Source organism: Pseudomonas sp. AS2.8 (assembly GCF_014190935.1).
GTDB lineage: Bacteria > Pseudomonadota > Gammaproteobacteria > Pseudomonadales > Pseudomonadaceae > Chryseomonas.
In genome coordinates, this window is sequence record NZ_JACHVV010000003.1 from 560,305 (window position 1) to 673,849 (window position 113,545).

Annotated in this window: 97 protein-coding genes, 1 tRNA gene and 5 pseudogenes (2 of these 103 running past the window's edge); 45 read left to right on the plus strand and 58 right to left on the minus strand. The window is 63.4% G+C overall.

Features of this window, described 5'->3' with window-relative positions:
- The 3 genes and pseudogenes from FHR73_RS15030 to FHR73_RS15040 form a co-directional block, all read right to left on the minus strand.
- A pseudogene (locus FHR73_RS15030) lies at positions 1-19 on the minus strand (helix-turn-helix domain-containing protein); its annotated part reaches 95 nt to the left of the window's first position; the annotation flags it as partial.
- A gap of 167 nt (positions 20-186) precedes the next feature.
- Complete coding sequence (locus FHR73_RS15035; RefSeq protein ID WP_183632322.1) at positions 187-762, minus strand: PIN domain-containing protein; 576 nt, start codon at positions 760-762, stop codon at positions 187-189.
- Complete coding sequence (locus FHR73_RS15040; RefSeq protein WP_183632324.1) at positions 762-1,226, minus strand: helix-turn-helix domain-containing protein; 465 nt, start codon at positions 1,224-1,226, stop codon at positions 762-764. Before FHR73_RS15040 ends, FHR73_RS15035 begins: the two co-directional genes overlap by 1 nt.
- Before the next feature lie 428 nt (positions 1,227-1,654).
- On the opposite strand from FHR73_RS15040, the pseudogene FHR73_RS15050 reads away from it, so the two are divergent.
- Positions 1,655-2,332: pseudogene (locus FHR73_RS15050) on the plus strand (GlxA family transcriptional regulator); the annotation flags it as partial.
- A gap of 105 nt (positions 2,333-2,437) precedes the next feature.
- On the opposite strand, the gene FHR73_RS15055 reads toward FHR73_RS15050, so the two are convergent.
- From FHR73_RS15055 to FHR73_RS15080, 6 genes are all read right to left on the minus strand, one after another.
- Positions 2,438-3,199, minus strand: a complete 762-nt coding sequence (locus tag FHR73_RS15055; protein WP_260175726.1) for a TraI domain-containing protein — start codon at positions 3,197-3,199, stop codon at positions 2,438-2,440.
- 64 nt (positions 3,200-3,263) lie between these two features.
- Complete coding sequence (locus FHR73_RS15060; RefSeq protein WP_183632326.1) at positions 3,264-4,781, minus strand: conjugal transfer protein TraG N-terminal domain-containing protein; 1,518 nt, start codon at positions 4,779-4,781, stop codon at positions 3,264-3,266.
- 15 nt (positions 4,782-4,796) lie between these two features.
- Positions 4,797-4,982 carry a hypothetical protein gene (locus FHR73_RS15065; protein WP_183632328.1) on the minus strand — a complete coding sequence of 62 codons (186 nt, stop codon included), beginning with the start codon at positions 4,980-4,982 and terminating at the stop codon, positions 4,797-4,799.
- Between the two features lie 155 nt (positions 4,983-5,137).
- Complete coding sequence (locus FHR73_RS15070; RefSeq protein WP_183632330.1) at positions 5,138-6,472, minus strand: integrating conjugative element protein; 1,335 nt, start codon at positions 6,470-6,472, stop codon at positions 5,138-5,140.
- Positions 6,473-6,546: 74 nt separating this feature from the next.
- Entirely contained in the window at positions 6,547-7,482 is a 936-nt protein-coding gene (locus FHR73_RS15075) for a TIGR03756 family integrating conjugative element protein (RefSeq protein ID WP_183632332.1), read from the minus strand.
- Complete coding sequence (locus FHR73_RS15080; RefSeq protein ID WP_183632334.1) at positions 7,479-7,901, minus strand: TIGR03757 family integrating conjugative element protein; 423 nt, start codon at positions 7,899-7,901, stop codon at positions 7,479-7,481. Before FHR73_RS15080 ends, FHR73_RS15075 begins: the two co-directional genes overlap by 4 nt.
- 333 nt (positions 7,902-8,234) lie before the next feature.
- Between FHR73_RS15080 and FHR73_RS15085 the strand changes: the two genes are divergently transcribed.
- Positions 8,235-8,705 carry an antitoxin Xre/MbcA/ParS toxin-binding domain-containing protein gene (locus tag FHR73_RS15085; RefSeq protein WP_166655875.1) on the plus strand — a complete coding sequence of 157 codons (471 nt, stop codon included), beginning with the start codon at positions 8,235-8,237 and terminating at the stop codon, positions 8,703-8,705.
- On the plus strand, positions 8,702-9,205 hold the full coding sequence (locus FHR73_RS15090; RefSeq protein WP_183632336.1) for an RES domain-containing protein: 504 nt from the start codon (positions 8,702-8,704) through the stop codon (positions 9,203-9,205). Before FHR73_RS15085 ends, FHR73_RS15090 begins: the two co-directional genes overlap by 4 nt.
- A 272-nt stretch (positions 9,206-9,477) precedes the next feature.
- Here the strand turns inward: FHR73_RS15090 and FHR73_RS15095 are convergent, their stop codons facing one another.
- The 10 genes and pseudogenes from FHR73_RS15095 to FHR73_RS15135 form a co-directional block, all read right to left on the minus strand.
- Positions 9,478-12,345 carry a conjugative transfer ATPase gene (locus tag FHR73_RS15095; protein ID WP_183632338.1) on the minus strand — a complete coding sequence of 956 codons (2,868 nt, stop codon included), beginning with the start codon at positions 12,343-12,345 and terminating at the stop codon, positions 9,478-9,480.
- Entirely contained in the window at positions 12,345-12,773 is a 429-nt protein-coding gene (locus FHR73_RS15100; protein ID WP_183632340.1) for a TIGR03751 family conjugal transfer lipoprotein, read from the minus strand. The genes FHR73_RS15095 and FHR73_RS15100 overlap by 1 nt, the downstream gene beginning before the upstream one ends.
- A complete protein-coding gene (locus FHR73_RS15105; protein WP_183632342.1) occupies positions 12,754-14,148 on the minus strand; it encodes a TIGR03752 family integrating conjugative element protein in 1,395 nt (464 codons plus the stop codon). Before FHR73_RS15105 ends, FHR73_RS15100 begins: the two co-directional genes overlap by 20 nt.
- Positions 14,135-15,025 (minus strand): TIGR03749 family integrating conjugative element protein, encoded by an 891-nt coding sequence (locus FHR73_RS15110; RefSeq protein WP_183632344.1) that lies wholly within the window; start codon positions 15,023-15,025, stop codon positions 14,135-14,137. The genes FHR73_RS15105 and FHR73_RS15110 overlap by 14 nt, the downstream gene beginning before the upstream one ends.
- A complete protein-coding gene (locus tag FHR73_RS15115) occupies positions 15,022-15,690 on the minus strand; it encodes a PFL_4703 family integrating conjugative element protein (RefSeq protein WP_183632346.1) in 669 nt (222 codons plus the stop codon). Before FHR73_RS15115 ends, FHR73_RS15110 begins: the two co-directional genes overlap by 4 nt.
- Positions 15,687-16,025, minus strand: a complete 339-nt coding sequence (locus tag FHR73_RS15120; RefSeq protein ID WP_409258689.1) for a TIGR03750 family conjugal transfer protein — start codon at positions 16,023-16,025, stop codon at positions 15,687-15,689. Before FHR73_RS15120 ends, FHR73_RS15115 begins: the two co-directional genes overlap by 4 nt.
- Positions 15,998-16,106 (minus strand): annotated as a pseudogene (locus FHR73_RS22835) (DUF3487 family protein); the annotation flags it as partial. The pseudogene FHR73_RS22835 and the gene FHR73_RS15120, both read right to left, overlap by 28 nt.
- 21 nt (positions 16,107-16,127) lie before the next feature.
- Positions 16,128-16,499 (minus strand): TIGR03745 family integrating conjugative element membrane protein, encoded by a 372-nt coding sequence (locus tag FHR73_RS15125; protein ID WP_183632765.1) that lies wholly within the window; start codon positions 16,497-16,499, stop codon positions 16,128-16,130.
- A gap of 12 nt (positions 16,500-16,511) precedes the next feature.
- The gene (locus FHR73_RS15130; RefSeq protein ID WP_183632348.1) at positions 16,512-16,751 is read right to left on the minus strand and encodes a TIGR03758 family integrating conjugative element protein; all 240 of its coding nucleotides are present in this window, start codon (positions 16,749-16,751) and stop codon (positions 16,512-16,514) included.
- Entirely contained in the window at positions 16,748-17,107 is a 360-nt protein-coding gene (locus tag FHR73_RS15135; RefSeq protein WP_183632350.1) for an RAQPRD family integrative conjugative element protein, read from the minus strand. Before FHR73_RS15135 ends, FHR73_RS15130 begins: the two co-directional genes overlap by 4 nt.
- A gap of 502 nt (positions 17,108-17,609) precedes the next feature.
- On the opposite strand from FHR73_RS15135, the gene FHR73_RS15140 reads away from it, so the two are divergent.
- From FHR73_RS15140 to FHR73_RS15150, 3 genes are all read left to right on the plus strand, one after another.
- A complete protein-coding gene (locus FHR73_RS15140; RefSeq protein WP_183632352.1) occupies positions 17,610-17,867 on the plus strand; it encodes a hypothetical protein in 258 nt (85 codons plus the stop codon).
- A gap of 566 nt (positions 17,868-18,433) precedes the next feature.
- Positions 18,434-18,691 carry a hypothetical protein gene (locus FHR73_RS15145; protein WP_183632354.1) on the plus strand — a complete coding sequence of 86 codons (258 nt, stop codon included), beginning with the start codon at positions 18,434-18,436 and terminating at the stop codon, positions 18,689-18,691.
- Between the two features lie 561 nt (positions 18,692-19,252).
- On the plus strand, positions 19,253-19,510 hold the full coding sequence (locus FHR73_RS15150) for a hypothetical protein (protein WP_183632356.1): 258 nt from the start codon (positions 19,253-19,255) through the stop codon (positions 19,508-19,510).
- A 135-nt stretch (positions 19,511-19,645) separates the two neighbouring features.
- Here the strand turns inward: FHR73_RS15150 and FHR73_RS15155 are convergent, their stop codons facing one another.
- Positions 19,646-20,533: an NAD(P)/FAD-dependent oxidoreductase gene (locus tag FHR73_RS15155; protein ID WP_183632358.1), complete on the minus strand. Its 888-nt coding sequence runs from the start codon at positions 20,531-20,533 to the stop codon at positions 19,646-19,648.
- A gap of 118 nt (positions 20,534-20,651) precedes the next feature.
- On the opposite strand from FHR73_RS15155, the gene FHR73_RS15160 reads away from it, so the two are divergent.
- Positions 20,652-21,095 carry an Rrf2 family transcriptional regulator gene (locus tag FHR73_RS15160; RefSeq protein ID WP_183632360.1) on the plus strand — a complete coding sequence of 148 codons (444 nt, stop codon included), beginning with the start codon at positions 20,652-20,654 and terminating at the stop codon, positions 21,093-21,095.
- A gap of 260 nt (positions 21,096-21,355) precedes the next feature.
- On the opposite strand, the gene FHR73_RS15165 is transcribed toward FHR73_RS15160, so the two are convergent.
- The 11 genes from FHR73_RS15165 to FHR73_RS22840 form a co-directional block, all read right to left on the minus strand.
- Complete coding sequence (locus FHR73_RS15165) at positions 21,356-22,078, minus strand: DUF4400 domain-containing protein (RefSeq protein WP_183632362.1); 723 nt, start codon at positions 22,076-22,078, stop codon at positions 21,356-21,358.
- Entirely contained in the window at positions 22,071-24,161 is a 2,091-nt protein-coding gene (gene traD / locus FHR73_RS15170; RefSeq protein ID WP_183632364.1) for a type IV conjugative transfer system coupling protein TraD, read from the minus strand. Before traD ends, FHR73_RS15165 begins: the two co-directional genes overlap by 8 nt.
- An 8-nt stretch (positions 24,162-24,169) precedes the next feature.
- Positions 24,170-24,628 (minus strand): integrating conjugative element protein, encoded by a 459-nt coding sequence (locus FHR73_RS15175; RefSeq protein ID WP_183632767.1) that lies wholly within the window; start codon positions 24,626-24,628, stop codon positions 24,170-24,172.
- A gap of 62 nt (positions 24,629-24,690) precedes the next feature.
- The gene (locus FHR73_RS15180) at positions 24,691-25,290 is read right to left on the minus strand and encodes a transglycosylase SLT domain-containing protein (protein ID WP_183632366.1); all 600 of its coding nucleotides are present in this window, start codon (positions 25,288-25,290) and stop codon (positions 24,691-24,693) included.
- Positions 25,275-25,988 (minus strand): TIGR03759 family integrating conjugative element protein, encoded by a 714-nt coding sequence (locus FHR73_RS15185; RefSeq protein WP_183632368.1) that lies wholly within the window; start codon positions 25,986-25,988, stop codon positions 25,275-25,277. The genes FHR73_RS15180 and FHR73_RS15185 overlap by 16 nt, the downstream gene beginning before the upstream one ends.
- Positions 25,985-26,629 (minus strand): hypothetical protein, encoded by a 645-nt coding sequence (locus FHR73_RS15190; RefSeq protein WP_183632370.1) that lies wholly within the window; start codon positions 26,627-26,629, stop codon positions 25,985-25,987. The genes FHR73_RS15185 and FHR73_RS15190 overlap by 4 nt, the downstream gene beginning before the upstream one ends.
- A 23-nt stretch (positions 26,630-26,652) precedes the next feature.
- Entirely contained in the window at positions 26,653-27,171 is a 519-nt protein-coding gene (locus FHR73_RS15195) for a PilL N-terminal domain-containing protein (RefSeq protein WP_183632372.1), read from the minus strand.
- A gap of 510 nt (positions 27,172-27,681) precedes the next feature.
- Positions 27,682-28,884, minus strand: a complete 1,203-nt coding sequence (locus FHR73_RS15200; protein WP_183632374.1) for an STY4528 family pathogenicity island replication protein — start codon at positions 28,882-28,884, stop codon at positions 27,682-27,684.
- Positions 28,885-28,886: 2 nt separating this feature from the next.
- Positions 28,887-29,447: a DUF2857 domain-containing protein gene (locus FHR73_RS15205; RefSeq protein WP_183632376.1), complete on the minus strand. Its 561-nt coding sequence runs from the start codon at positions 29,445-29,447 to the stop codon at positions 28,887-28,889.
- Between the two features lie 29 nt (positions 29,448-29,476).
- Positions 29,477-31,045: a ParB family protein gene (locus FHR73_RS15210; protein ID WP_183632378.1), complete on the minus strand. Its 1,569-nt coding sequence runs from the start codon at positions 31,043-31,045 to the stop codon at positions 29,477-29,479.
- A 712-nt stretch (positions 31,046-31,757) separates the two neighbouring features.
- Entirely contained in the window at positions 31,758-32,108 is a 351-nt protein-coding gene (locus FHR73_RS22840; RefSeq protein WP_183632380.1) for a DUF2845 domain-containing protein, read from the minus strand.
- Between the two features lie 215 nt (positions 32,109-32,323).
- On the opposite strand from FHR73_RS22840, the pseudogene FHR73_RS15220 reads away from it, so the two are divergent.
- Positions 32,324-32,437: pseudogene (locus FHR73_RS15220) on the plus strand (IS5/IS1182 family transposase); the annotation flags it as partial.
- Between the two features lie 927 nt (positions 32,438-33,364).
- On the opposite strand, the gene FHR73_RS15225 reads toward FHR73_RS15220, so the two are convergent.
- Both FHR73_RS15225 and FHR73_RS15230 read right to left on the minus strand, forming a co-directional pair.
- Positions 33,365-36,025 (minus strand): DUF4214 domain-containing protein, encoded by a 2,661-nt coding sequence (locus tag FHR73_RS15225; RefSeq protein WP_183632382.1) that lies wholly within the window; start codon positions 36,023-36,025, stop codon positions 33,365-33,367.
- A 152-nt stretch (positions 36,026-36,177) separates the two neighbouring features.
- The gene (locus FHR73_RS15230) at positions 36,178-37,512 is read right to left on the minus strand and encodes a DUF4214 domain-containing protein (protein WP_183632384.1); all 1,335 of its coding nucleotides are present in this window, start codon (positions 37,510-37,512) and stop codon (positions 36,178-36,180) included.
- Positions 37,513-37,734: 222 nt separating this feature from the next.
- Here FHR73_RS15230 and FHR73_RS15235 point away from each other — a divergent pair, with 222 nt between their 5' ends.
- The 5 genes from FHR73_RS15235 to FHR73_RS15255 are packed head-to-tail and all read left to right on the plus strand — an operon-like array spanning position 37,735 to position 42,990.
- A complete protein-coding gene (locus FHR73_RS15235) occupies positions 37,735-38,724 on the plus strand; it encodes a GDP-mannose 4,6-dehydratase (protein ID WP_017641611.1) in 990 nt (329 codons plus the stop codon).
- The gene (locus FHR73_RS15240; protein WP_183632386.1) at positions 38,717-39,688 is read left to right on the plus strand and encodes a GDP-mannose 4,6-dehydratase; all 972 of its coding nucleotides are present in this window, start codon (positions 38,717-38,719) and stop codon (positions 39,686-39,688) included. Before FHR73_RS15235 ends, FHR73_RS15240 begins: the two co-directional genes overlap by 8 nt.
- A gap of 9 nt (positions 39,689-39,697) precedes the next feature.
- Positions 39,698-40,477 carry an ABC transporter permease gene (locus tag FHR73_RS15245; protein WP_183632388.1) on the plus strand — a complete coding sequence of 260 codons (780 nt, stop codon included), beginning with the start codon at positions 39,698-39,700 and terminating at the stop codon, positions 40,475-40,477.
- Positions 40,478-40,489: 12 nt separating this feature from the next.
- Positions 40,490-41,692 carry an ABC transporter ATP-binding protein gene (locus FHR73_RS15250; RefSeq protein ID WP_017641614.1) on the plus strand — a complete coding sequence of 401 codons (1,203 nt, stop codon included), beginning with the start codon at positions 40,490-40,492 and terminating at the stop codon, positions 41,690-41,692.
- 8 nt (positions 41,693-41,700) lie between these two features.
- Positions 41,701-42,990, plus strand: coding sequence for a bifunctional 2-polyprenyl-6-hydroxyphenol methylase/3-demethylubiquinol 3-O-methyltransferase UbiG (locus FHR73_RS15255; protein WP_183632390.1), 1,290 nt, complete (start codon positions 41,701-41,703; stop codon positions 42,988-42,990).
- A gap of 80 nt (positions 42,991-43,070) precedes the next feature.
- On the opposite strand, the gene FHR73_RS15260 is transcribed toward FHR73_RS15255, so the two are convergent.
- Positions 43,071-44,885: a DUF4214 domain-containing protein gene (locus FHR73_RS15260; protein WP_183632392.1), complete on the minus strand. Its 1,815-nt coding sequence runs from the start codon at positions 44,883-44,885 to the stop codon at positions 43,071-43,073.
- A gap of 1,088 nt (positions 44,886-45,973) precedes the next feature.
- On the opposite strand from FHR73_RS15260, the gene FHR73_RS15265 reads away from it, so the two are divergent.
- Together FHR73_RS15265 and FHR73_RS15270 are read left to right on the plus strand one after the other, a co-directional pair.
- Positions 45,974-47,656, plus strand: coding sequence for a DUF4214 domain-containing protein (locus FHR73_RS15265; RefSeq protein ID WP_183632394.1), 1,683 nt, complete (start codon positions 45,974-45,976; stop codon positions 47,654-47,656).
- Between the two features lie 741 nt (positions 47,657-48,397).
- A complete protein-coding gene (locus tag FHR73_RS15270; protein WP_183632396.1) occupies positions 48,398-49,660 on the plus strand; it encodes a DUF4214 domain-containing protein in 1,263 nt (420 codons plus the stop codon).
- A gap of 45 nt (positions 49,661-49,705) precedes the next feature.
- Here the strand turns inward: FHR73_RS15270 and FHR73_RS15275 are convergent, their stop codons facing one another.
- From FHR73_RS15275 to FHR73_RS15285, 3 genes are all read right to left on the minus strand, one after another.
- Positions 49,706-50,377 (minus strand): hypothetical protein, encoded by a 672-nt coding sequence (locus FHR73_RS15275; RefSeq protein WP_183632398.1) that lies wholly within the window; start codon positions 50,375-50,377, stop codon positions 49,706-49,708.
- A gap of 184 nt (positions 50,378-50,561) precedes the next feature.
- Complete coding sequence (locus FHR73_RS15280) at positions 50,562-50,846, minus strand: DUF3509 domain-containing protein (protein ID WP_183632400.1); 285 nt, start codon at positions 50,844-50,846, stop codon at positions 50,562-50,564.
- 184 nt (positions 50,847-51,030) lie between these two features.
- Positions 51,031-52,470 carry a cellulase family glycosylhydrolase gene (locus FHR73_RS15285; protein WP_183632402.1) on the minus strand — a complete coding sequence of 480 codons (1,440 nt, stop codon included), beginning with the start codon at positions 52,468-52,470 and terminating at the stop codon, positions 51,031-51,033.
- 328 nt (positions 52,471-52,798) lie between these two features.
- Here FHR73_RS15285 and FHR73_RS15290 point away from each other — a divergent pair, with 328 nt between their 5' ends.
- The 6 genes from FHR73_RS15290 to FHR73_RS15315 all read left to right on the plus strand — a co-directional run bounded on the left by FHR73_RS15290 (position 52,799) and on the right by FHR73_RS15315 (position 62,842).
- The gene (locus FHR73_RS15290) at positions 52,799-54,148 is read left to right on the plus strand and encodes a methionine biosynthesis protein MetW (RefSeq protein ID WP_183632404.1); all 1,350 of its coding nucleotides are present in this window, start codon (positions 52,799-52,801) and stop codon (positions 54,146-54,148) included.
- On the plus strand, positions 54,145-57,420 hold the full coding sequence (locus FHR73_RS15295; RefSeq protein ID WP_260175711.1) for a glycosyltransferase: 3,276 nt from the start codon (positions 54,145-54,147) through the stop codon (positions 57,418-57,420). The genes FHR73_RS15290 and FHR73_RS15295 overlap by 4 nt, the downstream gene beginning before the upstream one ends.
- Positions 57,417-59,093 carry a DUF6311 domain-containing protein gene (locus FHR73_RS15300; protein WP_183632406.1) on the plus strand — a complete coding sequence of 559 codons (1,677 nt, stop codon included), beginning with the start codon at positions 57,417-57,419 and terminating at the stop codon, positions 59,091-59,093. The genes FHR73_RS15295 and FHR73_RS15300 overlap by 4 nt, the downstream gene beginning before the upstream one ends.
- A gap of 150 nt (positions 59,094-59,243) precedes the next feature.
- Positions 59,244-60,167, plus strand: a complete 924-nt coding sequence (locus FHR73_RS15305; protein ID WP_183632408.1) for a glycosyltransferase family 2 protein — start codon at positions 59,244-59,246, stop codon at positions 60,165-60,167.
- Positions 60,164-60,502, plus strand: a complete 339-nt coding sequence (locus FHR73_RS15310) for a hypothetical protein (RefSeq protein WP_064309143.1) — start codon at positions 60,164-60,166, stop codon at positions 60,500-60,502. Before FHR73_RS15305 ends, FHR73_RS15310 begins: the two co-directional genes overlap by 4 nt.
- A gap of 258 nt (positions 60,503-60,760) precedes the next feature.
- Positions 60,761-62,842: a DUF6311 domain-containing protein gene (locus tag FHR73_RS15315; RefSeq protein WP_183632410.1), complete on the plus strand. Its 2,082-nt coding sequence runs from the start codon at positions 60,761-60,763 to the stop codon at positions 62,840-62,842.
- A gap of 29 nt (positions 62,843-62,871) precedes the next feature.
- Here the strand turns inward: FHR73_RS15315 and FHR73_RS15320 are convergent, their stop codons facing one another.
- Positions 62,872-63,990 (minus strand): glycosyltransferase, encoded by a 1,119-nt coding sequence (locus tag FHR73_RS15320; RefSeq protein WP_183632411.1) that lies wholly within the window; start codon positions 63,988-63,990, stop codon positions 62,872-62,874.
- 159 nt (positions 63,991-64,149) lie between these two features.
- Between FHR73_RS15320 and FHR73_RS15325 the strand changes: the two genes are divergently transcribed.
- Together FHR73_RS15325 and FHR73_RS15330 are read left to right on the plus strand one after the other, a co-directional pair.
- Complete coding sequence (locus tag FHR73_RS15325) at positions 64,150-65,541, plus strand: MBOAT family protein (RefSeq protein WP_183632412.1); 1,392 nt, start codon at positions 64,150-64,152, stop codon at positions 65,539-65,541.
- A 45-nt stretch (positions 65,542-65,586) separates the two neighbouring features.
- On the plus strand, positions 65,587-66,534 hold the full coding sequence (locus FHR73_RS15330) for a hypothetical protein (RefSeq protein ID WP_311630117.1): 948 nt from the start codon (positions 65,587-65,589) through the stop codon (positions 66,532-66,534).
- Between the two features lie 15 nt (positions 66,535-66,549).
- Here FHR73_RS15330 and FHR73_RS15335 read toward each other — a convergent pair whose 3' ends face one another.
- Positions 66,550-67,725 (minus strand): glycosyltransferase family 1 protein, encoded by a 1,176-nt coding sequence (locus FHR73_RS15335; RefSeq protein WP_183632414.1) that lies wholly within the window; start codon positions 67,723-67,725, stop codon positions 66,550-66,552.
- Positions 67,726-68,103: 378 nt separating this feature from the next.
- On the opposite strand from FHR73_RS15335, the gene FHR73_RS15340 reads away from it, so the two are divergent.
- The 7 genes and pseudogenes from FHR73_RS15340 (at position 68,104) to FHR73_RS15370 (ending at position 75,581) form a co-directional block, all read left to right on the plus strand.
- Positions 68,104-69,498 carry a glycosyltransferase family 1 protein gene (locus FHR73_RS15340; RefSeq protein ID WP_183632415.1) on the plus strand — a complete coding sequence of 465 codons (1,395 nt, stop codon included), beginning with the start codon at positions 68,104-68,106 and terminating at the stop codon, positions 69,496-69,498.
- A 123-nt stretch (positions 69,499-69,621) separates the two neighbouring features.
- Positions 69,622-71,385 (plus strand): type I secretion system permease/ATPase, encoded by a 1,764-nt coding sequence (locus FHR73_RS15345; protein ID WP_183632417.1) that lies wholly within the window; start codon positions 69,622-69,624, stop codon positions 71,383-71,385.
- Entirely contained in the window at positions 71,385-72,707 is a 1,323-nt protein-coding gene (locus tag FHR73_RS15350; RefSeq protein WP_183632418.1) for an HlyD family type I secretion periplasmic adaptor subunit, read from the plus strand. The genes FHR73_RS15345 and FHR73_RS15350 overlap by 1 nt, the downstream gene beginning before the upstream one ends.
- Before the next feature lie 4 nt (positions 72,708-72,711).
- Positions 72,712-74,106: a TolC family outer membrane protein gene (locus tag FHR73_RS15355; RefSeq protein ID WP_183632419.1), complete on the plus strand. Its 1,395-nt coding sequence runs from the start codon at positions 72,712-72,714 to the stop codon at positions 74,104-74,106.
- Positions 74,107-74,501: 395 nt separating this feature from the next.
- The gene (locus FHR73_RS15360; protein ID WP_183632420.1) at positions 74,502-74,780 is read left to right on the plus strand and encodes a type II toxin-antitoxin system RelE/ParE family toxin; all 279 of its coding nucleotides are present in this window, start codon (positions 74,502-74,504) and stop codon (positions 74,778-74,780) included.
- A 9-nt stretch (positions 74,781-74,789) separates the two neighbouring features.
- The gene (locus FHR73_RS15365) at positions 74,790-75,071 is read left to right on the plus strand and encodes a HigA family addiction module antitoxin (protein WP_183632421.1); all 282 of its coding nucleotides are present in this window, start codon (positions 74,790-74,792) and stop codon (positions 75,069-75,071) included.
- 217 nt (positions 75,072-75,288) lie between these two features.
- Positions 75,289-75,581 (plus strand): annotated as a pseudogene (locus FHR73_RS15370) (helix-turn-helix domain-containing protein).
- A gap of 165 nt (positions 75,582-75,746) precedes the next feature.
- On the opposite strand, the gene FHR73_RS15375 reads toward FHR73_RS15370, so the two are convergent.
- Positions 75,747-75,822 (minus strand) — tRNA-Thr (locus FHR73_RS15375).
- A 118-nt stretch (positions 75,823-75,940) separates the two neighbouring features.
- Between FHR73_RS15375 and FHR73_RS15380 the strand changes: the two genes are divergently transcribed.
- Positions 75,941-76,288: a hypothetical protein gene (locus tag FHR73_RS15380; RefSeq protein WP_027597345.1), complete on the plus strand. Its 348-nt coding sequence runs from the start codon at positions 75,941-75,943 to the stop codon at positions 76,286-76,288.
- A gap of 155 nt (positions 76,289-76,443) precedes the next feature.
- On the opposite strand, the gene betA is transcribed toward FHR73_RS15380, so the two are convergent.
- From betA to betI, 3 genes are all read right to left on the minus strand, one after another.
- On the minus strand, positions 76,444-78,186 hold the full coding sequence (betA, locus tag FHR73_RS15385) for a choline dehydrogenase (protein WP_183632422.1): 1,743 nt from the start codon (positions 78,184-78,186) through the stop codon (positions 76,444-76,446).
- 90 nt (positions 78,187-78,276) lie between these two features.
- Entirely contained in the window at positions 78,277-79,749 is a 1,473-nt protein-coding gene (gene betB, locus FHR73_RS15390) for a betaine-aldehyde dehydrogenase (RefSeq protein ID WP_183632423.1), read from the minus strand.
- A gap of 261 nt (positions 79,750-80,010) precedes the next feature.
- Positions 80,011-80,598, minus strand: coding sequence for a transcriptional regulator BetI (betI, locus tag FHR73_RS15395; RefSeq protein WP_183632425.1), 588 nt, complete (start codon positions 80,596-80,598; stop codon positions 80,011-80,013).
- A 195-nt stretch (positions 80,599-80,793) separates the two neighbouring features.
- Here betI and FHR73_RS15400 point away from each other — a divergent pair, with 195 nt between their 5' ends.
- Positions 80,794-81,204, plus strand: a complete 411-nt coding sequence (locus FHR73_RS15400) for a helix-turn-helix domain-containing protein (RefSeq protein ID WP_158890383.1) — start codon at positions 80,794-80,796, stop codon at positions 81,202-81,204.
- Entirely contained in the window at positions 81,188-82,189 is a 1,002-nt protein-coding gene (locus FHR73_RS15405) for an LLM class flavin-dependent oxidoreductase (RefSeq protein WP_183632426.1), read from the plus strand. The genes FHR73_RS15400 and FHR73_RS15405 overlap by 17 nt, the downstream gene beginning before the upstream one ends.
- Positions 82,190-82,445: 256 nt before the next feature.
- Here FHR73_RS15405 and nfsB read toward each other — a convergent pair whose 3' ends face one another.
- From nfsB to FHR73_RS15420, 3 genes are read right to left on the minus strand one after another with little or no spacing between them, the layout of a single operon-like run.
- Complete coding sequence (gene nfsB / locus FHR73_RS15410) at positions 82,446-83,093, minus strand: oxygen-insensitive NAD(P)H nitroreductase (RefSeq protein ID WP_183632427.1); 648 nt, start codon at positions 83,091-83,093, stop codon at positions 82,446-82,448.
- An 18-nt stretch (positions 83,094-83,111) separates the two neighbouring features.
- Positions 83,112-84,260, minus strand: coding sequence for an L-dopachrome tautomerase-related protein (locus FHR73_RS15415; RefSeq protein WP_183632428.1), 1,149 nt, complete (start codon positions 84,258-84,260; stop codon positions 83,112-83,114).
- The gene (locus tag FHR73_RS15420) at positions 84,260-85,267 is read right to left on the minus strand and encodes a zinc-binding alcohol dehydrogenase family protein (protein ID WP_183632429.1); all 1,008 of its coding nucleotides are present in this window, start codon (positions 85,265-85,267) and stop codon (positions 84,260-84,262) included. The genes FHR73_RS15415 and FHR73_RS15420 overlap by 1 nt, the downstream gene beginning before the upstream one ends.
- 104 nt (positions 85,268-85,371) lie before the next feature.
- Between FHR73_RS15420 and FHR73_RS15425 the strand changes: the two genes are divergently transcribed.
- Complete coding sequence (locus FHR73_RS15425; protein WP_183632430.1) at positions 85,372-86,280, plus strand: LysR family transcriptional regulator; 909 nt, start codon at positions 85,372-85,374, stop codon at positions 86,278-86,280.
- A 57-nt stretch (positions 86,281-86,337) separates the two neighbouring features.
- On the opposite strand, the gene FHR73_RS15430 is transcribed toward FHR73_RS15425, so the two are convergent.
- From FHR73_RS15430 to FHR73_RS15440, 3 genes are all read right to left on the minus strand, one after another.
- The gene (locus FHR73_RS15430; RefSeq protein WP_183632432.1) at positions 86,338-87,363 is read right to left on the minus strand and encodes an alpha/beta hydrolase; all 1,026 of its coding nucleotides are present in this window, start codon (positions 87,361-87,363) and stop codon (positions 86,338-86,340) included.
- Positions 87,364-87,431: 68 nt separating this feature from the next.
- Positions 87,432-87,848 (minus strand): organic hydroperoxide resistance protein, encoded by a 417-nt coding sequence (locus FHR73_RS15435; RefSeq protein WP_183632434.1) that lies wholly within the window; start codon positions 87,846-87,848, stop codon positions 87,432-87,434.
- 150 nt (positions 87,849-87,998) lie between these two features.
- Positions 87,999-88,433, minus strand: coding sequence for a MarR family winged helix-turn-helix transcriptional regulator (locus FHR73_RS15440; RefSeq protein ID WP_183632436.1), 435 nt, complete (start codon positions 88,431-88,433; stop codon positions 87,999-88,001).
- Between the two features lie 87 nt (positions 88,434-88,520).
- Here FHR73_RS15440 and FHR73_RS15445 point away from each other — a divergent pair, with 87 nt between their 5' ends.
- On the plus strand, positions 88,521-90,038 hold the full coding sequence (locus FHR73_RS15445; RefSeq protein WP_183632438.1) for a sigma-54-dependent transcriptional regulator: 1,518 nt from the start codon (positions 88,521-88,523) through the stop codon (positions 90,036-90,038).
- An 18-nt stretch (positions 90,039-90,056) separates the two neighbouring features.
- Here FHR73_RS15445 and poxB read toward each other — a convergent pair whose 3' ends face one another.
- Complete coding sequence (gene poxB, locus FHR73_RS15450; RefSeq protein WP_183632440.1) at positions 90,057-91,781, minus strand: ubiquinone-dependent pyruvate dehydrogenase; 1,725 nt, start codon at positions 91,779-91,781, stop codon at positions 90,057-90,059.
- Positions 91,782-92,556: 775 nt separating this feature from the next.
- Between poxB and FHR73_RS15455 the strand changes: the two genes are divergently transcribed.
- The 4 genes from FHR73_RS15455 (at position 92,557) to gcvT (ending at position 98,741) form a co-directional block, all read left to right on the plus strand.
- Positions 92,557-93,726, plus strand: coding sequence for a hypothetical protein (locus tag FHR73_RS15455; RefSeq protein WP_183632441.1), 1,170 nt, complete (start codon positions 92,557-92,559; stop codon positions 93,724-93,726).
- 529 nt (positions 93,727-94,255) lie between these two features.
- Positions 94,256-94,624 (plus strand): glycine cleavage system protein GcvH, encoded by a 369-nt coding sequence (gcvH, locus tag FHR73_RS15460; protein ID WP_007159937.1) that lies wholly within the window; start codon positions 94,256-94,258, stop codon positions 94,622-94,624.
- Between the two features lie 7 nt (positions 94,625-94,631).
- Complete coding sequence (gene gcvP, locus FHR73_RS15465; RefSeq protein WP_183632442.1) at positions 94,632-97,487, plus strand: aminomethyl-transferring glycine dehydrogenase; 2,856 nt, start codon at positions 94,632-94,634, stop codon at positions 97,485-97,487.
- Between the two features lie 144 nt (positions 97,488-97,631).
- Complete coding sequence (gene gcvT / locus FHR73_RS15470) at positions 97,632-98,741, plus strand: glycine cleavage system aminomethyltransferase GcvT (RefSeq protein ID WP_183632443.1); 1,110 nt, start codon at positions 97,632-97,634, stop codon at positions 98,739-98,741.
- Positions 98,742-98,828: 87 nt separating this feature from the next.
- Here the strand turns inward: gcvT and FHR73_RS15475 are convergent, their stop codons facing one another.
- Positions 98,829-99,443: a glutathione S-transferase gene (locus FHR73_RS15475; RefSeq protein WP_183632444.1), complete on the minus strand. Its 615-nt coding sequence runs from the start codon at positions 99,441-99,443 to the stop codon at positions 98,829-98,831.
- 155 nt (positions 99,444-99,598) lie between these two features.
- Between FHR73_RS15475 and FHR73_RS15480 the strand changes: the two genes are divergently transcribed.
- Positions 99,599-100,504, plus strand: coding sequence for a LysR substrate-binding domain-containing protein (locus FHR73_RS15480; protein WP_183632445.1), 906 nt, complete (start codon positions 99,599-99,601; stop codon positions 100,502-100,504).
- A gap of 18 nt (positions 100,505-100,522) precedes the next feature.
- On the opposite strand, the gene FHR73_RS15485 is transcribed toward FHR73_RS15480, so the two are convergent.
- Entirely contained in the window at positions 100,523-100,714 is a 192-nt protein-coding gene (locus FHR73_RS15485; protein ID WP_133860042.1) for a hypothetical protein, read from the minus strand.
- Between the two features lie 243 nt (positions 100,715-100,957).
- On the opposite strand from FHR73_RS15485, the gene FHR73_RS15490 reads away from it, so the two are divergent.
- Positions 100,958-102,916 (plus strand): DNA topoisomerase III, encoded by a 1,959-nt coding sequence (locus tag FHR73_RS15490; RefSeq protein WP_183632446.1) that lies wholly within the window; start codon positions 100,958-100,960, stop codon positions 102,914-102,916.
- A 187-nt stretch (positions 102,917-103,103) separates the two neighbouring features.
- Here the strand turns inward: FHR73_RS15490 and FHR73_RS15495 are convergent, their stop codons facing one another.
- The 6 genes from FHR73_RS15495 to phoB all read right to left on the minus strand — a co-directional run bounded on the left by FHR73_RS15495 (position 103,104) and on the right by phoB (position 110,376).
- Positions 103,104-103,412, minus strand: a complete 309-nt coding sequence (locus FHR73_RS15495; RefSeq protein WP_017642364.1) for a hypothetical protein — start codon at positions 103,410-103,412, stop codon at positions 103,104-103,106.
- 175 nt (positions 103,413-103,587) lie between these two features.
- A complete protein-coding gene (locus tag FHR73_RS15500; protein ID WP_007159929.1) occupies positions 103,588-104,895 on the minus strand; it encodes an MFS transporter in 1,308 nt (435 codons plus the stop codon).
- 170 nt (positions 104,896-105,065) lie between these two features.
- Positions 105,066-106,391, minus strand: coding sequence for a sigma-54 dependent transcriptional regulator (locus FHR73_RS15505; RefSeq protein ID WP_183632448.1), 1,326 nt, complete (start codon positions 106,389-106,391; stop codon positions 105,066-105,068).
- Positions 106,392-106,531: 140 nt separating this feature from the next.
- On the minus strand, positions 106,532-108,298 hold the full coding sequence (locus FHR73_RS15510) for an ATP-binding protein (protein WP_183632449.1): 1,767 nt from the start codon (positions 108,296-108,298) through the stop codon (positions 106,532-106,534).
- Between the two features lie 55 nt (positions 108,299-108,353).
- Entirely contained in the window at positions 108,354-109,667 is a 1,314-nt protein-coding gene (gene phoR / locus FHR73_RS15515; RefSeq protein ID WP_183632451.1) for a phosphate regulon sensor histidine kinase PhoR, read from the minus strand.
- Between the two features lie 19 nt (positions 109,668-109,686).
- The gene (gene phoB / locus FHR73_RS15520; RefSeq protein WP_133860036.1) at positions 109,687-110,376 is read right to left on the minus strand and encodes a phosphate regulon transcriptional regulator PhoB; all 690 of its coding nucleotides are present in this window, start codon (positions 110,374-110,376) and stop codon (positions 109,687-109,689) included.
- Positions 110,377-110,535: 159 nt separating this feature from the next.
- Here phoB and FHR73_RS15525 point away from each other — a divergent pair, with 159 nt between their 5' ends.
- The 4 genes in view from FHR73_RS15525 to dgoD are tightly spaced (at most 39 nt apart) and all read left to right on the plus strand, a layout consistent with a single transcriptional unit that may run on beyond the window.
- Entirely contained in the window at positions 110,536-111,330 is a 795-nt protein-coding gene (locus FHR73_RS15525) for an IclR family transcriptional regulator (RefSeq protein ID WP_133860035.1), read from the plus strand.
- A complete protein-coding gene (locus FHR73_RS15530; RefSeq protein ID WP_183632453.1) occupies positions 111,327-112,280 on the plus strand; it encodes a 2-dehydro-3-deoxygalactonokinase in 954 nt (317 codons plus the stop codon). Before FHR73_RS15525 ends, FHR73_RS15530 begins: the two co-directional genes overlap by 4 nt.
- A complete protein-coding gene (locus tag FHR73_RS15535) occupies positions 112,273-112,899 on the plus strand; it encodes a 2-dehydro-3-deoxy-6-phosphogalactonate aldolase (protein ID WP_183632454.1) in 627 nt (208 codons plus the stop codon). The genes FHR73_RS15530 and FHR73_RS15535 overlap by 8 nt, the downstream gene beginning before the upstream one ends.
- Before the next feature lie 39 nt (positions 112,900-112,938).
- On the plus strand, positions 112,939-113,545 hold the 5' portion of the coding sequence (dgoD, locus tag FHR73_RS15540; protein WP_183632456.1) for a galactonate dehydratase. 542 nt of this gene lie beyond the right edge of the window; only the first 607 of its 1,149 coding nucleotides appear in the window; its start codon is at positions 112,939-112,941; its stop codon lies off the right edge, out of view.

The following is a 113,545-nucleotide window of genomic DNA, read 5'->3' on the forward strand; positions in this document are numbered from 1 at the left end:
CGGCGATCAGCGCCAGGGGCGGCGCTGCTGCAAGCGCTGATGCGCACGCGGGCGAATCATCAGCATGAGGCTGGGCTCGACCAAGTCCCGCCGCTCGCCCCGTGCGGTTTCGAAGCTCAGGCGTCCGCCGCGCAGCAGATGGACCTGGCCCGCACCTACCGGCCTAGAGCTCTGGCCCTGGCAGGGTCAGATCAATGACTCGAAGTTGGAGAGATGCTTAACGAGCTCGGGGAGCTGCTGCTTAAGCAACGTATCGAGTAGCTCGCAGGGCGTATGGGTAGGGTTCTTCAAAGAAGCACGCTGTCTTCGGGCTGCTTCAAGCACAGCTGCTTGATCCAAGTCCCATATGTCGGAAAGGAAGACGTCGGGATGCAACGCCTCGATCTCGAAGCACTTGAGGATTTCAGCAGGAAAGTCCCTGAGGTTATAGGTGACGATGACCGAAGCACCGCATTTGATGGCAGCGGCTAATACATGCCGGTCGTCTTCGTCTGGTAGGTCGAGCCCTTTCACCAAAGGCTCATAGTCCTTCACAAGACAGTCAGGAACTGCCCGATTCATGAGTTCGACAGTGCGATCGAGCTGCGCGCTTGTCAGGTCGGGACGGTTCTTCAGCATGTTTCTCGTCCACTCATCATGGATCTGCTCGGACCAGCGCGCTCGATACGCTCCAGTGAGGGCCAGTTGCATCAGCAAATCGCGCAGAGGTGCGGGGTACAGAACACAGGCATCGTAGATGACAGTGAACGGTGAATGTCTCATCAATACCCCATGTTAAGCGCTTGGGCTTGCGCAGCCAGTTCTTCCATAGCGTCCTGACTCGCCCTATCACGGTCAGCTTTGTAGACCATGAGGTCGGTGAACTTAATGCGTCGATGACTACCGGTCTTGGTGTGTGGAATCTGGCCTTCGTCCAGCAGCTTAACAAGATGAGGACGCGAGACATTGAGCATGTCGGCGCATTCTTGGGTCGTCAGCTCTGCATGAATCGGCACTACCTTCACGGTGTTGCCTAAGGCCAATTCGCTGAGTATGTCCCCGAGCAACTTAAGCGCGAGCGTAGGTAGTTCAACAACCTGGCGTTGCTGGGCCTCATCAACCAGTTCAATACGCTGAGTATCCAGCTTCGTTGAAACGAAAGCAGCGATCTGACGGCTTGATTCAGTAGCCGTAGCGATTGCTTTTTCATCCGGGAGAATGGTTCGAGCAAGATCGGCGGTGGTCATGATGTATCTCCCAAAGGCAACGCACATTTCTGGCGTCTCATACGCCACTAGCGTTTATAGTCGAAATAAACGAAACGTGCAATATTCGAAATAAACGAAAAGACCGTTGATGCCTACTTATCACTGCCGGAGTGACATGCACGTCGACCACTGATACCTGCCGACCGCGGGAGGCGGCCGGCAGTCTTGGTCAGGCAACGGGGATGGGGTTGTCGGCCAGCGCCTGGTTGAACCGGTTGATCAGCGCATGCTCCTGCGGGCCGGGATTGGCCCGCAGCGGCACCACACGATCCACTAGCACCTCGGTCTCGGCAGTGACCAGCTTGTCCAAAGTCTAGAGACGAAAGCGTCCAGTGGCATGGCGCGGCTGTCGCCAGCAGTTGCTGGTGGAGACCTAAGCCCTGGCCATCGAGCCGTCGCTCACACTGCTGGATTTCGTCCGCTTGGCCGGCGCCCAGGCGCGCCGCACAGCGGGGATCTGTACCAGTGGCTTTGCGCTGGTCGCGGCCGGTCTGCTCCACCGGCGCCGGGCTACCACCTATTGGTCCTTCGCACGGGCCATGCAGGATCGCTATCCACAGATCCGTGTCGAGGAGGACCGCATCTTCATCGTCGACGGCCCCGTGTGGACCACCGCCGGCCTGGACCTGGCCCTGGGCATGGTGGAAAAGGACTTGGATATGGAGGTAGCGCGCTCGGTGGCGCATCAGCTGGTCATGCAGCAATTCCGCTCTGGCGGCCAGACTTAGCATTCAGAACTACTGACCCTGATGCCGAAATCGGATCGGATTCATACCGCGCTCGCATACGCCCGGCAGCACCTGGGCCGCCCCCTGAGTGTTGAGGAGCTGGCCGAGGTGCCTCACCTGAGTCCGCGGCAATTTAGTCGGGTGTTTATCGCCGAGACGAGGTAGTTACCGGCAAAGGCCGTCGAGGGGCTGCGCCTGGAGACGGCACGTTTGATGATCGAGCAGCCCCGTCATTCCCTGGAAACGGTGGCGCGGGAGACCGGCTTTCGCAATCACCGCCATCTGCGCGGATTGTTCATGCGCGGCTTCGGCGTGCCGCCACAGATGATCCGACGCGACGCCCGTCGTCTGGCCTAGCCCAGGCCTTAAACGTTTCACGTGGAACCTGGCAGGTAGCGTTGAAATGGCCTATCCGCATGCGCTATTCAGGCTGCGACTTAGCTTAGAGCCCCTTACGCGCGCTTAACAGGAGGCTTGATCTGCCACAGCTTGAGCGGCCTGAAAGGCGAGATCTCCCAGGATGTCTGCGTGCGCTTCCTGGCCGCTCATCATGTACAGCATCTGTGTCCAGAGCACATCGTAGCTTGAGAGCCAGGTGAGCAGCTCCGGATCCAGCACGTGGACGTGGAGCAGTGCGGTGGCCGCGGCTTGTAAGCGATAGGGCCGCTCAGCCGGATAGTGAACGCGATAGGGGCGCTGCAGCGGGCCCTGCCAAGGCCGCCATGGCGTTCCGTCATCGTGTTCTACGCGGAGATCAACGACCAGCTTACCCAGATCCTGCAGCAGCACGGCGTAGGCCACCGCGGCCGTCCAGGCTTCGGCTTGCTCGGCCTGCTCCTCGGGTGGCGCGCCGGCAGGTAACAGGCAGGCCTGGCGAAGGCGAAGTGCGCAGATGATGCGGTGAAGCGCCTGATCGAGCATGCCTCCGGCGCACCGGTAGTGCCCGTCCTGTGAGGCGGGAAATTCCTGAACCAAATGGGCGTACCGCTGCAGGGGGGCGAGGTACAGCTGTGCGAATTGCTCGCGCGAGACCGCGGTGCGCTGCCAGATCTGTTCTACCAGGACAGTGCGCGCAGGACGCGCCAACAAGACGTCTCCCGGCAGGGGGTGACGTAGGCGTTGAGCCGAATCTGTCGTAGGGCCAGGATCAGGCAGTAGAGAGGCGTCGGTGCGACGATTGAGCCAATGTCTGAGCAGACTGAGGTCTCTGATGGCTAATCGCATCACCTGATGGAAAAAGCATATGTACTGGTTCACGGGTTGTGCCTGGTGGTTCAGGAAATAGCCTTTACTGCATCCCTTGTCGCAGCGCTTGGGTTCCCTTGCTGCCTGCGCCTCGTGCGTCTTGAGTGGCCGTTGCCAGCGCCTGAAGGGCCGCACCAGCCCGTAGGCCTGCCCAGGTCAGAGCCGTTATCCAGAATGTTGGAAAGGCGATAAACATCGTGGCCATGACGAAATTCAGCAACAGGTCACCGAAGGCGTTGTTCAGGCCAATCAGTGGATCGAAATTTCGATGGGGACGTCCGGCGCCAAAGCCCCAACCATAGAGAGCATCCAGGATGGTGCTATCGAGCCAACGGGCCAGCTGAAACCAGAACTCCACGAAGAAGAGCGCAAACTGCACGGTGCTGAGCGTCAGCGTGGTCTTGAGGTCGTAGGTGCCTATGACCAGCAGCAAGGGAAGGCCAATCACCAGCGCCATCTTCAGCAGCGACAGCACCATCGGCAGTGCCTGACGCACGACGTCCATGGCTGGAAAGAACCCCAGCGATCCCAAGGCTAATCCTGTGTCGCCGGCCAGGCGGGCGGCCATGTTAGGCAGCGACATATCCACCTGGCCGCCATAGTCGGTATAGACCTGACCCTGATTGAGCTTCTGCTGGCGCGGCGCGACGACAGCGCGTATGACCGCATCGTCTACGGTCTGCCGGGAAACAAAGCCTGCCCACTGCGCCAGACGGTTCAGCAGGCCGGCATCAACCTGGGTCAGCAATCGCTCGCGCAGCCCCCGTCCTGGATCGGACCACCATTGGCGACAGGTTGGATAGCCTGCGCCGTTGGGACCCGGTGCCAGGCCTGCATCACGCGTCGCTTCGTAAGGCCAAGCGGCGCGTGGAGTACGCGCCCGGTCAATGTCATAAAAGCCGGGTGAGTTGAGAAAATGGCGCGAGCCGATCCAGGTGACGTCATAACGCTGATCCGCAGCCAGGCCAGGGCGCTGCATGAACAGCCGGGCGCGCGAGGGTCCGTAGCACTCACGGGTGAAGTCGGCTACTTCCTGTGCGAGCAGTGGATCGGCAATGCGTGTGGCATCAAGCTCCATACGGATCTGTCGCAAGTCCGTGCCGCAGGGAATGGCCGCGATGGCCGCACCGGTCACAGCCTTTGATAGCGCGTGCACAAAGAACCACCAGACCGGTATCAAGGCCTGCTGTCCATTGAGCTGGGTATAGCTCAGGGCCCACCCCGTCTTGGCAGGGGCCGCAACGTCAACCTGGCATTGGCGGGAGCGGGTCATATCAAACTGAAGGGTGTTCAGCGATACCGGGATCATGGGAATCGCTGCAAAGGCGATGACGCCGATCGCTAGGAGCATGCGGCTTTCGATGCGTCGGGTAGAGAGCAGGCTCTGCTGACTTTCATCCGCACTGATGGTGCGAGTGTGCAGCCATTCCTGGATCACGATCAGCAGAAAGGGCAGCGCAAAGAGACCGCTGGCCAGCAAGAGATTCCAGATGCCGTTATGGATAAGCCAGCCGACCAGGGTGAGGTAGTACTCAAGGTAGTCCGTGGTGTAGAGCGTCATGACAGGGTGTCCTCACTACACGGCGTGGGCCCAAAGGCGCCATTCCGCAACCACCAGTGTCGACAGGGCCAGGCCTTCCAGCAGGTACAGACGTACCACGCCGCGTGATGACCCTTCGCGGGCGCGTACCCGTTGGTGCAGCCCATACCAGCCCCACGCCGTGAGGCCATACAGGCACAGCCGCCACAGCAACAGGAGCATCGCGTGCGCCTCCAGCCAAGCGGTCCAGGCCTGTAGTCGGTCTAGGGAAGGTTGGCCGAATTGCGGTGCCAGGAGGAGCACCACCAGGAGCACCAGCGCGGCCAGTGAGCGACGCCGCAGGCATTGTTTGCGGACCGCACGCCAAATGAGTTGCCTCATGGCGCATCCTCCTGAGGGGCCTGAATCACATCCAGGCGGCGGGGCGTGGCATCACCCTGGAAGATACCGCCTGAGCGAGCGGCGCGTTCGCGTTGGCGATCTACCACACGCGACGCCGCATTGGTCGTCAGCGTCCTGCGCAGCTCCAGCTCGGTCTTCAGGTTACCGACCTCCTGGGTCAGGGTTTCCTGCTCGGTACGAAGGGTGCGCGTGGCGATCTCATTTGCGGCGACGTTGGGCTCCTTGAGACCGGTCAGCAGCAACCGCTGGAGCAACAGCGCTTGCTCCACGACGCGTGACAAGGCCACCTCGGAGGCAAGACGCTCGCTTAGTACATCTCGGTCCGGCTCATCGCGTAAGGCCTCGATGACACCTCGGGTGACGGGCAATGCGCGGCTACCCGCAGCGGCAAGCTGCTCGGAGGTGGTGGGCGTGGTGCCTGCCACGAGGTCGCGCAGCGCGCGCAGGACCTTGTCGTACTCCTCCTGGATCAGCGGCGTCAGGCCTACGCCGGGTGTGGTTTGGGTCTTGGTGCACTGCGTACAGGTTCTAAGTTCGCGCTCTCCCAAGACTCGATTGGCCCAGGCTGTCGCGGCGTGGGGCGACGGCCAGACCTGACAGATCAACCGGTCGTGGCACTGCGCGGGGTCCAGGTCGGTGGTCTCTTGAGCACTTCGCCCGTTGAGCAGGTTGTAGCCTGCCCGGGTCACATCGCTGATCAGGCGAATCGGGGGCTGATCACGTCCTCCTGCTGGCGCGCCGGCCACCCAGGGCACGCCCTGCTGACCCCCGCGCGTTTCAGCCTGCTCGACCGCGGACACGCCGTCGCGACTGGCAAGGGTTTGTTTAAGCGCCATGCCTTCGGCCAGCTGATCCCATCCGGCGCTTCCGCCTGCAAGATCTGCCATGCGACCGGCCAGGGCGCGGCAACTGGCTTTGGAGCGATCAAAGTCCAGGCGCGCCTGGAGGATGCCATTGGTGAGGAGGTTATACAGGGCAGGATCTGCCCGCTGGATGATGAGCGCGGGCAGTGAGGCCACTGCACTGGTGGCGTTCTGGATGACGTTGTTCATCAGGCTGTGAAAGCCGTTGGTGACGCCATTGAGCTGATTTTGCACCGTGGTCGACAGGCTCATGTCGCCACAGACCAGGTTGCTGTTCCAGCCAACGCCCACACCCAAGCTCTCCATGTTGCCCGCCGGGCTCATGGACACCGCCCGGCCGCCGCCAATGCTGTAGAACACCTCGTCACTGAAGACCGGTCCGCTGAGGTTGATACCTGTGTTATCCAGGCGAAGTGATTGCGCGCCACTGTTGGTGAGCAGCAGCATGCCTGTGACAAGGTGCAGAGCCCGCCAAAGGCCCATTCGATGAGGAGGGGTCATGGAGATACCTACTGAGATCGCTACAGAAAGTCCTGGCTGCCCAGCAGCACCTGGCCCTGGCGCTCACAGCAGGCATAGGGGCGCCACAACGCCCAGGCGTAGTCGCCCTGCATGGCCTGTGGCCCTGCTTGGTCATGCGGGAACACCACGCAGGTGGACGAAAGCCGAGGCGCCAAGGGCTGCCACCTACCGGTTTGGGCATCGCCCTCTTTGAGCGGGCCGGCGGGCCAGTAACCCGGTTGCGGCTGCGCCCGCAGCGGCTGGTAGACGTGGGGCTGTCCCTCGCGTGTGACGATATCGCCTGCGCGCTGGGCGATGACGGCAGCGCCCTTGTAGTCATCGGCTTGATGCACAAAGCCGGTCCGGGGATAGACGGTGCCCCAGAGGTTGGCCTGCGCGCGGGTGCCAATCTCCCGTAGGCCGGGTGACACCGCTTCAGGATAGGCGCGCTCGGGTATGCCATATCGCCAGGCCAGGGTATCGAGCGTGCTGAGCAAATAGGGTTTGAACGGTGTCCCGGCGCCACCGCAGGTGTAGCCAAACTGGCCGGCGTACTGACCCAGGGCGGCAGCGCCGGGATGACCGATCACATCCGCATTCTTGAATAGGGCGAGGTTGTTTTCATGAGCATCGGCGCTGGTTCCTGCGCCGCCTGAGCGTGCCATGGCAGTCGCCGGACTTAGTGCACGCAGGGCCTGCCACGGGTTTTCACCGGTGTTCGAATAGCTGGCAACGACGGCGTCCGGAACGTAATGCCTGACCTTGAGCGAGGTGCGGACGCTACAGCCGCTTAAGGTGCAGTAAAGCCAGTAACAGATGCCGACAACGCGGTACTGCAGGCAGTCGGGTGAGGCCACCGAAGCTACGATAGCCGGGGTATCCAGCGCCAAAGCCGCGGTCGTGCTGGCAAGGGTGCCGGCCAGCAGCAAAGGACGCAGGCGAGCAGAGCGCTTCATGGCCGGCGGCCCAGCTGGTGTTCGATGCGTGCCACGGCCCGGGCCACGTTCGTATCGCCATAGACGACGTAGCGGTGATCAACCACTACGGCCGGTAGGTGGGTAAGCCCCAGATGCCAGGCCTGTAGGAGATCTTGGTAGGCATGGGTCAGTTGCGGGGCGAGGGCCGGCGTCTGTTCCAGACGATGGCGAACCCTTTGTTCAGCAGTCGTAAGGTTGGGTGGTAGGTCTCGAGAAAGCTCTCCTTGCAGCCACGAGGCCTCGTCGAGCAGAACGACACGGGCACCTTGAGTCTGGGTAAGTGGATGGTGGCGGTCCGTATAGGCCACAACGTCCACAGCCTCTGCGCGAAGGCAGGCTAGCCCCAGGACCAAGGGTCCCAGACAGGTAGGGCGATACCGGGCATTACGATGGGTCATGGCGGCAGTCGTCTCCAGGCGCGGGGATATGCCTAGTTCAAAAGACGACGAAGCCGAGTACCAGAAAGAATAGGGAAGCGGGCCTTACCGGATTTTTTAGCGACGTTTTTGCTTGAGCGCGCATGCGGCCAGCACCGGAGAGCCCCCTTTGTGAGCTGCAGTGATCGACGCTCAACGAAAATTCAACTGGCAGCGGGTCTGGACCTCACTGCCCCATGCTGCGTTGTAAGGCTGAAATGAGCGCCAGGCCAGCGCGCAATCGCTCGTAGGTATGGTGCGTTATGCGCCAAATGGCGGTAATGTATACGCCAAATGACGCTAGAGGGTTTTGTCATGACTACTGTCACCAGCCGGTCGACCAAAGACTACAACCTAGCCAAGCCGACATGGTTTCTCATCCATGTTGATGCTGGCCAGCTTAGTGATTACGACATCTACAAACGCACTACAGAGGGCTTTCACCGTCACGACGTAGATGCATTGATTTCGGCATATCAGCCTCTGGCGCACAAAAAGATCACCAGCCGCATCATTGGCAAATCGATCCGTACGCTGCAACGCCAGAACAGCGCAGGCCGTTCCGAAAGGCTGGATGCTCTTCAAAGCGCTGTCGCGTTCCAGTACGCCAAGGTGCTAGAGGACGCGATCAATGTGTTCGGTGACCAGCAGCTTGCAGAGCAGTGGTTGAGTCGGCCCTGTAAGTATCTCGACGGAGACATTCCTTTAGATGTCATCCATAACCCGATGGGGTTTCAGGCGGTCGAAGACTATCTAGAGCGGATTAAGTACGGGGTCTATCAGTGAATGCTTTGCCTTGGTCGGGAGCGTGGCATGCCTGGCGCCTCGACCGTGCTGAGTTTGCGGACACATGGGACAAAGGAATCGGAGCTCATAAGGTGGGTGGCCGATGGAATCCGCCGGGGCGCCACGTTGTGTACGCGGCTGCGGATCCTGCTACCGCGATCTTGGAAGTCGCGGTCCACACCGGGTTTGACCTGCTTGACATCGTCCCGCATGTGCTGACTTGCTTCACTGTGCTTGATCCAGACCTGATCAAGATCGTGCAACCCGAGGACGTTCCTAACCCCAATTGGTTAACAGGTGCCCGGCCTTCCCCGAATCAGTGTCAGTTCGGGGACAACCTGTTAGATAAGCATCCGTTTGTCCTCATCCCCTCCACGGTGTCTCGACACTCGTGGAATCTGCTCATGAGCTGCGATTTGGCAGAAGGCTCATACCGGTTGGAAAGCCAGGAGCGGTTTGGCCTCGATACGAGATTGCTTAAAAAAGTGAGCGAAGAGTAGAAAGATCAAAAGCGTTGCTAACGCAAACCCATAACTCTGATTTGCGTTTCGCATGCTTTCGGGTGGATTTTCCAGCGTGAAACCAGCGTTACGGATGTGAAGCACCGCTCCTGCTGACGGTAAATTATCGCCTCGCTTGGATAAATCGATTTGGCCACGCTTGGGTGGAGCATGCAGATTAGGGTATGCGTTTTCTATAAAGCCTATGGCAGTGCGACGACTGATCATCCCTGCGGATAATGAGCGACAGGTCTGCCTGAGCGGCCGCTTGTTCAGTTAGGCGGCGGCCTAGGAGGGTCAAGGAGGGCCGTGGTAATGCCACGCTGCTGGTCAAGCGCCTCTGCCATTTTGAACGCTGCGTCCAACTCGCTGAGCCCGTCCTGTTGCATATAGCGGTAGCGCTCAGCTTTTTCTTCCGGGTCGGTCATGGCCAAGGCCAGAACGAGGCTAGGCGGTACCACGCGAAAGAGCGTTTCCATCGACTTGGACAGGATAACCCCTTCGCTAAACTTGCCCGCCTCCTTGCGCGCAGAGCGCATCAAGGCCTTCTGTGCCGGCGTCAGCTCGCGGAAGCGGGCGATCTTCTCGACCTCATCGGGCGGCATCGACAGGCAGATCCACCACTCGATCATGTTGAGCATGGGTTCGGCCGCTGCTGGCAAGTCGTCCAGATTCTGAGTGGCCAGCCAGAACCAGGCGCCGAGCTTTCGCCACATCTTGGTAATCTTGACCACATAGGGTGCCAGCAGTGGGTTCTTGGTGATGATGTGTCCTTCGTCGGTGACGTTGATCAAGGGACGCCCCAGGAACTGATCGCGCTCAGCCAGGTTGTTTACGGCGTTGATGAGGCTGACGTAGGCCACGGCAAGCTGCGCGCCATAGCCCTCCCGGGCAAAGGTCGCCAGATCCACCAGGGTAATGTCAGCCTCAGGCCACGGGGTGCCAGGGCGATCAAAGAGTTCGCCGTCGCTGCCCTGACAAAACAGGCTCATGGCTTCGGCCATGTCCAAGAGGCGGGCGCGTCGAGGTTCGGGAAGGGCGTCGTCGCGCGCCTGCTCGCGTAACGTGGCGCAGAGATCGCGGGTCAGCACGGGCTGTCCCTGCGCTACACAACGTTCGGCGGTCGCCAATAGGCACTGACGCAGCAGGCTCCGGTCTGCGCGGGTCATGCGTGCGTCCTCGCGTGGATCTCCGCCGGTGATCATCAGGCGCGCAATGATCTCCAGTTCGCCCAGGACATCACGCTGCTCATCCGACGCCTCTGACTGATTACCCTCTGTACTGTCGAGCGCTTTGGGGGAGGTCGGTGTGACCAGCCGCCAGGCATCGGCGAAGGGTGCCAGGCTGATACCGCTGCCCGGTGTGAGGGTTACGCGGTGAACGGATAACCCCAAGCGGGCGGCGAAGTCGGCAAATAGCCCAAAGGAGTTACCGGCCTCGACAATGAATAATCGAGGTCGGTACAGCGCGGTCACCTGCTGCAGCAGGTAATTCAAGGTCGCGCTCTTGCCCGACCCGGTTGGACCGAACAGAAACAGGTGGGCGTTCATCTGGCGATCAAGGCGGCTCAGCGGGTCGAAGGTCACCAGACCCCCACCTCGATTGAAGAAGGTGATGCCGGGATGACCCGTTCCCGTACTACGGCCCCAGACAGGGGCCAGGTTCGCGGCGTGCTGCACGAACATCAACTGGGTATACCAATGCCGGCGGTCGGCCGCAGGATCAAAGACTGCGGGTAGCCAACGAAGGTAGCTGTTAAGCGGCGCCACCTCCGCGTCTTCGCGTACCACCTGCAGGCCTGCCGTCAGCAGCACGTTGTTAAGTGTGTGGCAGCGTTGGCGCAGACTCTCCATCGCCGGTGCGCGCACATAGAACGCCAACGCCCCTCGATACAGCTTGTGCTGTCCGCCAATCAGGGCCCGGGCCTGCTCGACGTCCTGGCGGGTGTGCAGGGAGGCGAGGGTGTCGCCCACGGCCTTGCGTGCCAGGGTATTGAGCTGCGCTTCCAATCCATCCTGTGGCGTTGCGACCACCGTCAGGCACATCACCGTGCCCTCTGGCAGCTGATCCATTACCGCATTGAGGGCCTCACCATGCCGCATCTCACCGCTCAGGTGGCCTGCTTCCGGAGGCTGACGCAGTCGATCAACCACCAGGACGCGATGAGGTCGATCGTCGAAGTACCACACCCCGGTGGTTCGGTCTGAGCGAGGTGGCGTGAAGAAAAGGCGCTGCGCAAAATCGGTCCCGCTGGCCAATTCCAGAGCGTCGGGTGGTGTCGTGTCCGGATAGCGGGTCAGGGTGTAGAAGCGTGCCTTGTCGGCGTCGGTATGGCCCAGGTGAGTGGGACCGGGATTGAACCAGCGCAGCAGCCAATCGTGGATGGCGGCAGCGTCCAGGCGTGTGCTGGACACACCCGCGCTGGCAAGCGCCGCAGTAAGGCGGTCGCAGGTTGCATTCAGGGCCTGCTCAGGCGCTGACACAGGGCTGCGGCGCGCGGTGTCGGGAAGACGCCGGTAGACGACCATCCGGGTACGGCGGTGCTTCCCACGCCAGGGCAACTGGGTCACGGTGGTGTCGTCGAACAGTCCACCAGGCGTGCTGACCGCCTGCAGGTGGCGGGCGGTCAGGCGCAGGTAGTAGTCCGTGAAGACGCTGTGACGCGCGAGAGGGCGGACGTAGTCGGACAGTGTGTCGAGGTAAGCCTCGAAGGTGGGCTCGTCCTGGGCATAGAACTGAACGACCCAGGGGCTCTCGTCGTGCTCATCGAGCGTTTCCTGCAGGGCGGTTTCTACGGCGTCGCGCGCTTGCGCGAACCAGTCAGGCTCGCGTCCTTCTGTCGCCAGTGGTTGCAACTCGAAGAAGGCCGCCACCGAGCGGCCATCGTCCAAGAGCATGCACTGCGCATCAGGCAGGTATTCCACCCACGGCAGGAGATCGACGAACGAGGGCGCCTGGGCGTACAGCCTGTCCTGATCGGCCTGGGTAGCAGGCCGGCGTTTGGACTGGGCCAGGCAGGCGCCCGGGGCGGCCAGCCCGTGCTTGGCTAGCCGCATGACATGGGCCTGCCAGGCATCCGATGACTGAGGATCCGGTGTCGTCTGGCGCAGGCGCGGCCAGCGGAGCCAAGCGCGGCGCATCAGTAGTCCTCCACGCGCTCACCGGGCAGGGCGTAGGGTACGTGTCGATAGAGCGGAAATACTGTGCTGTAGCCTGGTACCGGAACCGACTCCTCGCCGGCCAAATGCGGGAAGACATACATCACCAGGTCAGGGTTGGGCAGGCGGGGAAATTGCTGGTTGAGGGCCTGAGCGCGCTGGCGCACGTCCCCACGCATGCTGCTGGAGGGATGCTCATCCCCGACGGACAACGGACGACGCACCTGCTGCCGGGCCTCGTTCAGGCGAACCTCGGCGCCCTGGACACTGCTCGTGTGGGTAAGCCAGAGGTCGAGCATGGTGTGATCACCGGGCGGCAGTAGCGTGTCCTTGCTGGCGCAGCCTGCAAGCGCTAGGGCCAGCAGCGGAGTGGCAAGCGCGAAAGTCACGTCAGTCCAAGGGCGCTGCATGGAAGCCTCCTGTCAGGTGATGAACGCGTCGCCCCTGGGGGGCGTAATCCAGCGTGACGGGCCGCTCCAGGTGAACCGCAACCTGGGCGCCGGGTTTGACGTACACCGCTGCGAAGGCTTGGCCATAGAATCGATTGACCCATTGCGACAGGTCCTGCATACCGCTGGCCAGGATCTGGTTGAGCGCCCCCTGTCCGGACGTGCTGGTGGTGCCGAACGTGCCGGCGCCGCTGAAGACGGCATGCGTGCCCTTGTCGGCTGACAGGAGCGATGCCGCGCCAGCACCTGCGGCGGTGATCAAGGCCTGCGAGCCCAGGTACTGGGCCGCATTGCTACGCCGCTCACCCGCTACGCAGGGAATGCCCTGGTCATCGCTGATCCAGCCCAAGGCGTTGTCCGCTGACTCACCGCGTCGGGCCTGGCCGCTGGGCGGGTCATCGTCAGGTAGGGTGCGGATCGTGCCGTCGGTAAAGACAAAGGTCAGGCTGCGGATCTGTCCGCGGACGCAGGACAGGGTCCAGTCGCCAGAGGCCGTTCCGCTAACCACGGCGCCGGCCACGTCGGGTAATTCGATGCCGTTGGCGGTCAGGTTGTCCGGGCCGATCAGCACCTTGAAGGGGTAGGGGTCATTCACCGTGCCGTCGACGGGGACGCGGCCGATCAGTGCCGTCATGGCGACCGAGCCCACCAGGGTGGCATTGGCCGGCAAGGTATAGACCGGTTTGGCCGGAGCATCAGGTGTGTGGCTCATTCGGTCGTCAGGGGCTGGGCCAGGTGGCGACTCAGGGGCTAATCCCAGCTGCAGTGGCCGCGCCTGGCTCTTGCTGGACGCAGCGTCAGGCGGCACATCGCTCGGCTCAATCCAGCGCAGTGGCACCTCAGTCGCCGCTTCTTGGGTGGGTTCCAGGCCGAGCCCTACCGGCAGCTCCGTGGCATCGTCCTGTGCGGGGGAGTGCAGGCGCTGCTTGACGTCGTTGAGCAATCGTTCGGTCTGCTGCCGTTCACGCGCCAGCTGCTCCTGAGCCTGCTGCCGCTGCTCCCGCTCGGCCTGCAGGGCGTGTTCGATTCGCTGATCAACCAGCGCGGTTGCATCCTCTGGACGGCCGGGCGCATGACGTGAGTGCTGCACATCGCGCGTTGCAGTCTCCAGCTCCTGACGCAGCTGCTTGACCTGCGCCACCAGGGTCGCGACGGTGTCCCGAGGGGAGTCGCCTTCAACCCCCAAAGCGGCGCGTTCCTCTTGGGTCAGCGCATGAGCGGTTTCGGGCTCAACATCAGACGTACTGGAGGACCCGGTGCATCGCGTAAGGCCAACGGCAGTCATCATTCCAGCCAGGGGAATGGCCGCCCATTTGAGTAGGCTACTGGTCTTCATCGACATTACCGTGGCGCAGCGCGGGCAAGACAGGAGGGCGAGGTGCGACGTCTGGGAAGGGCGTGACCCTGGGGAGCACGGCGCCCCGCAGTCCCTGGTGGCAAGTAACGAGATAAACCACTGTGGTATCGGTGGCCTGACCGGACGGGCCAAGGTCGGGGTGCTGGAAGGTGGCAGCCACAAAGTCGCCCTGTAGTGCCTCGGGTACCAACGCGATAGGACGTGCGCTTTGATTGCTCAGGCGAACTGCGGTGACCCGTAGGTGCTGCAGTTGCCAGGCGGCGAGGGCGCTTGCCCTAACGGGTAGCCCTGGCAACAGGCTGTCCAGCGGCAGCTCTTTCTCTACCGCGGCGGAGCGAATGCCCTCGACTGGCTCAAGGGTGCGTAAAGGGGCATAGAGACGCTGGGCGGCATAGCGGGTCAGGGCCATCGCCAGGGCCGCGTCCGGAACGCTCTGAGCAGTACCGGCTTCGGGCGTAGTCGACGCGGGCGACGACTCTTCGCCTGGCGCATCCAGAACGATTCGAATCGGCTCCGCTGGCGGTTGACCCGATTTGGCCGGCTCTGCGGCGATGTCGAGCAGGATGATCATGCCCGTCTGCACATCCTGTACCTGCAGCCGCGTGGGCGGAAGCACGGTGCTGGCGCGCAGATACAGCGCGCCGCCGGTGCTTTGGATACGCAAGCGATCACTCAGGGCTGTAGGGACGCCAACGCGCACCTTGCGATCAAGGAACACGACACGTTCCTGGCCTACCGTAAGCGGCACCGCGAGGGGCAGGCGCTTCCAATGCAGGATCTGTGTGGCATGACCGGGTGCTGCCACACCGAGCCCAAGGAACAGCGCGGCGAGCAGGGATAGGGGCTGGCGAGTCATGTGGCGGCTCCTGGGGCTTGAGCAGGCGTCGGGTCCGGATGGGAGTCGATGCGTTGTGGCGGCTGGGCATAGCAGTCCAGCGCAAGGCCGAACGGGTTGTGCTCGGGGTCTTGATCCAGCCGCACGACCTTGAGCTGGTAGCGCACCAGCGCCCGCTTGATCTGCTCGCTGCTGTAGTACTCATCCGCCGTCAGATCCAGCGTGACGATCCAGTCGCGAGGTGAGATCACCCTGACCCGACGCGCCGGGTCCTCGCCGTAGCCGCGTCCTGGGATTTCGTAGACGCCCCGGACGCGTAGCCGCAGCTCGCCGTTGGCGCGTCGGCGCTGATAGTCCTGCTCGAGGAAGGCCTGGCAGGCGGGCGTGAGGTAGGCCGAGAGGGTTTTGAGGTTGCGCGGGTAATCCGCCTCGCCATCGCTGGGCCAGCGCTGCAGCTGCTGCCAGATGTAGAAGGCGAAGGCATAGACGTTTTCGGGCGGTACGTCCCACCAGCGTCGGGTGCTGCCTGAACGCAGGTCAGGCGGGATATGGATGGTCAGATCCCGCGGCGCGCTCCACCAGCCAAGGCCCAGTAGCAGCGCCAGTAGGGCCAGGGCACCGGCGGCTAGGCGAAGGGTGCGTATGTGCGCCTGCAGATGCACGATTTCGTGGCGAAAGCGGCTCATGACCAGCGCTCCCCTTTACGCAGGACCGGCCGGGAACGTCGTGTGCTCCAGGTACCTGAGCGCAGGATCAACGTCTGTCCGCCGACCCAGATGGCCAGGAGGGGCAGGCGGGTTGCTACCTGCCATTGCAGGTGCCGATGCAGCCAGGTGTCAGGTCGTCCGCGCTTGAGGGTCTGCAGCAATCCGCTGCTCAGGTAGAGCCCAACCGCCAGCGTGATGAGGATGCCGGTGGGCAGCACCGCCAGCTGCCCAACCACAACCGCCAGGGGCAGACTCAGCCCTAGCCCGATCAAAGCAAACAGCGTGGTGGCAAACCAGAGTTCGTCCGCGGTCAGGCCTCGAACAACGGCCGGTTGGCGATTGAGTCGATGGGGCAGGAACAGAACCTGGCCGTCTTCGGCGCGTACGGTCTCCATGGTAAGGATCGGCTCCGCGCGTCAGAGCACACCGATGGCGGTGGTCAGCAGCCAGATCCCCACGACCAACAGTATGGCGCCTACGGCCACGGTGAGACCAAATTGCCCCCAGGTGGCGCGGCCAGTGTGGATCTCGGAGTAGCGGGTATAGGCGTGGTAGCACACGCCGATAAACATGGACGCCACGACCAGCAACGCAACCAGCATGACGATGTCGTAGCCGTAGTTCTGCAGGGTTTGCAGGATGCCGGTGCCCTGGCCACGGGTGGGCGCTTCCATCTTGGGCAAGCCAGCGGCGTAGGCGCCTTCAATCAGCCCGATACCACTGACGGCCGTCAGGGATTGAGCAAGACGGCGAGGGCAGATGCGCAGCAGCGACGTAGACACGTTCAGATCCTCCGCAGGTCAGGAAAGCAGTAGAAAAATCAGGGCCAGGTACAGGAAGAAAAAACGCACCGCGACACCTAGCAGTTGGCGTTGGGTCATGCGGTGTTCGGCCCAGCTCACGAAGGCCGTGCGCAGGGCCCAGACGCCCCAGAGCTGAAAGACGGCAAAGACCAGGCTCAGCAGCACCGTGGAGACGGCAGCAGGGGTGAAGCCACCGCTGGCCTGAAAGGCAGCGCTTTGTGCAGCGGAGAGGGTCATGGCGAGGACGCCTCATGCGGATCAACCTCGCGGGCGTAGTCACCTGCCAGTGGCTGCAGATCCCTGGGCTGGGCACGGGAAGGTGTCAGGTAGTGTTCGATGCCTTGGCGGATGCGCTGCAGGTCTAGCTGCAGGCGGGCATAGTCGAAGTGGTAGCGGGTGCCTGCAGGGGCTGCGTGCACAGCGGTCTGGACGGCCAGGCGTTCGGTAATGGTCAGCTGCCGGATGACGGCAGCTAGCTGCTCACGTTCAGCGTCACTGTCGCTCGCCCGCGCATGGGGAGCGCTCAGGGCAACCGAGAGCGATGTGAGGAGAAGTGACCAGTGAAGTAGGGCGAGGCCTTTGCGCGTTGCCATCTTGCTCGCGTCCTGAGCGATTCGATGGCGCGAAAGTGCCGTTTACTGGAGCGTCACGCCGCAGAAAATCCGATTCAGCGCGTACCCGGTTTTCTGTGGACGGCGACCTCACCAAGAAAGCGGAGCGCATGCCAGCCGGTTTGTTGGTTGCAACCGGTAACCGCGAACGTTAGATTTTGGCTGTCGTGGTCAATCCCGCGACCGGGCGTCAGAACCCGTTAAACCAGGGCGCGGCAGCGTCATAGCCAGGCGAATATGGGTCGTTTGATCCGTTCCGCTTTTCTATGGCAGGCCGTGCGGGGCAGGCTATTGCCTGGCCGGTTCCCTTGGTTTCCGGTTTCTGACCCCCGTACGGTCTGCCACCACTTCTGTGTCAGAACGGATGGTGGTAGCTCCTTAATCAAACCAGGGAGCATAAGTAGAATGCCTCGTCCTCCTTTCAAGCCCGGGCTCCGCCTGGCCTATTTGACTACATGTCTTACCTCTCCCACGGGGGTGATCCATGACTAGTCGCACCAGCACCATTGTTCCTTTTCCAACGCCTTCGCTTCGAGCGCGCCAGCCAGACTTCGAGCCAGATACGGCGGAAGCTGAGGCTGAATTGCACGTTTCAGTGCTGAACGATTTGCTAGATCAGTTGGCCTCTGAGTCGGAGGGCAAGGGAGAGCTTCGTCAGCAGTTGCTCGCATCAATGATGCGCGACCTACTTGACGATGTTGTCGTGCTTTATCGACGAGCACTGACAGAAGCTCGACATTAGCAACAACCTCAGGTGAGGACGCTGCGCCTGTTGGAGCGGTTAGCACTGACAGGCGCGCTCGTCTTGCCCGCCGGAGATGATCAATTCGGCATTGTGTGTAGTGCTCATGTCGCCGGGTTTGCTCTAGCCGTTGAGCAAGCAGGTAAGCCTGCAGGGTAGAGCCATCTTGTCAGGTACTTTGCACACAGCCGGCAAAACGGCTTGTCGGTTGCAACTGGGTGCATCGGGCGTTAGATTTTGGCTGTCGTGGTCAATCCCACGACCGGGCGTGAGAACCTGGAAGTTGTCCAAAGGCGCGGTAGCGTCATAGTGCTTAGCCAGTATTTGCATGCTGCGCTAATGCTTCTCTATGGCGGGCCGTGTGAGGCAGGCGTTTGCCTGGCCGGTTCCCTTGGACGCCGGATTCTCACCCTTGCACGGTCCGCCTCCTATGCTCGTGAGAAGGCTGGTAGGCGGTTCCTTAACCTGTCCAAGGAGTAAAAGGAAAATGCCTCGTCCTCCTTTCAAGCCCGGGCTCCGCCTGGCCTATCCGATTGTCTGTTCCACCTCCTGCGCAGAGGTGATCCATGACTAGTCGCACCAGCACCATTGTTCCTTTTCCAACGCCTTCGCTTCGAGCGCGCCAGCCCGACTTCCAGCCAGACACGCCGGAGGCCGAAGCTGAGTTGCACGTGTCAGTGCTGAACGATCTGCTGGATCAGTTAGCCTCTGAGTCGGTAGAGAGCGGAGAGATTCGTCAGCAATTGCTTGCGTCGATGATGCGCGAGTTGCTTAACGATGTTGTCGTGCTTTACCGCCACGCCCTGACAGAAGCTCGACATTAACAACAACCTCAGGTGAGGACGCTGCGCCTGTTGGAGCGGTTAGCACTGACAGGTGCGCTCGTCTTGCCCCTGGAGACGATCAATTTGGCGTTGCGTTTGTGCTCATGGCGTCGGGCTGCTCTATCCGTTGAGCAAGCAGGTGAGCCTAGAAGGTAGAGCCATCTTGTCAGGCACTTTGCACACAGCCAGCGAAACGGCTTGTCGGTTGCAACCGGGTGCATCGGGCGTTAGATTTTGGCTGTCGTGGTCAATCCCACGACCGGGAGTCGAAACCCGAGTTGTCTGAGGGCGCGGAAAGGCGCCATAGCGTAGTGATCTTTGCGATGCATCGAGCACTGCGATTCTATGGCGGACCGTGCGGGGCAGGCTTTTGCCTGGCCGGTTCCCTCGGACGCCGGTATTTCGACCCCCGTACGGTTCGCCACCCTTGCCGAGTCGAAACGGTATGAGTGGCTCTTCAACCTGTCCGAGGAGCATGCCGAATGCACCGACTTCCTTTTAAGCCCGGGCTCCACCTGGCACATCCGACTACGTGTCTTACCTCTCGCATGGAGGTGATCCTTGACTAGTCGCACCAGCACCATTGTTCCTTTTCCAACCCCTTCGCTTCGAGCGCGCCAGCCCGACTTCCAGCCAGATACACCGGAAGCCGAAGCTGAGTTGCATATTTCGGTGCTGAACGATCTGCTAGATCAGTGGGCGTCTGAGTCGGTAGAGAACGGAGAACTTCGTCAGCAACTGCTTGCGTCGATGATGCGCGAGTTGCTTAACGATGTTGTCGTGCTCTATCGCCAAGCCCTGACAGAAGCGCGACATTAAACAACCTTCTTAAGCAATAACGCTGCACCTGTCAGATAAGGTAGAGCTGGCAGGTGCGCTACTGTCTCTGCTAAGACGACAGGTTAATACGTGCTAGTGCGTTAGGAGAGAACCGGCGGCCTGAAGTTGCTTCAATCAGCGAAAGGTCAACGACTGGTGAACCGCACTACCTGTGCGAGCCCCATCGCCTACGGCGACAGCCACGTTACCGGCAGCAACTGCCACATCCCCACAGGCAAACACGCCTGCAACGCTGGTTTCGCCCCTATGATTTACCGTGAGGAAGTCTCCTAGGGGGCGACTTTCAACCGTAAGACCAAGCTGGCCGATCAACGGGTTCGTCAGATGTGTGCGCGACTGTACGAACAGCCCAGCGAGAGAGACCACTCGACCGCTTGCCAGTGTCAGGTCCAATTGCTCTCCAACGACAGACCGAACCGGCTCCTGCTCCAGCGAAACACCACGCCGGGCAAGCGCCTCGCTTTGATCTGCATCGGGCTGAAAGGCGCCGTTGAGGAACAGGGTTGTTGGCCCCCAATCGGGCAACATTAGGGCCTGATGCATAGCCAGTGATGAACTGGCCAGGACACCAATGTCTCCTCTGTCTAGTTCATACGCATGGCAGTAGGGGCAATGGAAGACCTGTCGCCCCCAACGCTCAGCCAAGCCAGGAATATCAGGCAGCTCATCGCTCACACCGGAAGCCAGAATCAGCCGATGGGCGCTGAACGCGTCGCCATCGCTCGTGGTGACCGTGATCACCTCGAGATCTTTCTCTGCTGTTACCGCAGCCGTTTCATGCCAGGTAACGGAGGGATAGGCCAGGAGCTGCTGTCGTGCTTGCTCTGCAATCGCATTAGGACAGCGACCGTCTTGCCCTAAAAAACCGTGAGACGCAGCCGCGAATCGGTTTCGGCGTTGTGCCGCATCAATCACCAGTACAGTGCACCGCGCTCTGGCCAGTTGCATGGCGGCGGACATGCCGGCGTAGCTGCCACCCACGACGATCACATCGTAGATCATGGAATCAGGCCTCTAATAAGTTTCAGGAAACAACATAAGTTACATGAAAGGACAAAATCAAGCTCTTGTAACTTTTGCTGTGTCGAGAGATGCTGAACGGCTTGAATGAGGCTTATCCATGAGAAATGACACACGCCTATCACGGATGTTGCATACGCTGATCCACATGGCTCGTCATGAGCTGCCTGCTACCTCAGACACCCTGGCGCAGATGCTGAGTACTAATCCGGTAGTCGTGCGCAGGACGATGGCCCTGCTCAAGGAGCAGGGGTACGTTCGCTCTGAAAAGGGTCATCGGGGAGGATGGATGCTGGCAAAGCCCCTTGCAGAGATCACACTGCTAGATATCCATCAGGCGCTCGGGTCGTCGTCGATTTTCGCCATAGGTTTGGCGACCGATCATCCCGAATGTCTGGTCGAGCGGGCTGTAAACAACGCGCTGACCGAGGCGTTCGATGCCGCACAGGCTCTGCTACTAACCCGCCTGAGAAGTATCACGCTGCAGCAGCTAGCGGATGATTTCGAACAGCACGCTGAGCTGCTCGAAACGACCAGAGCGTAACGTCTTCACGCGATTCAGGCTGATCCCTAAAGCCCTATCTGGAAGCAGCTTCTATCCTCAGGTGATGAAGTAAAAGGACCGCTCGTTGGGCGGCTTATCGTGCTTGGCTTGATGAGCGAACAGCTGGAAAACTGCTAAGGGTTATATCTGGGCTCACACGTTCAATAGACAGTGCAGGGTTCCACGTGAAACGTGTCGTAGCCTGGCTGGCAATCAACGCTCTAGACGTCTTGCTTGAATGGAATAGCCGAAGCTGTTCGTCAGAGATGCTTCTTGAAAGTCCCAATGGCGATTGCGGCCATCAGGCCTGACAGGATCGCACTCACAATCGCAAAGCTGGCAATGGACAGGCTGATGGGCAGCACCAGGTACACGGATCCTGGCAGCAGCGTCAGTGGAAGGAAGAGGGCCTTCGCGCGGTGATGGAGATAGCCCGATTCACGCTGTACGTTAAAGCGGCGCACTTGTCGTTGCACCAAGCCGTCTACGGTACCGACGAGCACGCTCAGTATCAGCAAAGGCAGCGCCTGAAGCAGCAGTAGGCTTCGTATGCCAACGCTCAGCGCGCTGTGCTGAGCTGCAGATAACGCCTCTTTTAGCCACGAGTGTTCTTTTGCCCAAAGCAAACGCGGCGTCTTATAGCCAAGGATGCTGGGTACGGCTGGGAGCCTGCCCTGCAGCTCGATCCATGGGTTGGATAGCGCCGTAAGCTGTACTGAGCGTTTGGTATCTAGCCACGTACGACAAATCGACTGCCATCGATCCGGCCAGGGCGTGTGTGCCAGATCGCGTCGATCCTGCTCGTAAAGGATCTGCGCGTGCTGGCTGCGGATATCCGGCCAAACGAACAGCATGCCAAAGCCTTCCAGCAAAAACCGAAGGAGCAGCGCGGCGCACAGCAGGCCCAGGACCGTAAAGGGCAGTAGCAGAAGCTGGGTAAACCCTCCGTAACGACGCGGCCGGGTGTCTACAACTTCACTCATGAGGAGATGCCTCAGCAATCGAAGTCATCGGCGGCTCTGGGGCGGTTGGGAGTGGTGAGTCTGGTTCGCCAGATGGCTCAGCCGTCTTGGGTCCGAACGGGCGCCGACGCATGGCAGCGGTCAACGCGCGAAGATCAGCCGGTAAATCATCATCAGTGTCTGGTAGCGGCAAGGGCATGCGCACCTTCCACAGCGCACCACCTTCAAGCAGCGCAAAGCACTGCCCCTTGGGCAACGCGACGAGATGAGCAGGCTCAATCAGAGGCCGGCGGCTGCCCACGAGCTGATCTTGAGTGCTAGAGGTGAAGGCGCTGGCGGCCGCTGGATCAGAGGTATCGGTGACGCTACTGGATTGCGCGGGTGTATAGACGTCGACCTGGGGGAGTTGGCGGGTCAGCAGCTCGGCCGTGGCTGTTTCGCGTACACGCAGCATGAATAGGTTGTTGAAGTTGCCAATCACCTGACCCGCCTTGGCGCGATTACCTAGCCGCGCCTCGATATCCGACAGGGTCTGGGTATAGGCCGTCACCTGAACGCCAGCGCCGCCGCCCTTGTTGACCAGGGGAATAAACTCATCACCCATCAGTTCGTTGAACTCATCGGCGTGCAGATTGATGGTTGGCTTGGTGCCTGGCTTGCCGCCGGGTAATCCGCTGTCGACGCCGAACTTGTAGAGGTGTCCCGCCACCGAAACCAGATCCGCAAACATGGAATTGCCTACGGCTGCGGCGACCTCGGCATCGGACAGGGCATCCAAGCCCACATAAACAATGGCGCGTTGGCGAACGACTTGCATCCAGTCGAAGATTGGCCGCGGATCCTGCAGGTCCTCGTAGTCCGGCGAGAGCAACTGGACGATCTTGCCGGTGGTGAGCTTCTCCAGCAGGGGCAGGAGCGAAGCCACAATCTTGTCGAAAAAGCTGCGCTCGTAGCGCACGGCGCTGCGCAGGCCATCGAGCACCGGATCGAAGTGATGCGTACTGGAAAGGTACTGCTCGAGGGCAACGACTCGGATCTCCCGCCCAATCATGTGCCGCGGCAGATTACGGTTGTTCAATCCCGCCTCAAGCTTGAGGATCGCCTCCCACGCCTCGGGCTCACGTGTGGCGAAGTAGTGTTCGGCGTACTGAATAAACAGCGCATCGATGTTGATGACATAGCGCTGGATCAACCGATAGTCAGGGCGCTGACCCAGTTCCACTAGAGCGCGCGCGATGATGTTGACGAAGCGCCAGGCAAACTCGCGAAAGGCGGCGCTATCGCCTTCACCGGAGAGTTGCCCGGCAAGACGAGTAGCCACCTCGGAGATACGACCAAAACGGCCGACGGCGTTGTACCGAGCCGAGCTGTCGGGCCAGCCCAGGTGGAACACCAAAAACTCCTGCTCACGGCCGGCGCGCTTGGCTTCGGCGTACATCCGCTTGAGCAGATCTGCATCGCCTTTGGGATCGAACACGATCACCACTTCATGCTCGCCCTGCGCATTGCGGCGGCGGATGTCCTGCGCGATGAAGAGCTCGGCCAGCCGGGTCTTGCCGACCCGCGTGGTCCCCAGTACCAGCGTATGGCCCACCCGCTCGTTCAAGGGTAGGCAGACGTCTTGTTCGTCAGGCTCGATGCCATGCAGGCGAGGCAAGCCGCCAATGGCGGCTTGAGTCAGGTGAGCGCGCCGCGAAGGCTGTTTGAAAAGGTGTTGGATAAAGCGGCCATACCGGCCTGGCTCGACATAGCGGCGGCACTGCGGCAAATAGGTCTCGAGCAAGCGTTGGGTATGCCGCGCCTCCCAGCGAAACCCACGGCCGATGAACAGCGTCTGCGTGCTGACCGGTATCGCAGCGCTGGACAGGGTGTAGGCAGGCAGCCGCCAGAGATTGCGTCGGTAGCGTAGGATGCGATGAGCCTGATACAGCCGTGCGGCGGCAAGGCATAGGAATGCCGTTGTGGCGAACGAGGCCATTGGGGCCGAGAGCCCGAGCGTTTCGGGAATGAGTGCAACAAGGCCAGCCGCTAGCATGCAGGCGACAACGCTGTACAACTCCACGGCTGGACGAAGCCAGCGCTCATAGCCGGTCGGATGGGACATGGCCTGCGCTACCTGTCATCCGCTATTGGCAGGAGCAGCACAGGGTAGTGGTGCAGCCCTAGGCGTTGGGCGAGGTCATCCCCCGAGGTTGGAATGAGGGTGAGGTCTGGGACCAGGCGCCGAAGTTCGGCCAAGGCCGCGGCAGTGTCGATATTTACCACCAGGCCAATAGCCTGCTGGTCCTTCAGCTGCCGCCGCACCTGGCGCAGCCAATGACGTGAGTACTCATCATCACCGATGAGAAACAGGGGGCTAAGCCCAGGTGCTTGGAGCGCTCGTGTCGAAGCTTCACCTGGAGTCAGTCTTTGTGATCGCACCGGTAGCATTGCGGCCTCAGCCTCATAAGCATCGGCAGGAAAAGGGGTCACAGTGGCCGAACGTGGTGGAGCTATCCGCTTGAACGGCTCGAAGTACGGCCGGGTGGAAACACCTTCCTCGTGACCCACCACGATGAGCGGGTCCGCCATTGCCTGCAGGGATAGCCATCCCGTACCGAGTACGGACAGCGAGCGTCTTCCGAACCCGGGTCTCACGGCAGCTCTCCCACCTGCAGTCCACTGGCTACCTGACCCTGTAGGCGATCCAGATGCGCCTGGACGAGGCGCTGATAGCGTGCGGCAAGGGCGCCGCCGGCCGGGCGGTGATAGCGGCCGATGGCGGTTGGCCAATCAGGAGCGGCTGCGCGCTGCTCGACGAGGATTGCAGCGGCAATCGCAAGGTTTTGATAGGGGTCTAGCAAGTCACAAGGACGGGTGACGCGATGGCGGTGGTAACCCAGGTTGATCTGGCCGAGACCCACGTCGATTTTGCGGTCTGGGGTAGTGCTCATGGCCTGCAGCAGGCCGGTGCATGCCGTATGGCGATTGGCAAACCGCTTGGCCTCGCCAGCCACGTTCAGGGTCCAGGGCCACGGTACTGACCGTCCTTGCCAGCGTCGCCCGCTTTCCTGCAGTGCTATGGCGTACAGAACCAGAGAGGGAACGCCGGCTTGCTGTGCCGCAAGCTGATAGGCCGGAGGCGGCAGCTGAGCCTGCGCCCAGGCGGCGACACTGACCAAAGCCAACAACAAAGACGCCAGGCCAGCGACGACTCGACGGCGCCTTGTTGGCGTGGCTACTGTCGCTGCCATTGTCCATTCATCCGCTGTGCGACGACGGGTAATTCGCCGGCAAGACCTAGCGACTGAAAGCGGCCATTGTCATGGTTGAGGGTGATGGTCCGCTGCTGAACCCGCATCGGATCCAGGCGCGCCTGACGCGCCCAACGCCGGAGTCGTGCGTCATCGCCTTTACTATCCACCAGGTACAGGTCGAAGGCCCGACCTTGTGCCTGCAGCTGCCGGACACGTTCAAGGCAGGGCGGGCAGTCCGCTTTGACGAACACGGAAAGGCGCGCTTCGTCTGCCACGTTGGCGTCCTCGAGCGTGACCCGCTGCAAGTCAGGTGCAAGTCGCTGCCAGGCAGCGTCGTAGGCGCGCTGATAGGTCAGCAGTTTCTCGACGCGTCGGGCCTCGGCTCTGACCTGCAACTCCGCATAGCGCGCACGCTCTTCGTCACTGCGTGCCTCGATACCCAGGGCGGTCAGCGGGTCCAGGTGCGGCGCGTAGATACCTAGCGGCCCCTGCATCAGCTCGCGATAGCGGACCCAGTCACTGGCCTGCAGACCCCAGGCCCGGGCCTGTACGTCCTCGCTCAGCATGAGTTGGCTGTGTTGGGTATTGCTCCAACGCGTCTGTTCGTGGGCGGCGGGCGCAGGAGATGCCTGAACAGCCTGAAGAGAGCTGAGGATCAGGCTAAGCAACGCGGTAGCGGGTAACCGTTGTGTCATCGCGTGTCTCCTCCAGGCAGCGGCAGAAGCCGCACCTGGCCATCCACCCGAAATGTCGCGGTGTACTGGGTCAAGCCGGTGAGCTGCCATTGGCCCAAGGACTCGCCCACGCGGAGCAGCGTGACGGCGTTGAGCCCTTTTTGATGAGCAGGTAACAGGGACAGAAAGGTGTGGCCGCCACGTTGCTCTGCACCGAGTAGCTGAAAGGGCGGTTTGGACGCCTTGGCCTTTGGTGCAGGTCGTGCCGGTGCTTGGCGCTTCTCGCGAGGCGCCGTTGCCTGGTGCATCAGGGCGTGCAACTGAGCCTCAAGTCGGTCAGCGCGTTGTTGCAAGGTCAGCACGTCCGCGGTCTGGGCATGCTTTTCCTGCTGCCGGATAACGGTGGCCAATCTGGCTTCAAGGTCCTCGCGTACCGCGCTTAGCTCGGTCGGGCTGATCAGGCGCTCTGGCGTTGGCAGGGCATCCAGTCGGGCGCTGAGGGTGACCATGTCCGCCTGCAGTGCATGAAGGTCCGGCTGGTCATCGTGTTGCGCTAGTTGCTGACGCAGGCGCGATTGGCCCATGTGGTCATGCGTAATCAGGATGCTGAGTGCGAGTAACCAGGCGGCGCCGCCCAGGCGTTGTAGACGATCAGCACGCATGGCCAGAAAAGACGCTCGCACCTTCACGATGTGCGGCCCTCGGTTGGATGGGTCGGCGCAGGTGCAAAGCACACACGCCGAGCGAGCGAATCAACCTGTAGCGTCCAGGCGGGGCCTGCCAGGGTCTGCAGGGCGTCACGCAGCGGCAGCGGTCCCAACTGCAGGTGTGCGGCCGGCAAGGGCAGCGCATAGAGCCGAGCCGCCTCTTGCGTTTCGCACAGCGAAAAGCCGGAGCGGATCAGCACGTAGCGCAGGGCATCGCCCACGGTACGGTCGGCGCCGGTGGGGATGGAAACGTCCACAACCTGACGCATCAGGTTGCGTTGAGCGAGTTCAGGTCCTTGCTCGACCAGGGTGTAGCGTCCCTGGCGGACAACCAAAATATCCTGTTCCGGTACAGGCGCTGGCGAGCGCACAGGAGGGGTGTCAGACAGCGCGCCTGCTGGGTCGGATGGCAGTGGGGTACAGCCTTGGAGCAGTAGTCCTAGGGCCGCCCCGGCGCAGGCGGGTATGAGGCAAGCGGTGGCGTAGCGTGCGCGCATGGAAGACTCCCGAGAAGGTGAGTCCCTACTTTCCAATGCAGGACCGTCTTGAAGCTGCGATTAAGGCGTACTAGGGCTTTACCCGTTTTCGCTAGGTGTTAGCTAAGCGCGTCGGTTGCGAGCCGTGTGATAGCTATCCCCTGGGGATAGCTTCGAGAAGGGCCTCATAGGGCTAGGCGACATTGATCCAAGCCGTGTGATTTATCTTGGGTCCCGTCACCTATCCCCAGGGGATAGATCGGGTCCGCAACTGCACGGCAGCCCATGCAGGAAGCCAAGACAGTGAGAGGTCTACATCCACCATGAGTCCTGGAGCTATCCCCTGGGGATAGTTTCCAAAGGGAAATGGCGCTGAGTTGAATACCGAAGATCCCGTTACCACGACCCCATCTGGGAGTTCTCGAGCTATCCCCTGGGGATAGCTCGGCAAGGAATGCGTAGTCTGTCATGCCAGGACCGTTTTTGTTGATCTGCCCATATGCGGGATGACCTGTGCCCTTGGTCGATGAGCTATCCCCTGGGGATAGCGTCCCGCGGAGGAAGGCGCAGCGCTGATCGCAGTTGATCCAAGTGAGCCCGACCTACCTCAGGATTTCGTGACGTTTGGCGCGCGCGTGCAGGTGACGATTCGGCAGGAATGATCGGGGTCGACTCAGGCGGCAGCGGTGGAGGGGTAGACGCTGCGGCGCGGTTGAATTCGCCACGCAGGGCTTTCTGGATAATGCCGAACAGGTAGCCCGCTGGATTGCGAACCGCAGAGCGCTCGCAGCGAGCCGCCCATTCATCAAGAATCGCCTGTCGCTGTGCAGGCTCCACGGGCTTGAGGGCCGCCAGGGCGCCGGACCGTTGCTCATGGTCAAGGGCGAGAAAACGTGGGGGTAGTACGAGCTCGTTAGACACAGGCGTCTTCGTACGTACTAATTCTTTATCTACTTTACGTACAGTACGGTCTGCCTTCGGATTCCGAAGAGCGTCGTCAGAATCAGGGATTGCACCTGCTTCGGAATCCGAAGACGGTGTGGATGTACTGTCTTCGGATTTTGGGATTTCAGGGTCCGTTACCGCCAGTACGCCTTTGTCCGTCCAACCCTGCTGAGCGAGACGTTGAGCAATGATCTGCAGGCGAGTGGGAAGGCTCCGCTGGTTCACCTGCGGATCTTCAGTCACCTCCTTTAGCACCTGTCGCGCGACCACCTGCACTGCCTTCGCCGCGTGGCTCAGCGCTTGGCTCACTAGCTTTAGATAGTCCGGATCCAGCTGGATTGCTTCGAACGGCGTGAGAGGCTCATCGTGCAGGACATAGAGGTTGCCCTGGATACGGCCGGTCTGAGGATCACGTTGTCGCCGGACAAGACTCAGCCACCGCGTCAGTCGGAGGAGGGCCAGGGCGCGGGCCACGGTTTCGTTGGACGCTTGTGTGGCGCAAGGCATGACCGCCAAGTACGGACGGAGCCGCTCGTAGGTCGGAAAGGCTGTCAGGCCGCTGCGATCCAGCAGCACGTGCAAAACCTGCCAGGCGTTGCGCTCTAGCGGCGTCAGGCGCCGATCAAGCAGGAGCGCGCGCGGTAGGCTGTCGTGGCGGTTACCGCTGTAGAGGAAACCATCCTGGGGCGTGCCGTCCGCCTTGGGGGATGGTTTGAGGGTGCGCAGGACGTCATTGAAGACAGCTGTCAGGGGCGCGGGACTCGCGCGCCGCAACGCCTCGTGGGCCATGCCTACGCTCCCTGTTGCCCGGTCCAGCGACGAACCGACGACCAGAGAACGGCCAGCGGTACCTCATGCGCCTCGGCAAGCTCCATGGCCAGCTCGAGCATGGCGGTTTCGTCGTCTGTTGATAGCCCGCGCCGCGCCACCTCGGTTTTCCATTGTCGCCAGAGTGCGGCGTCCTGCGCATCGTCCAGCGCGGGATAACGGCCTTTGCGCTTGGGTAAGCCCAGCACCTTGCGGCGTAAGGCAACCTCTTGGTGGGTGAGCCCGAAGCGGTGACTGACCATCTCGCTGCTGCTGCCCAGGCGCAGCATGCGATCAATCTGCGCGATCTCCTGACTCACATCGGCAGATTGTCCAAGCAGGCGTTTGATCACCTCGCGATTGATCGACACCGTGCACCATGAGACTGGCGCGTTCACCAGAAGACTGACCAGGTCTGGCTGCTTCAGGGCGGCGAGCTGCTCCTCGTCAAATCCCATCGCTTGGCAGCGGCGAAGCTCGCCGTGATGTAAGTGATGCAGGGCTTGGGTCAGTACGGCTTGGTTCAGAGGGTGGCTGGTCGGCATGACAGAGGTTCTCGGAACAGTGCACAGGATCAAGAGAAAGAATCGGCCTCTAGGCGGTTGAGGCGACGGATGTGGCGGATGAGCCGAAATAGCAGTGAGAGCGAAGGTCCACTCAGCGGGGCGAACTCGCCCGCCTGACCCTGCAAGAGCGCGCCAAGTCCATCGGCAAGATCTGCACGGTCGACCAGGGGTAGCGTCTGAACGGTGCCAGTGAGCGCGTGAAGCAGGAGCAACACGGTACGCGCGCCGGGCTGCAGGGCATGAGCATCGCTCGGCCACCTACAGGAGAAGCCCAGGTGACTGGTATGGACGCTCACGTAGGGCTCGACACCTGCGTCTCGAGCCAGTTGCTGCGCAAGGTGGGCAATCTGCTCCTGCAGGTGCTCGGGTTGGGCGCGCACAGATTCAACACGCGTCGAAGAGTGACTGGATTCATCCCCGCCAAGGGAAGGTTGAGCCATGTGAGGTGTGTTTTCCGGCTGCGCGAAGGGCTCTCCGGTATGGCGGGCAATCAACTGTTGAATGGCCATGAGCCGAGAGGTGGTACCCGAGCCGGTCTCATTGGGTGTCTGTCCCAGCGCATGCGAGGTGAGCGGTGGCGTTTGCGAGAGCGCACGTTGGCGCGTTTCCTGTTGATCGATGTCCAGTGCTAGCGCCTCGTAATGCATTCCGAGCGCTGCGGCCATTTGTGCGATCAGCTCGTCCTGTACGCGTCGTAGGCAAAAGTGCTCGCCCGCGGAGTCAAACTGCGCCAATACGTGTTGGAACAATTGGGCAAAGGTGTGGCGCTCGCGGTGGTTTGCCAGACGCTGCCAGGTGCGTTCGCAAGCCCGTCTTAGAATCGCAAGGCGTTCTACCTGATGCCGGCCAAGGCCGGCGTACAGCACGGTGGGTATGGCAGGAAGTAGATAGCGCAACGCTTCCTGCATGCGGCTGATGTGGGATTGGCGAACGGGATAGCCATCCGCGTTGAGACGTCGCGCCAGTTCGGATTGGGAGAGGGTGCGTCCGGCTTCTTGCTCGTAAAGCGCTTGCGCCCGTTGGATGGCCTTGGCTCGTTCGATAAAGGTTAGGCCGCCACGAAGTTCGTTTTCGGCCAGGTGGCCCGTCAATGCCTCCAGCTCGCCACGCTCGGTCCACGGACGATACCGGCAAGTCAGTCGGTAAAAGCGCTCCGCGCCGGTTTCGGCATAGAGCTCGCGCAGGATAGACAGGCGCGTATTTCCCCCGCTGTAGATGATGTAGTGAGACTCGTCAGTACGCCGCGTGATGACAGGTACGCTGTCCAGACCACGCTCGCGGATCGAGGCCTTGATCTCGTCATAGGCGGGATTCCTTACGGTGCGGGGGTTGTGATCAAAGGGGCGCAGTTCGTCGAGGGTGACAATCCGGAGCGATTCGTAAGCCGTTCCTGCCTCGTACGTTTCGGGCTCCCGTCGCGAATCTTCTACCTGGCTACTTTGCTGACCCTTAGCAGGAACGTCCTGTCGGGAGGCCTGGGATTCGGTATCGCCGGATACTGATCGGGACCGCGGGTCAAGCGAGTCAGGTTTAATCGGCTTGTCAGAGCCGGTGGCTGCATGAGGATACGTGTGCATGGCAAACGTAAGGTCAGTTGAGTAGGGGTGAATAGGCCTGGTTTCCGTGGCGCCTGCAAACGATGCCACCGTTGGTGGAAACGCCCTCATAGCGCACAACAGAGAGGAGGTACCAGGGTTAAAGCGCTCTTGGCGCTCTCCCTAAACCATACCGGCGACCGGCAGAGGGATTGGGACCTTTTAGGTCTCGACTCAGACCTAATACGCAACGATCCCCGCACAGAGGCCCACCCACGACCACCCCATAGGCCTGGAAGGCAGAATTTCGGTTGTGCTGGGTAGCCTTCTAACGAGCTATTAGCAAAGGAGATGTAGTAGAAGTAATGAGGGGAGATTTTGCTTCACATATACATAGGGTTTCATTTGCGTTGATGTGACTGAGTGTACTGGTTCGATATCTATGAAGATTTCCTTTATTAAATAAAGACTTAGCGTATTTTAGGTGATTTAAGAAAAATTAAAATTGCTATGCTTTACAACTTCACGCAGGAAATGCACGACTGCACAGTATGAAATACCGTCTTATTAAGTATGGCTTTTTAACGTTGCAAGTCGCAAAACCAACAGCTTCAATTACCGTAAACTCTATAGGTGTGACGAATTTCAGCTTGCAGCATACGTTGGAAATTGTTCAGGCAGCAGGATGACGTGGCTTGCGCCTTTGATATTTAAGGTTGTCAAAGGCGCATTCATTTGTGCATGTGTTTCTGCACTAGGGGTTTTGTGGATAGACATCATTGGTATCGCCTGAACCCATCGGTCGATAGGTGATAATGTTGGCTACATTATCGCCAGAAAACCGAACTTGAGATACGCTTCCATTTCTTGGTCCATAATAAAATAGCACAACTACGACGCTTCTAAGTCTCGGATTATTTGACGAGTCGTTTCCAATCTTAACTTCTCTTTTAAAATCTGGTGAGCCGCACTTTTCTACCACTTCTGACAATGTGTCTCCGACGGAGACTAAACCGCTCGAACATCGCATGCTCGCGCTACTGTTGAGTGGAGTCAAGATAATGAAAAACCCCAAAAGCCGTAAAAAACTGCCTAGCTTTCTCATAAGTTCCTCGCAGGTTCGGAAAATCTAATTATGATTAATTGTAGTGGATTTATATATTTTTGACACACCATGGTTTCCACTAGGTAGTGATAAGGGGAAATTTGAAAGAGCCTACCCAAGTCAGGCGGACTTACTGGACACGGTTGCCGAGATGAGCTCAGGAAGCAGATGCCGACGCTGAGTACGCCGGCAAGCGCAAGCAGACCCGAAAGGGACTGCTCTTGATTGAGATGGATCAGGTAGTGACGGGGCAGGGGTTGATCTGGTTAATCGAGCCGCACTACCCAAAGAGTGAGTACGGTCTGTCCGCCTATGCCTTATACGGCATGCCCTTAGAACCGATTTGCAGCCTACGCTGATGAAAAAGCGGTAGTAGCGGCCTTAGAGAAATCTCTCGCCAAAGCTCATAGGCTTTTCTAGCCGTCACAATCTCATGGACAGCTGAGCGCCACACGAGCGACGCTCAGTTGTCTCCTCCCCTAGGGGTGGCGAGCCTCTGATAGCGCTCTGCGATAGAGCGTCACCATTTCATCGAGTAAATCTCGAGCCATATAGGCCGAAATTCGCTGACGTAGGTCTGTTGGGCTATCCGCGTTGCCCTGATCGTTGGCTAGGCGATCCAACAGGTCGCTGAGCATTGAAGCCCGTATATCCGCATTTGCCTCTGGCGACTCCCGGGTGAACTCAGGTTGTCGTAACGAGGCTGGGCTGACGGGGAAGGGAAGGATCGCACCTTTCGTCTCAGCCATTGTTCACCTCCACCATGGAAGTACAACGTAATGGGCTAGGACAGGGGAGGGCGCGAGCTTAAAAGGAAGACGATGCATGTTCATGCTGCTCCTTGGTTCGGTTAAGGAGCCGCCACCACCGTTGTCACGCGGTATGGAGGCGGACCGTACGGGGGTGACAACCGGGAACCAAGGGAACCGGCCAGGCCGAAACCTGCCCCGCACGGCCCGCCATAAAATGCACGCAGCCGAATGCTTAGCATTGGCTGTGGGCTATTTGGCTACCGCGCCCTTGTTCATCGGGTTGTCACGCCCGGCCACGGGATTGACCGTGACCCGTAAAATTTAACGTTTAGGCCCAGCGACTGCAAATAGTTGGCACGGATCGCGCGCCCGTTTATGCAGTGTCTACTATGGCTTGGCCTTTCCACCTTGTTCGTCCAGCGCATGAGATCTTAGGTGCTGATAGAGCCCCACCTTCTACCTCGACCATTTACTCAACGCAGAAGGTGTGTCTCTTTAGGTTTACTAGAGGGTGTCCATGGACTGCGTAGACTGTCCAACCAGCACGACGCCGGGCGAGCCAATGGAAGCGGCATCGCCGGCCTGAGCGAAGGCCCCGCCCTTGCCGACCGTCGCGCCGACATAGGTCGGTTGAGTCGTCGAAAGCCCGTCCCACACCGCCGAGGCGGCAGCACCCACACCGTAGGCGGCGCCCGCATGTTGACCGTCGCTAAAGGTCATGCCGCTGCCGGCAGGCGCCGTCGTGATCCGGCTGCCGTCACTGGCAAGCACCGCGGTGAAGTCATAGTTGAAGGCCGCCGCGACGTTCCCCAGTTTGTCGAACAGCACCACGGCATCCTCTTTGCCGAGGCCGGGCCCGTCGACGCTGACCACCAAGGTACCACCGCTCAAGCCCCAGGCTGCCTTGAATGCGCTCAGGTTCGCCGTTGCCACATCGGCCACGACCAAGGTCGCGCCGGCGGCCAGGACGGTATTGCCGTTGAGTGTCACCGCGGAGGAGAACTGACCGGCTTCGTCCGTCATGCGCCAGCCGCTGAGATCGATGCTGGTCGAGCCGTAGTTGTACAACTCGAAGAAATCGCCGCCCTTGGCGTTGGAATTGACCTCGGTGATCAGCAGGTCGTAATGAGGTCTGGCGGCAGTCGCAAAGCCGATGTCCGTAGCCGTCACGGCATTGCCCGCATGGTCGACGACCGCGCCCGCCTGCATCTCCAGGTGGTAGCTGCTACTCGCCTGCAACCTGTCCGTCGGCGTCAGGTTGAGGACGTTGAAGTCGACCGTGACACCCGGATCTCCCGCTTTGAAGACCTGAACCACGGTGCCCGCCTGGTCCACCAGTTGGATGTTGCCGCTGCCCAGCGCGATGCCTTCATCGAACGTCAGGCTGATGCGGCTCCCGGTGGGCACATCCTGCGCATCGATCGCTGGACTGCTGGCCACCAGGGTCGGGGCCGCAAGGTCCACGGCTGGCGCGCCCAGGGCGATCAGGTTGCCCTGGAAGTGCTGTTGCGCCGGGTCAAGGTCCTTGGACACCTGGGTCTGCCCTTGCCACAGGGTATCGCCGTTGTCCTGCAGCAGCAGGATCTCGGTGCCCGGTCTGACGCTGGCAGGGGAGGCGATGGACTCGAAGCTGCCCCCGGTGGCGGCCAGCAGGGCATCCAGAGCGTTGTCGAGCTCGACGGGCGCGGCGGCAGGGTCGCCGCTCCAGGTGAACAGCCGGAAGTCGTGCGTCACCACAGCGGAGGCGCTACCCGAGGGACCGGCCAGAATCAGGTAGCCACTGCCATCCAGGGCCCGGTCGATGGAGCGGATGCCCCGCCCGCCCAGATTGAGCTCGATAGCCTCGAAGGTGGGCGTGAGGCTGTTGTCGGCCAGCACGGCTTGATAGTTGGTCACGGCAATCAGCAGCGCCTTGTCGCGCGACCCGGTATCCAGCTGCGGCGCACGAAAACCCAGCCAGAGCTGGCTGTCGTCGGGGGAAGTGGTCAGGCCTTCGATGGAGAAGCCGTTGACGTTTTCGGGGGCGATGCCGGCAGCGGAGGAGACCTTCAGGCCGTAGTAGCCGGCCGGCTTGCCACTGCTGCCACTGGCATCCCAGGCATCGAGTGCTCCGACCAGGCCTTTGTAGGTCTGGATGCCAGCGGTATCGAACACCGGCTTGCCCTGGGCATCGGTGGTCAGCTTCACGGCCAGGATGGCTTCGCGTCCAGGCGCGTCCTTGCCGCTCTTGCTGTTGCTGTGCGAGCCGGTGAGATACAGGGTCCCCTCCGTACCGAGGGTGCCGGTAAAGGTCATGGCTTCGAAATCCAGTTCGTCGCTCAGGCCCAGCACACCACCGTAGTCGAATGCGTCGAGCGCCTGGCCTCCTTGCTGATCGTAGACCCTGAGCACATTGCCCTCGTCATCGCCCACGATGAGGTACTGACCCCAGCGAATGACCCCGGACGCATCCGACGCTCCGGCTTGGGTGCCTGCCTCCGGCGTGAAGGTGAAGACGGCTGGCTGTGGCTCGGTAGGCGCCGGGGAGGGCGCGGTATTGTCGATCAGGCGCTCCGCGGTCCGCGTGACCAGCTCGGTCAGTGACTGCTGTCCCTGTTGCGCCAGGATGTCGTTCAGCTCGGTCAGACTCGGCGACGTGCCACTGACCCCCTGATAGGCGAGACTCAGTTGCGCCTTGGCCAGGGCATGGGTCTGACCTTCCGGCGAACCCGCGAAGGCAGCCAGCACCTCCGCCCGGCTGGTGCCGGCCGCCAGTTGCTGGGTCCAGAACTGCAGACCGTCCGCATCGGCGGGTCGCCCCAGGGCATTCTTATAGGCATCGGTCAGAAATGCCGTTGCCGAGTCCGCAGCCATCGTGGCGAACTCCGGTGACTGCAGGAACGCCTGCTGGATGGCTTCCAGTGACGTGCCATTCTGCAGCGCCTGGGTCCAGTACTGCAGCCCTGCGGCGTCCGGCAGCCGTCCAAAGCTGCTCAGGTAGAGGGCGACGACAGGCACCATGCTGGAGGCCGCTTCGGTCGAGAGCGAAAAACCCGTGGCTACCTGCGCGAGACTGGCATTGCCCTGGTCGACCTGCGCCGTCCAGTAATCGAGTCCCGCAGCATCCGGAGTGCGGCCGAGAATGCTCTGATAGTAGGCACTGATCGTTTCGCGGGTCGTGGGCATGGCGCAGGTCCGTCTGATGACAAGGGAGACGGAGCCTAACGGGCAGGGTGTTGCAGAAAGATTGCAGGGACGGAACGGCTTCTACCTGTTCTGATAGGGGTGGCACCCTCGCCTGGAAGGGGCGAAGGGTGCTTTCCGCTAGGACCTCGGCGCTAGGCCCACTCGTTCTGACCCACTAGCAGGATGAAGCCGTTGCTACCGCTGGTCAGCGCCTGGTTTTCCGTGGAATCGGAAAAGGACTGCAACACATTGGCGCGGCCCAACCCGGTGCCCAGGTCATGCAGCCAGTAGTCGATACCGGCGGTCTCGCCGGTACGACCGAGCACGTTGGCATACAGCTGGGTGACATAGGAGCGATCGTCCGCCGCGGAGAACAGCCCCTTGAACTCGCTCGAGGCGGTGAAGGACTGGGCGATGGTCTGGCTGGTCGTGCCCTTGGCGTGGTCGTACATCCAATAGTCGAGACCCGAGTAGTCCGGCACCCGGTGGAAGGCCGCGTTGTAGAGGCGGGCAATCTGCGCCTGATCGGCGGTCAGGACATAGAGGTTGCGATCGCTGAAGTTGAGCAGGTTGATGTCGTGCAGGTTGAGCGCGAGGTCGCCGCTGTTGCTGGTCAGGCTGACCACGTTGCCGGTGGCCTGCCACTTGTAGGCGCTCGCCGCGTTTTCCAGACGCAGGACATCGCCACCGCCGTAGCCGTAGAGACTGCCGCGATGATCGCCATCCAGGGACAGGCGATCCTGGAAAAAGAACTCGCCGTCCTTACTGCCGCTGTTGACGCCCAGGCCCACCGGTCGCGAGCCGGCAGCGGCCCCGCTGCCGTTGTCGATGCTGGCATTCAGGTACCACTTCCAGTTGCCGGCATCGCCCAGGCTGGCGTAGGTCGACAGGGTGTCGCTGGTATTGCCCGAAGACAGTACGCCGAGCAGGTTGCCACTGCTGTCCAGCAGCGGCCCACCCGAGGCGCCGCTGCCCAGTCCGGTGGAGAATTGATAGGCGGCAACGCCGTCGTAGTGGGTCGCCGTGCCGGTGTCTTCCATGAGACCCGTGCCCCGACCCGGATAGCCGAGCACGGTGCCGGCGAAGGAGGTGGCGCCGCTCAGCATGGGGGTGAGGGTGCCGGTAACCGAGCTCAGGTTGACGTTGAAACCCAGCAGCGTCAGGTCGTTCTGCGCCTCCGCGGGGGAGACTAGGCCATCGCCATTGGCGTCCCAGTTGCCGACCCGGCTCGACCAGTTGTTCGCCAGGTAGGTACCCAGCGGTGCGGACCAGGCGCCGGTGGCGTCATTGACGAAGGCGCCGGGCGCGACCATGACCTGGACGGCGGAGCCGCCATGCGCGGCGTTGTAGACCATGTGATTGGCGGTGAGCACGTCGTTGTCGCCGACCACGCTGCCCGAGCCGCGGAAGGCCGAACCATCGGGAAAGATGGATTCGAGATAGACGATGCTGCTGTAGGGTGCCGAACGGCTGGTGATTTCGCGCATGTCAGGAGAACCTCCCTGTATCTGAGCGGAAATATTCTAACCCCCCACAGCTCACCCTTTCCGGGCATTCGTCGGCCCAGACAACCGCCTGGCATCGGCATTCCGGATGCCAGGCCCTGCCGAGCACCGCACGCTTCCAGCCATATATCTGTGGTAGCATCGCCGGTCTTTTTTGTGTGAGTCGCTCGCACCTCGTCTCATAACTTTCGGAACCGTATCGCGATGGCCCAAAAAACTGCTCTGATCACTGGTATCACTGGCCAGGATGGCGCCTACCTGGCGCAGTTTCTGCTCGGCAAGGGATACAAGGTACTAGGCCTCAACCCCCGGCGTAGCACCTCCGACGTCAACCTGGCACGTCTGGAGTGGTTGGGTATCGCCAAGGACGTCGAGATGATCGACGGTGACCTGCTCGACCTGTCGGGTCTGATCCGCCTGTTCCAGCAATACCAGCCCGACGAGGTGTTCAACCTGGGCGCCCAGTCCTTCGTCAAGACCTCCTGGAACCAGCCGCTGCTGACCGGTCAGGTCAGCGGCATTGGCGCCGTCAACGTGCTCGAAGCGGCCCGCCTGATCAAGCCCGACGCCCGTTGCTACCAGGCATCCACCTCCGAGATGTACGGCCTGATCCAGGAGCCGGAGCAGCGCGAGACCACCCCGTTCTACCCGCGCTCGCCCTATGCGGCCGCCAAGCTCTACGCCCACTGGATGACCGTCAACTACCGCGAGAGCTTCGACCTGTTCTCCTGCAGCGGCATCCTGTTCAACCACGAGTCCCCGCTGCGCGGCCTGGAGTTCGTGACCCGCAAGGTCACCGACGCCGTGGCTCGCATCAAGCTGGGTCTGCAGGACGAACTGCGCCTGGGCAACATCGACGCCAAGCGTGACTGGGGCCATGCCCGCGACTACGTCCAGGCCATGTGGCTGATGCTGCAACAGGACGTCGCCGACGACTACGTCATCGCCACCGGCCGTACCACCACCGTGCGCGACATGTGCCGCATCGCCTTCGACGTGGTCGGCATGGACATGGACAAGCACCTGGTCATCGACCCGGCCTTCTTCCGTCCCGCCGAGGTCGACGTGCTGCTGGGCGATCCGTCCAAGGCCCGCGCCAAGCTGGGCTGGCAGGCCACCACCACCCTCGAAGAGATGATCACCGAGATGGTGGAAGCCGACCTGGCGCGCCTGAAGCCCCTCGCCCGTGCGTGATTTCGCCGGTCAGCCGGTCCTGGTTACCGGCGCCAGCGGCTTCGTCGGCAGCCACTTGCTGCCGGCGCTGGCCGCCGCCTTTCCGGCCGCTGAGCTGCACGGCACCTGCCGTGACGGCTCGCTGCCAAGCCAGGCTCAGGTCGTCGGCCATGCCCTCGACCTGAGCGATACGGCTGCCACCCTGGCACTGGTGCACCAGCTGCAACCGGCCGCCATCGTCAATCTGGCCGCCTTCGCCAGCGTCTCCGGCAGCTTCGCACAGCCCGAGCGCTGCTGGCAGATCAATCTGCACGGTACCCTTAATCTGCTGACCGCCGCCGCTGCCCTCGAGCAGCCCCCGGTGTTCCTGCAGATCGGTTCCGGCGACATGTATGGCGCCAGCTTCAAGCGCCATGCCGAGGTCGACGAGCAGGTGCCCCTGCATCCGCTCAACCCCTATTCCGCGAGCAAGGCCGCTGCCGATCTCGCCGCCGCCCAGTTCGCCGCTACCTCCAAGGTGCGGGTGATCCGCGCGCGACCCTTCAACCACAGCGGCGCGGGTCAGGGTAAGGGCTATGTGCTCACCGACTTCGCCAGCCAGATCGCGGCCATCGAGCGCGGCGAGCAGCCGCCCGTGCTGCGCGTCGGCGACCTCAGCGCCCAGCGCGATTTCCTCGCGGTCCAGGACGTGGTCGCCGCCTATGTGGCGCTGCTGGGGCACAGCGAGGACATCCCCAGCGGCACTGCGCTCAACATCGCCTCCGGCCGTCCGCTGCGTGTCCAGGAATTGCTCGACGCCCTGATCGATCAGGCCGCCTGCCCGATCCAGGTCGAGCAGGATCCCGCGCGCCTGCGCCCGAGCGATATCGCCCGCGCCGTCGGCGATGCCGGCGAACTCCGCCGCCTCACCGGCTGGCAACCCCGCATCGAGCCTTCTGCACTCGTCGCCCAGGTCCTCGCGGACTGGCGCCAATCCGGTTCCTGATCTCTGCCCATGAACTACTCGCTGATCCTCAACTTCACCCGGCAGGATCTGATCGATCGCCATTCCGCGTCGGTGCTCGGCGCGGCCTGGACCTTCATCCTGCCGCTGGTCAACATCCTCATCTTCACCCTGGTGTTCTCCAACATCATGGGCATGCGGCTGGATGCCATGGGGATGCAGTCCCTCGGCCAGTACAGCTACAGCGTCTACCTGGTAACCGGGTTGCTGGCCTGGAACTGCTTCTCCAACACCCTGACCCGCATCACCCAGGTGTTCCACGAGAAGGCCCACCTGCTGGGCAAGGTCCGGTTGTCGCTCTGGTCGCTGCCGCTGTACATCCTGCTCAGCGAGACGGTGCTCTATGCCATCTCCATGGGCTTCTTCGTCGCCTTCCTGGCGATCATCGGCTTCCATTTCCCCGCCACCGTGCTCTGGTGGCCGGTGATCTTTCTCTGCCAGCAACTGCTGGCCTATGCCCTCGGGCTGATCTTCGCCATCCTCAGCGTCTTTCTGCGCGACATCGGCCAGATCGTCGGCGTGGTCATGCAACTGTGGTTCTGGCTGACCCCGGTGGTCTATGTCATCACCATCATGCCCGAGCGCTGGCACCCCTGGTTCGCCGCCAACCCCTTCTATTACATCGTCGAGGCCTACCGCGCCGCCCTGATCCAGGCGAGCCGGCCGGATCTGCTGGCGATCGGCGTTCTGATCCTGGCGGGCGCCGTGCTGCTGGGCCTAGGCATCGTTCTGGGTCGCAAGCTCGAACGCGACATCCGCGACTTCATCTAGCAGGCCTTCGTCATGCTCCGCGTTTCCCATGTACGCAAGGAATTCAAGCTCTATAGCCGCCCGGCGCTGCGCCTGAAGGAAATCCTCTTCCGCCGCAGCTATCACACCCGCCATGTGGCGCTGGAAGACATCAGCTTCGAGGTCCGCAGCGGCGAGACCCTGGGCATCCTTGGTCGCAACGGCGCCGGCAAGTCCACCCTGCTCAAGATCCTCAACGGCGTGCTCTTGCCCGACGGCGGCGAGATCGACATCAAGGGGCGCGTCACCGGCCTGCTCGAACTGGGCACCGGCTTCGACGGCAACCTCACCGGGGTGCAGAACATCCTCGGCAACGGCCTGCTGCTGGGCATGAACCGCGAAGAGATCGAAGCCAAGCGCGCCGCCATCATCGAGTTTTCCGAGCTGGGTCGCTTCATCGACGAGCCCATCCGCACCTATTCCTCCGGCATGGTCATGCGCCTGGCCTTTTCCATCGCCATCCATGCCGATCCGGACATCTTCCTGGTCGATGAAGCCCTGTCGGTGGGCGACGGCCACTTCCAGCAGAAGTGCATGAGGCGCATCAAGGCCTTCCGCGCCTCCGGCGGCTCCATCATCTTCATCTCCCACGACCTCAACGCCATGAAGATGCTTTGCGATCGCTGCATTGTCCTGAGCGAGGGTCGCGTGGTCGCCGACGACACGCCCGAGGCGGCGGTCAACCGCTACAACCAGCTGCTTGGCGCGGACCGCGAAGAGCTGGAAGTGGAAGCCGAGGAAAGCGGCTACGGCACCGGCGAAGCCCGTATCGAATCCGCCGTGCTGCGCGGCGTGAGTTCCGGCAGCGACACCCTGGCCTGCGGCGACGTGGCCCATCTGGACGTCCGCGTCAGTGCCCGCGAGCACCTGCCCGACGCCACCCTGGGCATGATGATCCGTGACCGCTTCGGTCAGGACATCTATGGCACCAACAGCTTCCTGCTCGGTGTGCCCCTGGTGCTGGCCGCCGGCGAAACGCGCGTGCTGCGCTACGAATTCCCCATGCGCCTCGCCCCGGGCAAGTACACCCTGACCCTGGCGCTGCACGAAGGCCCCGACCATACCCGCCACTGCTACCACTGGCGGGACAACTGCATCCGCTTCGAAGTGGCCGGCATCCTGGGCTCGGTCTTCGGTGGTCTCTGCGATCTCTCCGCCGGGTTGCACGACGTGACCCCCGTTTCCCAGCCCGCCTAGGCCCTGCCATGTCCGCTTCCCGTCCCGAACTCGCCCCCTGGTACGCCCTGCTGAACCTGGAGGGCGAGGCGCTGCTGCGCGCGGCCTACCCCTACCTGCTGGGTCGCGAGATCGATCCCGAGGGGCTGGTGCATCATCTGCAGCGCCTGCGCGCCGGTGAAGACAAGCTCGAATTGCTGGCCGGCCTGCGTGATTCCGCCGAGGGCCGTGCCTACGGCGCTCCGGTAGCGGGGCTGCGCGGCGCGCGCCTGCGCCGGCGCTGCCGCCAGTTGCCATTGCTCGGCAGCCTGTTGCGCCGCTGCCCGAATGCCCAGCGCCAGCAGCGCGACGCCGCGCGCAACCTGGCCCTGCATGAACGCCTGGAAGCCCATATCCAGCGCCACGAGCAGCATTACCGAGTGCTCAGCGCCGAACAGCAGGTGCTCGGTGCCCGCCAGGCCACGCCCGATCCGGCCCTGGCCGAATTGCGCGAGCGGCTGCGCCTGGCCGAGAACCTGAACCAGGAACTCCGGGCTCGCCTGACTGCCCTGGAAAGCGCACCCCGCGCGGCGACTTCCCTGCCGTCGCAGGTGCCCGCCAGCCAGACGCCCGCGACGGATGCCGCCGCAGCCCCGGCCAGCAACCTGCCCAGCGGCACCGTGCCCGACAGCTTCTACCTGGCCTTCGAGGATCGCTTCCGCGGCAGCGCCGACGTTATCAACGCCCGGCTGTCCTACTACCTGCCGACCATCGCCGCCAACCCGGCCCTGATCCGCGGGCTGCCGCTGGTGGACATCGGCTGCGGCCGGGGCGAGTGGCTGGCGCTGTTGCCACCTGAGGTAGAGCGCCTGGGCATCGACCTCAATGCCACCAACGTCGAGCTGTGCCGCGCGCGCGGCCTGCCCGCCGAGCACACCGATGCCATCGCCTGGCTGGCCGCCCAGCCGGCCGGCAGCATCGGCGCCGTTTCGGCCTTCCACGTCATCGAGCACCTAGGTTTCGAGCGGCTCAACCAGCTGCTCGACGTCTGCCTCCACGCCCTGGCACCGGGCGGGCTGATCCTCTTCGAAACGCCCAACCCGGAAAACATCGTCACCTCGGCCAACTACTTCTGGACCGACCCCACCCATATCCACCCGCTGCCGCCGGCCTTTACCGAATTCCTGGTGCAGTTCAAGGGCTATGCCCATGTGGAGATCCACAAGGTCAACGCCGTGGAGCCCGAGCACCGCCTGCACGAAGACAGCGAAGTGGCCCGCCACTGCGACCGCTGGTTCTACGGCCCGCAGGACTACGCGGTGATCGCCCAGCGGCCTTGAGGCTGCGCTCTCTTTATATAGCGCCCAATAAAAAGCCCCTGCTCCAGTGATGGAGCAGGGGCTTTTTCACTACCGAAGTGTCAGACGTTCGCGATACCCAGGCCAACGATGCTGTCACCGGCAGCGAAGGGCGTGCCCGCCAGCTTGATCAGCGTATCGTTCTCGACATAGGTGGTACCGCTACCGGTGGTTTCCACATAGGCATAGGTGTCGCCCCCAAAGAGGAAGACGCTCAGGCCGTTGTCGGTCGTTGCCCCGTTGGCGGCAGTATTCAGCGCATCCGCCAGGCTGCCTGCGGTCGACAGGTCCTGAACGGTTGCCTTGTCGGACGCCACGACCGTGGCGCCTCTCAGGGTGATGGTGTCTGCCGCGCCGGCATTGGCCCCGGTGGCCGCTCGGTAGTCGGTGATGGTATCCAGTGCGCCGAAGGTCGAGATGCCATTCGGGCCAAAGACGAAGTTATCGGCACCTGCGCCCCCGGTCAGGGTATCCGCACCCTTGCCACTGTTCAGGGTGTCATCCCCCGAGCCCCCTTTAATGATCAGGATGCCATCGGCTTCCGCGCTCCCATCGATCGTCACCGAGCTGGTGACGGCCGACGCATCGATGGTCAGCGTCTTGCCCGCGGCTACCGTCTGATCCACCAGCGTCAGGGCGTTATCGTCCACGTCCGCCAGGGTAAGAGTGATGTCGTTGGCCAGCACCACGTTATCCAGGGCGCCAGCGGTGAGCGCGTCGGTCAGGGTCACGCTGTTCAGGGTGGTAGCCGACAGCTCCGTTCCCGTGGTGATGGCGCTCAGTACGCCCTGCACAGCGGTCAGTTCACCGCTGATCGCCGTCAGAGCGTCGGCGCTGATCTTGCCGGTCGTCGCGGTATCGAGGCTGACCAGATCGGCAGCATTGGCCGTGGTATCGGTCAGGTCAACGGCCACACCCTCGGCATGAATAAAGGAAGTGGCGTCTGCGCTCAGCAGCGCCTTGGCCTGGTCGAGGCTCGCTTCGGTAATGACGGTAACCTTGGAGGCATCGAGCACACCTGAGGTGGCTGCATTCAGCTCGGTCAGGGCCGCAGCAGTCAGCGGGCCGTCGTCCGTAAGGGCGACGGTGCCTGCGCCGGGGAAGTTGATAGCGGCAGCATCGGCACTGGCGATGCTCAAGGTAGTACCGGCCGGCACCGTGATGCCGTTGATGGTGCCTGTCACCGTGGAAGAGCTGCCATCGCTGGTAAAGACGAAGCCGCCATTTTCTTGAGCGACCGTCAGGGCTGCGCCCGGGTTGTCGAAAGTCACGACGCCGTCCTGGCCCAGAGTGGCAGCGAATACCGGAGTCGGCTCGGGTTCAGGTGTCGGAGTGGTATCAGTGCCCGTGGCCTGGGCTACTGCGGCTGCAACTGCCGTGTCGAGGTTGGCCAGGGAGGCATCACTTGCATCAATGCTATTGAGGAAGTCGCGGCCCACGGCCAGCGCATCCGCATCGCTATAACCGGTCGCGCCACTGGCTGCGACGCTGGCGGTGAAGGCATTGGCAGCGGTGAGCTTGTTGCTGGCCGCCGTGATGTCGTTGTCTTGGGCGCCCAGTAGGATCGCCAGGGCCGCCTGGGCCGGATCGACGGCGCCGCTTTGGATCTGCTCTTGCCAATAGGTCACGCCGGCATCGTCGGCCTCGCGCTTGAACAGATTGGTGTAGATGGCGCTGATTGCCTGATTGGTGCTCATTTCGCCGTACAGAGCTGCGGACTCTTCCGAAGCGGCAAAGCCGGAGAGCACTAGCGACAGATCACCGCCCTGGCTATCGACCTGATCGGCCCAGTAGGCCAGACCCGCCGGGTCAGCCGGACGACCCAGGTAGGCGAGATAGATCTGTTGGATTTGATTCGTGTAATCCGAAGCGGCCATAGCTTTCATCCCTCTAGAAAATTGAGCGAAGTGCCCAGGGACTGTGAAACCTATCACGCTTAAATAGACATACCATTCACAATTGTTGCGCTAAATGAAAAAAGCTGAAGGTGGCAAAGTGCCTTTTATATGAAAAGTGGTCTGGAAAGAGGATTAAACGCTTCGCTCGTTTCGCCAGCGGTAAAGATGGTCGGAGCCTCATCCAGGCTTCCGTTAGCTGCAAGTCAGTGCAGCTAGTGGGATGCAGAAGCAGCCCCACTCCCCGTAGGTTGGCGCTGAGCGCAGCGAAGCCCAACGTGCCGAGGCTGCAGCGCTTCTGTTGCTGCTTTTTCCAAATGGCTGCTTTGGAACAGGAAGAAAAGCAGTCGCATAAGAAGCAGGTCGGCAGGTACAGGTAGCGACGTTTTGATAGCTAGGTCAGGCTAAAAACTGATCAAAGCCGTCTTCCTATGCAGTGCGGAAGCTAGATGGCAGCGAAAAGTTTGACTAGCTAATAGCGGCATCTGGCCAGCTTTTAGCGGGTTTTGAGCGCTTTTCACGCGCCTATCGCTTTCCCAGGCATGACCGTTCGTCCGCCCGTAGACGCGACCATTGGTTAGGTGAGAAGAAAAGCATGGATGGCAGGCGGTCGTAAAAGTGGAGCGAATGGTCCAGGCCCGGAAGTGGCCTGAACAATGAGCGGCGTCAGATTTATGGCTTTTTACGGGGGTTTGTGTCCGTTAAACGACGATTCCCATGGCTATGTCAGCAGGTCTGGAACTTTAACTGCTATATCAGCGCGTTCCAGGCGGTGTCGACCCAATGGGTCTCGGTACGATGAATCCGTCTGAGCAAAGCGTGAAAGGCTCTGAAGAAACGCTTGTTCCCGTCACAAAGGTCTGTGTAGGATTGCCGCCGATACCGCTGCTTTGTACGACGAACGCACATCCTGGATGTGAACCTCTTTACAAAGCCGATATCGAAACGAAACCCATCATGGGGGCTTCGCCCCAGCAGTTGGGGTGAGGCGACAGGCCGGTGCTGACGGGCACCATCCAGTGACGGAAGGCCTGGAGTCGAATTCGACAAATCTTAGGAGATGCAAGGAAATGGCTGTTACCACTACTCAAGTTCAGCAACTGTACCTGGCCTACTTCGGTCGTCCCGCCGAACAAGCCGGTCTGTCCTACTGGACCGCTCAGGCTAATGCCAACCTCACCGACGTGAGCGCAGCCTTCGCACAACAGCAGGAATACACCAGCGTATACGGCAGCCTGACTCGTTCGCAGACTATCGATACCCTGTATCAAAACCTGTTCAATCGTTCCGCTGCTAGCAATGAGCTGAACTACTGGCTGAACAGCACTGACGTCAGCATCTCTAACTTGGCTCTGGCCCTGACAAACGGCGCAACTGGCACTGATCGTCTGGTTCTGGATACCAAGGCTCAGTATGCCGCTACCGTTACTGCCAATGCCGGCGCTTCTGCTAGCTCCAGCTCGGTAGCTACTACCTACACTTCTGCTGCTACTACTTCTACCGTAGTAAATGGCACCACCTACACTTCGCTGGCTAACTATTTGGCCGCTAGCTCCAGCAACAACGCTGCTGCTTTCTACGCTGCTGCTAACACTGCTGCTAAAGCTGCTGTTGCACCTGTACTGACTGACGCTTCTGCTGCTTCCGTAAACGTTAGCTTCGGTGGCCTGACTGCCGGTACTGTTGCTCTGAATTCCCTGGGTGGCACTCACGAAGTTGTTCTGCCGGCTACCGGTAACTTGGTAACCAATCTGAGCATCAACGGCACTGTCGATGGTCTGAACGGTACTACCGCCGCCGCCTCCGTTGTAAACATTACTGAAACTCCCACCAGCGGCACTGACATCGTTACTTCGCTGAATGTCAATGTTTCCAGCTCGGCAACCGGCTCTACTCCGGCTGGCCTGACTCTGGGCGTTAGCACTCTGTCCGCTCTGACTTCGATTGATGCCAGCGCTTCCAGCACTGGTCTGACCATCGTTGCTGGTGCTCTGGACTCGCTGACTAGCCTCAAAACTGGTTCCGGCGCTGACGTAGTAACCGTCAACACCGCACTGGAAGCTGGTTCTACCCTGACCGCTGCCTCTGCTCTGACCGTTGATACTGGTGCTGGTAACGATACCGTTAACGGTACCGTTGGTACCGCCGCCCTGACCATTAACAGTGGCGCTGGTGTAGACACCCTGAACCTGGTTACTACCGGCCAGGCCGCTCTGACTGTAAACGCTGGTGCTGGCAACGACGTTGTCAATCTGTCGGCTACTGCCACTGCAGGTGTTACCGCTGCTCACGTTACCTCCATTACTCTGGGTGACGGCAACGACACTCTGAACGTGACCAGCCTGGCTAACCTGAACGGTACCTTTACCACTGGTACTGCTGCTCAGATTACTGCTGCTAACACTGCTATTGCTGAAGACCTGGTCAAGGTTACCGATTTCTCCGGTACTCAGGACAAGATGGTTCTCACCACCGGTGGTGCAACTTTCGTAGCTCTGGACAACACCCAGGCTGGCAATGTTCAAGGTGCTGCTACCCTGGCAGAAGCTGCTGCTGCAGCTGCTTCCATCATCGGTAGTGCAACCTTCAACGGCCAAACTGCTGCTGCTGCCCACTCGACTTCGTTCGTCTTCGGTGGCAACACTTATGTGTTTGTCAACGATGCCAACACTGTCGTAGGCAATGGCGACGGCCTGATCGAGCTGACCGGCTACACCGGCGGCCTGAGCGCAGCCAACTTCGCTACTGCCTAACCGCACTAGTGTTGTGAAAGCGGGGAGCCTAGGCTCCCCGCTTTTTTTTGCCTTAAATATTGCTGCCGACCGGACGCTTAAATTGGCGCGTAGGCTTCAGAGCGGCTGCGCTCATTAATGTTTTGCACGCCTCCACATTCAAAGTGATGGATAGCTCACGTCTAATTGCTTCGGCCCGATATAAATATTGGACGAGGTCTTACCAAGCTCGATCGCTAACCTACTTATCGATAGGCTATTGTGCGAGCCGTTGTATTCAACACTCAGATTTATAAATTTCGTCATCGCTTAGCTCTTCAGCAAAAGGGTGATGCGTACAGGCGGTCCCCATTACTGATTCTGGCTAATCTGAATCCATTGAGCTCCCGGATGGCGTGGGCTGCAGCCACCTAGCTGCGGCATTCTGATGGTTGACAACGCACTGCTTTTCGTCGGTTGTCATTGCAATTTAATCTCTCAGCCCCCAATTCTTAATAAATTCGTTAAATGGATAGCAAACCTTGGCGCGAGCGCCGTTCCCGGATTGAACGCCTGGTCAGTTTCCGGTTTCCTATCGCCGATAACGAGGCGCCCATGAGCCTTCGACCTTCCTTGCATCTCCTTGAGGCCAACCCGGACGCGGCGCGGCCTTTTCTTTTGCCTGTCAAAATGTGAACTCCGTATCGTTTTCTCGCCCGGCTTGCTATACAGGCAGGCTAGCGGTAGCTGCCATGGGGGCGGCTGCTTCAGGGAGGAAACACGATGGCTACCGGAGATATTCGAATCGATGCGCTGCTGGAGCCGGGGCGAATCAGCCTGGCCTACAACCACCAGCCCGGCACGGGTGCGGTCATCAGCTACAGCTTTCTGCGTCAGGGTCCAAGCGACTATGCGGTAGATGACTTTCGCATGCTTGATGCCGGTCAGCAGGCTGCCGTGCGATCTGCCCTGGCAGAGATATCCATTCAAATTGGCGTGACCTTTCAAGAAGTAGAGCAGGGCGGCTTGCTGCAGTACGGGCTCTATTCCGGGCGCGCGGGTGTACCCAAATCACCGAACCACAATGCTGAGTCTTATACCCGCGATGGCGGTAGCGTCGTCTGGTTCAATTGGCTGGTTCCAGATGCCGCTGATCTCGGCAGTGGCTATGGGCGCCAACTGCTGATTCATGAGACTGGCCATACGCTTGGACTTAAGCATCCAGGCGAATACAGCCAGTACGACAAGGGACCTTATCTGCCTATCGAGCTGGCGACAGCAGCGAATACCGTCATGGCCTATAACGGTGGCGACACCGAACATTTCGGCGCCTTCGATATTCTGTCGCTGCAGTATCTCTATGGCTTGCCAGGCAATCCGGCGCCTGCCTCCGTGGCCTTGACCGCTAACCAGTCGACGACCTACGGAAGCTATTTCAATGACGTCATCAGCTACGACTGGCACGGCTATACCGGTCCTTACTCCCCGCTCGTAAATGGTCTGACAGGGCATGACGAACTGACGATCAATGCCTCCTACAAGGGCGCCTCCATCAAGTCCGGGCAGACCTATGTGCTGTACAACAAGGACGCTGGCAACTTTGGTGCGGTCTATTTGCAGAGCGTTGAGCGAGTACATTTCACTGACCACAGCCTGGCCCTGGATACCGACGGCGTAGCCGGCCAGGCCTATCGCCTCTACCAGGCGGCCTTCGACCGCACGCCCGATAAACCCGGTTTGGGCTATTGGATCGACAAGATGGATACCGGCGCCAGTCTGTATGAGGTGGCCGCAGGCTTCGTCGCCAGCAGCGAATTTCAAACGCTCAACGGCACCTCGCCTGCGCCTCAGGCGCTGGTCGCCAGCCTCTATGGCCATGTACTGGGCCGCACCGCCGAACAAGCCGGGCTGGATTATTGGACGTCCCAGCTGCAGAGCGGCGCGCTGGACACGGCGGGTTTACTGGCCAGCCTGTCGGAGTCAGCGGAGAACCGGGTGCTGGTCTCCGGGCAGATCGCCCAGGGGATTGAATACCAGCATGTATAAGACGCACACCGCTCGCACAGGTTGTGCGAGCGGTGATAGTTGGGCTTATACGAAGTTCTTGAAGCCCGAACCGAAGGACGTGACATCCAGCGCCACATCGTCGCTCATGCTGATGTGGCCTTCGTCTTCTAATGAAGAAACATAGCCCCTTAACCAGAAATGGCGCTTCGCCGCAGCAAGGTGGTAGCCACTGTTTTCTTCACGTCCGCCAAGACGCTGCGGCGCTTCGTAGAATGTTGCCCGTTGACGGGCACAGATGGTAACAACCAGATGCGCCATCAGCGGCAATTCGGGCATCAAATAATCGTGGATGTAAGGCCAGTGATCTTTGTCGGTTTCACTTGCTTGCCATCCCTTTTCCTTGCGTACTTCTTTCAAATTCGCATAGGGATGTGAGTGGAAGGAGCCCACCAGATCCAACTGCGGCCAGTATCGGCGGAAGAAGTCACGTTTGGCGATAATAGATTCAAGGTTTGGGGTTACCGAATCTTGGCGCCGATCAGCAGAAAGCTCCACTGTGGCAGTAGTGCAAACAACCCTAGCAGGGCGCTGATCGAAGGCGGGCACGCAGTAACCCCACAGAAGGCCATAGGTTTCGATCTGGCCTAGGGCATCCTTCTTACGGCTACCGCGCTCGCGATCAAACTCATAAGCTTCGATGGCTGAGGTCAGCAGCTGGGGGGTTACCGCGTCTTCGACAATAATATGCGTGGTCATGAAAACATCCTTGTGGTGGGATGCTTTCGAATCGGCCTGGCTACCTGTTTCTTGAGTAAGATTGAAGCGCCTCGGTTAGCCAAAAATCCTCGATGCGGAAAATCCAGGTTCGCTCAAGGATCAGTCTGGTCGATCAGCAGATTCTTCCAATGCGCGTTGGTAGGAAGAATCTGGATCGAAGGGATTAGTCCCCGTACCGCCGAATCCGCGCGCCGCGGCGTTGCAGGTCGGAGGTGCAGGCGGTGTCCAGGGTGCCGCCGCAATTGGCCAGGTCGCGGCGCACGTCCTTGACCACGGTGGCCAAGCGGTCCGGGCAATTCAGTTCGGTCAGGGGGATGACCTTGGTCATGGAACTGCCGCCCTGGCTGTCCTTGACGGTGAGCAGCAGGCTGCGGTCGGCGGGGCGCTGGGTGACCTGGCAGCTATGGGGTTCGAGGGCGGTGACGAGGCGGTCGATGGCGTCTTGCATGCGGGATCCTCCTTGAATCGGCACGTGCCGGGGAGGAGGGTAGAGGCCCATCCCACGCAAAGGTTCAGCCGCTCTGAGACGGTCCTTTGCTTCCACGCGCGTCTGCGCCTGTCCTCGGGGCGGCATCCATGCCGCGTTCGGAGGGGCCCAACAAGGCGAGCCGCATCCGACGCGCCTTGCTCCATCACTTCATATTGCTGAAGGCCGCCGAGGTGCGGGCGTCGAAGTTGCTCTTGTCACTGTCGCCGAGGCCGCGCACCATGGCCAGCACCAGGGTCTGCGGCTTGACGTTGCCGTTGTTCAACTCACCCACCCAGTAGTTGAGGCCTGCCGTTTCGGCGCTGCGGCCGATGACGTTGGTGTAGACCTTGCTGACCAGCGCCGCATTGCTCAGGCCCTGATACTGGCCGCGGTATTCGGGGCTTTCGGTAAAGCTGGCAGCGATCTGGCCGACGTTCATCTCGCCAGAGGCGACGCGGTTGGCCCAGTACTGCAGGCCGGCCAGATCCGAGGCGCGACCCATGTAGGCCAGGTACAGCTGCTGGATGCCGTTGAGGTCAGCCTGGGTCGCGCTCTTGGGCGCCTGGGCGCCTGGGCCGAAGCTGCTGCAGCTGCTGCCGTCCAGGTACTTGGCCAGGGTCGGCCACTGCGGGCGGGTCTGGCCGTTCACCGGCTCCACCGACATGTTGTAGTTGGCCCAGCCCGGACCGGCCGCCCAGTAGGTGGCCGGGATGCAGTTCTGCTTCAGGTAGGCGAGCATGTTGTCCATGATCACGTTCCAGCGCGGATCGCTGTCCGGTATGCCGAACTCGCCGATGAAGCCGCGCTTGCCGTTCTTTTTCAGCCATTCCACGAAGGGCCGAACTCGCTGCACGCCATAGTCGTCCGCATAGGCGGCCGCGCTGGTGTTGGAATAGTTGCCGCCACCGCCGTCACCGTCGAAATAGGTGTGGGCTTCGAAGATCAGGTTGTTGGCCGGATCGCGCAGGGCGAGCAGCGAATCGTTCCACTGCGGCCAGCGGGTGGCCTCGGCCCAGCCGTTGCCCTCGATGAAGATGGGTCGCACGTTGTCCACGCTGCGCACGCCGTTGATGCCGTACTGGGCAGCCACGGGCCACTGGGCGGTGGCGTCGTGGGGCTCGTTCATGATGTCGTAGCCATAGAGCGACGTCTGGCTGCTCCAACGCTGGGCGATGTGGGTCAGCACATCCTGATAGTGGTTGTAGCCGACGCTGCCGGTACCGATCACGGTCCCGCGGTATCTCATGTAGTTGTGCAGATCCAGGATGATCTTGATGCCGTGATTCTGCGCATAGAGGAAGGTGCGATCGATCAGCCCGGCATAGGTCGGATCGAAGGCGCCGCCCAGGCTGGGCTGCAGGCGTTCCCAGATGATCGGGAAGCGGACCAGCTTGACGCCGCGCGCACTCCATTGCTGGAAGTAGGCTTCCACCGGAAAAATGTAGTTGCGCTCGTTCAGGCCCGGCAGCACCTGGCTAGCGAAGCCGGCGCCGGAAAGGTTGAGGCCGACCAGCTCCACGGCGCGCGCGGGGGCGGCAGTGCCCAGCAGGGCGCTCAGGGTCAGGATGCCGCCCAGGGCGGCCAGGGTTTTGCGAAGGGTCATGAGGGTACCGGGATAGGTGCTGCCGCCGAGCTCCTGCCCGGCCTGCCAACTACAAAATTCTGGCGACTGTCCTCAGCCAAGATTTGGCGCTTTCTTGACGCTTACCGGCCCAGTTTCAAATCTTGTGCCAGGGCTCAATCGATTCGTCTCTCCTCGCTGATTCGGCCAGGCCCTGGTTTTCTTGACCCCCAATCGCCAGGGCGCCGACGAGGTGTCGGGTGTGGGAGAGGGCGGAGACGTTCATCCAGGGCGCCCGAGCGGGTATCCTTGCCGTCTTCTCGCGATGGCCTGGCCATCGTCTCCCTCCTGTCCGACCGAGCGCCCCGCGATGTCTACCCCTGGCCCCGACCTGGATCTTTCCCGTCTCGACGATCACCTCGCCGACCTGATCGCCGACATTCGCCAGCGCACCCAGGCGTTACAGCCGGCCGCCGCGCCGGCCGAGCTCACTTGGGAGGCCCTGCAGGAGCTGGACGACGAGGCCCTGGTGCGCGCGGCCTATCACTACCTGACCGGGCATCCCATCGAGCCGGAGCGGCTGTCCCACTACCTCACCCGGCTGCGCGGCGGCGAAGACCGTTTCGATCTGCTGGTGGCCATCCACCTCAGCCCGGAAGGGCAACGTCATGGCGCCTCCGCGCCGGGGCTGCGGCGTGCGCTGCTCAAGCGCAAGCTGCGCCGGGTGCCGGTCATCGGGCGACTGCTGGCTCTCATGCTGGAGGTCGCCGGCTTGCCGGGGCGGCAGCAGCGCGACAATGCGCGCTACTACCGCTGGCAGAACCAGCTGGCGTTGCAGGCGATCCTGTTGCAGCAGCAGAGCAACCTGCTGGAGTGGCATCAGCAGCGCTGGCAGGTGCTGCAGGACCAGGCGCCCGAGCCGCGCCTGGGCGAGCTGGAGCGCGAACTGGCGCGGATCGAGGCGCAGCTGGCCCAGGCCCAAGCCCAGCTGGATCGCGGTGAGCAGGAGCTGCGCATGCGCCTGAATCTGCTCGAAGCCGCACCGGCCCTGCCCCTGGCGCCGCAGAGCGCCGCGCTGGGCGTGCCGCTGGCCCTGGAGCGCACGCTGCGTGAGCATTTCGCCCTGGACGAGCAGGCCCTGCGCGGTCTGCTCGGCTTCTATCTGCCGCTGGTCGAGGAATGCCTGCCCGTGCGCCAGGGCCTGCCCCTGGTCCAGCTCGACTGTGGCGCCGGTCAGTGGCTGGCGAGCCTGCCCCAGGGCGTCAACGGCCTCGGTGTGGAAGCCGATTCCGACGTGGTCGCCCAGGCCGTGGCCCAGGGTCTGCCGGTCGTGCAGGGCGAGGCCCTGCGCTGGCTGAGCGAACAGCCGGCGGCCAGCGTCGGGGCCCTGTGCGCCTTCGAGCTGGCGGATCGACTGGACATGGCGCAGCTCTCCACCCTGCTCGACGAGGCGCTCCGGGTCCTGGTCCCGGGCGGCCTGCTGCTGTTGCAGGCGCTCGATCCCGCCCAGGCGTCCAGCGCCTGCGCCTTCTGGCTCGATCCGGCCCGGCAGCGGCCGTTGCCGGCGCCGCTGCTGGAGTTTCTCTGCCAGCACAAGGGCTTCGCCCAGGTGGCCATTCAGCGGCCGCTGGAAGCCGAGTTGCTGCTGGAGGGCCAGCAGGCAGAGCCTCTGACCTGGCAACACTATGCGGTGTCGGCCTTCAGAGCCGAAACGGCATGACCCAGACCCTTGCCACCTTCCACCAGTGGGTCCTGGGCCCCCTGACCGGACCCTATGACTGGACCTATCTGCTCGGCCTGCGTGACGTCGCTCGCCGGGCCGGTCTGGCGGCGGACATCTATGCCGACGAGCCACCGGCGGAGGGACCTGCCGACGTGCGTCCGCTCGATGACTATGCCGGTGCTGGCGCGGACGAACTGCTGCTGGTGCACGGCCAGCTGCCGTCCGCCCAGGCACGTCGCCTGGCGCGGTGCCAGGGGCGGATCCTGGTCTTGCCGGGTACCCGGGTGGAGGCTGCCGGCCTTGCCGAGGTGATCGCCCGTCAGCCCGCCATTCGGGGCGTCCTGAGTGGCGAGCCGGGCGTGCTGGAAGCCCTCTATGCCTGCGATGTGACCGTGCCGGTCCGCCGGGTCGAGCAACTGCAATGGCAGCTGCCGCCGGTGCCGGCGCCCATGGATATGGATAGGCCGCGTCCCTTCACTGTGCTCGTGCACGCGCTGGAGCTGCAGCACGCGGAAGCGGTCAGCGGACTGCTGCAACTGGCACAGCTGCCCGGTGCCCCCTGGCGGCTGTGCGTCTATGGCGATGAGCAGCCGGCGCCGCGCGCCGACTTTCTCGCCGGCATGACCGCCATGGAGCGGGTGGAATTGACCGTGCTGCGCGCCGAGGAACCGCTGCCCGCGGTGGACCTGGCGTTCAGCCTGGAGCCCATGCCCGATCCGGCCTGGCTGCTGCGCCTGCTGGCGCTGGGCATTCCGCTGGTGGGCAATGCCCAGAGCGGGGCAGGGCGCGAAATCCTCGGCGACGGCTATTGGCCGCTGGCGGCCACCGCGCCCGCGCACACGGCGGATGTCCTGCAACGCCTGATGGACAATCCCGCGCTGCGCTACGGGGTGCAGCGTCGGGCTGAGGATCAGGCGCGTCGCTGGACGGCGCAAGGCTTCTACGCCTGGCTGGCGGATGAGTTGCTGGCGGCCGGGATCCGGCTGCCGCAACCTCGGCAAGCGCAGGTCGAGGTGCGCCTGGAAGGGCCGTTCGACAGCAGCTACAGCCTGGCGGTGGTCAACCGCGAACTGGCCCGGGGCTTCGCCGCCATCGGCGCCCGTGTGGCGTTGCGGGCGACCGAGGGGCCCGGTCCCATTCCGGTATCCGCCGAGTTTCTTGCTGCCGACCCGGCCAGCGCGGCCGCCCACGCTCGTGCCGAGGAGCCGGCAGCCGCCGTGCTGCGCCTGCTCTATCCACCACGGGTGAGCGACATGGCGGGCGAGGTCCGGGTGCTGTCCTGCTATGGCTGGGAGGAATCCCTGCTGCCGGTGGAGGCCGTAGCCGGCTTCAATCGCTATCTGCAGCTGGTCACCAGTATGTCGTCCTATGTGACCCGGGTGCTGGAGGACAATGGCGTCGACGTGCCCGTGGTGACCGTCGGCCTGGGCGCCGATCATATCTTGCGCACCCCGGCGGAGCCGGCGCTGCTCGGCCGCGCGCTGCCCGGTAGTGCCACGACGCTGAAATTGCTGCACATCTCGTCCTGCTTTCCGCGCAAGGGCATCGACGTCCTGCTCGACGCCTATGCCCGCGCCTTCACGGCGGCGGACGACGTGGTGCTGGTCATCAAGACCTTTCCCAACCCCCATCACGATATCGCCGCCGAGCTGGCGGCCTGGCGCGCGCGGCATCCCGCGGCGCCGGCGGTCGAGCTGTTCAATCTCGACCTGCCAGAGGCCGCGATACGCGCCCTCTACGTGTGGGCTGATGTCCTGGTGGCGCCCAGTCGCGGCGAGGGTTTCGGCCTGCCCCTGGCCGAGGCCATGCTGCACGAGTGCGCCGTGGTCACCACCGGCTATGGCGGCCAGACGGACTTCTGTACGCCCGAAACCAGCTGGCTCATCGATTACCGCTTTACCCGCGCCCAGACCCACATGCAGCTGAGCGGCTCGCTGTGGGCCGAGCCGGATACCGACCACCTGACGCGGCTGTTGGCCGACTTCGCCGCCGCGCGCCGCGAAGGCCGCTGGCAGGCCATGGTGCGCTCGCGCCTGCTGCGGGCCGACCGCCTGATTCGCCGCGACTACACCTGGGAGCAGGTCGCCCGCCGCACCCAGGCCGCCATCGCCCGGGTCCGCGCGCTGCCGCCCTGCAAGCCGCAGCCGCGGGTCGGCACCGTCACCACCTGGAACAGCGCCTGCGGTATCGCCGGCTACAGCCAGCAACTGATCGCCGGCCCCCTGGCGGCCACCCAGGTGTTCGCCAACCGTCACGTCGCCCTGATCAATCCGGAAGGGCAGGAGATCCAGCGGGTCTGGGATCAGGGTGGCCAGGATTCACTCGACGATCTGCTGCAGGCCCTTGATCGTCAGCCGGTGGACATCCTGCTGATCCAGTTCAACTTCGGCTTCTTCGGCCTGGTGCCCTTCGCCCGCTTCCTGCACGAGGTGCATCGACGCGGTATCCGTACCCTGGTCACCTTCCACTCCACGGCCGATCTCGACCGGCCGGGCGATCACCGCAGTTTGCGGCAACTGCGCCTGGCGCTACGCCAGAGCAGTCGCCTGCTGGTGCACAGCAGCCATGACCTCAATCGCCTCAAGGACTTCGGCCTGGCCGACAACCTGATGCTGTTCCCCCATGGGGTGATGCCGCCGCCCAAGGCGCTGACGCTGCCGGACGAGGCGCAGGCCCTGGCTGGACGGCGCATCGTGGCCAGCTACGGCTTCTTGCTGCCGCCCAAAGGCATCCTGCAGTTGATCGAGGCCTTCGCCGAGGTCGCCGCCGAAGACGACGACCTCTACCTGCTGCTGGTCAACGCCCAGTACCCGGTACCGGAAAGCGCGGCCCTGGCCGAGGAGTGCCGCCAGCGGATCACGGCGCTGGGCCTGGAAGGCCGTGCACAGTTGATCGACCGCTTCCTGGACGACCGCGAATCCCTGGCCTGGCTGAGCCTGGCCGAGGTGGTGGTCTTTCCCTACCAGCACACCCAGGAGTCTTCCAGCGCCGCGGTGCGCTGGGGCCTGCTGGCCGGCAAGCCGGTGCTCTGCACGCCGCTGGACATCTTCGAGGACGTCGACGAGGCGGTCTACCGGCTGCCCGGCACCGATGCCCAGGCCATCGCCGCGGGACTGCGCGAGCATCTGGCCGCAGGGCGACCGGCGCGGCAGGGTGAATGGCTGCGCAGCCATGCCTGGCCGGCCATTTCCACTCGTATCGACGGGCTGTTCCGCGCCCTGGCCCAGCAGGCCGTTGGCGATCGTTCAAAGGCTCGGGAGCTTTCATGACCGCTGTTGCCGGCCGCTTGGCCGTTCTCGACCGGCCCATGGGCCGTGCCCTCTACTATGGGCTGGCCCTGTTGCTGGGCCTGCTCTATGTGGCGCGCCTCTTTCCGCTGGATTTTCTCACCGGTCATTCAGGGTTCTTCTTCGATACGCGCACCGACCCGACCCAGCACATCACCGGGATCTGGGCCTTCGTCCACGATCAGTGGCGGTTTCCGCTGCTGCACACGGCGCTGCTCAATGCCCCGGACGGTGCCTCGGCCGCCTACGCCGACATCATTCCCCTGGCGGCCATCCCCTTCAAGCTGATCAGTAGCCTGTTGCCCGCGGATGCCCACTACCTGGGTGTCTGGATCCTGGGGTGCTATGTGCTGCAAGGCGTGGCGGGTGCCTACGTGGCCGCGGTCTATCGCGGCCATACGCCCGTGGCGTTGCTGGTGGGCTGCCTGTTCGCCCTGATGATGCCGTCGCTGCTGATCCGTATTCCCCATGCCGCGCTGCATGCCCAGTTCCTGCTTATCTTCATGCTGGGTTTCTATCTGCGCTGGGACCACCGGACCCTGGCGCCCCGTTGCCTGTTCGCCGGCAGCCTGGGCCTGCTGCTGTTGGCCGGTGGCATCCATCCCTATCTACTGGCCATGGTCTTCGCCTTCTATGCGGCGGTCTGGCTGGCCGTGGGCGTGCGCGGCGAGCTGTCCTGGCTCCGGGTCGTGGCGGCGCTACTGGCGCCCTTGCCGCTGCTGGCGCTGGAGTTCTACGTCCTGGGGTATTTCGATGTCGCCAGTGGCCTGCCACCGTCGGAAACGGGCTACATCGAATCCTCGATGAATCTGCTGTCGCCGCTGCTGGGTACCCAGCTCGCGCCAAGTGTGTTCCTGCCGTCGAAAGGCCTGGTGCTCGATGCCACCGGCATGCAGATCGATGGCCACAACTACCTGGGCGTCGCCCTGCTGGGCATGCTGCTGTTCATGGTGCTGCGTTCGCCACGCTGGCTGCTGGCGCGCTGCCGCCATCACTGGGTGTTGGTGGCGCTCTGCGTGGGCCTGACGATCTATGCCCTGTCCAACCGGATCTATCTGAGCGACCTGGTGCTGCTCGAGTATCCGCTGCCAGGCTTCATCGAGCCCCTGACCAAGATCTTCCGCGGCTCCGGACGGTTCTTCTGGCCGGTGGGCTACATCCTGCTGATGGCGGCGATCGGCTATTTCTTGACGCGGGTCAATCCGGTCTACCGCCTGGTCCTGCTGGCGCTGATCGCCGTGCAGTATGTCGACATGCGTCATCACCGCGCCTATCTGGCCGAGGCCGCCGGGCGGAGTCCCTATTTCAGCTACGACCGGACCGAATGGGATCGCCGGGTCAGCCAGGCGGAAAAGGTCTATCTGTTGCCCAACTACGGCTGCGGTGGTTCGGCCGTGGATGCGCTGTTCCTGCAGTACTTCACGGCGCTGCATGGCAAGCCACTGAACACCGGCTTCCTCGCCCGGATCGTGGGCCATTGCGCGGAGCGCACCCAGGTGCTGGACCAGCCGCGTACGCCGGGCGAGCTGTTCATCTTTGGCGCGAACAGTCCGGACTATCCCCGCGAACGCATCGAGCGAGCGATGCAGGGCCACTATGCGCAGTGGTGTCGCCAGGAGTCCATCGGCACTGTCTGCCAGGTCACAGGCCTTTGACCCGCTCGGCGGCCCCTTGGGTAAGCGGTTTTCCTGAGGCTGCCTTTTCTGGATAATCACCGGCCGGATCGGCCGCGGCAGACCTCTGTCTCGCTTCGGCGGTAGTCTGACTCACGGCTATCGCCAGGCCACGCTCATATAGGAAATTCTGTGCTCATCAGTCTGGTAGTACCCGCCTACAACGAAGGTCGTCAGCTCATCGCCAACCTTCGACAGATCCTGGCCGCCGCCGAACCCTGTGGTCACGAACTCGAGCTCGTCGTGGTGGATGACGGTTCCAAGGACGACAGCGCCGCTCAGGTCGAAGAGCTGGCTGCCATGGATCCGCGCGTCCGCCTGGTGGCCTTCACGCGTAACTTCGGCAAGGAAGCGGCGATTTACGCCGGCCTGGACAATGCCCGCGGCGCGGCGGCCGTGGTGCTGGACGCCGATCTGCAGCATCCGCCCCAGCTGATCCCGCAGATGGTGGAAGCCTGGCGCAATGGCGCCCTGGCCGTCGAGGCGGTCAAGCACAAGCGCAACGATGCCTCTTCCCTGGATGCCTGGCTGGCACGCAGCTTCTATCGGCTCTATCGCAAACTGTCCGGCTTCGATATCGAAGGGCATTCGGACTTCAAGCTGATCGATCGTGAAGTCATCGACCTCTATCTGAAGCTGCCAGAGCGTTATCGCTTCTTCCGCGGCCTGATCAACTGGCTGGGCATGGAAGGCACTGCCATCGGCTTCGAGGTCGCCCCGCGCGCGGGTGAAGGCAGTCGCTGGAACAAGCTCAGCCTGCTGCGCTACGCCATCAACAACGTCACCGCCTTTTCCACCGCCCCTCTGCTGATCGTGACCTGGCTGGGTTGCCTGACCCTGGGGATCGGCTTCCTGCTCCTGCTGGTCACCCTCTGGCAGAAATTCACCGGCACCGCCGAGGGTGGCTTCACCACCGTCAATGTGCTGCTGGTGCTGATGGGCGGCTCGATCATGACCAGCCTGGGCATCATGGGTCACTACGTCAGCAAGATCTATCACGAGATCAAGGCGCGGCCGATCTACATCCAGAAGCCGCAACGGCGCCGCGAGCCATGAAGGCGGCCTATCTGATCGCACTGGCGGTGCTGCTGAACGTCGGCGCCCAGTTCTCCATCAAGCTGGCGGGCCGTGGCGGTGTTCCGGCTTCGCTGATCCAGCAGGTGTTCAACCCCATGCTGATCCTGGCGGTGGGGCTCTATGGACTCAGCTTCGTCCTGACCGTACGCATCTATGCGGTCAATGAGCTGTCGGTGGTGGCGCCCTTCATGGCGGCCTGCACCTTCATCCTGGTCTACATGGTCGGCTATCTGTTCTTCGCCGAGCCGATCACCCTGACCAAGAGTCTGGGTCTGTTGGCGATCATTGGCGGCATGTTCCTGCTGCTCAAATAGCCACGCGCCAGGTACCGGATCTTTCCGGTACCTGGTGAGACCTCTGCAGCTTCCCTCGCTATAACAGGACGCTGGTGGCCAATAGCGTCGGACAGGCGCTACCCGTGTGATTGCTTCGGTATCTCCATGCCTCGTATTCAGGGATCATGCACGGCTAACCATCAGACCGGCATTCTGCGAATGCCTCCTGGAGAAGGCTGAAAGCTCTACCCGGCAAAGTCTCAAGGCACAACGTGGAGCAATAAGGGCAATGGATCAGTGAACAAGCAACTACAGGCAGCGAGTTATGGCATTCCGATACTGATCGGCGTGATCTTCTTTGCTGTCGTCTTCGACGTGAACATGCTCAACCCGACCCATGTCGAGTGGTTGAGCCATGGCGATATCCTGCAGGCTTATCTGGGCTGGGACTTTTTCCGCAAGGCGCCCTGGACCTTTCCCGTCGTGGGGCTGAATCCCTATTACGGTCTGGAAGTCAGCAGCTCGATCGTTTTTTCCGACTCCAATCCGCTGCTGGCCTTGGTATTCAAGCTGCTGTCGCCTCTGTTACCAGCGGGTTTCCAGTATTTCGGCCTCTGGCTCTTGGCCTGTTGCATCCTCAGTGCTGTCGCCACCTGGAAGATCGTCGGGCTTTATTCCGACAGCTATTTGATCAGGTCCTTGGCTGCAGCCCTGGTGCTCTTTAATCCCGCGTGGATCCATCGGATCGGCCATATCAATCTGATGGGCCACTTCCTGATCCTGTTCGCCATCTATCTCTGTCTGCTGCGCGACCGGCGTCATCTCGCCGTGAAGTGGTGCCTGCTCATCGCGCTTGCCTGCCTCACGCACTTCTACCTGGCGATGATCGTGATGATCCTCTGGGGGGCGAATCTCTTCTCCCGTGTCGTGACCAAGACAACCGCCTATGGACTGGCGCTGCTTGAAGCCCTGGCTGCAGCGATCGGCGCCTATGTGCTGATGTATACCACCGGTTATTTCACCGTCGATGACGTATCCGTGGCCGGTGGTTATGGCACCTACAATTCGAATCTCTTGTCACCGCTGGTTGCGGACGGCTGGTCCTATGTGTTCGATCATGTCTATCTCGGACTAGGCAACTTCGAAACGGTCAACTACTGGGGGGCAGGCGTTCTCTTGCTGGTGTTGCTCAATCTCAAGAGCCTCTATCGCAGCTTCGGACGTTTTACCGTCACGGCCACTTCGCTCAGTCTGCTGATTGCCGGCGTCACTTTTTTCCTGATTGCCACCACCAATAACATCCAGTTGTTCGATCATCATCTGATAGTCCCTCTGCCTGGCAAACTGCTGGATGCCTTGTCCACCTTTCGGGGCTCGTCGCGCTTCTATTGGCCGCTTACCTATCTGGCCGTAATCGGCTTGGTCTATCTGACGGTCAGGTACCGCGCCAAATCGGTCGCCATGGCGGTTCTGGCAGTAGCCCTGGTCGTTCAAGCCGGCGATATCAGCAAGGGCTTCAAGCACGAGAACTTCTACTTCTTCAATTCGCCGGATGTTACCGCCGCGCTGCGCAGCGATTTCTGGAGCAACGAGCTCGGGCATTATGCCAAGCTGCGCTATGTGCCCTTCACCAACGATGCAGATGACCGCTTGGCCCTGGCCTTTGTCGCGAGTCGGCAGGGACTGGTAACCGATTCCGCAATGCTAGCCCGTCCGAGCAAGAGCAAGCAGGACAGTCTGAACCTTAAGACGCTGCAAGCCTTGTCGTCCGCGCGCTATGACGACGACACGGTGTACGTCCTGAAGAATGACGTCTTGGACTTTGTCCAGCTCAAGGCTAATGACCAGTTGTTCAAGATTGACGGCCTGAACGTCCTGGCGCCTGGTCTGCAGGGGTGCCAGGGATGCACACAGCTGGCGAAGACGGGCTCACTTGGGGCTGATTACTTGTTAATCAGCGGCTGGTCGACACGTGAGGACTTTGGCGTCTGGAATGATGGGCAAGTGGCAACTCTGCTGGTGCGCAACCCGGGCGCCACTACCCGGGCGACGCTGCGTTACCGGGTTTTCCTGACCCCGCAGGTACCGACCCAGCGGCTGATCTTTAAAGCCGACGGCCAGACGATCAAAGAGGTCCAGGCGCAACAGAATGGCGAGGTATCCCTCTCCTGGCCGGTTGTTGAGAACCAAGGAACCACCACGCTCACGATCGAAATGCCCGATGCCATCTCGCCGCGTGAGGCGGGCCTGAGCACCGACGGCCGGGTACTGGGCATGGGCCTGGAAAATCTGCAGATCGAGCGAGCCGCCGATCAGAGAATGAATACCGGTGGGGCGCCGCTGGGCACGCCTGTTCCCAAGACTGGCGAACGCCGCTAGCGGGGTGCTCCGCTAGCCTCGGCGTCGCGCTAGCCGGCGGCGCCAGGCGCCAGCTGGCGATAGACGGCATACAGCCGCTCACCTAGCTGATCCGCCTGGAAGTGCTGCTCGAAATGGGCGCGCGCGGCGGCGCCGAAACGCGCCCGCTCCTCGGGTGCCTGCCAGAGCCGCAGCAGGGCTTCCCGGATCGCTGCAGGGGTGGGCGCCACATCGAGACCGGTCTGCTCGTGCCGGTTGATCTCGCTCATGCCCGAGCCGATGGCGCAGCTGATCAGCGGCTTGCCATACATGGCCGCCTCCAGCAGAGCCATGCCGAAGGCTTCCGAACGCAGGTGCGACGGAAAGACAAAGGTTTCGGCGAGGCTGTAGAGCGCCGCCACGTCTTCTTCCGGCAGGCGTCCAAGGAAGTGGCAGTTACGCAGGCCGAGGCGGTGGGCCTGGGCTTCCAGCGCGGCCCGTTCCGGGCCGTCGCCGACGATGGCCAGCGGCAGGTCCAGGCCGGCCAGGGCGTCGAGCAGCAGGTGCAGGCCCTTGTAGTAGCGCAGCACGCCGACGAAGAGTAGAAAGCGCGGGCCCAGGCGCTGGCGCCACTGCGCGAGGCAAGGCTGGGACGGCGTCGGATAGCTGGCTTCGTCGAGACCGTAGGGAATGACCTCGGTATGCGCCTCCAGTCCGTGCAACTCCTGGCTGCTGCGTCGATAGGGCTCGGTGGCCACGATGATCCGGCTGGCATGACTGAGGAAATGGCGCTGCAGGGGCCGATAGAGTTGCAGCAGATGACGCTGCTTGACGATATCCGAGTGGTAGCTGACCACATAGGGCTTGCCCGGTCGCACCGCCAGTTGCAGCACGTCCATGAACGGCCAGGGGAAGTGATAGTGGATGACGTCGCTGTCGCGCGCCGCCCGGGCGAAGGCGCCGAAGGCTGCCCGGGACAGGCCGGTGGAGGCGATATTGGCGTCCTGGCGCACCCGCTGCACCGGAATGCCCTCGACCTCGATCAATTCAGGGGAGGGCTGCTCGCTCAGGGTCAGGATTCGGTTGCTCACCCCCAGCGTGCGGGTCGCGCCGCACATCTGGCGTATCACCTGCTCGATGCCGCCATGGGTATCCGGCAGATAGGTCTTGAATACATGAAGGATACGCATGGGCGGGGAGCGGCCTGCAAAAGGGCGGGAGTCTAGCATGGCCCCCAGGCGGCCCCGAGCCTGCTAGGCGCGGGCTTCGTGCTAGAGTGCCGGCCGAAAGATCCAGCGGCTGCGCCTCTGCGGCAGCCATTTTCAGCGATCCAGCGTGTTTTTTTGCCGATGATCTTCAGCTCCTTTCCCTTCCTGCTGCTGTTCCTGCCGCTGACCCTGCTGGGCTTCTGGGTGCTGCGCAAGCGCGCCGATTGGGCGACCACCGCGGTCTTTCTCAGCCTGGCGTCCTGGGTGTTCTACGCGGTCTGGGACTGGCGCTTTCTGCTGCTGCTCTGGTTGTCCATGGGCGTCAACTACGCCCTGGGCCTGCGGGTATGGCGGCTGCGCAGCAAGGGCTGGCTGACGGCGGCCCTGATGTTCAACCTGGGGCTCCTGGGCTACTACAAGTACCTAGGTTTCTTCGCCGGCATGTTCGGCGTCGGCCTGCCTGGCCAGTTCATCCTGCCGCTGGCCATTTCCTTCTATACCTTTCAGCAGATTGCCTGGCAGGTCGATCTCTATCGCGGCCGCCTGCAGCAACCAGGCGACTTCCGGGCGTTTCTGCTGTGCGTGAGTTTCTTTCCCCACCTGATCGCCGGCCCCATCTGCCGCCCCAGCAGCCTGATCCCGCAGATCGAACAGGGCTTCGCGGAACGTCCCTGGGCCTGGAAGCTGGGCTTTACCCTGTTCGTCTTCGGCCTGGCCAAGAAGGTGCTGGTGGCCGACAGCCTGGCCCCAGGCGTCGATGCCCTCTATCTGCAGGAGTCCCTGAGCGGCCCCCAGGTGTTGCTCGCCGCGGCCGGTTACGGCTTGCAGCTGTATTTCGATTTCTCTGGTTATGCGGACATGGCGATCGGCCTGGGCCTGGTGTTTGGTATCCGGCTGCCGATCAATTTCCGCTCGCCCTACCGCAGCCTGTCCATCGTCGACTTCTGGCGCCGATGGCACATTTCGCTGTCCCGCTTTCTGCGTGACTATCTCTACATCCCCCTGGGCGGCGGCCGCCACGGCGCCTTCCGCCAGTACGGCAACCTGCTGATCACCATGCTGCTGGGTGGCCTCTGGCATGGCGCCGGCTGGCAATTCGTGCTCTGGGGCGGCATCCACGGCGCCTTGCTCTGCCTCAACCACGGCTGGCTGCGCCTGTCTTCCTGGCGGCTGCCCTCGCCGCTGGCCTGGGCGCTGACGCTGCTGGTGGTGATGCTGGCCTGGATCCCGTTCCGCGCGGTCGATCTGGGCCACGCCCTGCGCATGTTCGGCGAACTGGGGCATTGGCAGACTCCCGCGCTACCAGGCTTCAATACGCTGCTGCAGGAGGTGGCCTCGTTGCACCTGCAACAGGGACTCTGGCTGGCGGTTCCGCTGCTGCTGGCGCTGTGCGCCTGGCTGCCCTACAGCCTGAAGCTGGTGCTGCGCCTTTCGCCTTTCTGGCGTGGCGTCCTGACCGCCGTGCTCGCGCTGCTGGTCATGAAAGCCATGTTGGCCCGTCCGGATCGGGCGTTTCTTTACTTCAATTTCTAGGTCCCCATGCGCTCAAAGTCAGGACGCTTTTTAACTGGACTCTTGGTGGGAGCCTGTCTGTTTGCGCTGGGCTGGATCGCCCTGGTGGCCGGGCAGCTGGGCAAGCCCTTCGTCAACAACCTCTGGGTGGAGGGCGCCTATGGGCAAAAGCTGGCCCAGGCCGAGGCCATCAGGCAGCCCAAGGTGGTCGTCGTGGCCGGCTCCGGCGCCATGTTCGGCATCCATTCGCCCACCCTGGCGCAGGCCCTGCATCGACCGGTGATCAATCTGGGGGTGAACGCCGGCATTCTCAGTCCCTACCTGCTGATCTATGCGCGTCAGGCCGTGAAGCCAGGGGACTGGGTGCTGCTGCCGCTGGAGTATCCGCTGTACCACGACAGATTCGAGGTCAATCAGGTCTTTCTCGAATACTGGCTGAGCCATCCGGTGACCTATGGCCTGAATCCGCTCAGGCTGGTGCGCCTGCTGGCGGAAACGCCGCTGCTGCGCGTCGTGCAGGGCTACCAGGGGGTGCCGGCCGGCTTCCAGGTGGCTGGCCTCTACGGTGCCCAGCATCTGGATGCCAATGGCGACCAGTTGGTGAGTACACGTGAGCAACGTAGCGAGGCCCTGTTCAGCGGCGCCGTTAATTCGGGTGTCCAGCACTACGGCGCTCAGGCCAGTGCCTTCAACGGCAGTTGGCCGATGTGGCAGGCCTTTGCCAATGAAGTCCGCGCCGCCGGCGGCTGCGCTGTCTTCGTGCCGCCGGCCATGCTCGACCGCAAGTCCTATCACCAGGATCCTGTCGAGCAGGCTTTCTACCAGGGGCTTCCTGAGGAAGCTGCCCGGCATGGCCTGATCTATGTCGGCGAACCCCTGGCCTTCATGTATCCGACCGAGGCGTTCTTCGACACCAACTACCATCTCACTGCGGAAGCGCGGCTAGAGCATACCCAGCGTCTGGCCAGCCTGCTGAGCCCAACACTGTTCGAGCAGTGCCAAGCACCGCACTAGCGTGTTATCACGGACTCAAGCCATCCGTTGTGCGGCGGTCAGACTTTCCCGCAGGGCCGCCGCCCGCGCGGCCCAGTGCATGTCGGCGGTGCGCTGGCGCCCGGCCGTTGCCAGGCGCGCGCGCAGCTCGGGGGATTCCATGACCTGCTGCAGGGCACCGGCGATGGCGCCGCGATCGCGCGGATCGACCAGCAGAGCGGCATCGCCCGCCACCTCCGGCATGGAGCTGACATTCGAGGTGATCACCGGGCAACCGGTGGCCATGGCTTCGGCCACAGGCATGCCATAGCCCTCGTACAGCGAGGGATAGGCCAGCACGGTGGCATTGGCGTAGAGCGCCGGCATGTGCCGCTGATCCACATAACCCAGGTAGCGAAGTTCGTGGGCCGCGCTGAGCTGTTCGATCAGTTGCTGCAATTCCGCGCTGTCCCAGCCGGGGGCGCCGGCCAGTACCAGGGGAAACTGCTGGCGTAGTGACTGGGGCAGCAGCGCGAAGGCCCTCAACAGCTCCGCCAGGTTCTTGCGCGGTTCGAGCGTGGCGACCGAGAGCGTGAAGTGTTCCGGCAGGTCGTAGGCCTGGCGACAGGCCTGGCGCTGTTCGGGCGACACCTCGGCATAGCCGCGCGAAACGCCCGGGCTGACCAGGTCGATCGGCTGGGTGGGTTTCAGTTCTGCCAGCAACTCCCGGCGGGTGAAGTCCGAGATGGTGATGAGACGGGTGGCGCGGGTCAGCGTGTCGGGGATGAGGCGGCGCATCTCCTCGATCCGCGCCGGCGGATGCAACTCGGGGTGACGGATGTGCGACAGGTCATAGAGCGTGGCGACGCTGGGCCCGTTGAGCGGCAGCATGTAGTAGCCCGGCTCCCAGTAGACGTAGCCGTCAAGCTGCGCCTTGCCCTGCAGGAAGCGGCTGTTGAGACGGTGACGATAGAGGCGGCGCAGCCAGGGGCGGTGCCCCAGCCAGCGCCGCAATTTCCCCATACCGCGATGCATGGAGGAGGGCGGCAGGGCTTGCCCCAGCGCGCTTACCTTCTGCCGCAAGGCCTCGCGATCCAGAAAACCTTCGTCGCCAAAGCCCTTCACGTCTTCCACCGCCGGATCGGCCAGCAACTCTTCCAGCAGATGGAGGGTGTAGCGCCCAATGCCGGTCATCGGCGGCTTGAGCACATTGATGGAAACGAAGACCTTCATGTTCGCTCGACAGCTGAGGTTGAAGCACCCGTCAAAGACACGCACGCGGGTCGTCAGGGAATGCCCGCCAGAGGCGTGGTGGTCCGGATACGTCGGGGACGTCGCGATCGCAGTGCCCCTGGCGCAAAGGCACGCATTATCCGGGCTGACCACGATTAGTCCACGTCTGGTAGCAGTTTTATGACCGGCCCTGGCGTTGCCGAGACGACCGGGCTGGGCGCTGTGTGCCCTGGGCCTTATAATCGCCCGCCAATTTTGTCCCTACGGATCCAGACGCCGGCCCCTGCAGTTTTCTGGTTGGCGCTCCTTCATTTCGGCCTTCCATCGGCCCTTCTCTGGCAGGCCTGCCCCGGGTCTAGCGAGGATTTGCGAGTTGCCATGCGTCTACTGATCGAATGCACCTACGTCTACGAACACCCTTCCGACAACTCCGGTATCCAGCGGGTGGTGCGTAACGTCATCAAGCAGCTGCCGCACCTGGAGCCCTCGGTCGAGTGCATTCCGGTCATGATGAAGCACGATCAGCTCTACCGGGTAAACAGCCTGGAGCCGCTGGAGGTCGACGAGGGCCGGATCCGGCGCCGGCAGTGGATCGGCCGCCTGGACCGCCTGCAGGACCGCTTCTGGCGCTGGCACGACCGTGTCGAGCAGAAGCTGCCGTACGCTGACCGCTCCCTGCTGCTGCGGCGGATGTGGTACTGGCCGTGCCGTGCGACCAGCCAGGTCATCCAGTGGCCGCTGAACATCCTGCGCGAGCAGGACTACCAGGCGGGTGAAGAGCCCGAGCGTGCCACTCCCCTGGAGATCGAGCCCGGTGACCAGCTGGTGCTGCTGGATTCCTCCTGGCATGCCGATTTCTTCAAGCTCGCCGAATCGCTCAAGGCGCGTGGCGTGGGCATCGTCTCGGTCATGTACGACCTGATCCCGCTCACCCATCCGCAGTTCTGCGACAACCACCTGGTCAAGGTCTTCGATGAGTGGTTCGACTGGATCGCCCGCACCGCGGACGGCTTCATGGCCATCTCCCAGACCATCAGCCAGGAAGTCGCGGCGGAACTGCGCCTGCGTCGCGGCGCCGCGGCTGAGCGCCAGTGGCACGGCTACTTCCAGCTGGGCTCGGAACTCGATCTGAATGGCAGCGGTGCCGCCTGCGATCCGGAGGTCAAGCGCCTGTTCGACGGCAAGACCCCGGTGTACCTGATGGTCAGCACCATCGAGCCGCGCAAGAACCACGCCTATCTGCTCGACGCCTTCGACCTGCTCTGGGCCCGGGGCGCCGATGTGCGCCTGTGCATCATCGGCAAGGTGGGCTGGAAGACCGAGGCGCTGATCGAACGCATCAAGACCCATCCGGAATACAAGCGCCGGCTGTTCATGTTCAACGGCGCCAACGACACCAGCCTCGAATACGCCTACGCCAATGCCCGGGCCCTGGTATTCCCCTCCTATGTGGAGGGTTTCGGTCTGCCGCTGGTGGAAGCCATGCAGCGCGGCCTGCCGGCCATGGCCAGCGACATTCCTGTGTTCCGCGAGGTGGGTGGGGATTTCATGGCCTATTTCCAGCTGCAGGATCCGGCGTCCCTGGCCGCCCAGGTGGAGCGCTACGAAGCCGAAGGTAGCTTCCCGTCCGCACGTCCGCTGCAGGACTGGGCCTGGGTCGGCTGGCGCGAGGCCTCGCTGCAACTGGTGGAGCGCACCCGCCAGGGCATCCTGCAGCAGCGCCATCTGCCGGCCAGCGATGCCGTCGAGACCCCGGATATAAGGCAGGCTTAAGGCTCTGGCCCCGGTCATCGGGTAGGATCGCGGGCTCCGCGGGTAGGGGGAACACCCCTCAAAAACCTGTGATAGAGTCCGCACCCTGCGGTTTTGTTCCTTCTTGTCCCCGCTGGTATCTGCATGCAATCCAAACCCAAGACAGATCTCGAGCAGGCGTTGATTGCCTGCAAGGGCAGCTTTCTAACGGTCGGCTTTTTCAGCCTCTTCATCAACCTGCTGCTGCTCGTCCCTTCCTTCTACATGCTGCAGGTCTACGACCGTGTCCTGAGCAGCAGCAGCATCACCACGCTGGTCATGCTCACCCTGATCATGCTGCTGCTGATGGCAACTTATGGCGCCTTGGAGTGGATCCGTTCGCGCATCCTGGTACGCGTCTCCACCCGCCTGGACCTGGTGCTCAACGAGCGTCTCTATGATGCCAGCTTCAAGCAGGCGCTCTACACCGGCGGTGCTCAGGCCTCGGCACAACCGTTGAATGACCTGACGGGTCTGCGCCAGTTTCTGACCGGGCAGGGGCTGTTCGCCTTCTTCGACGCCCCCTGGCTGCCGATCTACATCGCGGTGATGTACTTCTTCCACCCACTGTTCGGTGCCCTCACCGTGCTGGGCGCCATCCTGCTGATCCTCCTGGCCTATGCCAACGAGAAGCTAACCGGCAAGCGGCTGGCCGAGGCCAACCAGGAAAACGCCCGGGCGACCCAGTTCACCAGCAAGAACCTGCGCAACGCCGAAGTGGTGGCCTCGATGGGCATGATGCCCAGCCTGTTCAAGCAGTGGCGCAAGCGCAATACCCATGTGTTGGCCCTGCAGGCCCGTGCCAGCGAGCACGGCGGTGCTCTGAGCAACCTGTCCAAGACCCTGCGCATGGTGCTGCAGTCGCTGATCCTGGGCCTGGGTGCCTGGCTGGTCATCGACCACCAGATCACCCCCGGCCTGATGACCGCCGGCTCCCTGTTGCTGGGCCGCGCCCTGGCGCCTATCGATCTGATGATCGGCAGCTGGAAAGGCTTCATTTCCGCCCGCGGCCAGTACGCCCGTCTGAACGAGATGATGCGCAACGTGCAGGCCGAACCGCCACGCATGTCGCTGCCGGCGCCCAAGGGTAATATTTCGGTCGAGCAACTGATCCTGACGCCGCCGGGTGCCTTCCAGCCGATCCTCAAGGGCATCTCGTTCAACGTCACCGCGGGGGCCTCGGTCGGCATTCTCGGTGCCAGTGCGGCGGGCAAGTCGACCCTGGCGCGCGCGCTGCTGGGCATCTGGCCGGCGCAGAGCGGCAAGGTGCGCCTGGACGGCGCTGATATCGCCCAGTGGAAGCGCGAAGAGCTCGGTCCGTACATTGGCTACCTGCCGCAGGACATCGAACTGTTCGACGGCAGCATCAGCGACAACATCGCCCGCTTTGGCCAGGTGGATGCCAAGGCCGTGGTCGAGGCCGCTGAACTGGCCGGGGTGCACGAGATGATCCTGCGCCTGCCCCAGGGTTACGACACCATCATCGGCGCCAACAGCGGCGCGCTTTCCGGTGGTCAGCGCCAGCGCATCGGCCTGGCCCGCGCCGTCTATGGCAATCCGCGGCTGGTGGTGCTGGACGAGCCCAACTCCAACCTCGACGAGGCGGGCGAGAAGGCCCTGGGCGCGGCGCTGCTGCGGCTCAAGCAGACCGGCGCGACGCTGTTCATTGTGACCCACCGCGTCAGCGTCCTGGCCTATGTCGACAACCTCATCGTGATGAACGATGGCCAGATCGTCATGTCCGGCCAGCGTGATCAGGTCCTGGCGCAACTGCAGGGCCGCCCCGCGGCAACGCCCGTGGCCGCCGCTGAAACCGAGTCCCTGCCCAAAACCGATGGCAGCGCTGAGCAATCGGGAGGTATGGCCTGATGAACACCCAGTATCTCGCTGAAGCCGAGGCCGAGGGCCTCAAGGTTTCCGACAAGCCGGTCCGTCGACTCGGCTATATCATCCTGATCGTAGTCTTTGGTCTGGGCGGTCTCTGGGCCGGTCTGGCCCCACTCGACAGCGCCGTGCTCGCCCAGGGCTATCTGACCATCAAGAGCTCGCGCAAGACCGTGCAGCACCTTGAAGGCGGCATCGTTAAGGAGCTGATGGTCCACGACGGTGACCACGTCAAGGCCGGCGACACCCTGGTGCGCCTGGACGACACCCAGGCCCGTGCCCAGCTCGAAGCAGCGCGCAGCCAACTGATCGCGTCCCAGGCACTGGAAGCGCGGCTGATCGCGGAGCGCGATGACCTGAAGGATGTGACCTTCGGCACCAGCGACTTCCCCGAGGACGATAAGCGTGTCCAGGAAGCCCGCAACAGCGAACGGCAGATATTCCTCGCCCAGCGCAATGCACGTCTGGGTGAGATCGACGTGCTCAAGAACAAGAGCGCCGAACTCGAGCAGCAGATCCGCGGCTTCTCGGCGATCATCCAGAGCAAGCAGGGTCTCTCGCAATCCTATGGTAGCGAGATCAAGGACCTGAGCGAGCTGCTCAAGCAGGGCTACGTCAACAACGAGCGCCTGCGTGACCAGGAGCGCAACCTGTCCCGCTTGCAGGCCGAGATCGCCGATCAGCAATCGGCCATCGCCCGCGCCAAGGTGCAGATGGGTGAAACCAAGTTGCAGATCCTGCAGACCACCCAGAAATTCAAATCCGACGTGGCCAACAAGCTGGCCGAGACCCAGTCGCGCATCTATGAATTGCGCGAGCGGGTAGGGGCTTTGCAGGACACCGTGAATCGTACGGTGATCAAGGCACCGGTCGACGGCATGGTCATGGGTCTGGCGGTGCATACCATCGGCGGCGTCGTGGCGCCCGGTACCCACCTGCTGGACATCGTGCCGCTCGGCGCCGACCTGCTGGTCGAGGTCGAGGTACAGCCGAACGATATCGACCGTATCGAGCTGGGCAAGCTGGCCGAGGTGCGCTTCAGTGCCTTCAAGAACGCCACCACCCCCATCCTGGAAGGCGAAGTCGTCTATATCTCCGCTGACCGCTTTACCAACGAGCGGACCGGTGCGCCTTACTATCTGGCGCGCGTGACCCTGACCGACAAGGGCCGGGCCGACCTGGGCCGTCGCGAGCTGGTACCGGGCATGCCGGCCGAGGTGCTGATCAATACCGGCGCCCGTACCCTGCTCAACTATCTGCTCAAGCCGGCGCGCAATGCCATGGCGCGCTCGATGATCGAGGAGTAAGGCGATGTTCAAGCCCGCCCGACTGCTTCTCGCCCTGGGCATGGCCCTGCCGCTGCTGGGTCAGGCGGCGCCTGTCGCTACCCCTGAGCCGGCGGCCTATCTGGATCTTTGGCAGCTGTACCAGAAGACCATGGAATCCGATCCCCGCATCGGCGGCGCGGATGCCCAGGTCAAGGCCAGTCAGGGGCAGCAGGACGGTGCCTTTGGCCAGATGCTGCCGCAGCTGAGCGGTGGTGCCTCCACCAGCCGCATCAAACGTACCGAAGGCCCCCAGACGCTGTTCTATGACGGCCAGACCTACAACCTGAGTCTGACCCAGGCGATCTACAACCCGGCCGCCTGGCGTGGCTTCAAGAAGTACAGTGAGCTCACCAAGCAGTATCGCTCGCTGGCCGAAGACACCCGCATCCAGTCCGCTGCGGACGTAGTCCAGCGCTACTTCGCCGCCCTGGCGGCCGAGGATGAACTGGAGCTGGCCACCGCCGAGCGCAAGGCGACCCAGCGCAACCTCGACAGCGTCTCGGCGCTGTTCGACCGGCAGCTGGCGACCATCACCGACAAGCTGCAGCTGTCCGCGCGCGTGGACAGCTTGAAGACCGCGGAAATCGAAGCCAAGAACCAGATCCAGGTGACGCGCGAAGCGCTGGCCGAACTGGTCGGGCGGGATATCTACCAGCCCTTCAAGCGCATCGATGACCGCACCCTCTTCACCGCGTTGCCGGGTACGGAAACCGATTGGGTGCAGTCGGCCATCAATCACAATCCGGCGTTGCAGGCCAAGCAGGAAGCCCTGAACTCGGCGGAATACGCCGTCAGCGAGGCCAAGGCCGGGCACTTGCCTACCTTGAGTCTGCAATTCGGCGCGCAACGCAGTGACTTTGCCTACGAGAACGTCATCGCCGCGGACGTCGTCGATACCTACTCGGCCAGTCTCAATTTGCAGATTCCGATCTATAGCGGTGGCTCGGTGAGCGCCCGGACGCGGAGTCTGTACGGCTCCCAGGAATCGGCCGAAGAAGACTACGAGGCGGTGCGTCGCCAGGTGGTCAAGGAAACTAAGACCGCCTACCTGAAGAGCTTTGCTAGCCTGAGCAAGATCGAGTCGTCGCGCAATGCGCTGAACTCAGCGGTCAAGGCGCGTGAGGCGAGTGAGAAGTCCTTCTCCTTCGGCGCGGCCACCGCGGTGGACGTGCTGAATGCGGTGCGCCAGGAGTACAGCGCCCGGCGCGACTACCTGCGTGCGCAATACGACTTCATCACCAACCAGCTGGTCCTGCTGCGCTGGAGCGGTGACTTCAAGGATGCCGATATCCAGCGTATCAATGCCTGGCTGACCGTGCCCAAGCCTGACGAGACGCGCAAAACAGGGCTCAAGCCGGAAGAAGCCGATAAAAGCTAACTAGCTTGGGCTCGCCTAGGTCGGCGGAAAACAAGTCATCGGCTAATGCCAGTCAGTCAACGCTGACTGGCATTTTTGTTCCGGAGCTGTATGCGCGCCCTTGTTGCCCAGTCGGGAGCAGATCAACTCTGCTGCCTGATTGCACAAAGGGAATAGTGCGCTATCTGAGTCAGGCCGCATCCCCGGGCCATCTGGGTTTGTGCCACGCGTCAACACCGTGCCTCCAGTAGCCAAGCCTCAGCGTCTCAAATCTAAGCTCTGCAGTAAGGTATATGCCCTTCCTTAAGTGCCCCGCCTGCAGAGGGTTAGGCATAGTGGACTGGCTATAAGCCTAAAAGGTAGTTTTTGCGACTGCAGATCTTGAAAGTGTAAACAGATTGATTACACTCTGCGTCATGATCAAGACGTTCAAGCACAAGGGCCTAGAGGCCTTTTTCAGGACGGGAAGTACGAAGGGGATTCAGGCTACGCATGCGAAACGGTTGACCCTGGTGCTGGGCGTATTGGATCAAGCTGCCCGCCCTGATGAGATTGACATGCCAGGCTTTCGCCTGCATCCGCTCAAAGGGAAGCTGACCGGTTACTGGTCCCTTTCCATCAGTGGCAACTGGCGGGTGATCTTCCGTTTTGATGGCACGGATACCGAGCTCATTGACTACCTCGATTACCACTAAGGAGGTCCTATGGCCATGCATAATCCCCCGCATCCGGGCGCCGTTCTAGAAACGGTGTTTGAAGAAACCCCTATCAAAATTGCTGAAGCAGCGCGCAAGCTTCATTTCAGTCGTGTCTATCTGTCCGGCGTGGTCAATTGCCGTAAGCCCATTAGAGCGGATCTTGCCGTTCGCCTTGAGCGAGCGGGTTTGTCCACAGCGCGGTTCTGGCTATCCATGCAGTCGGCCTACGACCAATGGGAAGCCGAGCAGGCTGATCAGCCTGAAGTCGAGCGTATCGCCGCAGCGTAAGCGCCTGCATCGACAGCTGTTAGCCCAGCCCTTAGAGGGGCATGCAGATTATGTCCATTCAGGGACGTCGATAGGGTCAGGGTCTTGATTGCCGCTATCTGTTTACCACTACGTAGCGATCCAAAAAATAATCAGGGTTGGCGACCAAGGCGACGCGGCGCAGCGTGATAAGCAGTTGATCCGCTCGTGGCGGATAAAGACTTGGTGGAGAGCTGCAATGACCGCAAAGCGTATGTACAAAGGCGACATCTCTGAGGCGATTCACTCCTCAGCAGCCATGCTGCACAAAGTTGGAGCGCTGGATAAAGCCACTATGCGTGACTTCGATGCGCGACATCTGGTGGTACCTGAAATGATTGAGCCAGCGCAAATCAGGCATATTCGAGAGGCTAATAATGTCAGTCAGCCGGCATTTGCCCGCTATCTAAACGCCATTGAGAAGTAGGAAGCCGGCGCCAAACGCCCAAGCGGTATGGTTCCCAGAAGCACGGTTTAGAAGTGTTGGCCTAGAGGTCCACATAACCGCAGCGCAAAACGGTAACCGTGCCGAAGCATGCGTATAAGGTGGCCGGGCTAGAGCGTTGTCGCTGCTCGACTGGAGCGAAGAAGACAGCAAACGCGACAGGCTAAAACGAAAAAGGCCAGCGTTTGGCTGGCCTAAGACGTTATCTATGATGGTGCCGGCACCAGGAGTCGAACCCGGGACCTACTGATTACAAGTCAGTTGCTCTACCAGCTGAGCTATACCGGCAAGGGGGAGGCCATTATAGCCATGGAAAAGCCCTTGTAAACCAAGGATGTGCGTAGGTTAAGGCTGGCGTAAGGCAGCTGAGGCTAAAATGACGCAAAGAGCTTGCAAGGAGCCACTGATGAGAACCAAAACCCTGGCCTTCCTGGCCGCTGCCCTGGCGGGTTGCACCAGTCAGGCGAATCTTGAACGCAATCCGCCCATGGAGCTGCGCACCGGCAAGAGTGCCGAGGACTATCGCACCTGCCTGGTGACCGGTCTGGAAAAGGACGGTCGGCATGTGCTGGTCCAGCCACAGGGCAGCAGTGGGCAGCGTGTGCTGGTGGACAGCAAGGTGCCAGGCGCCACGGCGGCCATCATCGACATCGGGTCGGCGTCGCGCGGTACGCGCATCCAGTTGCGCGAGCAGATGGCCAACAATCCGCTGCGGCCGCGGACCATTTTGACCGCGGTGAAGGATTGTCTGTGAAGTAAGGCGGTAGGCGGCCATTACCCTGGCCCTCTTCTCTTAGAGAGGCGGGAGAGCGGGCTACTTACTGAGCTTTGGCCAGACGGTTCGAGCATCCAGAGTTAGATACAAGAAGGGCGCCCCAGGGCGCCCTTCTTGCGTTCGGCTGCCTGGGATCAGGCGGCCGGCTGGTTGCGACGTTCCGGTACCGGCTCGGCGGCGCGCTGACCGTTGACGTCACGCAGCGGGGTACCCCGTACCGGTGCGCCGTTGGCGACGTAGTAGGCGGCATTGCTGCGCGGCAGCGGAGCGCGACCGCGAATTTTGTCGGCGATCTTCTCGGCGATCATGATGGTCGGGGCATTGAGGTTGCCCGTCGCGATGATCGGCATGATGGAGGCGTCCACTACGCGCAGACCTTCCAGGCCGTGGACGCGACCGGCGCCGTCGACCACTGCCATGTCGTCGGTACCCATCTTGTTGGAGCAGGACGGGTGGTAAGCGGTCTCGGCATGGGAGCGCACGAAGGCATCCAGCTGGGCGTCGGTCACGCAGTCGCGGCCTGGGTTGATCTCTTCGCCACGATAGGGGTCTAGCGCCGGCTGCTGCATGATCTCGCGGGTCAGGCGGATGCCGTCGCGGAATTCGCGCCAGTCCTGCTCGGTGCTCATGTAGTTGAACAGGATGCTCGGATGCTGGCGCGGATCGCGCGAGGTCAGTTCGATGCGGCCACGGCTGGGCGAGCGCATGGAGCCGACGTGGGCCTGGAAGCCATGGGCCTCGATGGCGTTGGTGCCGTTGTAATTGATGGCGATCGGCAGGAAGTGATACTGGATGTTGGGCCAGTCAAACTCTTCGCTGGAGCGGATGAAACCGCCCGCCTCGAAGTGGTTGCTGGCGCCCAGGCCGGTGCCTTTGAGCATCCATTCCAGGCCGATCTGCGGCTGGTTGTACCACTTCAGCGCCGGGTACAACGAGACCGGCTGCTTGCACTCGTACTGCAGGTACATCTCCAGGTGGTCCTGCAGATTCTGGCCGACGCCGGGCAGGTCATGGACCAGCGGGATGTCGAAGCGACGCAGCAGCGGCGCGGGGCCGACGCCGGAGCGCTGCAGGATCTGCGGCGAGGCGATGGCGCCGGCGCAGAGCAGGACTTCCCGACGGGCGCGCACGGTGATGGCTTCCAGCGAATCGCCCTTCATGTAGGCCACGCCATTGGCGCGCTTGCCCTCGAAGAGGATGCGATCGGTGGTGGCGTGGGTAACGATGGTCAGATTCGGGCGACCCTTGGCCTGATCCAGGTAACCGCGGGCGGTGCTGGAGCGTCGGCCGTTCGGAGTGACGAAGCGATCCATCGGGCCGAAGCCTTCCTGCTGGTAGCCGTTGAGGTCTTCGGTGCGCGGATAACCCGCCTGGACACCGGCTTCGACCATGGCTTCGAACAGCGGATTGGTGTTCGGCTTGGCAGTGGTCACCGAAACCGGACCGTCGCCGCCGTGCCAGTCGTTGGCACCGGCATCGCGCTTCTCGGCCTTGCGGAAGTAGGGCAGGCAATCGAGGTAGGTCCAGTCGTCCAGGCCGTCGAGTTGCGCCCAGTTGTCATAGTCCAGGGCGTTGCCGCGGATGTAGCACATGCCGTTGATTAGCGAGGAGCCGCCCAGACCCTTGCCGCGGCCGCATTCCATCCGGCGGTTGTCCATGTGCGGCTCGGGCTCGGTCTGGTAGGCCCAGTTGTACTGCTTGCCCTGCAGCGGATAGGCCAGAGCGGCTGGCATCTGGGTGCGGAAGTCCAGGCGGTAGTCGGGACCGCCGGCTTCCAGCAGCAGGACGGTGACGTCCTTGTCTTCGGTCAGCCGGGTGGCCAGGACGTTGCCAGCCGAGCCGGCGCCTATGACGATGTAATCGAATTCGTGTGCCATGAAGATTCTCCTCCTAACGGCGGGTGGGGTGGTCACCCCATCCCCGGGCCCTCTCCAGCGGAGAGGGGAGAAAAGCGCTACTGAAGCGGCTTAGAAGATCGAGGCGTAATCGCCCATCTCGACCTGCACCGACTTGATACGGGTGTAGTGGCCGAGGGTGGTGAGGCCGTTTTCGCGCCCGACGCCGGAGTGCTTGTAGCCACCCACCGGCATCTCGGCGGGGGATTCGCCCCAGGTGTTGATCCAGCAGATGCCGGCTTCCAGGCGATGGATCATGCGGTGGGCACGGGCCAGGTCACGGGTGACCACGCCGGCGGCCAGGCCGTACTCGGTGTCGTTGGCGCGGCGCACCACCTCGTCCTCATCGGCATAGGCCAGGATGCTCATGACCGGGCCAAAGATCTCTTCGCGGGCGATGGCCATGTCGTCACGGCAATCGGTGAAGACCGTAGGGGCGACGAAGTTGCCCTTGGCCAGTTCGCCCTGGGTAACGCGCTCGCCACCGGTGAGCAGGCGGGCGCCTTCGGCTTGGCCCTGGGCGATGTAGCCCAGCACCTTTTCCATGTGCGGGGTGCTGACCAGCGGCCCGAAGTTGGTCTCGGCGGCCAGGGGATCGCCTAGCTTGATGCGCTTGACCCGCTCCACCACCTTGGCCTCGAAGTCGGCCTTGAGCGCCTGGGGCACGAAGACGCGGGTGCCGTTGGTGCAGACCTGGCCGGAACTGAAGAAGTTGGCCATGACGGCGATGTCGGCGGCGCGATCCAGGTCGGCGTCATCGCAGACGATCAGCGGCGACTTGCCGCCCAGCTCCATGGTGACTTCCTTGAGGGTCGAGCCGGCAGCGCTGGCCATGACCTTTTTGCCGGTGGCGACGCCGCCGGTAAAGGAAATCTTCTCGATGCCGGGATGCTCGGTCAGGGCCACGCCGACCTCCGGGCCGACGCCATTGACCACGTTGAACACGCCATCGGGCAGACCGGCCTCGGTATAGATCTCGGCCAGCTTCAGCGCGGTCAGCGGGGTGACTTCGCTGGGCTTGAAGATCATGGCGTTGCCGGCGGCCAGGGCCGGGGCGGACTTCCACAGGGCGATCTGGATCGGGTAGTTCCAGGCGCCGATGCCGGCGACCACGCCCAGCGGCTCGCGGCGGGTATAGACGAAGGAGGTCTCGCGCAGCGGGATCTGCTCGCCTTCCAGGGCCGGAACGAGGCCCGCGTAATATTCGAGCACGTCGGCGCCGGTGACGATGTCCACGGCCTGGGTCTCGGACAGGGCCTTGCCGGTATCGAGGGTTTCCAGCAGCGCCAGCTCGTCGTTGCGCTCGCGGAGGATGTCCACGGCCTTGCGCAGGATGCGCGAGCGCTGCATGGCGGTCATCGCGGCCCAGACCTTCTGGCCGGCGGCGGCAGCAGCTACTGCCTTGTCCACGTCGGCGCGGCTGGCACTCTGCACCGTGGCGAGCACTTCGCCTGTGGCGGGATTCAGGGTTTCGAAGGTGGTGCCACCGGTAGCGGCGACATAACGGCCACCGATGTACAGCTGCTGTTCGGCGAAACGGGCCATGGACGTTCTCCCAGGCTGGGCGGGCGCCGTGGCACCCGCAAGGAACACAGGGGGCGCAAAAGAAAGGTCTCTCTGCGCCAGCGATGAATCCAGTCTACTTAATTTTTATTGAACGTTCAATCAATGAAAAATTCGCAGGCGTGCCGAAACGGGGCGATGGGCGGCCCAGAGCGGTTCTGTCGAAGCGGGGAGAGGGAGGGAACGCGGACGGAGAGCCCCGACCGGAGCAAGCCGGGCAGGGTCTAAGCGATCAGGGAGGCGTCAGGCCTTGGCCAGTTGCAGGTCCAGGTAGTCGTAGGCGATCTGCAGGGCCTGCTGGGTATTGAAGGTGTCGCCGGAGAGGGCGCCGCGCAGCCAGAGGCCATCGATGATGGCGGCCAGGCCGCGGGCCGAGGCGCGCGCCTGCTGATGGGGCAGGAGGCGGCGGAATTGCCAGCAGAGGTTCGAGTAGAGGCGCAGGTCGTTGATGCGTTGCAGGCGGCGCAGATTGGGCTGGTGCATGCTGGTGGCCCAGAAGGCCAGCCAGGTCTTCATGGCCGGGCCGCTGACTTGGGTATCGTCGAAGTTGCCCTGGATGATGGCACGCAGGTTGGCGGCGGGGTCGTCACCGGGTAGGGCGGCGCGACGTTCGCGCACGGCCTGGCGCAGGGCATTCATCAAATGCCGCATGGTGGCTTCGAGCAGGCCGTTCTTGTCTTGGAAATAGTGGCTGATGATGCCGTTGGAGACGCCGGCCTTGCGGGCGATGAAGGCGATACTGGCGTCGCCCATGCCGACTTCGTCGACGGCTTCGAGGGTCGCGGCGATGAGCTGCGAACGGCGGATGGGCTGCATCCCGACCTTGGGCACGAGGCATCTCCTGAACAGAGCGGAAGGAGCCTCGGAGGGTAACTATTTTTTATTGAACGTTCAATCAATAAAAACGATCACGGCCTTCCGGATTGTGCCCTGGCCAAAGCGGCAATACCAGTCCTGACAGGTGGTTACTTTTAATAACCGCCCGAAAGGCGTAGGCTGGGAGCCAGTTCTGCTTCGAGGATCGCCATGGACGCCGTGGTCAGTCGTATCTCCAGCCGTCGCCGCCTGCATGCCCATGCCTGTCCCATTCGGGATGTGCTGGACCGGATCGGCGATGCCTGGTCCTTGCTCACGCTCTTCACCCTGGAACCCGGCCCGCTGCGCTTCAACGAATTGCGCCGGCGGGTCGACGGCATTTCCCAGCGCATGCTCAGCGTGACCCTGCGTCAGCTGGAGCGCGATGGCCTGGTGTCCCGCACGGTGACGCCGACCAAGCCGCCCCAGGTGGAATACGCCCTCACCGAACTAGGCCAGAGCCTGATGGTGCCGGTGGGCGCCCTGGCCGCCTGGGCCTCCGCGAAGCAGCCTTTCATTCAGCGCCATAGGGCGGCCTACGATCAGGCCGCCGAGGAGAATCCTGATGACCCGTCTCTCTAAGACCGCCCTGTCGGTCCTCGACCTCGTCCCCATCCGCGACGACGGCGATGCGACCCAGGCGCTGCACAATGCCCTGACCCTGGCCCGCCATGTCGAGCAGCTGGACTTTTCCCGCTACTGGGTGGCGGAGCACCACAACATGGACGGTATCGCCAGCTCCGCGACCAGCGTGTTGCTGGGCTATCTGGCCGCCGGTACCAGCACCCTGCGCCTGGGTTCAGGCGGCATCATGCTGCCCAACCATGCGCCCTTGGTGGTGGCCGAGCAGTTCGGCACCCTGGCCTCGCTGTATCCGGGCCGTATCGAACTTGGTCTGGGCCGCGCGCCGGGCTCCGATCAGCGCACTGCCTATGCCCTGCGGCGCGACCGCCTGGGCAGTTCCGACGACTTCCCGCGGGATGTGGAAGAGCTGCAGCACTACTTCGGGCCGCAGCAGCCGGGGCAGGGCGTGATCGCCATGCCCGGCGTGGGCACCGAGGTGCCGATCTGGCTGCTGGGGTCGAGCCTGTTCAGTGCCCAGCTGGCGGCGGCCAAGGGCTTGCCCTACGCCTTCGCTTCGCACTTCGCGCCGCGCTACGTGCACGAGGCGATCCGGCTCTATCGCGAAAACTTCAAGCCGTCCGAAGTGCTCGATCGTCCCTATGTGATGCTCGGGGTACCCCTAGTAGCGGCCGACAGCGACGACGAGGCCAATTACCTGGCCACCACCGTCTACCAGCGCATCCTCGCCCTGTTCCGCGGCGACAGCCTGCGTCTGCAGCCGCCGGTGCGCAGCATGGAAGGGGTCTGGCTGCCCCACGAGAAGGAGTCGGTGTCGAGCTTCCTTGGCATGGCGGTGATCGGTGGCCCGGACAAGGTCCGCGAACGCCTGGAGCTGTTGCTGGAAAAGACTGACGCCGACGAGCTGATCTTTACCTGCGACGTCTATGAGCAGGCGGATCGCTTGCGCGCCTTCTCGATCCTGGCGGATCTGAAGGGCGGTTGACGGACCGTAGGGCGGGTTGAGACGGCTCGTTCGCCTACGCCCACTAGGTCCCGACAAAAAAAGCCAACCGTTTGTAGCGGTCGGCTTTTTTTTGTCCGTAAGAAAGCTGCGTAGCTGCCCATGTTGGGCTTCGCTGTACTCAGCTCCGCCTACGGCATGTATAGCGTGGAAAACTGGAGAGCGTTTTCCACTGGCAGCTACCGGCGCGCACTGTGGATAAGGTTGCACCGTTATCCACGCTACGGAGCGGTGGGTTTTACAGGAAGGTAAAGACCTGCTCCCGGGTCAGGCGGGACTTTGGTAGGCCGGCGTTGAAGTCGCTTTCACCGCGATAGCCCAGACCGACCACCACCAGGGCGGTGTAGCCCTGTTCGCGCAGCCCCAGTTCCTGGTCCAGGCTGTTGGCGTCGAAGCCTTCCATGGGGGTGGCATCGATGCCCAGGGCGGCGGCGCCCAGCAGCAGGGTGCCCAACGCCAGGTAGGTCTGCTTCTCCATCCAGTGCTGCACATCCTTGCGCTCATGACGATGCAGGTCGACGAAATGACGACGGGTACCGTCCTGGGTGGCGCGCGCTTCGGGCTTGGCGAAGCGGCCGTCCTGGGCTTCCTGTTCCAGCACCTGGGCCAGATGGCCTTCGGTCATTTCCAGGCGGGTGCACAGCACGATGACGTGGGAGGCCGGCAGCACCTTGGGCTCGTTGTAGGGGCTTTGCATGCCACGGGCGACGCGCGCCTTGGCCTCGGCACTGGCAGCGACCACGAAGTGCCACGGCTGGGAGTTGACCGAGGAGGGCGCTTGGCGCAGCAGCTCCAACAGTTCCTCGACCTGTTCGGCCGGGATGCTGCGGGAGCCGTCGAAGGCCTTGGTGGTGTAACGGGTACGGGCGATCTGGGACAGCTGCATGGATAACTCCTGATCGGATCAGTGGGTGGGGGCCGGCTGGGCGTCGATCTTGACGCGGAACAGGCTGTAGGGCTTCTGGCGCAGGTCCTGGCCGCTGTGGAACTGGGCCTGGCGATGGAGCTGGTTGGCGGTGAAATAGAGGTAGCCGTCCGGCCCGATGCTGAAGGTGTCGGGCCAGAGCACGCGGGGATCGTGGACCAGGGTCTTCCAACTGCCATCGGCCTGGCGCTGGCGCACCGCGTTGTGCTCGTAGTCGCCGGCATAGACGCGCCCCTGGGCATCGGCTTCGAGGCCGTCGGAGGCGCCCTTCTCGCCGAGATCCTGCACCCCGGCGCGGACTTGGGCCTCGCTCGCCTTGGGATCACGCAGCAGGGCGGTGGGCACGGCATAGAGATGGCGGCTGGACAGCGGGCTGAAGTAAAGGGTGCCGCCGTCCGGTGACAGGGCGATGCCATCGCTGGCGATGGCCGGCCGGACCTTGCTGCCATCGGGACGTTGCATCAGCAGCGGCTCGCCTTCCACCACCGGGACGAAGCTGGGATCGACGTTGGCCTGGGGCGCGCCGGTCAGGCGGCGCTGGGCCTGGCCGGTGGCGAGGTCGAGGATGATCAGGCCGCCGGGAGGCGCCGAGTCGGTGACATAGGCCACCCCGGCGCGACCGACGCGAAAGTCGAAGCGCACGTCGTTGACGTAGCTGTTGGGTTCGAGCACCGCCGCGGGGAAGACCAGGGTCCTGGCGACCTTGTTGGTCTTGAGGTCGATGGCCACCAGCTTGACGCCGCCGGCCTTGGGCGCGGCAAAACCCGGGGCGGCGGTGTCCAGCACCCAGAGGTGCCCGCGACCATCGGCCACCACGCTCTGCACGCTGATGAAGCCCTTGCCCGGCTGGCCGGGCGTTTCCACGTTCAACGCGGCATCCGGGTAGGGTACCGCCTTGCCGTCCTTGAGTTCGGCGACGGTGAAGGGCACGTCGTCGCCCCAGCGGGGATAGTTGACGAAGATCCGCCCGGTCTCGCTGACGGTAACCCCGGTGGGCATGGCGTCCTGGAAGGCGAACACCTGCTCCAGCTGGCCCAGGGTACGCTCCTGGGGCAGCGGCGCGGCCTGGGCCGTCAGGCTACCCACGGCCAGGGCGACGGCGAGGGTCAGGGCACTGCAGCGAGGCATCAGAAACCCTCCAGCACGAGCTTGCCGCGGGCCTGGTGGCTTTCCAGCCGAGCATGGGCACGTCGCAGGTTGGCGGCATCGATCCGGCCCAGGTGTTCGCCCAGGGTAGTCTTGAGGGTGCCCTGGTCGATCAGCCCGGCGACGCGTTCGAGGATCTCGTGCTGGCGCACCTTGTCCGGGGTCTGGAACAGCGAGCGGGTGAACATCAGCTCCCAGTGCAGCGACAGCGACTTGGCCTTCATCGGCACCACGTCGAGTTGCGCCGGATCGTCGATCACACCGAGACGGCCCTGGGGCCGCAGGACATCCACCAACTGGGTGAAGTGCTCATCGGTGTGGGTGAGGCTGGCGACCAGAGTCACGCCGTCCAGACCGAGGGCTTCGAGCTGGGGCCGCAGTGGCTGGTGATGGTCGATGACGTGATGAGCACCCAGCTGGCGCACCCAGTCCTGGGTTTCCTGGCGCGAGGCGGTACCGATCACCGTCAGCTTGGTGAGCTGACGGGCCAGTTGCACCAGCACCGAGCCGACGCCACCCGCCGCACCCATCACCAGCAGCTGCTGGTCGGCGCCGCCGCCTTCGGTTGCGCCGAGACGGTCGAACAGCAGTTCCCAGGCGGTGATGGCGGTCAGCGGCAGGGCCGCGGCCTGGGCATGATCCAGGCTCCTGGGCTTGTGCCCGGCCAGGTGTTCATCCACCAGATGCAGCTCGCTGTTGCAGCCGGGGCGGAACAGCTCGCCGGCATAGTAGACCTCGTCACCCACGGCGAAGCGGCTGACGGCGCTGCCCACTGCCCGCACCACGCCGGAGACGTCCCAGCCCAGCACCTTGGACTCGCGCTGCACCAGGCCCTGGCGCACCTTGGTGTCGACCGGATTGACCGACACGGCGCGGACTTCCACCAGCAGGTCATGGGCCTCAGGCGTGGGATCGGTCAGCACGGCGTCCTGCAGGGCACGGGGATCGCTGGCGGGGAGGGTGGTGTCACCGTGGATGATGGCTTTCATGGACGGATTCCTTTGTACGATAAGAAGACATGGCCCATGGTCGTCTTCATGCTCGACCAGAAAAAGCGGCAGAATCGGATAGCACCTTCACTGCAGGAGTGAAAATGATCCGCTTCGACGACCTTGGCCTCTTTGTACGCTCCGCCGCCCTGGGCAGCTTTTCCCGCGCGGCCCGCGAGGCAGACCTCTTGCCGGGTCAGGTGAGCGCCGCCATCGGCCGCCTGGAGCGCGAACTGGGCATCCGCCTGTTCGCCCGCTCGACCCGCAGCCTGCGACTGACTGCCGAGGGCGAGGCCTATCTGCCCTATGCCCGCGAGGTGCTGGAGACCTTGCGCGAAGGGCGTGAGCGGTTGCAAGGGGAGAGCCCGGAATTGCGAGGGGTGCTGCAGGTGGCGGCGCCTTCGGATCTGGGGCGTAATCTCTTGCTGCCCTGGCTGGCCGAGTTTCGTCAGCGCCATCCCGGCCTGACGCTCAGGTTGTATGTCTCGGACCAGCAGGCCGACGTCTATCGCGATCCGGTGGACATCGCCATCCGCTACGGCCGCAGTCAGGACGACAGCCTGGTGGCCCTGCCGCTGGCCCCGGACAACCGCCGGCTGCTGGCGGCGGCGCCGACCTATCTGGTCCGGCAGGGTGCGCCGCGCAACCTGGACGATCTGTCCGGGCACGCCTGCCTGCTCTACCAGCTGCATGGTCGCACCTATGACAAGTGGAGCTTTCCACAGGCCGACGGTGGCCTGCGCCAGGTGGCCGTCAGCGGCCCCTTGCAGAGCGATGATGCCGAGGTGGTGCGGCGCTGGGCGGTGGCCGGAGAGGGCATCGTCTACAAGTCCTGGCTGGACATGCGCGACGATCTGCAGAGCGGTCGGCTGGTGCGCCTGCTGCCCGATCAGCCCGGCGAGCCCTTGCCGCTGCAGCTGTTCTGCCCGCACCGACGGCAATTCTCGCCCGCTGTGCGGCAGCTGCATGGCTGGCTGGCGGAACGCTTTGCGGCTCTGGGCAAGCAGCCCTGAAACGCAAAGGGGGTGGCTCCGCGAACGGAACCACCCCCTCGGGTACCACGCCCAGTCTTACTGCAGGTGCTGCTTCAGCAGCTGGCCGGCCTGGGTCAGCGAAGCCTGGACCTCGGGCACCTTGGCCAGGACGTTGAGCAGGCCGTAGTCATGGATCATGCCGTTGTAGCGCACCTGGACGACATCGACGCCGGCCGCGTTGAGCTTGCGGGCATAAGCCTCGCCTTCGTCACGCAGCACGTCGTTCTCGGCGGTCTGCACCAGCGCCGGCGGCAGGCCCTTGAGTTGGGCCTCGCTGGCCCGTAACGGCGAGGCATAGACGTTGGCGCGCTCGGTCTCGCTGGTGGTGTAGTTGTCCCAGAACCACTTCATCATGTTGCGGGTCAGGAAGCGGCCCTCGGCATAGGTCTGGTAGGAGCCGTTGTCGAAGCTGGCATCGGTCACCGGCCAGAACAGCACCTGGTAACGCAGCTTGGGCGTGCCCTTGTCCTTGGCCATCAGGCTGACCACCGCGGCCATGTTGCCGCCGACGCTGTTGCCGGCCACCGCCAGGCGACTGCCGTCGACATCGATCTCCTTGCCATGCTCGGCGACCCACTGGGTCGCGGCATAGGCTTGGTTGATGGCCACCGGGAAGTGGGCCTCCGGACTCGGGGTGTAGTTGACGAACACCGCCGTGGCGCCGGACGCCACCACCAGGTCACGCACCAGGCGCTGGTGGGTAGGGAAATCACCCAGCACCCAGCCGCCGCCGTGGAAGAACATGAAGGCCGGCGTCTGCCCCTTGGCGTTCGCCGGGCGGACGATGGTCAGCTGCAGCGGCTTGCCGTCGACCTGGATGGTCTTTTCGCTGGTCTTGACCCCCGAGAGATCGACCTTGACGCCGGACTGGGCGCCGGACAGCACCGCACGGGCGTCCTTGGGACTCAGGGTTTCCAGGGGTTTGCCACCGCTGCCGTTCAGGGCGTCGACGAAGCCCTGGGTGGTGCGTTCCAGGGCCGGATCGGGCTGGGGTGCGGCAAAGGCGCTGCCCAGGGCCAGGGTGAGCGCGGAAAGGCCAAGCAGGCGAGAGACGGTACGCATGACAGATGACTCCTCGAACGGAAAGGACCGGGCGCCTCGGCTGAAGCGCCTGGGTAATACCGCGACCCTTAGGCCAGGGTCAGGCGCACGTCCACGTTGCCGCGGGTGGCGTTGGAGTAGGGGCAGACCTGGTGGGCCTTCTCGACCAGGTCTTCGGCCACGGCGTGCTCCAGGCCCGGCAGGCTGATGATGAGTTCGACGTCCAGGGCGAAGCCGGTGGGGATCGGGCCGATGCCGACCTGGGCGGTCACGCTGACGTCCGCCGGCACGGCGATCTTTTCCTTGGCGCCGACGAACTTGAGCGCGCCGATGAAGCAGGCGGAATAGCCCGCGGCAAAAAGTTGCTCGGGGTTGGTACCGGCACCCCCGGCACCGCCCAGCTCCTTGGGCGTGGACAGCTGCACGTCCAGGGCCTTGTCGCTGCTGATGGAACGGCCGTCGCGGCCACCGGTGCTGGTTGCGGAAGCGGTATAGAGGATGTTCATGGCGGGCTCCTATTTGCGTATCGCGATAACTTTTTGGTTGGGCCGTTACCGAGAGGGCTGGCCCGGGTACGGATTTAAGTTATCGCGATATTAGTTATCGCGCAAATATTATTTCAGGAGTAGCCGACCAATGGCAGCGGTCGGCGAGGATCAACGTTCCAGTTTGGCGCGCAGGGTCATCAGGTTCTCGCGCAGCCGGGTCATCTCCGCGTCACCCAGCGCGCAGTAGCCGCTGATGGTGCCGTTGATCGTCCGGGCCCGCTCGCGCAGGGTGCGGCCAGACTCGGTCAGCTCGATGGACAGGTTGCGCTCGTCCTCGGCATTGCGCTGTCGGGTCACGTAGCCTTCGGCTTCCAGGCGCTTGAGCACCGGGGTCAGGGCCCCGGAGTCCTGGTGCAGCCGACGCGCCAGCTCCTTGAGCGGCAGGCGGTCGTTTTCCCAGAGCACCAGCATCATCAGGTACTGCGGGTAGGTCAGCCCCACCTCTTCGAGCAGCGGCTTGTACACCTTGGTCATGGCCAGCGAGGTGGAGTACAGCGCGAAGCACAGCTGCTGATCGAGCAGAAGAGGGTCTTTGTTGGTCATGGCGGTCCCGCCTGGTAAATGAGAAGTGATTCTACCCCGAGCATTTGGGTAGCATTAGCCCTTTCGCTTTCAGACCCCAGGGTTTCCATGCGTATCCATGTGTCGTTCATCGATCGTGTCGGCATCACCCAGGAAGTCCTGGCGCTGCTCGGTGCCCGCAATCTCAATCTGGACGCCGTGGAGATGGTGCCGCCCAATGTCTACATCGATGCGCCGACCCTGAGCGCAGCGGTACTGGAGGAATTGCGCGCCGCCCTGCTGACCGTGGTAGGGGTCGAGGCGGTGCGGGTGGTGGATATCCTGCCGGGCCAGCGGCGTTCCCTGCAACTCGACGCCCTGCTCGCCGCCATGGCCGATCCGGTGCTCGCGGTAGACGGCGAGGGCCGCATTCTGCTGGCCAATCCGGCCTTTGCCGCCCTGGCCGGGGAGGGCGCCGGCAACACCTTGGCCGAACTCTTCAACGACAGCGAATTGTCCGCCGAATTGCTGGATCAGGGCTTTCGTTTGCCCCTGCGCGAGGTGGTGCTGCGCGGCCAGGCGCTGCTGCTGGACGCCACGCCCATTGGCGAGCCGGTGGGCGGACTGGCCGGCGGGCTGCTGACCCTCTATGCCCCCAGTCGCATCGGCGGCCGCCTCTCGGCGCTGCGCCACGACACCCCCGAGGGCTTCGATTCGCTGCTCGGCGACTGCGCCGCCATCCGTACCCTCAAGGCCCGGGCCCAGCGCCTGGCTGCCCTGGAAGCGCCCCTGCTGATCCTCGGCGAGACCGGCACCGGTAAGGAACTGGTGGCGCGCGCCTGCCACGCCGCCAGTGCGCGGCGCGAGGCGCCTTTTCTGGCGCTGAATTGCGCGGCCCTGCCGGAGAGCCTGGCCGAGAGCGAACTGTTCGGCTATGCCCCGGGCGCCTTCACCGGTGCCCAGCGCGGCGGCAAGCCAGGCTTGCTGGAGCTGGCCGACCAGGGCACGGTGTTTCTCGACGAGGTCGGCGAGATGTCGCCCTATCTGCAGGCCAAGCTGCTGAGATTCCTCTCCGATGGCACCTTCCGCCGTGTCGGCGGAGCCCAGGAAACCAAGGTCAACGTGCGGATTCTCGCCGCCACCCATCGCGATCTACAGGCCATGGTCGCCGCCGGTACTTTTCGCGAGGACCTCTTCTATCGCCTCAATGTGCTCAGCCTGCAGGTGCCGGCGCTGCGCGAGCGTGGCCAGGACATCCTGCTGCTGGCGCGGCACTTCCTGCAGCAGGCCTGCGCCCAGATCGGCCGCCCGCCGTGCCGCCTGGCTCCGGCCACCTATGGCGTGCTGCTGGGCAACGCCTGGCCGGGCAACGTGCGGCAATTGCAGAACATCCTCTTTCGCGCCGCCGCCATCAGCGAGAGCGGCCAGATCGATGTCGACGACCTCGACCTGGCCGGCACGGCGGTGGCGGGGCAGGTCGAGACCGAAGTCAGCACCCTGGAGGCCGCCGTCCAGGGCTACGAGGCGGCGCTGCTGGAGCGGCTCTATCCGCAGTATCCATCTAGTCGCCAGCTGGCCGCGCGCTTGCAGACGTCCCACTCGGCCATCGCCATGCGCCTGCGGCGTTACGGCATCCCGCGGCGCTAGCGGCCGCGGGCGTCCGGATCAGCGCAGCACGTTGGTCTTGGCCAGGTCCACCACCTCGCTGCCGCGACCACTCATCACCGCGCGCAGCATGTAGAGGCTGAAGCCCTTGGCCTGGGCGGCCTCGATCTTCGGTGGCAGCGACAGCTCCTGCTTGGCGATGCGCACATCCACCAGCGCCGGGCCGGGGTGGGCGAAGGCCTCCTCCAGAGTGGCGTCGAGCAGGCTGGCCGAGTCCACCTTCCAGCCGCGCACACCGCAGGCTTCGGCTACCTGGGCAAAGTCGACGGCGGCGAGATCCGTGGTCTCGTCGATCATGCCGGCGGCCTTCATCTCCATGGCGACGAACCCCAGGGTGGCGTTGTCGTAGACGATGACCTTGACCGGCAGCTTCTCGCTGGCCAGGGTCGCCAGTTCGCCCAGCAGCATGGACAGCCCGCCGTCGCCGGCCAGCGCCACCACCTGGCGATCAGGATAGGCCGCCTGCAGGCCCATGGCCTGGGGCAGGGCATTGGCCATGGAGCCATGGGTGAAGGAGCCGGCCAGCTTGCGCTCGAAATTCATCGCCAGGTAGCGCGCCGCCCACACCGTGGGAGTGCCGACGTCGCAGGTGAAGAGGGCGTCCGCTGCGGCCAGTTCGCTGACGCGGGTGGTGAGGTACTGCGGATGCAGCGGCTCGCCATCAGCGGTGGCGGTGGCCAGTTCGTCCAGCTCGGCGCGGGTCTTGCGGTAGTGCTGCTGGGCTTTTTCTAGGAAGCGGCTGTGGCTGTTAGGCTGGAGGCGCGGCAGCAGGGCGTCGAGGGTGGCGCGGACATCGCCCACCAGCCCCTTGAGTAGCGGGGTACGCACGCCCAGGTGGGCGCCGCGCACGTCGATCTGCACCACGCGGCCGTGATCCGGGAAGAAGTTGCGATAGGGGAAGTTGCTACCCAGCATCAGTAGCAGGTCGCATTCCTTGAGCGCGTGATAGCCGGACGAAAACCCGATCAGGCCGGTCATGCCCACGCCATAGGGATTCGAATACTCGATATGGGCCTTGCCGCGCAGGGCATGGACCACCGGCGCCTGCAGCCGCTCAGCCAGGGCCACCACCTGGGCATGGGCACCGGCGCAACCGGCGCCGCAGAGCAGGGTGATGCGCTTTTCCCCGGCCAGCAATTCGGCCAGGGCATCCAGTTCGGCTTCCGGCGGGACCACCACCGGACGCACTGGCTCGCTCCACTGGGCTTCCTTGATCGGCGCCTCGGCCAGGGCCACGTCGCCGGGAATCACCACCACCGACACCGAACGGTTGAGGATGGCCGAGCGCATGGCGGTCTCGAGGATGCGCGGCAGCTGCTCGGGATGGGAAACCACCTCGCAAAAGTCGCTGCAGTCGCGGAACAGCCGCTCCGGATGGGTCTCTTGGAAATAGCCCAGGCCGATCTCGCTGGAAGGAATCTGGGCGGCGATGGCCAGCACCGGCGCGCCGCTGCGCTGGGCGTCGAACAGGCCGTTGATCAGGTGCAGGTTACCCGGGCCGCAGGAGCCGGCGCAGACCGCCAGGCGCCCGCTGGTGTCAGCCGCGGCACTGGCGGCGAAGGCCGCAGCTTCTTCATGCCGCACCCCGCGCCAGCGGATGCGATCGCGCTTGCGCAGGCTTTCGGTGAGGCCGTTGAGCGAATCGCCCGGCAGGCCCCAGATGGTGTCCACACCAGCAGCTTCGAGGGTGGCGACGAGCAGATCGGCAACGGTTTTCACAGCCATGACAAAGACTCCAGACAAGGATGGGAGAGGGCAAAGCCGCTTGGCAGAGGTCTTGTTGTGCCTTGTTGGTCCGATGAAGCGGGGCGGAAGTTCGCGACCGTCCTGGCGTTTCCCCCGGTGAACGGTACGTACTCGTGCGAGGCCTGGGCGGCTAGGATTGATTTATATATATGACGGATAAATGTAAGGCTGATGCCGTCGATGCATTCGCGGAGGCAACCTTGGACCGAAAAACTGTATCGCCGGGTAATGGCAGTCCAGCGTCCGATGGCTGTTGCCACAGCACGCCTGTGTTAGGCCGGAAGTGCTGGAGCGACTTCTTCAATGGCGAGGGTGTCACGGACGACTTTATGAGAGAGCGAAACCAGCCTGCAGATCAGACGCGTGACCGTTCTGATACCTAGATTCATGCTCAACACCACAGCTTTCATCCTGATAAAACATATTGCAGAAATACGACATGCTCGGGTTTTCGACACTCCTATAAATCGTCGGAATGAAAGGGCTTTCCGATCGCTGTAGTGCCCGATGTGTTGGTTTATGACGAGCATCTCAACCAGCCTCGCGTTTTCGGGACCTTGAGTAAGTCTGTGCTAGTCGAATAATTAATTTCTAGACATTTCTTGTAACCTGAACTAGACCTTGCTGACGCAGGAATGACCTACGTAACCTGTAGTTCAAGGCGATGGCGCACCTTCGGTACCCCGGTGGATAACCTCTTGCAGTCCGAGGTGAGCCAAGTGCGCCTGGATCAATTATTGTCCAGGAGAGTATTGTGAAGAATCTATCGAAAAAATCGGCACCTGCACAAGGCAGCGTGATTGATGATGTGACGGTCTATAGTTTCGGCCATAAACACTCGCTGACTATCGATGTGAACGACTTCGATGAGTATGCGGCGTTCGCAAAGTATGTTGAGGGCTCGGTTCCTGTTAGAGAAGCAAGAGCCTCTCTGACAACCCTGAATATTAACAGTGACTATCTTGAAAAGGTCGCTCGGATCGACGGGCAAACACTGGATACCGTGGCCGGAGGTTCTACCCTAGATTCGACGATCAAGCATCTGAATCTGGCTATTGCAGATAGCGGAGTTTCTGCGTCCAGCTCCATCGTATTGTCAAATTTTGACAGACTTGAAACCTTGGATGCGACCAATTCTACCAAATCGCTTTATGTTGTACTCAGCGAGCAAGGCATGGATGGGCGGAGTACCAGTGCTTATCTGCACTCCATCGAGTTTGCAAGCGGTAGCGCTTCTGTCAGTACGGTTGCGGCTGCAGAGTTTGACTCGGTGGCATCGTTAGCTCATGCGCGTGTTAAAGATATTAGCGTAAGTGCAAGTAACGGTAATGTTGGCGTTACAGCCATTATCCAGCAAGCAGATGTCAATATCGAAGCGCGTCACGGTAGTGCAACGGCAGATCTGTCCTTCGTGAAGGGGGTAGACGCTCATAATGCCTCCTCACATGGTTCGCTGGGACATGGCGTCAATATTGTTATGAGTGGTGAGGGCAGCGGAAATCTAACACTTTTCAATGGAAACCTGGTCAATTATGAGGCGGCAGCTTCTAGTGCTGAGAAATCAGCATCGATCATTGCTAACCTGGTCAAAGTAACAGGATTTGACATTTCTGATAGTTATATTCTTTACGGCTTTCCTGTTGGCAAGCCTGAAGCGGTGGTCACCATTGCAGACAGTGCCGTAGCAGGGGCGAAAGACATATCCACTGTCTTGGATATTGTATCGAAGGAAACCGTAGGGGAGGTCAATGCTGCGGTTTTTCACTACCACGGTAATACCTATATTTTCCAAGATGCGCAGCCAGGTTACGTATCGCCTCCTTCGGTGGATTCCGCAGACAGTCTGATTGAGTTGGTGGGGGGTTACGATCTCAATGATGTTGCGGCTCACGTGGTGGCGGGTATACGTGGAATGGGCCACTGATTGCGCTTGCACTATTAATTTCCTTCAGGTCTCTGCCCTTATCGCTACTGATAAGCCGTGAGCCTGTCGGATCAAAATGAAAGAAAGGGCCAAGGAGTGTTGGCCCTTTCTGCTGAACAATTGCCTGTCCACTTGGTGGACTGCCGGCTTGTTCAGTGCACTGAAATGCCACTGCAGGCGTGGCGATGGCAAACAATCAGACCGCCCATTCAGTCCATCTGTTTTCTGGCGGATAAAAGTAGGCCCTTGGCTCTGCGTGCCTCATACCGTGGCGATCGATTTCCAGTCGACATCGTGCAGCTGAACTACCTGACCTACGAGCCCAGCTATTTGTGGATCGATTTCGATACGGTGTTCTTTAATCGTTACAGATATGACCGCCTGCGGTGAGAGGTTGTAACGATATCGCTACACTGCGGTACCGCTTTTCTGGTTAAACCCTTGAAATTACTGGCCTTTGTTCCTGGCATCACCCTTGCACCACCAGACCCATCTATCCATCAGGACAAAGGTCCGCAGGAGTCTGGCAATGGGTCTGCGCTATACCGAAGAACACGAATGGCTGCGTCAGGAAGCCGATGGCAGCATTACCGTCGGCATCACCGACTATGCTCAGGACTCGCTCGGCGACCTGGTCTTCGTGCAACTGCCGGAGCTGCGCAGCTACGCCCAGGGCGATGAAGTGGCGGTGCTGGAGTCGGTCAAGGCCGCCAGCAACATCACCATGCCGCTGGACGGCGAGGTCCTGGCGGTCAACGAGGCGCTCAACGATGCGCCCGAGACCATCAACAGCGATCCGCTGAACGCCGGCTGGTTCTTCCGTTTCCAGCCCGCCAATGCCGAAGCCTTCGCCGCGCTGCTTGACGAAGCCGCCTATCAGCAACTGATCAAGGGGTAAGACCGCCATGTCGCTGCACGACACCCTCAGCACCGCCGACGAATTCGTCCCGCGCCACATCGGTCCGCGCGAGCTGGACGAGATCGCCATGCTGAACCTGCTCGGCTACGAATCCCTGGGCGCCATGACCGCCCAGGTGATCCCCGAGAGCATCAAGGGCACCAGCGTACTGGACCTGCCCGCCGGGCTGTCCGAAGCCGACGCTCTGGCTGAGCTGCGCACTATCGCCGGCAAGAATCGCCTGCTCAAGAGCCTGATCGGCCAGGGCTACTACAACACCCACACCCCGGCGCCGATCCTGCGCAACCTGCTGGAAAATCCGGCCTGGTACACCGCCTACACCCCCTACCAGCCAGAGATCTCCCAGGGTCGCCTGGAGGCGCTGCTCAACTTCCAGACGCTGATTGGCGACCTCACCGGCATGCCGGTGGCCAACGCCTCGCTGCTGGACGAGGGCACCGCTGCCGCCGAGGCCATGACCTTCTGCAAACGCCTGGCGAAAAACAAGGCCAGCGCCTTCTTCGCCTCCGTGCATTGCCATCCGCAGACGCTCGATGTCCTGCGTACCCGCGCCGAGCCCCTGGGCATCGAGGTGGTGGTGGGCGTGGAAACCGAGATCGAGGACCACGGCCGCTTCTTTGGCGCGCTGTTCCAGTACCCCATGACCACCGGCGAGATCCGTGACTACCGGGAGAGCATCCAGGCCTTCCAGGCCGCCGGTGCCCTGGTGGCCATGGCCGCCGACCTGCTGGCCCTGACCCTGCTCACCCCGCCCGGCGAATTGGGTGCGGACGTGGCCATCGGCACCGCCCAGCGCTTTGGCGTACCGCTCGGTTTCGGCGGTCCGCACGCGGCGTACTTCGCCACGCAGGACAAGTACAAGCGCGACATGCCCGGTCGTGTTGTCGGCGTCTCCATCGACCGCCACGGCAACCCGGCCTATCGCCTGGCGCTGCAGACCCGCGAGCAGCACATCCGCCGCGAGAAGGCCACCAGCAACATCTGCACCGCCCAGGTGCTCCTGGCCAACATCGCCAGCATGTACGCGGTCTACCACGGTCCCGAAGGCCTGACCCGCATCGCCACCCGGGTGCAGCGTCTGACCAGCCTGCTGGCCGCCGGCCTGCAGCGCTTGGGCCACGAGACCCAGCACACCGCCTTCGACACCCTGACCCTGGTGTTCGGCGCGCGCACCGCCGCCCTGCACGAGGCCGCCCGTGCCCGTGGCTACAACCTGCGCGAAGTCAGTGCCGAGGCCCTAGGTGTATCCCTGGACGAGACCAGCACCCTGGCCGATGTCCAGGCGCTGCTGGAGATCCTGGCCGACGGCAAGCCCGCGCCCCAGGTCGCCGAGCTGGGCGATGTCCAGGGCGTGGAAGTGCCCGCGGCGCTGCAGCGCCAGTCGGCCTTCCTGACCCATCCGGTATTCGCCAGCCACAGGTCCGAGACCGAGTTGATGCGCTACCTGCGCAAGCTGGCGGACAAGGACCTGGCGCTGGATCGCACCATGATCCCGCTGGGCTCCTGCACCATGAAGCTCAACGCCGCCAGCGAGATGATCCCGGTCACCTGGGCCGAATTCGGTGGTATCCATCCCTTCGCGCCGGCCGACCAGGTCGAGGGCTATGCCCAGCTCACCACCGAGCTGGAAGCCATGCTTTGCGCCGCCACCGGCTATGACGCCGTCTCCCTGCAGCCCAACGCCGGTTCCCAGGGCGAGTACGCCGGCCTCTTGGCCATCCGTGCCTATCACGCGAGCCGTGGTGAGAGTGAGCGCGACGTCTGCCTGATCCCGGCGTCGGCCCACGGCACCAACCCGGCCACCGCCAGCATGGTTGACATGCGCGTGGTGGTGGTGGCCTGCGACAAACGTGGCAACGTCGATCTCGACGACCTGCGCGCCAAGGCCGAGCAGCACAGCGAGCGCCTGGCCGCGCTAATGATCACCTACCCGTCCACCCATGGGGTGTTCGAGGAAGCCATCCGCGAGATCTGCCAGGTGGTCCATGACCACGGTGGCCAGGTCTATATCGACGGCGCCAACATGAACGCCATGGTCGGTCTCTGCGCCCCGGGCCAATTCGGCGGCGACGTCTCCCACCTCAACCTGCACAAGACCTTCTGCATCCCCCACGGCGGCGGCGGTCCGGGCGTCGGCCCCATTGGCGTCAAGGCGCACCTGGCGCCCTTCCTGCCCGGCCATGCCCGGCTGGAACGCAAGGAAGGCGCGGTCTGCGCGGCGCCCTACGGCAGCGCCAGCATCCTGCCGATCTCCTGGATGTACCTGAAGATGATGGGCAGCGCCGGTCTGACCCGCGCCTCGCAAATCGCCATCCTCAGCGCTAACTACATCGCCCGCCGGCTGGAAGAGCACTATCCGGTGCTCTACAGCGGCACCGGTGGCCTGGTGGCCCACGAGTGCATCCTCGACCTGCGTCCGCTCAAGGACAGCAGCGGGGTGACCGTGGACGACGTGGCCAAGCGCCTGATCGACTTCGGCTTCCATGCCCCGACCATGTCCTTCCCAGTGGCCGGCACCCTGATGATCGAGCCCACCGAGAGCGAGTCCAAGCAGGAACTGGATCGCTTCTGCGACGCCATGATCGCCATCCGCGAAGAGATCCGCGCCTTGGAAGCCGGCAACCTGGATCCCCAGGACAACCCGCTGAAGAACGCGCCGCACACCGCGCGCGAACTGGCGGGCGAGTGGACCCACCCCTACAGCCGCGAGCAGGCGGTCTTCCCGCTGCCGAGCCTGGTGGACGGCAAGTACTGGCCGCCGGTGGCGCGCATCGACAACGTCTACGGCGATCGCAACCTGGTCTGCTCCTGCCCGCCGATCGAAGCCTACGGCGAGGCCTGAGCCCTTACCCCGGCCCTTTTCCCCCTGGGAAAGCGGCCGGGGTAAGTGATGACCGAATCACCCATAGTTGCGACCCAACAGTCCAGTGCTTGCCCGCTCCTCCTCGAGGGGCGAGCAAGCCGCCACCCGACACGGAGCCCCACCATGTCCCTGCTCAAGACTTCGCTGCACGCCCTGCACCTGGAACTCGGCGCCCGCATGGTGCCCTTCGCCGGCTACGAGATGCCGGTGCAATACCCGCTCGGCGTACTCAAGGAGCATCAGCACACCCGCGCCCAGGCTGGGTTGTTCGATGTGTCCCACATGGGTCAGGTCCTGCTCGAGGGCGAAGAAGCCGCCGAGGCGCTGGAGACCCTGGTGCCGGTCGACATCATCGACCTGCCCAGCGGCATGCAGCGCTATGCGCTGCTGACCGACGACAACGGCGGCATCCTCGACGACCTCATGGTCGCCAACCTGGGTGACTGCCTCTACCTGGTGGTCAACGCCGCCTGCAAGGAAGCCGACCTCGCCCACCTGGAAAAGCACCTGGGTGATCGCTGCCAGGTGCTGCCGCAATTCGATCGCGCCCTGCTGGCCCTGCAAGGTCCCGCCGCTGCCGCGGTGCTCGCGCGCCTAGCGCCGGAAGTGGCCGAAATGACCTTCATGCAGGTCCGCCGCGTCAAGCTGCTGGACCAGCCCTGCATCGTCAGTCGCAGTGGCTACACGGGCGAAGACGGCTACGAGATCTCGGTGCCCAGCGCCGCTGCCGAAGTCCTGGCGCGCCATCTGCTGGCCGAGCCGGAAGTCGAGGCCATCGGCCTGGGCGCGCGTGACTCCCTGCGCCTGGAAGCCGGTCTGTGCCTCTATGGCCATGACATGGATGCCGGCACCACGCCGGTGATGGCCAACCTGGGGTGGGCGCTGTCCAAGGTGCGTCGTGAAGGCAACGGTCGTGCTGGCGGTTTCCCCGGTGCCGAGCGTATCTTCACCGAGCAGCGTGAGGGCGTGAGCCGCAAGCGCGTCGGCCTGCTGGTGCAGGAGCGGGTGCCGGTGCGCGAGGGTGCGGAGTTGGTGGATGCCAACGGTGCCAGCATCGGCCGTGTCACCAGTGGCGGCTTCGGCCCGACCCTGGGGGCGCCGGTAGCCATGGGGTATGTCGACAGCGACTTCGCCGCCCTGGATACCCAGTTGTTCGCCGTGGTGCGCGGCAAGCAGGTGCCGGTCAAGGTCGCCAAGACCCCCTTCGTGCCGCAGCGGTATTACCGCGGTTGATCTGAGTGTTGGGCTTCGCGTTGATCAACCCAACCTACGAGCTTGTGCCGTAGGTTGGGTGGAGCGCTAGCGAAGCCCAACGCCCCCTCACGCCACCGGATAATCCCGAAACACCGACAGCGCCTCCGCTTCTGCGGTCAGGGCCTCCAGCGTCGGATAATTGCGCCGCTCGATCAGCCCGGGAAGGGCGAAGTGCAGGAAGGTCCAGGCCACCGCCGTGTCGATGGCGTCCTGGCCGATGCTGTCTTCACCCAGCGGTGGACGCGGGCCCAGCCAGGCCTTGTCGAGAGCGCCACAGGCCGCGCGCAACTGTCCTTCCACGCGCTGCTGCCAGGGCGCATGCCGCTTCTCTTCCGGCCTTAGGTCACGCTCGTACACCAGCTGCACCGCCTTCTCGGACAGGGCCAGGGCCAAGCCGCTGCGACTGAGGGCGGTCGCCTGGGCCGCGTGGCCGCTCGGCCGCAATTGCCGACTGCCACAGGCGAGGTGCTGGGCATAGTCCAGAATCAGCGACGAATCCATCAGCCGCTGACCGTCCAGGCAGATCAGCGTGGGTGCCTTGAGCACCGGATTGAAGCTGCGAAAGCGCTCGACCTCGCGAAACAGCGACACCTGGCGCAGTTCGAAAGGCAGTACCAGCAGGCGAAGGGAGATCGCGACTCGCCGCACATAGGGGGAGTCGAGCATGCCGATGAGTTGCATGGGGGCGTCCTGTCAGAAAGAGTGAATCCTGTTTCACGTGGAACGTCACCCGTGTCGTATGTTTCACGCTGGGTTCCGCTCTAGACAAGACATTAAGGATTCGGAGAAGCTGCTACCAGCGAGAAAATCTAACCGGATCGTTAAGGAAAGCTTACATGTCACGCGTGCCGCCGCTGAATGCCCTGCGCTGCTTCGAGGCGGTAGCTCGTCTCGGCAGCGTGACCCGTGCCGCCAGCGAATTGCACCTCACCCATGCCGCGGTGAGTCAGCAGGTGAAGGGCCTGGAGCATCAGCTGGGCATGGTGCTGTTCGAGCGCCAGGGGCGTGGGATCGAGGTCACCGGCGACGGCCGGGTCTATGCCGGACAGGTCCGTCAGCTACTGGACGACCTGGGCGAGGCGACCCGGCGCCTGCAGGCCCGTCCGCGTCGCAACGAACTGGTGTTCGCCACCTTTCCCTCCTTCGCCACCCACTGGCTGTTGCCGAGGCTGCCGCGGTTTCGTGCGCTGCATCCGGAGTACCACATCCGCATCCAGACCAGCCTGGATTTCCAGGATCTGCGCCAGGGCATGGTCGATATCGGGGTGCGCATGGGGGAGGGGCAGTGGGATGGTCTGACGGCGTTACGGCTGTTCCAGGACGATGTGCTGCTGGTGGGGGCGCCTGGTTACAACGGTGGGCAACTGCCGCGCAGCCTGGACGAGGCCCTCGCGCAGCCGCTGTTGCATACGGAGGAAACCTGGCAGCACTGGGGCGAAACGGCCGGTCTGGGCGAAGCGGCGCCCAATCGCGGCATCAGCGTGAACGACTCCAATGTGGTGCTGGAGGCGCTGCGCCTTGGACAGACGTTGGCGCTGGAGCGGCGCAGCCTGGTGCAGGCCGCGTTGGACGAAGGTCGCCTGGTTCAGCTCAGTCCGGTGGTGGCGCCTTATCCCTATGCCTATTGGCTGGTCTGGCCGGAACGCGCCGAATCGGCGGAAAAGCAGGAACGCTTTACCGCCTGGATCCAGGCCGAAGTTGCGACCTATCTGGCCGCGCTGGATGCGCCGACACCCGCTTAGGGCGTCGGGCGGGGGGTCTTAGCGCAGCAGCAGCTTGCGACGGCCGTCCGGCCAGACTTCCCAGAGTTGATCGTTGATGCGCTGCACCTGGCTGGTGGTCCGGCGCATGGCCGAAATGCTGGCCCGCAGGGCCTGGCCGCTGGCGGTGTCGACGAAATTTCCGGCGCCGGTGCTCTCGGCCGTGGCGCGATCCATAGCTACAGTGTTCATTGACGCCTCCCAGAGCTCGGCTAAAAACGGCGAAAGTGCCGTAGCCCAAGGACTGCTTGGCACCGGCAAGATTCCGCGTCCGCGGCGGCCACCGTTCAAGCTGTGATCCACGTCCTGAGTGCGCTGTGGCCCACTGGGCGAATTTGCGCAAACGCCGCTTTCTGTACGGATATACAGATTAGGCCTTGCGCCGCTCGCGCGGCCTTTGCATCCTGTGGCGATTCCCCTTGTGCGACGCCCACCATGCAGCTGTATCTCTGCGAAAAACCCTCCCAGGCCAAGGACATCGCCCGTGTCCTCGGCGCTACCCGCCGTGGTGAGGGCTGCCTGCAGGGGCAGGGTGTGACCGTCACCTGGTGCATCGGCCACCTGCTGGAAACGGCGCCACCGGACGCCTATGACGCCCGCTACAAGCGCTGGTCGCTGGACGACCTGCCCATTGTTCCCGAGCAGTGGAAGCTGCAGGTCAAGAAGACCACCGGCAGCCAGTTCAAGGCGGTCAAACGCCTGCTGGGCGAGGCCAGCGAACTGGTGATTGCCACCGATGCCGATCGTGAAGGCGAGATGATCGCCCGCGAGCTGGTGGAGCATTGCCGCTATCGGGGGCCGATTCGCCGGCTGTGGCTTTCGGCGCTGGATGACGTCTCCATCCGCCGTGCCCTGGCCGCGCTCAAGCCCGGTGCCGAAACCTACGGGCTCTATCAGTCCGCCCTGGGCCGCTCGCGCGCCGACTGGCTGATCGGCATGAACATGAGCCGATTGTTCACCCTGTTGGGGCGTCGCTCCGGTTATCAGGGCGTCCTCTCGGTCGGGCGGGTGCAGACGCCGACCCTGCGCCTGGTGGTGGATCGCGATCGCGCTATCGCCGCCTTCGTGCCGGTGCCCTTCTGGACCGTGGAGGCGACCCTGGACGCCTCGGGCAGTCGCTTCCAGGCCCAGTGGCAGCCGCCAGAGGATGTCTGTGACGACCAGGGCCGCTGCCTCAAGCCCGAAGTGGCCCAGGCTGCGGCGCGGGCTATCGAGGCGGCTGGGCAGGCCCGACTGGTCAAGCTCAAGACCGAACGTATTCGTGAGGCAGCGCCCTTGCCCTTCGATCTGGGCACCCTGCAAGAGGTCTGCTCCAAACGGTTTAATCTCGGCGCCCAACAGACCCTGGACGTGGCCCAGGCGCTCTACGAGAAGTACAAGATGATCACCTATCCGCGCAGCGATTGCGGCTTCCTGCCGCTGTCCCAGCATGCCGAGGCGCCGGCGCTATTGGCCGCCTTGCTGAGCGCCGATAGCAGCCTCGCACCCCTGCGCGACCATCTGGACGCCAGTCGCCGCTCACGGGCCTGGAATGATGCGAAGGTCAGCGCCCACCACGGCATCATCCCGACCCAGGTGACCCGCGACTTGGGACGCCTGAGCCCGCAGGAGCGGAACGTCTATGGCCTGATCCGCGCCCGTTACCTGGCGCAGTTCCTGCCGCAGCACGAATTCGATCGTACCCAGGCCGACTTCGAGGCGGGCGGCGAACGCCTGCGGGCCACCGGCAAGCGGCTGGTGGAAGCAGGCTGGCGTCGCGCCTTGCCCGAGTCGCTCACGCCGCCCAAGGGCCGCGAGGCCCCGCCGCCCCAGGCGCTGCCCGAGCTACGCGAGGGTGAGCGTTATCCGGTGGTGGAGGTACGTTGCAAGGATCAGCTGACCCAGCCGCCCAAGCCTTTCACCGAGGGTGATCTGATCAAGGCGATGAAGAACGTCGCCAAGCTGGTGGAAGATCCGGCCCTCAAGCAAAAGCTCAAGGACACCACCGGCATCGGCACCGAGGCGACCCGCGCCAGCATCATCCAGGGCCTGCTGGACCGTGGCTACCTGGTCAAGCAGGGTAAGGCCCTGGCGGCGACGCCTGCGGCCTTCGGCCTGATCGACGCTGTGCCCCGGGCCATCGCGGATCCGGGCACCACGGCGCTCTGGGAGCAGGCGCTGGATCGGGTGCAGGAAGGCGAATTGAGCCTGGCCGAATTCGTCACCAAGCAGTCGGCCTGGATGGGCAAGCAGGTGGAACGCTGTCTTGGTCTGACCCTGACCATCAGCGGACCGCCGCCTGCGGGCAAGGGTGCGCCCTGGAAAAAGAAGCGACGTACGGGCGGGACCAAAGCCAAAGCCAAGCCGAGTGGCGCACCGCCGCGCGCACGCAAGCCCAAGGTCAAGCCGGGCTGAGGGCGGTGTGGGATCAGTAGGTGTAGTCGCTGGAGCTTGCCTTAGCCCGGGTTTCGCGAATCGCTATCGCAGCAACACTAAAAACACATTGAGGCTCATGTCTGGAGGAGAAGCCCGCTACTGCTCCAGACCGCTCCCTCTCCCTGGGGGAGAGGGTTGGGGTGAGGGCGCGAGGCCCCGGCAAGTCTTACTTCTTCTCGAACGCCGCTGCGGCAGTGGCATAGGCCGCTTCGTGATAGTCGAACTCGGCGGACTGTACCAGCAGGGTTTCCTCGTCCTCGGTGAAGGCGATCACCGGGCGATAGGAGAGGCCGTCGGCCTTGATTTCGGCTTCGTCGATGAGCTTGGAGAGATCGAAGGCGAAGTCGCCGCAGATGGCCTTGGCCTGAGCGTCGGTGATGCCGTGTTTCTTCAGGGCATCGCGCAGCAGGGTGCTCCACTGGTATTGAAACTGGATACCCAGTTTGGCGTAGCTGGGACCGTAGTCGATTTCCATGAGTGTGTAACCGGGGCTTGGGAGGAGGGGGCGAACTCGCCACAGCGGCCAGCGAAATGACCGTTGTGAGCGCTGCCGGTGGCACTACGATGGCGTGCCACAAAGCCCAGGCAAAGGGGTGTGGGCCGGACGGCCAAATCTAATGACCGAGAGGCCCGCACCCAGGGACGAGCGGTTATTCGTGGACGATGCGCGAGTGATCGCGGGTGTCCTTCATGAAGACGTAGACCAGCAGCGAGCAGGCGATGCAGCCGGTCACGTACCAGTAGTAGCCGCTCTCCATGCCGATGCTCTTGAACCACAGCGCCAGGTATTCGGCGGTGCCGCCGAAGATGGACACAGTCAGTGCATAGGGCAGGCCGACGCCCAGGGCGCGGATTTCGGTGGGGAACAGCTCAGCTTTCACTACGGCGTTGATGGAGGTGTAGAAGCTGACGATCACCAGCGCCACCATGATCAGGCCGAAGGCGCCCCACCAGGAGGTGACGCTACCCAGGGCGGTGAGGATCGGATAGGTGAACAGGGTGCCGAGCACGCCGAAGGCGATCAGCACCGGGCGCCGGCCGACGCGGTCGGAAAGGGCGCCGACGACGGGCTGCAGCAGCATGAACAGGAACAACGTCGCCGCCGAGATGGAGGTGGCGTCGGTCTTGCTCATGCCCACCGAGTTGACCAGGTACTTCTGCATGTAGGTGGTGTAGGTGTAGAAGGCCAGGGTGCCGCCCATGGTCAGGCCAACCACGGTCAAGAATTCCTTGGGATGGCGCGCCAGGGTGCGCATCAGGGATTCCTTGGGCTTCTCGGCCTTCTTGAAGGAGCTGGTCTCTTCCATGCCGCGGCGCAGGTAGAGCGCGGTCACGGCGCAGGCGGCGCCGATCAGGAAGGGAATGCGCCAGCCCCAGCTTTCCAGCTGTTCGACGGTCAAGGTCTGTTGCAGCACGATCAGGGTGGCCAGGGCCAGCAGCTGGCCGGAGATCAGGGTGACGTACTGGAAGCTGGAGTAGAAGCCACGGCTTTCCTTGGTCGCCATCTCGCTCAGGTAGGTGGCGGAGGTGCCGTATTCACCGCCGACCGAGAGGCCCTGCAGCAGCCGCGCCAGCACCAGCATGATGGGGGCGGCGACGCCGATGGTGGTGTAGCTGGGGGTGAGGGCGATGATCAGCGAGCCGGCGCACATCATGATCACCGAGACCATCAGCGCGGACTTACGGCCGGCCTTGTCGGCATAGAGGCCCATCAGCCAGCCGCCGATGGGGCGCATGAGAAAGCCCACGGCAAAGATGGCGGCGACGTTGAGCAGCTGGGCGGTCTGGTCGCCCTTGGGAAAGAAGGCCTTGGCGAAATACAGCGAGAAGGCGGCGTAGACGTACCAGTCGTACCATTCGACCAGGTTGCCGACGGAGCCGCTGAAGATGGACTTGATGCGCTGCGAGGTGGTCTTGGGCGCGGTCTGGCCGGCCGCGAGGGTAGCGGTGCTATCCACAGGGGTGTTCCTCTTGTCGTTGTTATTAGGGCGCTCGGGGCGTCGACAAGGGCTATAGCAGGGCGCGTGCCAGGTCGCGAAGCCGCATCCTGACTGGGTTTCGCCGGGGCAGATCGGCGAAAGATCGCCGAAAGCCGACGGGCAATGAGCGGATTTCCGCCGATGGCGCCTTAGTCGTCGTCGCGGAAGTCGGCGCGCACCAGGCCGTGCCGCTGCATCTTCTCGTTGAGGGTGCGCCGCGGCAGTTGCAACTCGTCCATCACCGCCTTGATCTCGCCGCCGTGGCGGGCCAGGGCGGCGCGTAGGCACTGGGCCTCGAAGGCTTCCAGCTGATCGGCCAGGGAATGGCCCTGGGCCGTGGCTGGCGCGCCCAGGCCGAGCACCTCGCGTTCGGCGGCGTTGGCCAGTTCCCGGACGTTGCCCGGCCAGCCGTGACCCAGCAACTGGGCCAGCCGCGCCGCGCCGGGTGGGGTGACCGGGCGGCCCAGGCGTGCGCCGGCCTCGGCGAGGAAGTGATCGAACAGCAGCGGGATGTCTTCGCGCCGCGCCCGCAGCGGCGGCAGGTGCAGCTCGGCGACGTTGAGGCGATAGGCGAGGTCTTCGCGAAAGCGCCCGGCGCGGGCCTCTTCCAGCAGGTCCGGCTTGGTGGCGGCGACGATTCGCAGGTCCAAGTCGATGCTCTGGTTGGAACCGAGGCGCTCCAGGCGCTGCTCCTGCAGCACCCGCAAGAGCTTGACCTGCTGCGCCAGGGGCATGCTCTCGATCTCGTCGAGAAACAGGGTGCCGCCATTGGCGTATTCCAGCTTGCCGATGCGCTTGCCCTGGGCGCCGGTGAAGGCGCCGCTCTCGTGGCCGAACAACTCGCTTTCGAACAGCTGCTCGGGGATGGCCGCGCAATTGAGCGCGACGAAGGCCTTGCCGGCCCGGGGACCGAAGTCGTGCAGGCAGCGGGCGACCAGCTCCTTGCCGCTGCCGGTCTCGCCGCGCAAGAGAACGTTGACCGGCGTCGGCGCCAGGTCGAGGATCTGCTGGCGCAGGCGCACGAGGCCGGGCGAGACGCCGAGCAGCCGGCGCGCGAGGGCGCTCTGGTCGTCGACCCGGCGGTGCAGCTGACGGTTCTCCAGCACCAACCGGCGCTTTTCCAGAGCGCGGCCGAGATCGCTGAGCAGCGCCTCGGGGCTGAAGGGCTTTTCCAGGAAATCGTAGGCGCCCTGACGCATGGCGGTGACCGCCAGGGCGACGTCGCCATGGGCGGTGAGCAGGATCACCGGCAGGTCGGGATCGAGTGCCTGCAGCCGGTCCAGCAGGGCCAGGCCGTCCATGCCGGGCATGCGCACGTCGCTGACCACCACCCCGGCGAAGTCCGGCGTAACCGCCGCCAGGCAGTCTTCGGCGCGGGCGAACAGCCGCACCTGATGCCCCGACAGCTCCAGCCACTGGCGCACCGCTTCGCGGATGCTGGCTTCGTCGTCGACCAGATAGACCTGGGCTTGCATGGGGGCGTCCTCTCGCGGCCGGTGCGCCGCTACCTTGCCCGAACGGCACGAGGCGGTCGAGTCTGCAACGGGGATGAACGTACCAGCGCAGGAACAAACCGACGGTGCACACCCAGTGATTTCAGCTTGGGCTAGTGCGGCTAAGAGGAGAGAGGCGCCTCTTGGCCAAAAGCGACTGCAGGCAGCCGCAGGGCAAAGACCGCGCCCTCGGCGCCGTTGCGAGCGTCCAGACTGCCGCCCTGGGCCTGGACGATGGCCGAGGACACCGCCAGGCCCAGTCCCAGGCCTTCGCCGACCGGCTTGGTGGTGAAGAAGGGGTCGAACACCTGGTCGAGGTGCTCGGTGGCGATGCCGCCGCCGTTATCGGCCACCTCCAGCAACCAGCTGTCCCCCTCCCGCGCGAGGCTGACCCGGACCTGCGGCCGGGGTCGCTCCGCCACGGCGTCCAAGGCGTTGCGTAGCAGGTTGACCAGCACCTGCTCCAGGCGGATGGGATCGCCCAGTAGCCAGGCCGGACGTGGCAACTCCAGGATCAGCTCCACGGTCAGCTCGGCGCGGCGCGGCTCCAGTAACTCCAGCGCCTGGTCCACTACCTGTGCCAGATCGACCCGTTCGCGCAGTCCGGCGGGGGTCTTGCGCGCATAGGTCTTGAGGTGGGCGGTGAGGCCGCTCATGCGGGTGAGCAGGCCATCGAGGCGCTCCAGGGCGGCGCGGGCTTCGTCCAGCCGACCGTGATCCAGCAACAGGCGCAGACTCGCCAGGTGCATGCGCTGGGCGGTGAGCGGCTGATTGAGTTCATGCACCAGGGCCGCTGACATCTGCCCCAGGGCGGCCAGCTTGGCGGCCTGCACCAGGCCGTCCTGGGCGGTGCGGAGTTCGGCGGTGCGGGCTTCCACCAGTTGCTCCAGCTCCAGGCGACTGCGCTGGCGCAGGCGCTGCAGGCGGCGCCGTTGCGCCCACAGGAGACCGGCGCAGACCAGCAGCAGCCAGGCGCAGGCGGCGGCCAGCGCCGCGCCCGGGCCGCCGCCTTGCAGGTCGCGGGTAGGCCTGAGCAGGTGCAGGGTCCAGCCTTCGCTGGGCAGCGGCAGGCTGTCCCAGAGGTAGTCGGCGCTGCCTTCGGGGGCCTGGATGTGCGCCACCTGACGCTGCTCGCCGAGCACCAGCTCCTGGCGATAGGGCAGGGGTTGCAGGGTGCGCCGGTCGTACTGGCGGGTGGTGGCCAATTCGGCGCGATCGGCCGGGGTCAGCTCGCGCAGCAGGCGATAGCGCCAGGCTGGACGATTGGCGGCAAAGACCACGCCGCGGGCATCGCTCACCAGCAGGACCTCGGGATGCTCGCCCCAGCGTGCCTCGATGGCGGGGAATTCCAGCTTGACCACCACCGCGCCGAGAAAGCGCCCCTGGGCGTCCAGCACCGCATGGGAAAGGAAATAGCCGGGAATCCCGGTGGTGACCCCCACGGCATAGAAGCGACCGCTGCCGCCTGCGAGGGTCTCGCGGAAATAGGGCCGGAAGCCGTAGTTGTGGCCGACATAGCTGGAGGGCAGCCGCCAGTTGCTGGCGCCAATGGCCAGCCCCGTGCGATCCAGCAGCTCCAGGGTCGAGGACTGAGCGGCCGTGTTCAGGCGCTCCAGCTTGAGATTGAGGCGCTCGGTGGCGGCGGCATCGGGCGGGGTGGTGAGCGCGGCGATCAGCTCCGGGTCCTGGGCCAGCACCGTCGGCAGGGCGCGAAAGCGGTCGATCAAGGTCTGCAGGCCGCTGGCATGCAGGCGCAACTGCTCCTGGCCGAGCAGGCTGGCCTCGGCCAGGCTCGCCTGTTCGGCGCGGTGCCAGGCCTGGCTGCCCAGCAACAGGCAGCCGATCAGGGCGAGCAGCAGGACCGGCAGCAGGCGCAGGGCTGGAGGCATGGCAAGGGACCGTGACAGGGATGGCCGGACGATAGCACGGCGGGGAGGGGGCGGCTCAGGCCGAGGCGGCGGTGCGCTGGGCGATCTGCTCGGGCTGGAAATCGCAGGTAAAGCAGCTGCCCTCGCCGGGCACGCTGTGGATGTCCAGGCCGCCGCGATGGCGGATCAGCACGTGCTTGACGATGGCCAGGCCCAGGCCGGTGCCGCCGGTGCTGGAGGCGCGGCTGGCGTCGAGGCGATAGAAGCGCTCGGTCAGGCGCGGCAGGTGGCGGGCGTCGATGCCGGGTCCATTGTCCTGCACCGCGACGTGGGCGCCTTCGGCGTCCTGCCAGGCGCGCACCCGCACCTCACCGCCCCCGGGGCTGTACTTGACGGCATTGAACACCAGGTTGGAAAAGCAGCTGCGCAATTCGGTCTCGCTGCCTAGCAGCGCCAGGCCCGGTTCGCACTCCAGGCTCAGCCGGTGGCCAATGGTGCCGGACAGGGCGCGGCCGTCCTGCAGGATGGAGGCGAGCAGCGGCTCCAGGGCCACCGGGCGGTTGTCGGCGGGATAGTCGGTGGCTTCCAGGCGCGCCAGCAGCAGCAGGTCGTCGATGGTGTGCTGCATGCGTCCGGCCTGCTGCTGCATCTGCCCCAGCGCCCGCCGCCAGCGCGGGGTGGCATGGTCGGCGTTGTCCAGCAGGGTCTCCAGGTAGCCGGTGATGACCGTCAGCGGGGTGCGTAACTCGTGGGAGACGTTGGCGACGAAATCCTTGCGCATCTGTTCCAGCTGGTGGAGGCGGGTCACGTCGCGCACCAGCAGCAGCCGATCGCCCTCGCCGAAGCGGGTGACCAGGATGTGCAGGTATTCATCGTCGTTGAGCGGCGAGGCCAGTTCCAGCGGCTCGCCGTAGTCGCCGCCGAGAAAGTAGTCGGAAAAGCGCGGATGGCGCACCAGGTTGGTGATGGGCTGGCCGAGGTCCTGGGGCTGGCGCAGGCCGAGCAGGGTCTCCGCGGCGCGATTCCACCACTCCAGGTTGCCGTGGCGGTCCACCAGGATGATGGCGTCGCGCAGGGCCTCGGTGGAGGCCTGGGCGCGGCCGATGACGGCGAGCAGTTCCTCGCGCTGGCGCTGCTCGTGGCGCTGGCGGCGATAGAGCCGGTCGAGCACCTCGCCCCATAGCCCCTCGGCTTCCGGCGGCGCCCCCGGGACCTCGCTCAGCAGCCAGGCGTGCAGGCGCAAGAGGTGCCTCAGGGTGACCGCCAGATAGACCGCCAGTCCCAGGGCCACCGCCAGGCCGACATGGCCGAAGGGCCAGCCGGCCAGGGCGCAGCCGGCGACCACGATCGACAGCTGGGTGGCCAGACGGGAGCGCCAGTTGATGTTCACGGCGGCGGTGGCCTAAGCGTCAGAGTTTGGTAGAAAAGCGATACCCGGTGCCGCGCACCGTCTGTACCAGGTTCTCGTAGGTCTCGCCGAGGGCCTTGCGCAGGCGGCGGATGTGCACGTCCACGGTACGCTCCTCGACATAGACGTTGCCGCCCCAGACCTGATCCAGCAACTGGCCGCGGGTGTAGGCGCGTTCCTGGTGGGTCATGAAGAACTGCAGCAGCCGGTACTCGGTGGGACCCATCTCGGCGGGGGCGCCGTCGATGGTCACCCGGTGGCTGATCGGATCGAGGATCAGGCCATTGACCTCCAGCGGACCGTCGCTCTCCATGTGGCCAGTGCGGCGCAGCACGGCTTTCAGGCGCGCCACCAGCTCGCGGGGCGAGAAGGGCTTGGTGATGTAGTCGTCGGCGCCGGTTTCCAGGCCCTGGACCTTATTGTCCTCGTCGCCCTTGGCCGTGAGCATGATGATGGGGATGGCGTCGGTCAGCTCGTCGCGCTTGAGGCGGCGCGCCAGTTCCAGGCCGGAGGTCCCGGGCAGCATCCAGTCGAGCAGGATGAGATCGGGCTTGCGATCGACGATCAGGGCGTGGGCGTCCTTGCTGTTGTCCGCCTCTAGGCATTCATAGCCCGCCATTTCCAGGGCCACGGCGATCATCTCGCGAATGGGCGCCTCATCGTCGACGATCAGGATGGATTTACCCGTCATGGAGCGCTCTGCCTCTCGAGTCCTTGCAATGTGCCGTGCATTAGATAGCGCCAATATTGCAGCTATGTGACAAGGCTGTCATATCTAACTTATATCCCACGATATGGGATGACGTATCACATATTGAGATTTACCCGCGAGGCTTCTAGAGTGAAGGCCATGAACGACAACAATTCCAACAAGGGCGAAGCGCCCAGCGGGGCCCAGGCACTGTTTCGCGGTCTGGCCGTGCTCGAAGCCGTGGCCGCCGGAGCCGACAGCCTGGCCCAGGTCGGCGCCGCCATCGGCTGCACCCGCAGCACCACCCACCGACTGGTCGCCGCCCTGACCCAGGCCGGCTACCTGCGCCATGACGGCGGGCGGCTGATCCTGGGCAGTCATCTCATCGCCCTCGGCTACCAGGCCCGCGAGCAACTGCCGCTGACCGGTGTGGCCCGGCCCCATCTGCAACGCCTGGCCCAGCACTGTGGCGACACCGTGCACCTCGGCGTGCGCGAGGGCGGCGATGTGCTCTATCTCGACAAGCTGCCGGGCAGCCGGGGGCTGGAGATGAGATCTCGCGTCGGCCTGCGCATGCCGCTGGCGCTGACCGGGGTCGGCAAGGCGCTGATGCTCGATCTCGCCGAGGGCGAATGGGAGGCTCTCTACGGCGAAGGCGTGGCCCGGCGTACCGGCCAGCCTGGCCTGCGCGAGGACTTCCTGCCCTGGGCGGACTACTGCGCGCGCCTGCGGCGCCACGCCGCCGAGGGCTATGCCCTGGATCTGGAAGAGAACGAACTGGGCATCCGCTGCGTGGCCGCACCCATCCGCGGCGCCGACGGCGCCATCGTCGCGGCCCTCAGCGTGGCCAGTGCCATCCCCTACATGCCCGAGGCGCGGCTGCATGAATTGCAGCCCGAGGTCACTGCCTGCGCCCGGGCCATTTCCCGCGAACTCGGCTGGAGTCCCGCATGACCGCCACCCCGCACCTCATCGGCCTCGACTGGGGCACCTCGTCCCTGCGGGCCCAGCTGTTCGACGCCCAGGGCGCCGTGCTGGAAACCCGCAGCCGCCCCTGGGGCATCATGCACGTGCCCGACGGTGATTTCGCCGCGGCCTATCGCACCCTGGTGAGCGACTGGCGCGAGGCCCAGCCGGACCTGCCCGCCATCGCCTGCGGCATGGTCGGCAGCCGTGGCGGCTGGCGCGAGGTGCCCTATGCCGACTGCCCGGCCGACGTCCACAGCCTGGCCGCCGGCCTGCTGCGCCTGGACACGGGCTGCGGCGAACTCCACCTGGTCCCTGGGGTGATGCAGCGCGGCGCCTTGCCCAACGTCCTGCGCGGCGAGGAGACCCAGGTGTTCGGCGCCCTCGAACTGGAGCCGGACCTGGCCACCGAAGCCCTGCTGGTATTGCCCGGTACCCACAGCAAGTGGGTGCGGGTGCGTGACGGTCGCCTGACTGATTTCGCCACCTACATGACCGGCGAGTTGTTCGCCGTGCTGCGTGACCACTCGATCCTGGGGCGTCCGGCCAGCGAGGCGGGGCCCGCCGCCAGCGCCGAAGCCTTCCGCCTGGGTCTCACCACCGTCCGCGATGCCGGCGCCGAAGGGCTGTTCGGCCGCCTCTTTACCGCCCGCAGCCGGGTCCTGGCCGGCGAACTGGGCGCGGCGCACAGCCTCGACTACCTCTCCGGCCTGCTGATCGGCGAAGAGCTGCGCAGCCAGGTCGCCGCCCTCGCGGGCGCCCCCTGTCCACCCCTGGTGCTGATCGGCGACGCGGCGCTCTGCCAGCGCTATCGCGACGCCCTGGCGCTGTTCGACATCCACCAAGTCCGCCTGCTGGAGCAGGCCACCCGGGCCGGGCTCTGGCGCCTGGCCCAGGCCGCCGGCCTGCTCCCCACCTCTGGAGGCTCCCATGCTTGATACCTATCTCAAGGACCTGCCACTGATCGCCATCCTGCGCGGCGTCACCCCGGACGAGATCGTCGCGGTCGGCCGAGCCCTGTATGACGCCGGCTTTCGCGTCATCGAGATCCCGCTCAACTCGCCGCAGCCCTTCGAGAGCATCCGCCGGCTCACCGCCGAACTGGGCGAAAGCTGCCTGATCGGCGCCGGCACCGTGCTCACCGAGGCCCAGGTGGCCGAGGTGGACGCCGCCGGTGGCCGCCTGATCGTCTCGCCCAACGCCAACCTGGCGGTGATCCGCGCCAGCAAGGCCGCCGGCCTGGTCAGCGCCCCGGGCGTGGCCACCCCCTCGGAAGGCTTCGCCGCCCTCGACGCCGGCGCCGACAGCCTCAAGCTGTTTCCCGCCGAGCAACTCGGCCCGGCGGTGGTGAAGGCCTGGCGCGCGGTGTTTCCCAAGGAGCTGGCGCTGCTGCCTGTGGGCGGCATCACGCCGGACAACATGGGCCCTTACGTGGCCGCCGGCGCCAACGGCTTCGGCCTTGGCTCGGCCCTGTACAAGCCGGGCCTGAGCGCCGCCCAGGTGAGTGCCAACGCCCAAGCCTTCGCAGCGGGATGGCGGGCTACCAAGGGCGCCTGATCCCTCGATCCCAATAATTACAGTCGAGATTCCCACACCATGAAGATCACCAAACTCACCACCTATGTCGTCCCGCCGCGCTGGTGCTTTCTCAAGATCGAGACCGATGAGGGCATCCACGGCTGGGGCGAACCCGTGCTGGAAGGCCGCGCCCACAGCGTGGCGGCGGCAGTCGAGGAGCTGGCCGACTACCTGATCGGCAAGGACCCGCGCAACATCGAAGACCACTGGACGGTGCTCTACCGCGGCGGCTTCTATCGCGGCGGTGGCATCCACATGAGCGCCCTGGCCGGCATCGACCAGGCGCTGTGGGACATCAAGGGCAAGGCCCTGGGCGTCCCGGTGCACGAACTGCTCGGCGGCCAGGTGCGCGACAGCATCCGCGTCTATTCCTGGATCGGCGGCGACCGCCCGGCGGAGACCGCGGCCCAGGCGCTGGAGCGCCAGGCCAAGGGCTTCACCGCGATCAAGATGAACGCCAGTGAAGAGATGCAGTTCGTCGACACCTACGACAAGGTCGACCAGGTGATCGCCAACGTCGCCGCCATCCGCGACGCCTGCGGTCCGCACTTCGGCATCGGCGTGGACTTCCATGGCCGGGTGCACAAGCCCATGGCCAAGGTGCTGGTCAAGGAGCTGGAGCAGT

Bases quoted from the DNA above. Each gene is read 5' to 3' on its own strand.
- FHR73_RS15250 (WP_017641614.1), top strand. From the start codon at position 40,490: ATGCTCCGCGTTTCCCATGTACGCAAGGAATTCAAGCTCTATAGCCGC.
- FHR73_RS15440 (WP_183632436.1), bottom strand. From the start codon at position 88,433: ATGACCAACAAAGACCCTCTTCTGCTCGATCAGCAGCTGTGCTTCGCG.
- FHR73_RS15075 (WP_183632332.1), bottom strand. From the start codon at position 7,482: ATGAAGCGCTCTGCTCGCCTGCGTCCTTTGCTGCTGGCCGGCACCCTT.
- FHR73_RS15290 (WP_183632404.1), top strand. From the start codon at position 52,799: ATGTCTACCCCTGGCCCCGACCTGGATCTTTCCCGTCTCGACGATCAC.
- FHR73_RS15505 (WP_183632448.1), bottom strand. From the start codon at position 106,391: ATGCAAGCCCAGGTCTATCTGGTCGACGACGAAGCCAGCATCCGCGAA.
- FHR73_RS15195 (WP_183632372.1), bottom strand. From the start codon at position 27,171: ATGCGCGCACGCTACGCCACCGCTTGCCTCATACCCGCCTGCGCCGGG.
- FHR73_RS15175 (WP_183632767.1), bottom strand. From the start codon at position 24,628: ATGGCGGACCCGCTCATCGTGGTGGGTCACGAGGAAGGTGTTTCCACC.
- FHR73_RS15160 (WP_183632360.1), top strand. From the start codon at position 20,652: ATGAGAAATGACACACGCCTATCACGGATGTTGCATACGCTGATCCAC.
- FHR73_RS15275 (WP_183632398.1), bottom strand. From the start codon at position 50,377: ATGACCACGCATATTATTGTCGAAGACGCGGTAACCCCCCAGCTGCTG.
- FHR73_RS15420 (WP_183632429.1), bottom strand. From the start codon at position 85,267: ATGAAAGCCATCATCCACGGTGACACCACCCTCCCCGCCAGCGATCCC.
- FHR73_RS15415 (WP_183632428.1), bottom strand. From the start codon at position 84,260: ATGCCTCGCTGCAGTGCCCTGACCCTCGCCGTCGCCCTGGCCGTGGGT.
- FHR73_RS15490 (WP_183632446.1), top strand. From the start codon at position 100,958: ATGCAGCTGTATCTCTGCGAAAAACCCTCCCAGGCCAAGGACATCGCC.
- FHR73_RS15475 (WP_183632444.1), bottom strand. From the start codon at position 99,443: ATGCAACTCATCGGCATGCTCGACTCCCCCTATGTGCGGCGAGTCGCG.
- FHR73_RS15310 (WP_064309143.1), top strand. From the start codon at position 60,164: ATGAAGGCGGCCTATCTGATCGCACTGGCGGTGCTGCTGAACGTCGGC.
- FHR73_RS15105 (WP_183632342.1), bottom strand. From the start codon at position 14,148: ATGAAGACCAGTAGCCTACTCAAATGGGCGGCCATTCCCCTGGCTGGA.
- FHR73_RS15340 (WP_183632415.1), top strand. From the start codon at position 68,104: ATGCGTCTACTGATCGAATGCACCTACGTCTACGAACACCCTTCCGAC.
- FHR73_RS15325 (WP_183632412.1), top strand. From the start codon at position 64,150: ATGATCTTCAGCTCCTTTCCCTTCCTGCTGCTGTTCCTGCCGCTGACC.
- nfsB (WP_183632427.1), bottom strand. From the start codon at position 83,093: ATGCAGCTGTCCCAGATCGCCCGTACCCGTTACACCACCAAGGCCTTC.
- FHR73_RS15320 (WP_183632411.1), bottom strand. From the start codon at position 63,990: ATGCGTATCCTTCATGTATTCAAGACCTATCTGCCGGATACCCATGGC.
- betA (WP_183632422.1), bottom strand. From the start codon at position 78,186: ATGGCACACGAATTCGATTACATCGTCATAGGCGCCGGCTCGGCTGGC.
- FHR73_RS15535 (WP_183632454.1), top strand. From the start codon at position 112,273: ATGCTTGATACCTATCTCAAGGACCTGCCACTGATCGCCATCCTGCGC.
- FHR73_RS15085 (WP_166655875.1), top strand. From the start codon at position 8,235: ATGACTACTGTCACCAGCCGGTCGACCAAAGACTACAACCTAGCCAAG.
- FHR73_RS15205 (WP_183632376.1), bottom strand. From the start codon at position 29,447: ATGCCGACCAGCCACCCTCTGAACCAAGCCGTACTGACCCAAGCCCTG.
- FHR73_RS15445 (WP_183632438.1), top strand. From the start codon at position 88,521: ATGCGTATCCATGTGTCGTTCATCGATCGTGTCGGCATCACCCAGGAA.
- FHR73_RS15400 (WP_158890383.1), top strand. From the start codon at position 80,794: ATGGACGCCGTGGTCAGTCGTATCTCCAGCCGTCGCCGCCTGCATGCC.
- FHR73_RS15140 (WP_183632352.1), top strand. From the start codon at position 17,610: ATGACTAGTCGCACCAGCACCATTGTTCCTTTTCCAACGCCTTCGCTT.
- gcvP (WP_183632442.1), top strand. From the start codon at position 94,632: ATGTCGCTGCACGACACCCTCAGCACCGCCGACGAATTCGTCCCGCGC.
- FHR73_RS15080 (WP_183632334.1), bottom strand. From the start codon at position 7,901: ATGACCCATCGTAATGCCCGGTATCGCCCTACCTGTCTGGGACCCTTG.
- FHR73_RS15245 (WP_183632388.1), top strand. From the start codon at position 39,698: ATGAACTACTCGCTGATCCTCAACTTCACCCGGCAGGATCTGATCGAT.
- FHR73_RS15225 (WP_183632382.1), bottom strand. From the start codon at position 36,025: ATGCCCACGACCCGCGAAACGATCAGTGCCTACTATCAGAGCATTCTC.
- FHR73_RS15185 (WP_183632368.1), bottom strand. From the start codon at position 25,988: ATGACACAACGGTTACCCGCTACCGCGTTGCTTAGCCTGATCCTCAGC.
- phoB (WP_133860036.1), bottom strand. From the start codon at position 110,376: ATGACGGGTAAATCCATCCTGATCGTCGACGATGAGGCGCCCATTCGC.
- FHR73_RS15255 (WP_183632390.1), top strand. From the start codon at position 41,701: ATGTCCGCTTCCCGTCCCGAACTCGCCCCCTGGTACGCCCTGCTGAAC.
- FHR73_RS15350 (WP_183632418.1), top strand. From the start codon at position 71,385: ATGAACACCCAGTATCTCGCTGAAGCCGAGGCCGAGGGCCTCAAGGTT.
- FHR73_RS15230 (WP_183632384.1), bottom strand. From the start codon at position 37,512: ATGCGCGAAATCACCAGCCGTTCGGCACCCTACAGCAGCATCGTCTAT.
- FHR73_RS15165 (WP_183632362.1), bottom strand. From the start codon at position 22,078: ATGAGTGAAGTTGTAGACACCCGGCCGCGTCGTTACGGAGGGTTTACC.
- FHR73_RS15405 (WP_183632426.1), top strand. From the start codon at position 81,188: ATGACCCGTCTCTCTAAGACCGCCCTGTCGGTCCTCGACCTCGTCCCC.
- FHR73_RS15380 (WP_027597345.1), top strand. From the start codon at position 75,941: ATGAGAACCAAAACCCTGGCCTTCCTGGCCGCTGCCCTGGCGGGTTGC.
- FHR73_RS15485 (WP_133860042.1), bottom strand. From the start codon at position 100,714: ATGAACACTGTAGCTATGGATCGCGCCACGGCCGAGAGCACCGGCGCC.
- FHR73_RS15295 (WP_260175711.1), top strand. From the start codon at position 54,145: ATGACCCAGACCCTTGCCACCTTCCACCAGTGGGTCCTGGGCCCCCTG.
- FHR73_RS15145 (WP_183632354.1), top strand. From the start codon at position 18,434: ATGACTAGTCGCACCAGCACCATTGTTCCTTTTCCAACGCCTTCGCTT.
- FHR73_RS15070 (WP_183632330.1), bottom strand. From the start codon at position 6,472: ATGCTGCTGCTCACCAACAGTGGCGCGCAATCACTTCGCCTGGATAAC.
- FHR73_RS15200 (WP_183632374.1), bottom strand. From the start codon at position 28,884: ATGGCCCACGAGGCGTTGCGGCGCGCGAGTCCCGCGCCCCTGACAGCT.
- FHR73_RS15190 (WP_183632370.1), bottom strand. From the start codon at position 26,629: ATGCGTGCTGATCGTCTACAACGCCTGGGCGGCGCCGCCTGGTTACTC.
- FHR73_RS15430 (WP_183632432.1), bottom strand. From the start codon at position 87,363: ATGCGTACCGTCTCTCGCCTGCTTGGCCTTTCCGCGCTCACCCTGGCC.
- FHR73_RS15355 (WP_183632419.1), top strand. From the start codon at position 72,712: ATGTTCAAGCCCGCCCGACTGCTTCTCGCCCTGGGCATGGCCCTGCCG.
- FHR73_RS15100 (WP_183632340.1), bottom strand. From the start codon at position 12,773: ATGCAGCGCCCTTGGACTGACGTGACTTTCGCGCTTGCCACTCCGCTG.
- FHR73_RS15130 (WP_183632348.1), bottom strand. From the start codon at position 16,751: ATGACCCTCTCCGCTGCACAAAGCGCTGCCTTTCAGGCCAGCGGTGGC.
- FHR73_RS15055 (WP_260175726.1), bottom strand. From the start codon at position 3,199: ATGCGATTAGCCATCAGAGACCTCAGTCTGCTCAGACATTGGCTCAAT.
- FHR73_RS15365 (WP_183632421.1), top strand. From the start codon at position 74,790: ATGGCCATGCATAATCCCCCGCATCCGGGCGCCGTTCTAGAAACGGTG.
- FHR73_RS15095 (WP_183632338.1), bottom strand. From the start codon at position 12,345: ATGCGCCGCGCTTGGCTCCGCTGGCCGCGCCTGCGCCAGACGACACCG.
- FHR73_RS15280 (WP_183632400.1), bottom strand. From the start codon at position 50,846: ATGCAAGACGCCATCGACCGCCTCGTCACCGCCCTCGAACCCCATAGC.
- FHR73_RS15285 (WP_183632402.1), bottom strand. From the start codon at position 52,470: ATGACCCTTCGCAAAACCCTGGCCGCCCTGGGCGGCATCCTGACCCTG.
- FHR73_RS15155 (WP_183632358.1), bottom strand. From the start codon at position 20,533: ATGATCTACGATGTGATCGTCGTGGGTGGCAGCTACGCCGGCATGTCC.
- betB (WP_183632423.1), bottom strand. From the start codon at position 79,749: ATGGCCCGTTTCGCCGAACAGCAGCTGTACATCGGTGGCCGTTATGTC.
- FHR73_RS22840 (WP_183632380.1), bottom strand. From the start codon at position 32,108: ATGAGAAAGCTAGGCAGTTTTTTACGGCTTTTGGGGTTTTTCATTATC.
- FHR73_RS15435 (WP_183632434.1), bottom strand. From the start codon at position 87,848: ATGAACATCCTCTATACCGCTTCCGCAACCAGCACCGGTGGCCGCGAC.
- FHR73_RS15510 (WP_183632449.1), bottom strand. From the start codon at position 108,298: ATGCCTCCAGCCCTGCGCCTGCTGCCGGTCCTGCTGCTCGCCCTGATC.
- FHR73_RS15115 (WP_183632346.1), bottom strand. From the start codon at position 15,690: ATGAGCCGCTTTCGCCACGAAATCGTGCATCTGCAGGCGCACATACGC.
- FHR73_RS15235 (WP_017641611.1), top strand. From the start codon at position 37,735: ATGGCCCAAAAAACTGCTCTGATCACTGGTATCACTGGCCAGGATGGC.
- FHR73_RS15065 (WP_183632328.1), bottom strand. From the start codon at position 4,982: ATGCTCCTGTTGCTGTGGCGGCTGTGCCTGTATGGCCTCACGGCGTGG.
- gcvT (WP_183632443.1), top strand. From the start codon at position 97,632: ATGTCCCTGCTCAAGACTTCGCTGCACGCCCTGCACCTGGAACTCGGC.
- FHR73_RS15060 (WP_183632326.1), bottom strand. From the start codon at position 4,781: ATGACGCTCTACACCACGGACTACCTTGAGTACTACCTCACCCTGGTC.
- FHR73_RS15135 (WP_183632350.1), bottom strand. From the start codon at position 17,107: ATGGCAACGCGCAAAGGCCTCGCCCTACTTCACTGGTCACTTCTCCTC.
- FHR73_RS15425 (WP_183632430.1), top strand. From the start codon at position 85,372: ATGATCCGCTTCGACGACCTTGGCCTCTTTGTACGCTCCGCCGCCCTG.
- poxB (WP_183632440.1), bottom strand. From the start codon at position 91,781: ATGGCTGTGAAAACCGTTGCCGATCTGCTCGTCGCCACCCTCGAAGCT.
- FHR73_RS15480 (WP_183632445.1), top strand. From the start codon at position 99,599: ATGTCACGCGTGCCGCCGCTGAATGCCCTGCGCTGCTTCGAGGCGGTA.
- FHR73_RS15335 (WP_183632414.1), bottom strand. From the start codon at position 67,725: ATGAAGGTCTTCGTTTCCATCAATGTGCTCAAGCCGCCGATGACCGGC.
- FHR73_RS15210 (WP_183632378.1), bottom strand. From the start codon at position 31,045: ATGCACACGTATCCTCATGCAGCCACCGGCTCTGACAAGCCGATTAAA.
- FHR73_RS15495 (WP_017642364.1), bottom strand. From the start codon at position 103,412: ATGGAAATCGACTACGGTCCCAGCTACGCCAAACTGGGTATCCAGTTT.
- FHR73_RS15360 (WP_183632420.1), top strand. From the start codon at position 74,502: ATGATCAAGACGTTCAAGCACAAGGGCCTAGAGGCCTTTTTCAGGACG.
- FHR73_RS15525 (WP_133860035.1), top strand. From the start codon at position 110,536: ATGAACGACAACAATTCCAACAAGGGCGAAGCGCCCAGCGGGGCCCAG.
- FHR73_RS15035 (WP_183632322.1), bottom strand. From the start codon at position 762: ATGAGACATTCACCGTTCACTGTCATCTACGATGCCTGTGTTCTGTAC.
- FHR73_RS15265 (WP_183632394.1), top strand. From the start codon at position 45,974: ATGGCTGTTACCACTACTCAAGTTCAGCAACTGTACCTGGCCTACTTC.
- FHR73_RS15345 (WP_183632417.1), top strand. From the start codon at position 69,622: ATGCAATCCAAACCCAAGACAGATCTCGAGCAGGCGTTGATTGCCTGC.
- FHR73_RS15270 (WP_183632396.1), top strand. From the start codon at position 48,398: ATGGCTACCGGAGATATTCGAATCGATGCGCTGCTGGAGCCGGGGCGA.
- FHR73_RS15260 (WP_183632392.1), bottom strand. From the start codon at position 44,885: ATGGCCGCTTCGGATTACACGAATCAAATCCAACAGATCTATCTCGCC.
- FHR73_RS15040 (WP_183632324.1), bottom strand. From the start codon at position 1,226: ATGACCACCGCCGATCTTGCTCGAACCATTCTCCCGGATGAAAAAGCA.
- FHR73_RS15530 (WP_183632453.1), top strand. From the start codon at position 111,327: ATGACCGCCACCCCGCACCTCATCGGCCTCGACTGGGGCACCTCGTCC.
- FHR73_RS15180 (WP_183632366.1), bottom strand. From the start codon at position 25,290: ATGGCAGCGACAGTAGCCACGCCAACAAGGCGCCGTCGAGTCGTCGCT.
- FHR73_RS15110 (WP_183632344.1), bottom strand. From the start codon at position 15,025: ATGACTCGCCAGCCCCTATCCCTGCTCGCCGCGCTGTTCCTTGGGCTC.
- traD (WP_183632364.1), bottom strand. From the start codon at position 24,161: ATGTCCCATCCGACCGGCTATGAGCGCTGGCTTCGTCCAGCCGTGGAG.
- FHR73_RS15300 (WP_183632406.1), top strand. From the start codon at position 57,417: ATGACCGCTGTTGCCGGCCGCTTGGCCGTTCTCGACCGGCCCATGGGC.
- gcvH (WP_007159937.1), top strand. From the start codon at position 94,256: ATGGGTCTGCGCTATACCGAAGAACACGAATGGCTGCGTCAGGAAGCC.